Source organism: Paenibacillus sp. ov031 (assembly GCF_900143165.1).
GTDB classification, from domain to species: domain Bacteria; phylum Bacillota; class Bacilli; order Paenibacillales; family Paenibacillaceae; genus Paenibacillus; species Paenibacillus marchantiae.
Genome location: NZ_FRDO01000004.1, coordinates 346,029 through 461,371, shown reverse-complemented (window position 1 = coordinate 461,371; position 115,343 = coordinate 346,029). Strand labels below are relative to the sequence as shown.

The 115,343-nt window shown below is 45.9% G+C and carries 99 protein-coding genes (2 of these 99 cut by a window edge); 77 read left to right on the top strand and 22 right to left on the bottom strand.

Annotated elements, in window-relative coordinates; genetic code table 11:
- Together BUA17_RS19560 and BUA17_RS19555 are read right to left on the bottom strand one after the other, a co-directional pair.
- On the bottom strand, nt 1-432 hold the 5' end (the start) of the coding sequence (locus BUA17_RS19560; protein WP_072734680.1) for an ABC transporter permease. 525 nt of this gene lie to the left of the window's left edge; the window shows 432 of its 957 coding nt (coding positions 1-432); the start codon lies at nt 430-432; its stop codon lies beyond the left edge, outside the window.
- Between the two features lies 1 nt (nt 433).
- Nucleotides 434-1,360 carry an ABC transporter permease gene (locus BUA17_RS19555; RefSeq protein ID WP_072734679.1) on the bottom strand — a complete coding sequence of 309 codons (927 nt, stop codon included), beginning with the start codon at nt 1,358-1,360 and terminating at the stop codon, nt 434-436.
- A 352-nt stretch (nt 1,361-1,712) separates the two neighbouring features.
- On the opposite strand from BUA17_RS19555, the gene BUA17_RS19550 reads away from it, so the two are divergent.
- The 3 genes from BUA17_RS19550 to BUA17_RS19540 all read left to right on the top strand — a co-directional run bounded on the left by BUA17_RS19550 (nt 1,713) and on the right by BUA17_RS19540 (nt 4,941).
- Nucleotides 1,713-2,153, top strand: coding sequence for a GNAT family N-acetyltransferase (locus BUA17_RS19550; RefSeq protein WP_072734678.1), 441 nt, complete (start codon nt 1,713-1,715; stop codon nt 2,151-2,153).
- Between the two features lie 141 nt (nt 2,154-2,294).
- Nucleotides 2,295-3,542 carry an MFS transporter gene (locus tag BUA17_RS19545; RefSeq protein ID WP_072734677.1) on the top strand — a complete coding sequence of 416 codons (1,248 nt, stop codon included), beginning with the start codon at nt 2,295-2,297 and terminating at the stop codon, nt 3,540-3,542.
- Nucleotides 3,543-3,618: 76 nt separating this feature from the next.
- On the top strand, nt 3,619-4,941 hold the full coding sequence (locus BUA17_RS19540) for an LLM class flavin-dependent oxidoreductase (RefSeq protein WP_072734676.1): 1,323 nt from the start codon (nt 3,619-3,621) through the stop codon (nt 4,939-4,941).
- Between the two features lie 32 nt (nt 4,942-4,973).
- Here BUA17_RS19540 and BUA17_RS19535 read toward each other — a convergent pair whose 3' ends face one another.
- Together BUA17_RS19535 and BUA17_RS19530 are read right to left on the bottom strand one after the other, a co-directional pair.
- A complete protein-coding gene (locus BUA17_RS19535; RefSeq protein WP_072734675.1) occupies nt 4,974-5,678 on the bottom strand; it encodes a DUF6199 family natural product biosynthesis protein in 705 nt (234 codons plus the stop codon).
- A 169-nt stretch (nt 5,679-5,847) separates the two neighbouring features.
- Nucleotides 5,848-8,997 (bottom strand): alpha-mannosidase, encoded by a 3,150-nt coding sequence (locus tag BUA17_RS19530; protein ID WP_072734674.1) that lies wholly within the window; start codon nt 8,995-8,997, stop codon nt 5,848-5,850.
- Nucleotides 8,998-9,229: 232 nt separating this feature from the next.
- On the opposite strand from BUA17_RS19530, the gene BUA17_RS19525 reads away from it, so the two are divergent.
- From BUA17_RS19525 to pstB, 16 genes are all read left to right on the top strand, one after another.
- A complete protein-coding gene (locus tag BUA17_RS19525; protein WP_063565307.1) occupies nt 9,230-11,062 on the top strand; it encodes a cache domain-containing sensor histidine kinase in 1,833 nt (610 codons plus the stop codon).
- Nucleotides 11,059-12,618, top strand: a complete 1,560-nt coding sequence (locus BUA17_RS19520; RefSeq protein WP_072734673.1) for a response regulator transcription factor — start codon at nt 11,059-11,061, stop codon at nt 12,616-12,618. The genes BUA17_RS19525 and BUA17_RS19520 overlap by 4 nt, the downstream gene beginning before the upstream one ends.
- 260 nt (nt 12,619-12,878) lie before the next feature.
- Nucleotides 12,879-13,808 carry an ABC transporter permease gene (locus BUA17_RS19515; RefSeq protein ID WP_063565309.1) on the top strand — a complete coding sequence of 310 codons (930 nt, stop codon included), beginning with the start codon at nt 12,879-12,881 and terminating at the stop codon, nt 13,806-13,808.
- Nucleotides 13,809-13,830: 22 nt separating this feature from the next.
- Nucleotides 13,831-14,787 carry a carbohydrate ABC transporter permease gene (locus BUA17_RS19510; RefSeq protein ID WP_063565310.1) on the top strand — a complete coding sequence of 319 codons (957 nt, stop codon included), beginning with the start codon at nt 13,831-13,833 and terminating at the stop codon, nt 14,785-14,787.
- A 58-nt stretch (nt 14,788-14,845) separates the two neighbouring features.
- Nucleotides 14,846-16,345: an ABC transporter substrate-binding protein gene (locus tag BUA17_RS19505; RefSeq protein WP_072734672.1), complete on the top strand. Its 1,500-nt coding sequence runs from the start codon at nt 14,846-14,848 to the stop codon at nt 16,343-16,345.
- A gap of 100 nt (nt 16,346-16,445) precedes the next feature.
- Nucleotides 16,446-19,109 (top strand): endo-beta-N-acetylglucosaminidase, encoded by a 2,664-nt coding sequence (locus tag BUA17_RS19500; RefSeq protein ID WP_072734671.1) that lies wholly within the window; start codon nt 16,446-16,448, stop codon nt 19,107-19,109.
- A 325-nt stretch (nt 19,110-19,434) separates the two neighbouring features.
- The gene (locus BUA17_RS19495) at nt 19,435-20,442 is read left to right on the top strand and encodes a zinc-dependent alcohol dehydrogenase (RefSeq protein WP_072734670.1); all 1,008 of its coding nucleotides are present in this window, start codon (nt 19,435-19,437) and stop codon (nt 20,440-20,442) included.
- Nucleotides 20,443-20,454: 12 nt separating this feature from the next.
- Entirely contained in the window at nt 20,455-21,282 is an 828-nt protein-coding gene (locus BUA17_RS19490; RefSeq protein WP_072734669.1) for a sugar phosphate isomerase/epimerase family protein, read from the top strand.
- Nucleotides 21,283-21,318: 36 nt separating this feature from the next.
- The gene (locus tag BUA17_RS19485; RefSeq protein WP_072734668.1) at nt 21,319-22,203 is read left to right on the top strand and encodes an AraC family transcriptional regulator; all 885 of its coding nucleotides are present in this window, start codon (nt 21,319-21,321) and stop codon (nt 22,201-22,203) included.
- Between the two features lie 70 nt (nt 22,204-22,273).
- The gene (locus BUA17_RS19480; RefSeq protein WP_072734667.1) at nt 22,274-22,705 is read left to right on the top strand and encodes an RrF2 family transcriptional regulator; all 432 of its coding nucleotides are present in this window, start codon (nt 22,274-22,276) and stop codon (nt 22,703-22,705) included.
- 69 nt (nt 22,706-22,774) lie between these two features.
- Nucleotides 22,775-23,641 (top strand): aldo/keto reductase, encoded by an 867-nt coding sequence (locus BUA17_RS19475; RefSeq protein ID WP_072734666.1) that lies wholly within the window; start codon nt 22,775-22,777, stop codon nt 23,639-23,641.
- 280 nt (nt 23,642-23,921) lie between these two features.
- Nucleotides 23,922-25,316 carry a stalk domain-containing protein gene (locus tag BUA17_RS19470; protein ID WP_240321399.1) on the top strand — a complete coding sequence of 465 codons (1,395 nt, stop codon included), beginning with the start codon at nt 23,922-23,924 and terminating at the stop codon, nt 25,314-25,316.
- A gap of 55 nt (nt 25,317-25,371) precedes the next feature.
- Nucleotides 25,372-26,235 carry a phosphate ABC transporter substrate-binding protein gene (locus tag BUA17_RS19465; RefSeq protein ID WP_063565318.1) on the top strand — a complete coding sequence of 288 codons (864 nt, stop codon included), beginning with the start codon at nt 25,372-25,374 and terminating at the stop codon, nt 26,233-26,235.
- A 107-nt stretch (nt 26,236-26,342) separates the two neighbouring features.
- Entirely contained in the window at nt 26,343-27,311 is a 969-nt protein-coding gene (gene pstC / locus BUA17_RS19460; protein WP_063565319.1) for a phosphate ABC transporter permease subunit PstC, read from the top strand.
- The gene (pstA, locus tag BUA17_RS19455) at nt 27,308-28,216 is read left to right on the top strand and encodes a phosphate ABC transporter permease PstA (RefSeq protein WP_063565320.1); all 909 of its coding nucleotides are present in this window, start codon (nt 27,308-27,310) and stop codon (nt 28,214-28,216) included. Before pstC ends, pstA begins: the two co-directional genes overlap by 4 nt.
- A 53-nt stretch (nt 28,217-28,269) precedes the next feature.
- Entirely contained in the window at nt 28,270-29,025 is a 756-nt protein-coding gene (gene pstB / locus BUA17_RS19450; RefSeq protein WP_170867890.1) for a phosphate ABC transporter ATP-binding protein PstB, read from the top strand.
- A 65-nt stretch (nt 29,026-29,090) separates the two neighbouring features.
- Here the strand turns inward: pstB and BUA17_RS19445 are convergent, their stop codons facing one another.
- Nucleotides 29,091-29,969, bottom strand: coding sequence for an SDR family NAD(P)-dependent oxidoreductase (locus tag BUA17_RS19445; RefSeq protein WP_072734665.1), 879 nt, complete (start codon nt 29,967-29,969; stop codon nt 29,091-29,093).
- Between the two features lie 135 nt (nt 29,970-30,104).
- On the opposite strand from BUA17_RS19445, the gene BUA17_RS19440 reads away from it, so the two are divergent.
- On the top strand, nt 30,105-30,563 hold the full coding sequence (locus tag BUA17_RS19440) for a MarR family winged helix-turn-helix transcriptional regulator (RefSeq protein WP_072734664.1): 459 nt from the start codon (nt 30,105-30,107) through the stop codon (nt 30,561-30,563).
- 506 nt (nt 30,564-31,069) lie between these two features.
- A complete protein-coding gene (locus tag BUA17_RS19435; protein WP_139295698.1) occupies nt 31,070-34,603 on the top strand; it encodes an S-layer homology domain-containing protein in 3,534 nt (1,177 codons plus the stop codon).
- A gap of 194 nt (nt 34,604-34,797) precedes the next feature.
- On the opposite strand, the gene BUA17_RS19430 is transcribed toward BUA17_RS19435, so the two are convergent.
- On the bottom strand, nt 34,798-35,664 hold the full coding sequence (locus tag BUA17_RS19430) for a helix-turn-helix domain-containing protein (protein WP_072734662.1): 867 nt from the start codon (nt 35,662-35,664) through the stop codon (nt 34,798-34,800).
- 190 nt (nt 35,665-35,854) lie between these two features.
- Between BUA17_RS19430 and BUA17_RS19425 the strand changes: the two genes are divergently transcribed.
- Both BUA17_RS19425 and BUA17_RS19420 read left to right on the top strand, forming a co-directional pair.
- Nucleotides 35,855-36,871: a quercetin 2,3-dioxygenase gene (locus BUA17_RS19425; RefSeq protein ID WP_072734806.1), complete on the top strand. Its 1,017-nt coding sequence runs from the start codon at nt 35,855-35,857 to the stop codon at nt 36,869-36,871.
- 4 nt (nt 36,872-36,875) lie between these two features.
- Nucleotides 36,876-38,228, top strand: a complete 1,353-nt coding sequence (locus BUA17_RS19420; protein ID WP_348537082.1) for an MFS transporter — start codon at nt 36,876-36,878, stop codon at nt 38,226-38,228.
- A gap of 333 nt (nt 38,229-38,561) precedes the next feature.
- On the opposite strand, the gene BUA17_RS19415 is transcribed toward BUA17_RS19420, so the two are convergent.
- The 4 genes from BUA17_RS19415 to BUA17_RS19400 all read right to left on the bottom strand — a co-directional run bounded on the left by BUA17_RS19415 (nt 38,562) and on the right by BUA17_RS19400 (nt 42,527).
- A complete protein-coding gene (locus tag BUA17_RS19415; RefSeq protein WP_072734661.1) occupies nt 38,562-39,884 on the bottom strand; it encodes an amidohydrolase family protein in 1,323 nt (440 codons plus the stop codon).
- 195 nt (nt 39,885-40,079) lie between these two features.
- Nucleotides 40,080-40,691, bottom strand: a complete 612-nt coding sequence (locus tag BUA17_RS19410; protein ID WP_072734660.1) for a TetR/AcrR family transcriptional regulator — start codon at nt 40,689-40,691, stop codon at nt 40,080-40,082.
- A 194-nt stretch (nt 40,692-40,885) separates the two neighbouring features.
- Complete coding sequence (locus tag BUA17_RS19405) at nt 40,886-41,227, bottom strand: hypothetical protein (RefSeq protein WP_072734659.1); 342 nt, start codon at nt 41,225-41,227, stop codon at nt 40,886-40,888.
- 25 nt (nt 41,228-41,252) lie between these two features.
- Nucleotides 41,253-42,527 carry a hypothetical protein gene (locus tag BUA17_RS19400; protein ID WP_072734658.1) on the bottom strand — a complete coding sequence of 425 codons (1,275 nt, stop codon included), beginning with the start codon at nt 42,525-42,527 and terminating at the stop codon, nt 41,253-41,255.
- A 375-nt stretch (nt 42,528-42,902) separates the two neighbouring features.
- On the opposite strand from BUA17_RS19400, the gene BUA17_RS19395 reads away from it, so the two are divergent.
- From BUA17_RS19395 to BUA17_RS19345, 11 genes are all read left to right on the top strand, one after another.
- Nucleotides 42,903-46,742 carry an AAA domain-containing protein gene (locus tag BUA17_RS19395; RefSeq protein ID WP_072734657.1) on the top strand — a complete coding sequence of 1,280 codons (3,840 nt, stop codon included), beginning with the start codon at nt 42,903-42,905 and terminating at the stop codon, nt 46,740-46,742.
- Nucleotides 46,743-46,774: 32 nt separating this feature from the next.
- Nucleotides 46,775-47,542, top strand: a complete 768-nt coding sequence (locus BUA17_RS19390; RefSeq protein ID WP_072734656.1) for a hypothetical protein — start codon at nt 46,775-46,777, stop codon at nt 47,540-47,542.
- Between the two features lie 48 nt (nt 47,543-47,590).
- Nucleotides 47,591-48,382: a hypothetical protein gene (locus tag BUA17_RS19385; protein ID WP_139295697.1), complete on the top strand. Its 792-nt coding sequence runs from the start codon at nt 47,591-47,593 to the stop codon at nt 48,380-48,382.
- Nucleotides 48,383-48,484: 102 nt separating this feature from the next.
- Nucleotides 48,485-48,754, top strand: a complete 270-nt coding sequence (locus BUA17_RS19380; RefSeq protein WP_072734654.1) for a hypothetical protein — start codon at nt 48,485-48,487, stop codon at nt 48,752-48,754.
- Between the two features lie 198 nt (nt 48,755-48,952).
- Nucleotides 48,953-49,990 (top strand): ROK family protein, encoded by a 1,038-nt coding sequence (locus tag BUA17_RS19375; protein ID WP_063565329.1) that lies wholly within the window; start codon nt 48,953-48,955, stop codon nt 49,988-49,990.
- Nucleotides 49,991-50,086: 96 nt separating this feature from the next.
- A complete protein-coding gene (locus BUA17_RS19370; protein WP_097115841.1) occupies nt 50,087-51,286 on the top strand; it encodes an MFS transporter in 1,200 nt (399 codons plus the stop codon).
- Between the two features lie 186 nt (nt 51,287-51,472).
- On the top strand, nt 51,473-52,435 hold the full coding sequence (locus BUA17_RS19365; protein ID WP_072734652.1) for a phosphatidylinositol-specific phospholipase C/glycerophosphodiester phosphodiesterase family protein: 963 nt from the start codon (nt 51,473-51,475) through the stop codon (nt 52,433-52,435).
- Entirely contained in the window at nt 52,422-53,120 is a 699-nt protein-coding gene (locus BUA17_RS19360; protein ID WP_072734651.1) for a response regulator transcription factor, read from the top strand. The genes BUA17_RS19365 and BUA17_RS19360 overlap by 14 nt, the downstream gene beginning before the upstream one ends.
- A gap of 75 nt (nt 53,121-53,195) precedes the next feature.
- Nucleotides 53,196-53,336 (top strand): histidine kinase dimerization/phospho-acceptor domain-containing protein, encoded by a 141-nt coding sequence (locus tag BUA17_RS31985; RefSeq protein WP_139295696.1) that lies wholly within the window; start codon nt 53,196-53,198, stop codon nt 53,334-53,336.
- Between the two features lie 64 nt (nt 53,337-53,400).
- The gene (locus BUA17_RS19350) at nt 53,401-53,886 is read left to right on the top strand and encodes an ATP-binding protein (RefSeq protein WP_139295703.1); all 486 of its coding nucleotides are present in this window, start codon (nt 53,401-53,403) and stop codon (nt 53,884-53,886) included.
- 356 nt (nt 53,887-54,242) lie between these two features.
- Nucleotides 54,243-54,479: a transcriptional regulator gene (locus BUA17_RS19345; protein ID WP_072734649.1), complete on the top strand. Its 237-nt coding sequence runs from the start codon at nt 54,243-54,245 to the stop codon at nt 54,477-54,479.
- A 187-nt stretch (nt 54,480-54,666) separates the two neighbouring features.
- On the opposite strand, the gene BUA17_RS19340 is transcribed toward BUA17_RS19345, so the two are convergent.
- On the bottom strand, nt 54,667-55,215 hold the full coding sequence (locus BUA17_RS19340; protein ID WP_072734648.1) for a hypothetical protein: 549 nt from the start codon (nt 55,213-55,215) through the stop codon (nt 54,667-54,669).
- Nucleotides 55,216-55,735: 520 nt separating this feature from the next.
- On the opposite strand from BUA17_RS19340, the gene BUA17_RS19330 reads away from it, so the two are divergent.
- From BUA17_RS19330 to BUA17_RS19305, 5 genes are all read left to right on the top strand, one after another.
- A complete protein-coding gene (locus BUA17_RS19330) occupies nt 55,736-56,296 on the top strand; it encodes a DUF4367 domain-containing protein (RefSeq protein ID WP_072734646.1) in 561 nt (186 codons plus the stop codon).
- Between the two features lie 171 nt (nt 56,297-56,467).
- Nucleotides 56,468-56,902 carry a hypothetical protein gene (locus tag BUA17_RS19325; RefSeq protein ID WP_072734645.1) on the top strand — a complete coding sequence of 145 codons (435 nt, stop codon included), beginning with the start codon at nt 56,468-56,470 and terminating at the stop codon, nt 56,900-56,902.
- A gap of 150 nt (nt 56,903-57,052) precedes the next feature.
- The gene (locus tag BUA17_RS19320; protein WP_083584774.1) at nt 57,053-57,571 is read left to right on the top strand and encodes a hypothetical protein; all 519 of its coding nucleotides are present in this window, start codon (nt 57,053-57,055) and stop codon (nt 57,569-57,571) included.
- A gap of 565 nt (nt 57,572-58,136) precedes the next feature.
- The gene (locus tag BUA17_RS19310; protein ID WP_072734643.1) at nt 58,137-58,757 is read left to right on the top strand and encodes a hypothetical protein; all 621 of its coding nucleotides are present in this window, start codon (nt 58,137-58,139) and stop codon (nt 58,755-58,757) included.
- Between the two features lie 132 nt (nt 58,758-58,889).
- Complete coding sequence (locus tag BUA17_RS19305) at nt 58,890-59,345, top strand: DinB family protein (RefSeq protein WP_072734642.1); 456 nt, start codon at nt 58,890-58,892, stop codon at nt 59,343-59,345.
- A gap of 117 nt (nt 59,346-59,462) precedes the next feature.
- Here BUA17_RS19305 and BUA17_RS19300 read toward each other — a convergent pair whose 3' ends face one another.
- A complete protein-coding gene (locus BUA17_RS19300; RefSeq protein ID WP_072734641.1) occupies nt 59,463-60,017 on the bottom strand; it encodes a stalk domain-containing protein in 555 nt (184 codons plus the stop codon).
- Nucleotides 60,018-60,117: 100 nt separating this feature from the next.
- On the opposite strand from BUA17_RS19300, the gene BUA17_RS19295 reads away from it, so the two are divergent.
- The 5 genes from BUA17_RS19295 to BUA17_RS19275 all read left to right on the top strand — a co-directional run bounded on the left by BUA17_RS19295 (nt 60,118) and on the right by BUA17_RS19275 (nt 66,349).
- Nucleotides 60,118-60,561: a GNAT family N-acetyltransferase gene (locus tag BUA17_RS19295; RefSeq protein ID WP_072734640.1), complete on the top strand. Its 444-nt coding sequence runs from the start codon at nt 60,118-60,120 to the stop codon at nt 60,559-60,561.
- A gap of 105 nt (nt 60,562-60,666) precedes the next feature.
- Nucleotides 60,667-61,545, top strand: coding sequence for an EamA family transporter RarD (gene rarD, locus BUA17_RS19290; RefSeq protein WP_072734803.1), 879 nt, complete (start codon nt 60,667-60,669; stop codon nt 61,543-61,545).
- A 72-nt stretch (nt 61,546-61,617) separates the two neighbouring features.
- Nucleotides 61,618-61,884, top strand: coding sequence for an AbrB/MazE/SpoVT family DNA-binding domain-containing protein (locus tag BUA17_RS19285; protein ID WP_036617560.1), 267 nt, complete (start codon nt 61,618-61,620; stop codon nt 61,882-61,884).
- Between the two features lie 432 nt (nt 61,885-62,316).
- Nucleotides 62,317-65,469, top strand: a complete 3,153-nt coding sequence (locus BUA17_RS19280) for a GNAT family N-acetyltransferase (protein ID WP_072734639.1) — start codon at nt 62,317-62,319, stop codon at nt 65,467-65,469.
- A 1-nt stretch (nt 65,470) separates the two neighbouring features.
- Nucleotides 65,471-66,349, top strand: coding sequence for an amidohydrolase family protein (locus BUA17_RS19275; protein ID WP_072734638.1), 879 nt, complete (start codon nt 65,471-65,473; stop codon nt 66,347-66,349).
- Between the two features lie 170 nt (nt 66,350-66,519).
- Here the strand turns inward: BUA17_RS19275 and BUA17_RS19270 are convergent, their stop codons facing one another.
- Both BUA17_RS19270 and BUA17_RS30925 read right to left on the bottom strand, forming a co-directional pair.
- Nucleotides 66,520-67,476 (bottom strand): phosphotransferase family protein, encoded by a 957-nt coding sequence (locus BUA17_RS19270; RefSeq protein WP_072734637.1) that lies wholly within the window; start codon nt 67,474-67,476, stop codon nt 66,520-66,522.
- A 167-nt stretch (nt 67,477-67,643) separates the two neighbouring features.
- On the bottom strand, nt 67,644-68,660 hold the full coding sequence (locus tag BUA17_RS30925) for a hypothetical protein (protein WP_139295695.1): 1,017 nt from the start codon (nt 68,658-68,660) through the stop codon (nt 67,644-67,646).
- 259 nt (nt 68,661-68,919) lie between these two features.
- Here BUA17_RS30925 and BUA17_RS19260 point away from each other — a divergent pair, with 259 nt between their 5' ends.
- Entirely contained in the window at nt 68,920-70,977 is a 2,058-nt protein-coding gene (locus BUA17_RS19260) for a methyl-accepting chemotaxis protein (protein WP_083584773.1), read from the top strand.
- A 173-nt stretch (nt 70,978-71,150) separates the two neighbouring features.
- Here the strand turns inward: BUA17_RS19260 and BUA17_RS19255 are convergent, their stop codons facing one another.
- Nucleotides 71,151-71,525 (bottom strand): iron-sulfur cluster biosynthesis family protein, encoded by a 375-nt coding sequence (locus BUA17_RS19255; protein WP_244552189.1) that lies wholly within the window; start codon nt 71,523-71,525, stop codon nt 71,151-71,153.
- 85 nt (nt 71,526-71,610) lie between these two features.
- Between BUA17_RS19255 and BUA17_RS31900 the strand changes: the two genes are divergently transcribed.
- The 9 genes from BUA17_RS31900 to BUA17_RS19215 all read left to right on the top strand — a co-directional run bounded on the left by BUA17_RS31900 (nt 71,611) and on the right by BUA17_RS19215 (nt 84,264).
- A complete protein-coding gene (locus BUA17_RS31900) occupies nt 71,611-71,736 on the top strand; it encodes a hypothetical protein (protein WP_269054802.1) in 126 nt (41 codons plus the stop codon).
- 37 nt (nt 71,737-71,773) lie between these two features.
- Nucleotides 71,774-72,802 (top strand): LacI family DNA-binding transcriptional regulator, encoded by a 1,029-nt coding sequence (locus BUA17_RS19250; RefSeq protein ID WP_072734635.1) that lies wholly within the window; start codon nt 71,774-71,776, stop codon nt 72,800-72,802.
- A 182-nt stretch (nt 72,803-72,984) separates the two neighbouring features.
- On the top strand, nt 72,985-74,244 hold the full coding sequence (locus BUA17_RS19245; RefSeq protein ID WP_063565347.1) for an ABC transporter substrate-binding protein: 1,260 nt from the start codon (nt 72,985-72,987) through the stop codon (nt 74,242-74,244).
- Nucleotides 74,245-74,322: 78 nt separating this feature from the next.
- A complete protein-coding gene (locus BUA17_RS19240) occupies nt 74,323-75,210 on the top strand; it encodes a carbohydrate ABC transporter permease (RefSeq protein ID WP_063565348.1) in 888 nt (295 codons plus the stop codon).
- Complete coding sequence (locus BUA17_RS19235; protein WP_072734634.1) at nt 75,203-76,048, top strand: carbohydrate ABC transporter permease; 846 nt, start codon at nt 75,203-75,205, stop codon at nt 76,046-76,048. Before BUA17_RS19240 ends, BUA17_RS19235 begins: the two co-directional genes overlap by 8 nt.
- An 82-nt stretch (nt 76,049-76,130) precedes the next feature.
- Nucleotides 76,131-77,663 (top strand): glycoside hydrolase family 30 protein, encoded by a 1,533-nt coding sequence (locus tag BUA17_RS19230; protein WP_244552188.1) that lies wholly within the window; start codon nt 76,131-76,133, stop codon nt 77,661-77,663.
- A gap of 69 nt (nt 77,664-77,732) precedes the next feature.
- Complete coding sequence (locus BUA17_RS19225) at nt 77,733-80,723, top strand: beta-galactosidase (protein WP_072734633.1); 2,991 nt, start codon at nt 77,733-77,735, stop codon at nt 80,721-80,723.
- Between the two features lie 286 nt (nt 80,724-81,009).
- On the top strand, nt 81,010-82,344 hold the full coding sequence (locus BUA17_RS19220; RefSeq protein ID WP_072734632.1) for a glycoside hydrolase family 43 protein: 1,335 nt from the start codon (nt 81,010-81,012) through the stop codon (nt 82,342-82,344).
- Between the two features lie 81 nt (nt 82,345-82,425).
- Complete coding sequence (locus BUA17_RS19215) at nt 82,426-84,264, top strand: RICIN domain-containing protein (protein WP_063565351.1); 1,839 nt, start codon at nt 82,426-82,428, stop codon at nt 84,262-84,264.
- Nucleotides 84,265-84,455: 191 nt separating this feature from the next.
- Here BUA17_RS19215 and solA read toward each other — a convergent pair whose 3' ends face one another.
- Nucleotides 84,456-85,595 (bottom strand): N-methyl-L-tryptophan oxidase, encoded by a 1,140-nt coding sequence (gene solA, locus BUA17_RS19210; RefSeq protein ID WP_072734631.1) that lies wholly within the window; start codon nt 85,593-85,595, stop codon nt 84,456-84,458.
- Between the two features lie 231 nt (nt 85,596-85,826).
- Here solA and argH point away from each other — a divergent pair, with 231 nt between their 5' ends.
- From argH to BUA17_RS19140, 15 genes are all read left to right on the top strand, one after another.
- Nucleotides 85,827-87,335: an argininosuccinate lyase gene (argH, locus tag BUA17_RS19205; RefSeq protein WP_072734630.1), complete on the top strand. Its 1,509-nt coding sequence runs from the start codon at nt 85,827-85,829 to the stop codon at nt 87,333-87,335.
- 18 nt (nt 87,336-87,353) lie between these two features.
- Nucleotides 87,354-88,298, top strand: coding sequence for an amidohydrolase family protein (locus tag BUA17_RS19200; protein WP_072734629.1), 945 nt, complete (start codon nt 87,354-87,356; stop codon nt 88,296-88,298).
- Between the two features lie 60 nt (nt 88,299-88,358).
- Nucleotides 88,359-89,708: an extracellular solute-binding protein gene (locus BUA17_RS19195; protein ID WP_072734628.1), complete on the top strand. Its 1,350-nt coding sequence runs from the start codon at nt 88,359-88,361 to the stop codon at nt 89,706-89,708.
- A 27-nt stretch (nt 89,709-89,735) separates the two neighbouring features.
- The gene (locus tag BUA17_RS19190; RefSeq protein ID WP_072734627.1) at nt 89,736-90,683 is read left to right on the top strand and encodes a carbohydrate ABC transporter permease; all 948 of its coding nucleotides are present in this window, start codon (nt 89,736-89,738) and stop codon (nt 90,681-90,683) included.
- A 24-nt stretch (nt 90,684-90,707) separates the two neighbouring features.
- Nucleotides 90,708-91,568: a carbohydrate ABC transporter permease gene (locus BUA17_RS19185; protein ID WP_072734626.1), complete on the top strand. Its 861-nt coding sequence runs from the start codon at nt 90,708-90,710 to the stop codon at nt 91,566-91,568.
- 249 nt (nt 91,569-91,817) lie between these two features.
- A complete protein-coding gene (locus BUA17_RS19180) occupies nt 91,818-92,645 on the top strand; it encodes an alpha/beta hydrolase (protein WP_244552197.1) in 828 nt (275 codons plus the stop codon).
- Between the two features lie 109 nt (nt 92,646-92,754).
- Nucleotides 92,755-94,398 carry an AraC family transcriptional regulator gene (locus BUA17_RS19175; RefSeq protein ID WP_072734625.1) on the top strand — a complete coding sequence of 548 codons (1,644 nt, stop codon included), beginning with the start codon at nt 92,755-92,757 and terminating at the stop codon, nt 94,396-94,398.
- A 117-nt stretch (nt 94,399-94,515) separates the two neighbouring features.
- On the top strand, nt 94,516-95,517 hold the full coding sequence (locus tag BUA17_RS19170) for an ABC transporter substrate-binding protein (RefSeq protein WP_072734624.1): 1,002 nt from the start codon (nt 94,516-94,518) through the stop codon (nt 95,515-95,517).
- A gap of 24 nt (nt 95,518-95,541) precedes the next feature.
- A complete protein-coding gene (locus tag BUA17_RS19165; protein WP_063565358.1) occupies nt 95,542-96,549 on the top strand; it encodes a FecCD family ABC transporter permease in 1,008 nt (335 codons plus the stop codon).
- Entirely contained in the window at nt 96,542-97,564 is a 1,023-nt protein-coding gene (locus BUA17_RS19160; RefSeq protein WP_063565359.1) for a FecCD family ABC transporter permease, read from the top strand. The genes BUA17_RS19165 and BUA17_RS19160 overlap by 8 nt, the downstream gene beginning before the upstream one ends.
- A gap of 37 nt (nt 97,565-97,601) precedes the next feature.
- Nucleotides 97,602-98,336, top strand: coding sequence for an alpha/beta hydrolase (locus tag BUA17_RS19155; protein ID WP_072734623.1), 735 nt, complete (start codon nt 97,602-97,604; stop codon nt 98,334-98,336).
- A 105-nt stretch (nt 98,337-98,441) separates the two neighbouring features.
- Nucleotides 98,442-99,197 (top strand): exodeoxyribonuclease III, encoded by a 756-nt coding sequence (locus BUA17_RS19150; protein ID WP_072734622.1) that lies wholly within the window; start codon nt 98,442-98,444, stop codon nt 99,195-99,197.
- A 270-nt stretch (nt 99,198-99,467) separates the two neighbouring features.
- Entirely contained in the window at nt 99,468-100,451 is a 984-nt protein-coding gene (locus BUA17_RS19145) for an alpha/beta fold hydrolase (RefSeq protein ID WP_063565362.1), read from the top strand.
- Nucleotides 100,452-100,501: 50 nt separating this feature from the next.
- Nucleotides 100,502-100,648: a hypothetical protein gene (locus tag BUA17_RS31270; protein ID WP_170867886.1), complete on the top strand. Its 147-nt coding sequence runs from the start codon at nt 100,502-100,504 to the stop codon at nt 100,646-100,648.
- Nucleotides 100,649-100,787: 139 nt separating this feature from the next.
- The gene (locus BUA17_RS19140) at nt 100,788-101,771 is read left to right on the top strand and encodes a diaminopimelate dehydrogenase (protein WP_072734621.1); all 984 of its coding nucleotides are present in this window, start codon (nt 100,788-100,790) and stop codon (nt 101,769-101,771) included.
- 184 nt (nt 101,772-101,955) lie between these two features.
- Here the strand turns inward: BUA17_RS19140 and BUA17_RS19135 are convergent, their stop codons facing one another.
- Together BUA17_RS19135 and gdhA are read right to left on the bottom strand one after the other, a co-directional pair.
- Nucleotides 101,956-102,810 (bottom strand): pentapeptide repeat-containing protein, encoded by an 855-nt coding sequence (locus BUA17_RS19135; protein WP_063565365.1) that lies wholly within the window; start codon nt 102,808-102,810, stop codon nt 101,956-101,958.
- A 210-nt stretch (nt 102,811-103,020) separates the two neighbouring features.
- Complete coding sequence (gene gdhA / locus BUA17_RS19130) at nt 103,021-104,397, bottom strand: NADP-specific glutamate dehydrogenase (protein ID WP_072734620.1); 1,377 nt, start codon at nt 104,395-104,397, stop codon at nt 103,021-103,023.
- A 388-nt stretch (nt 104,398-104,785) separates the two neighbouring features.
- Here gdhA and BUA17_RS19125 point away from each other — a divergent pair, with 388 nt between their 5' ends.
- From BUA17_RS19125 to BUA17_RS19110, 4 genes are all read left to right on the top strand, one after another.
- Nucleotides 104,786-105,259, top strand: a complete 474-nt coding sequence (locus tag BUA17_RS19125) for a GreA/GreB family elongation factor (protein WP_072734619.1) — start codon at nt 104,786-104,788, stop codon at nt 105,257-105,259.
- Complete coding sequence (locus BUA17_RS19120; protein ID WP_063565368.1) at nt 105,249-105,755, top strand: cation:proton antiporter regulatory subunit; 507 nt, start codon at nt 105,249-105,251, stop codon at nt 105,753-105,755. The genes BUA17_RS19125 and BUA17_RS19120 overlap by 11 nt, the downstream gene beginning before the upstream one ends.
- 3 nt (nt 105,756-105,758) lie before the next feature.
- Nucleotides 105,759-106,964 (top strand): cation:proton antiporter, encoded by a 1,206-nt coding sequence (locus BUA17_RS19115; RefSeq protein ID WP_063565369.1) that lies wholly within the window; start codon nt 105,759-105,761, stop codon nt 106,962-106,964.
- A gap of 315 nt (nt 106,965-107,279) precedes the next feature.
- Nucleotides 107,280-108,236 carry an alpha/beta hydrolase gene (locus tag BUA17_RS19110; RefSeq protein WP_083584771.1) on the top strand — a complete coding sequence of 319 codons (957 nt, stop codon included), beginning with the start codon at nt 107,280-107,282 and terminating at the stop codon, nt 108,234-108,236.
- Here BUA17_RS19110 and BUA17_RS19105 read toward each other — a convergent pair.
- Nucleotides 108,231-109,109, bottom strand: coding sequence for a PhzF family phenazine biosynthesis protein (locus tag BUA17_RS19105; protein ID WP_072734618.1), 879 nt, complete (start codon nt 109,107-109,109; stop codon nt 108,231-108,233). The genes BUA17_RS19110 and BUA17_RS19105 overlap by 6 nt on opposite strands.
- A gap of 181 nt (nt 109,110-109,290) precedes the next feature.
- On the opposite strand from BUA17_RS19105, the gene BUA17_RS19100 reads away from it, so the two are divergent.
- From BUA17_RS19100 to BUA17_RS19090, 3 genes are all read left to right on the top strand, one after another.
- Complete coding sequence (locus BUA17_RS19100) at nt 109,291-110,217, top strand: NADP-dependent oxidoreductase (RefSeq protein ID WP_072734797.1); 927 nt, start codon at nt 109,291-109,293, stop codon at nt 110,215-110,217.
- A gap of 105 nt (nt 110,218-110,322) precedes the next feature.
- The gene (locus BUA17_RS19095) at nt 110,323-110,952 is read left to right on the top strand and encodes a type 1 glutamine amidotransferase family protein (protein WP_063565372.1); all 630 of its coding nucleotides are present in this window, start codon (nt 110,323-110,325) and stop codon (nt 110,950-110,952) included.
- An 82-nt stretch (nt 110,953-111,034) separates the two neighbouring features.
- On the top strand, nt 111,035-111,772 hold the full coding sequence (locus BUA17_RS19090) for a cyclase family protein (protein ID WP_063565373.1): 738 nt from the start codon (nt 111,035-111,037) through the stop codon (nt 111,770-111,772).
- 130 nt (nt 111,773-111,902) lie between these two features.
- On the opposite strand, the gene BUA17_RS19085 is transcribed toward BUA17_RS19090, so the two are convergent.
- Nucleotides 111,903-112,103, bottom strand: coding sequence for a hypothetical protein (locus BUA17_RS19085; RefSeq protein WP_072734796.1), 201 nt, complete (start codon nt 112,101-112,103; stop codon nt 111,903-111,905).
- A 186-nt stretch (nt 112,104-112,289) separates the two neighbouring features.
- On the opposite strand from BUA17_RS19085, the gene BUA17_RS19080 reads away from it, so the two are divergent.
- The gene (locus tag BUA17_RS19080) at nt 112,290-112,781 is read left to right on the top strand and encodes a hypothetical protein (protein ID WP_072734617.1); all 492 of its coding nucleotides are present in this window, start codon (nt 112,290-112,292) and stop codon (nt 112,779-112,781) included.
- A 77-nt stretch (nt 112,782-112,858) separates the two neighbouring features.
- Here the strand turns inward: BUA17_RS19080 and BUA17_RS19075 are convergent, their stop codons facing one another.
- Together BUA17_RS19075 and BUA17_RS19070 are read right to left on the bottom strand one after the other, a co-directional pair.
- Nucleotides 112,859-114,685, bottom strand: coding sequence for an ABC transporter substrate-binding protein (locus BUA17_RS19075; RefSeq protein WP_072734616.1), 1,827 nt, complete (start codon nt 114,683-114,685; stop codon nt 112,859-112,861).
- A gap of 65 nt (nt 114,686-114,750) precedes the next feature.
- Nucleotides 114,751-115,343 carry the final stretch of an ABC transporter permease gene (locus BUA17_RS19070; RefSeq protein ID WP_072734615.1) on the bottom strand. The gene runs 922 nt beyond the window's last position, so only the last 593 of its 1,515 coding nucleotides appear in the window; the start codon falls outside the window, past its right edge; the stop codon is at nt 114,751-114,753.

Below are 115,343 nucleotides of genomic sequence, written 5' to 3'. Positions count from 1 at the left end.
TCCTGTCCGTCCCTGTCCGGCGCAGTAACCGGCGATTCCGCCAATCAGGACGCCAAGCACGAGGTCTATGGCTGCGGCTGTAAAGCCAATCAGCAGGGATATACGAGCTCCTGACCAGGTACGGGCCCACATATCCCGTCCGAGATCATCCGTGCCAAACCAGTGATCAGCGGAGGGTGGAAAATTGGTCTTGAGCAGGGACTGTGAGCTTTGCGAGTAGGGAACCAGTAACGGACCTACCAGAGCCAGCGCAATAATGACAACGAGCAATAACAAACCAAGCAAGGATAATCGATGACGAAAAATACTGTATGTACGTTGCTTCCATAAGGGAAGACCCGGGCTGGATATGCGGTTCGCACTCAATCGGCTTCGATCTGCCGGTGTGAAGCGAGGGTCCGATGTAATGGGGTCTGTAGTTGTAGCTTTCATGCTAATCTCCTTTGCTGGAAAGCTTGATTCTCGGATCGACGATCCGGTACGAAAGGTCGATCAGGAAGAGGGTTACGACCAGAATGACACTGTAAAAGATCGTCGTTCCCATGATGACCGGGTAATCACGGTTGAAGATGCTGTCCACGAAATATTTGCCGATTCCCGGAATGGCAAATATCTTCTCAATTACGAAGGTGCCGGTGATTACGGAGGCGAAGAGCGGCCCGATAAAAGATAATACCGGAATGAGCGCGTTTCGCATTCCGTGCCGGATGACGACTGACCAGGTAGATAATCCTTTGGCTTCTGCTGTTCTTATGTATTCCTGCTGCAGCACATCCAGCATGCTGGTCCGCATGAAGCGAGCGATGACAGCCAGTGGTGTTACCGACAAAGCCAGCGAGGGCAGTATCGTATGCTGCCAGGTTCCCCAGGATGCAACGGGGAAGAGCCTCCATTGGACAGCCGCATATTTAATGAGCAGCGGTGCAAGAATGAAGCTCGGGACGGATATCCCGATGATGGCAATGAACATGGATATGTAGTCCAGCGGCCTTTTGTGGAACAGGGCGGCAATCGTGCCCAGTGCAATGCCTGCAATCAGTGCAATGATAATGGACTGGATGCCAAGAAGGGCGGAGGGCGGAAACCCTCGTGCGATCAATGTGTTGACATCGGTCGTTTTGGACTGGATGGAGGGTCCCAGATCCAGCACCAGCAAATTTTTCAAATACAGTGCATACTGGACAGCAAGCGGTTCATCCAGATGGTATCTTGCACGCATATTTTGCAGGACAGCTTCAGGTATCGTTTTGGAATCGTTGGAAAAAGGGTCTCCAGGGATCATGTGCATGATTAGAAAGGTCAGCGTCACAATGATCCAGAGCGTCAAAAGCATGGTGAAAAAGCGTTTAACAATATACATGATGCAAATCTCCTGTTCTGTTTCTCTAAGCACTCTTCCCATTTAATCTACTGCTGTTCAATTAATACTCGCGCAGAAATGCACACATTCGATGTAGAATGCGAGAAACTATTAAAAGCTGATAAGAATACTAGGTATATTAAAGTGGTTTGCATATATTGTCAACATAGGTTGTCAGGTTTTTCGCCTTGGAAAACGCTCAGAACATAAAAATAGCTTGCTTTTTCCTGTATAATTGGGGTCGAATGAATTTATTAAATCCCCATAGACCAATGATCCACCGAATCCAATATAGACAATCTGAATAGCTAGAATACAGAATAAAATAATCGAAGAAAAAGGAGTCTTTCCAATGATCCAAATCACCATGCGTCAATCCAAGCAGGCAGATCAGGAGCACCTTGCTGAGTTGCGAGCTTTGGTTCTATATGATGATCTAAACAGGCTGGGAAGGTATGACGATGTGAAGGTTCGTGAACGTTTCCGTAGTACATTTGACCCTGTCCACACGTGGATTATTGAGGTCGAGGGTGCACTGGTGGGGTGTGTAGCGATGAAGCCCAAGTCAGAGGAGATGCTACTTGAGCATTTCTATATTCATCCCGATTATCAGGGTCAACAAATAGGAACTCAAGTGCTGAATATGCTGCTGAAACGGGATGAGGTCCGGGGCAAACGTGTTACTTTAAATGTATTGCAGGGCAGTCCGGCTCGGCGTTTGTATGAGCGCTTTGGGTTTGTTTTGGACAGTGAAGATGAGGTGGATGTGTTCATGTCCGTTCAAGTGCACTAATTGTTACGGTCAAAATAGTAGCATCTAACAGACCCATTCATTTAATTCTTGAATGGGTCTATTGAACTTTTCTATTATACTTTCCAGTGACGGTATCCTAATATGGATAATAACCTACTTTTTATATAGGAATTATATAGTATGGAGAATACCAAGATGCCGCATTGGAAGCGAAATCTGTATATTCTGTGGTTTGGCCTATTTTTCAATCATATGGCTTACACCTTGTCTGTTCCGTTCTTTCCGCTGTTTCTGCAAAATGATCTCGGTATTCAGAGCGGATTGGAAGTCTGGTCCGGCATTTCGATCTCGATCAGCTTTCTGATCAGCGGACTATGTGCTCCTTTCTGGGGCTCGCTGGCTGACAGATATGGAAGCAAACTGATGCTGATTCGTTCGGGCGTTGGCCTCGCCATTGCTCATCTGGCTAACTATTTCGTTTATGACCCTTACACGTTTATCGCTGTGCGGATATTTCAAGGACTCATGGCTGGTTTCAATCCTGCATCTATTACATTGGTCGGCACCAATACACCGGAGAAGCATGTAGGTTATGCGCTTGGTGTCATCTCTACATCCACGGCTGCCGGAGGCATTCTGGGACCGCTTGTGGGTGGAGTACTAAGCCATTGGATCGGGCTGCGAGGATGCTTTATCGCCTCGGGAATCATTACGCTGCTCTCGGCTGTGATGGTGATATGGGTAAAAGAAGCCCGCGGCCCCCGCACTGTGGTTCGCACAAGTATTCTGGGTGATCTGAAAAAAGCTGCCTCCACTCCGGGATTAATGCGGATCTATGGTTTGATTTTACTCGTTTCAACTTCCGTGCTCATTATTGAACCTGTATTGACGCTTTATGTGGTCCAGATTGGTGGAGACGTTAGTAGTGCAACACTTAGTGCAGGAATCGTCTTCTCAGCCATCGGCGTGGCAACGGTAATAATGGGGCCGCGCTGGGGACGGATTGGTGGGGAAATCGGATACGAGAAAACGCTGTTTATCGGCCTGCTGGGCGGCGGCATTGGTAGTTTACTGCAACTGACGGCGTATAACCTCATTTATTTTGGAAGTTTGCGATTTGTCTACGGTCTGTTCTTTGCTGCCGTGTATCCGGCCTTGAATGCGTTAATCATCAAATATGCTGACCGTGATTTCCGGGGAAGGGCTGTCAGTCTGAGTCAGACTGCAAATCAATTCGGTATTGTACTCGGCCCGTTACTCGGAGGTTTTCTGGGCGGATGGACGGGGATTCCTTTTATTTTTCTCCTAACGGGCATTGTCCTTCTGGGAGCAGCCTGGACAGTCCGGTTAAGCGAAAGGAACGAGGCTAATAAACCGGGATTGGGCATGGCAGCAGCAGAAGCAGGCGGAAACAGCATAAAGAAATGATGAAATGATCCTCAGAGAAAAAAAGGTACTTGGACTGAATTAAATGGTCATCACTACAACATAGGGAGGAATTAATATGTCACAACGACGATTGAGATTGGGAGCAAACTTGAATGGAGTGGGAAATAGCATCTCTTTTTGGCGACACCCGGATATTCCGATCAATGCCAGCGTAAATCTGGATTTCTACAAGAAACAGGCGATTAAGGCGGAGGAAGGGAAATTCGATCTTCTCTTTATTGCCGACGGCCTCTTTATTAACGAGAAATCCAACCCGCATTTCCTGAATCGTTTTGAACCGTTAACCCTGCTCTCCGTTCTCGCAGGAGCAACCTCACACATCGGGCTGGTTGCGACGTTGTCCACCTCATATAGTGAACCATTCACAGTGGCAAGACAATTTGCCTCCCTGGACCATATCAGTGGAGGAAGAGCCGGATGGAACGTTGTCACTTCACCACTGGAAGGCTCGGCTCTGAATTTTGGCAAAGGTGAACATCCAAACCACGCACTGCGCTACGAAATTGCAGAAGAACATCTGAATGTGGTTAAAGGCCTGTGGGATTCCTGGGAGGATGACGCGTTTATCGGGGATAAAGAGAACGGTGTTTTCTTCGACCCATCCAAACTGCATACGCTGAACCACAAGGGAGATTACTTCTCCGTTCAGGGGCCACTCAATGTGGCGCGCTCGAAGCAAGGACATCCGGTCGTTTTCCAGGCAGGTTCTTCCGAATCCGGCAAGGATCTGGCGGCCCGATCGGCCGATGCTATATACACGGGGCACGAGACGTTGGAGGAAGCTCAGGAGTTCTATTCGGATGTGAAGGCAAGAGCGGTGGCTTATGGTCGTAAGGCAGAAGATATTCTGATCTTCCCTGGCATCGGTCCCATTGTGGGCAGAACGGAGGAAGAAGCGGAGCGCAAGTACCAGGAGATCGCGGAGTTGGTCGATATTGACCATGCACTGAACTATTTGGGCCGATACTTCGATCATTATGACTTCGCCCAATTCCCATTGGATGAGCCCTTCCCCGAGATTGGTGATTTGGGAAGTAATAGCTTCCGCAGTACAACAGACAAGATCAAGCAGCAGGCACGAGAACAGGGACTGACCCTCCGCCAAGTGGCATTGCTTGCATCGACGCCTCGCACTTCTTTTATCGGTACACCGGATCAGATCGCTGATCAGATTCAGGAGTGGTTCGAAGGTGAAGCTGCGGACGGTTTCAATATTCGCACAGTTGTGCCGAACGGACTCGCGGACTTCGTGGACCTGGTCGTACCTGTCTTACAAGAGCGAGGCCTGTTCCGTACCGAGTATGAGCATGAGACACTGCGCGGTAATCTGGGGCTTGAGATTCCACGCAATCGATATACATTGGAGACGGTAAAATAAATCAATTATCGCACATCGAACTTGCTTCCAGTTCAGAATGCTTTAAAAGCGATCCAGACAGCCCCTATCATAACGACAATCCCGCATACCTTGCTCAAAAAGTAATCAAAGTCGCTAGGCTCGACATCGTTCGCCCAGAACGAACGAAGTGAGAGGTAGAAAAGGAAGTCTTGAAATTTTTGATAACGGAAGCTGCACCATCCGAAAATCACTGCGGCTAATGCGAGAAACAGATAACCTGGAGCACCACGAGTGTAATGATATTCTGGGTAAGCGGCTGTTACAAGCGTTGCAGGAGAGAATTGTTCTTCCCCCTCCTGAAGTACTCTTTGACTGCCAACGTACAAGAAGACCTCGGAAACGCTATTGCCTTTTGCATCAAAACTTATTAATTGTCCGGAATGATCTTGGACTTCATATTTGTTCCCGTTAGGATATATCAACTTATACGTTGTACTGAACGCAGAATCAATTTTCTTGATGAGATATTGCTGATGATTGATGTAAACAGTCCGTTCCTGATGATCAAGGCGTACTTGAATAGGATCTGCCGTTCCGCTGCGATAAGTCATTAGATTACCTTGTTCACTATCGAATGTGTACTTGTTGTTCTCAACATGGAAAATCGGCTCTGTGAAATAAGGTCTGGACAGGATCGCGATGATTACGGACAGGACCAGAACGCATGAAAAGAAAATGAAGGTGGGGGACTTCATTTTTTTGAGTGACTCTCCCATATAAACGCCATCCTTTCCATTTAGTTCTATAATACGTCATTAAGAAGCACAGGTTGCGAACAGTTGCTGCCTGAATAACGGCCGAATAACGACAGCACGAAGAAACCAGCAAGTCGCCCATCATCGGGGACTTGCTGGTTTCTTTCGTTAAGCTGTTGCAGTTATACGATTAAACTCTCAGATCAATCTCAAACGTCTTGATTTCATACGGCTCAAGTGTAAAAGTTACCGGCGTATCATGCAGGAGTTCACCATCCGGTACTTCCATAAGATTGCATTCTCTCCACGCGTGAATCCGTAGATCGCTTGTCAGTTCAAGCGTATTCATGCTGCCTGAATAATCATGAACGCGTACGATGACACGATTGGAATCCTCCGCCTTCTTAACTGCCGAGATCATGGCTGTGCTGCCGGACAAGGTGAGCATGGATCGACTTGGCTGCTCTGATACCCCTTGTGTATATCGAGCTGGAGCATTCAGAAGCCAGGCCTGCTGCACGGTTCCGCCAACGAGCCAATCTCCCTGATGCGGAAGAAGAGCATAGGTGAAGCTGTGCAGTCCCTGATCGGCATGTGGATCAGGGTGCGTAGCGCTCTTGATCAGGGTCAGCCGCATGACGTTGTCTTTAATGTCATAACCGTACTTGGAATCATTCAGCAAACTGACGCCATAACCTCTATCGGACAGATCAGCCCATTGATGGCCAACAGATTCGAAACGCGCCCAGTCCCAACTTGTGTTCCAGTGCGTCGGCCGTTTAACGTTACCGAACTGAATATCGTAGGTGGCTTCCGTAGAGCGGATGCCGACTGGGAAGGCAACTTTCAGCAGTTGCTGCTGTTCATGCCAATCCACCTCAGTGGCGTAATCGATTCGTCGCTGCCCGGTATATACAGTCATGTTCTGCGTAATCGTGGAGCCGAGGTATTCCCAAGCGAAGCGGATCACGGACTGAAGTGGCCCCGTCTCTACGACTTCAATGCTGGTGCATTTCGTAATCTCTCGCATATCTTCCTGATAGAAGATATCAATATCCCAGGCCTCGTGGGCAAGTGGTTTGTCCTCGAACACCTGAAGCACATTGCCTCTAGCGCCTTTGGCAAGCACCTCACGATGTGACTCTTTATCGTAAAGGCGGGTCAACTGCCCATTCTCATTCCACTCGAGCAGATAGAATGGTGTCTCGATTCCATTAGCTGTGTGGATGAATGGAGATTGCTCAGGGATATCGTTTACCGTATTGCTCTGGAAGTGAATTGTGGTATACCCCAGCGAAGGAATATCCTTTACCTCGACGGACCAACGTGCATCCTGGTATTGAGCGTTCAGAATCTCACCGGAATCGCTCAACCAAGTTCCCATTTCCAATTCGCCTGATGCCGCAGGAATGCTCACGATTTCTGTAACGACCCATGGGGAGGAGTTCCAAATGGTGTACGTACACGGAGATTCTCCGCTGCCAGCAATTGCCATCCGAGCCTGCGTGTCCACGTGATTGCCAATCAGCTCAGCTTCTGCATATTCAATTCTGCTATCCTCATACACCTCTGTGATGGAGGAACCGGGAATGATGTCATGGAACTGGTTGCGCAAAATGATTTTCCAACCCGCAGTCAGGGACTTCGCTTGATACAGATTCCAGTCATTGTGCACAATACTTTGCAATGCATTCAGCCACTCCGCTTCGCGGTAAGCCAGCTCAAGCTTGCGGTTCATCCGTTTGTTGTACGCCTGACTGGTATACGTTCCGCGGTGATACTCCAGATACAGTTCACCATCCCATGTATGGATGTACGAATCGGTTTTCTCGACCGTCTCCTGCAGCTTTTCAAAATAATCATCTGCGCGTCCTGTCTTGACCTTGGGCAATCCGGGCAGTTGATCCAGCCGCCGTCTCATCTCCAGCATTTCGCGGTTAACTCCGCCTCCGCCGTCTCCGTATCCGTACGACAGCAGCAGATCCTGGTTCATCTCCTTATCGCGGTAGGCATCCCAGATGCCCTTGACCGTCTTCGGAATGATTTTTCCGTTATAGGTATAGAACCAAGACCCCGGCTCGGACCAAGGCTCGGGTGTAGTAATAAAGTGGGTCAGCACCTCTGAGCCGTCAATTCCGCGCCAGTGGAATGTATCGAATGGCATGCGGTTGTATTGGTTCCAGCTGATTTTGGTCGTCATGAACGTATGAATGCCGGATTTTTTCAGAATTTGCGGCAGAGACCAGCTGTAGCCGAATACATCGGGCAACCATAGATATCGGCAATCCGTCCCGAATTCTTCTTTGAGAAAACGAGTGCCAATCAGCAATTGTCGGACCAGGGATTCGCCCGAGGTCAGGTTACAGTCAGCCTCCAGCCACATGCCGCCGCCCGCTTCCCAGCGTCCTTCAGCGACACGCTCCTTGATGGATTCGTACAGTTCCGGGTAGTCCTCTTTCACATATTCGTACAATTGGGGCTGTGTCTGAAGGAAAACATACTCCGGGAACATCTCCATCAGGCGCATGACCGTAGAGAAGGAACGGGCGCATTTCTCGCGCGTATGCTTCAACCGCCACAGCCAGGCAACGTCAATATGAGTATGGCCGATACAAGTGACGGTCACATCAGAGGCTTTGTCCATCGCACTCAATCGGGCGCTCAGGTCATCCCTTGCCTCATGCACAGAGGTATAGAAGACATCGGACTTAGGCTGCGACCAATCAATCAGGCGGAAGGACTGCTGGAGTGCATGAAGCAGCTTTGTGCGTTCAGGTGCATGGGCATCCAGAATGTTGACCGTTTCCAGAATTGCTGACCCTGTAAATACAAGATCATCAACAGCTTCATCCAGCCAACACAGTTCTGCTTGTCTGAACGTATGCGTCTGGTTGCGGGGCTGACCGCCACCTTCCAGACCGGACCATAAGCGGAAGACCAACTCGTTGGTGCTGCCTGCGGCAGAGGCTGGAAAGAACACTTCCTTGTGGTTGGAATCTACGCCTTGAAACGGCTTTCCATCCCAGTAGAACAGTGATTCAAAGCCGGAATTGTTACCACCCCCGGTATCGCCGAAATCAAACAGTCCGACAATCCGTTTATCTTCCCAGGAGGCAGGGAACTCGACTTTTGTACGCAGCCACAAATAGAGATCTCGACCGGACCAACTTTCTCCTGTATACATAGGCTTCCAATGGCCATCGTCTCCCGGCAGGACCGGGTTGATCTCTTGCCTGCGGTCTTCGCAGGCAAGAAAATGATTTAAAGGCAAACGATCCCGGTAACGGAGCTCGGATAATTCATGAATACGTGCTTGTAGTTTGTTTTCAGTAAGAAACATCGTTAAAAACCCCCAGTTCATTTTATCGGGGAGTGATTCATATATAGAGAGCATCCAAAGCGATTATGTATTACATAACTATTATAGGGGAATGCGCCCATTATAGCGCTTCCATTCGATTTTGACAAATCAAAATATGGATTACTGGTTCTATGTGCAGGTGATTGTCGAATTTAACCAAACGGTGATACACTGAGTTGGAAATTGGTCTGGAGGAGGTGCTCAGGCGCGAATGTCCAGGATACGAACCATCTATAAGAACTACTTGAAGAAAAAAATGTTCAACAAAATCCTACTGTTTTATTCCATGGTGATGGTCCTGTTGTTCATCAGCATCTCGGTGTTGGCCTACCGCTACTATGAACAGCGAGTGGTACAGGAACAAATGGATGCCAGTTTGCAGGAGCTGGATATTGTCAGTATCAACCTGAATCAGCAGTACGAACGCCTGTATAATGCCGTGCAGCAGATTTATACCGACGCCATGATCGGCGATGATCTGAAATATTTTTTGACTCATGAATACGAGGATTTTCTCAATTGGCGTCTGAATCAATATGCTTACAGCTACCGTACAGAGCGAGGGAACTTCGATTATCAATTACGTCTGCTGTTAAAGGATGAGGCCTCGATTGCAAATGTCGTGTTATACAGCACGGATCAGGATTTTTTCTATGTTCTTAATCGGGAGACCCAGCACTTTTACTATCATCCCAAGCTTTCTGCAGGGCATCAGGACTGGTTCCAGCGGCTGAGGAGTGCACCTTGGCAGTACATGGGCAGCGAACCGCTTTTCGAAGGGAAAATGGCTGATGAGCCTACCCCGTACAGCTACGCGAATGTGCTCAAAGACTCCGTGACATTGAAGCAGTACGGTGCAATTATGTTTGAGCTGAATACAGACCGCATCAAAGGGCTGCTTCGAGACAGACCGGGCGGCAAGAACAGTCGGATCATGTTGATGACAGGGGAAGGTCAGGTGATTTTCGATTCAAAGGGCAAGTATGACAACACCGTCTACCCGTACTGGGGGAAGATGAATTTACCGGAGGATTGGGTGGATCTGGAGGAGCGCTCCAAGGTGCAGCTGCTGAATATCGGGAATACGGGAATGGTCGTGGCTTCTATTATTCCGGAGTCGCAAATCAAACAGAGCCTTCAGGCGATTCGTTTCAGCCTCATTGGGATTGTGATTCTGTGCATCATGATTAGCATTGCGGTGACGTTCACCATCATCCGCCGTTATTCCAAAAAAATTCACAGACTCGTGCTTTACATGCGGCGCTGGCAGGAGGGTGATCTGAGTAAACGTATCGAGATGGAGGGGGAAGATGAGCTGCAGCAGATTTCGCAGAGATTTAATCATATGTGTGATCGGCTGGAGTCTTACATAGAAACGGTATATGTGTCGGAGATCAAACAAAAGAACGCGCAGCTTGTCGCTTTGCAAGCCCAGATCAATCCCCATTTTCTGTACAATACGTTGGAAAGTATCCGCATGAAAGCCATCAGTTTGGGAGCTAGGGATGTTGGGCAGATGATTTATATTCTCGCCACGATGTTCCGTCATTTGATCAAAAAGCAGACTCATGTAACCTTGGCGGAGGAAATAGAGCTGTGCGGCATGTATCTGGCTTTGGTCCAATATCGGTATGAGGACAAGCTGCACGTGGAGACGCATATCGAGAATGCAGCTGCGGGAAGCATGGTCGTCAAGTTGCTGGTCCAGCCGATTATTGAGAATTACATTGTGCATGGTTTTCGTACGAATGATGATGATAACCGGATCTCCATCACAGCTGAAGAAGAGAACGGCGTGATTCACATCCGTGTAAAGGATAACGGAAAGGGGATTTCCGCGGAGAGACTGCTTGAACTGCAACATGGGTTGCATAAGGGCGATGAAGCTGCTGAGACATCTGACCGATCTTTGGGTCTTAAGAACGTGCACGACCGCATACGTCTGAATTATGGCAGTGATTATGGTCTGCACCTGAACAGTGCGGAAGGCGAAGGATGTGAGGTGACCATCAGCATTCCAGTTACAAGGGAGGAAACGGGATGAGAAGTGTAATGTTGGTCGATGATGAGCCGCTTATTGTCAAAGGAATGCAAGCGATCATTGATTGGGATCAGAATAACATGCAGATTGCCGGAACGGCATGCAATGGGTTGGAAGCGCTAGCAATGATGGAGGAGGTTCCTGTCGATCTGATTATTACGGATATCATGATGCCGCAAATGACCGGACTTGAACTGATCCGGGAGACTAAAGCGCGCAATTCATATACCAAATTCATTATTTTAAGTGGTTACGAAGAATTCAAATATGTGCGGGAGGGCATCTCACTGGGGGTTGAGAACTACCTGCTCAAGCCAGTCAATATGGATGAACTGGAAGCGACCATCAAGCATATGCAGCGGGATTGGGAGCACGAAGAGATGCGCCAGATTCAAATGGATCAGAGCTGGAGGATTCTGCGCAACAATATTTTGCAGCGGTGGGCGAACGAAACCATTGACGCCAAAGAGTTCCGTGAGCGTGCGCAGATGCTTGAGATTCCCATGAACAAGTCCACATATTGTGCGGCTTCTCTAAGGATTGTAGGAGATGACAAGGGGGATGATCCCCAGATGTATCTGCCGGGAATTGCTGAGCAGTGTGAGCAGATCGGGAACAAAGGCCTCCCGGATGGCTGCGGAATCATCTGTTTTCCTGATCAGGACGGAGACATCATGCTGCTGTTCGTTTCAGCCGGTACGGAAGGTAGTGATGAATGGCAGCTTCAGGCACTCACCAAAATGAAGCAAGCGGTTGCTGAGGACACAGGTGCACGTGTATGGGGGATCATCGGTCAATCCGAGTCGACCTATCTGGGTTTTCCAAAGAGTTGCAAGTCCGTAAAGCTGTGGCTTCAGAATCATTTGTTTATGGATTGTAATACCTTCATCATGCAAGTGGCGAACGAAGAAGCTAGCAATCAGCATCAAGAGAAGCCTGGGCCAGCGATGGAGCAGTTCCACAAGCTGCTGCGGGATGGGGAAGGTACTGAAGTGGATCGATTCATCGACGAATTCTTCATTGTTGAGGGTAAGGAACCCTGCCTCCCGAGAACACCGTTCTTCAATTCTGCGATCCAGCTTATGCTGGCCGCCAAGGAACTAGAGAAAACGCCTGACTACGGAGACATTTTCGGACCCCTGTCCAGAATTCATACGCTCAACAAACTGAAACAATTGGTCAGAAAGGTTGTTCATCGCACGCTGGATACATATCATACCGCCGAGAAAACGTACAGCCCGCATATCATGGCTGTGCTGGAGGTGGTGAAAAATCACTATCAGGATGAGCTTTCACTTAAGACACTCAGTCAGAGGCTGGAGCTTCATCCGAACTACCTCGGCCAATTGTTCCAGCAAGAGGTTGGTACCACCTTTTCTGATTATGTGAACCAGTACCGAATTGAGCGTGCCACTCATTTGCTGTTATATTCGGACAAAAAGACAGCAGAAATAGCGGGCGAGGTGGGCTATTGGGACTCCACATATTTTTACAGACAGTTTAAGAAATATGCTGGCGTTTCTCCTACGGAGCTGCGCTCGATCTACATGAAAAAATAAGCCGGGGGCTCCGGCTGAATGAAGACACTCCCCATGTGGGGGTGTCTTTTTTGTTATGCAATGAAAGCACGATCTTTAATTAATCCATCAATTTATTGGGTTTTTCAACTATCTCCAAATTGGTAGCGCTTGCATAATGGAGGTAGGAGTGAACGAGGAAATCCAAAGCACCAAAAGGGCTTAGATCCAGTGTTGATTATAGGGGATTAATGCTGGATGCAGCTAAGCGATAATGAACGAGATTATAAGGAGGGACAGCCGTGCAGGGCATCTTCAAAAGTCTGATGAAGAACAAGGCGTTTCTTCTGCTGGTACTGCCGGGAGCAGCTTGGTTTATCATTTTTGCCTATTTGCCAATGTTCGGAACGATTATTGCTTTTAAGGACTTCCGGATACATCCGGGCGGATTTCTTGAAAGCGTTCTAAAAAGCGAATGGGTTGGGTTCAAGAACTTTGAGTTTCTGTTCTCCACCAGTGACGCCTATATCATCACACGTAATACGATTCTGTATAACTTGGGGCTGATCTTTCTCGGGTTGGTGCTCGCGGTGACGCTTGCGATCATCATGAACGAACTGTTGAACAAACGGCTGGCGAAGATTTACCAGACCGCGATGTTTATGCCTTATTTCCTGTCTTGGGTTATTATCAGTTATTTCGTCTTCTCGTTTCTGAGTGTGGAAAAGGGTGTGTTCAACCAGATCATTACCTATTTTGGTGGAGATCCGGTTAGTTGGTACAGTGAGACAGGGTATTGGCCGTATTTTCTCATTCTGCTCGGCCTGTGGAAAGGTGCAGGTTATGGCAGTGTAGTATATCTGGCGGCAATTGCAGGTATCGATCGTTCTTATTATGAGGCAGCGATGATCGACGGTGCTACGAAGTGGAAACAGATCCGGTATATAACGCTGCCACTGCTCAGACCGCTAATGATCATCCTCACCATTCTGGCGATCGGCGGGATCTTCCGTTCCGACTTTGGACTGTTCTATCAGGTTCCGCGGGACTCTGGTGCGCTGTATCCGGTCACCAATGTCATCGACACGTTTGTATACCGCGGCTTGACCATTATGGGTGATACGGGAATGAGTACAGCTACAGGATTGTATCAATCGGTTGTCGGTTTGATTCTTGTCCTGCTGGCAAACTATGCTGTGCGTAAAATTGAAAAGGATTATGCCGTATTCTAGGCTGCGGCAAGGGGGTGCTTCCATGAGTAATTTAAGCGAACCGGTAAAGCGGGCATCTGCCCATACGAGGAGGACCGGAAAGAAATCGAGAGATCTGAATGCCATTTCGCCTTTATCTAATGTGATTTTTAATATAGCTATCGGTCTGTTTGCCTTATCTTGCATCTTTCCGTTTCTGTTCATCGTTATCATCTCATTTACCGATGAGAAGACGCTGGCGATCAATGGCTTTAAGTTATTCCCTGAAGTCTGGACGCTGGATGCCTACCGATTCCTTATGGAATCCGGGCAGCAGATGGCCCAATCGTTCGGGGTTACCTTAACGGTGACGGTTGTCGGAACCGCGCTAACACTGTATTTGGTCACCACGTATGCATATGCCATCTCGCGCAAAAATTTTGCACAGCGTCGGTTTTTCAGCTTTTTGGCCTTCTTCACCATGCTATTTTCCGGCGGTCTCGTTCCCAGTTACATTGTGGTTACGCAGGTGCTGCACTTGCGGGATTCGATCTGGGCGCTGATCCTGCCGTCAATCATGAACGCTTTTTACATTATCGTTATGCGTACATTTTTCACGACCACCGTGCCGGATGCGGTTATTGAGTCGGCCAAAATCGACGGAGCTTCTGAATTCGGTATCTATACGCGCATCGTGCTGCCGATTTCGTTGCCGGGCATTGCGACTATTGGATTGTTCAGTACGTTAGGATTCTGGAATGACTGGTTCAATGCGTTGCTTTATATCGACAATGCGAATTTGATTCCACTCCAGACATTGCTGATTCGAATACAGAACAATATGGATTTTGTTGTGCAAAACAGCAGCCGGGTCGTGTCTTATGACATTGCCTCGACACTGCCAACGGAGACCGTCCGCATGGCGATGGTTGTCTTGGCTACACTGCCGGTTGCGCTGGCGTATCCGTTTTTCCAAAAGTATTTTATACAAGGTCTGACCATCGGTTCGGTCAAAGAATAAGTCTGGTTGTGCCTGCCCTCAAAGGGCAGTAACAATAACATTGATAAGGGGGATACACATGAAGACAAGAAAAATCGCTCTGCTCATGGTTACTTTACTGCTTGCTTTTTCTACTGTTCTAGCAGGCTGCGGTGGCAGTAATACCAATGATACAAGCGGGAATGCGGCATCCGGGGGAGAATCCGGCGATAAGGACACGGTGAAGCTCAAGGTATATCTGATTGGTGGTCCACAACGCGATCTGCCAATGGTACAGGAAGAAATGAACAAATACTTAATGGAGAAAATAAATACAACCGTCGACATCACGATGATTGACTGGGGTGATTATTCCAAACGTATGCCAGTCATTACCGCTTCGGGCGAAAATTATGATATCGCTTTCACTTCTTCCTGGGCTTATGATTATCTGCCAAATGCCACCAGAGGAGCATTCCTGCCAATCAATGATCTGTTGGATAAGTATGGTCAGGGCATTAAAGAGCAACTTGATCCACGGTTCCTTACGGGATCGCAGATCGGTGGCCAAAACTATGCCGTGCCAGTGAACAAAGAGTTGGCTTCGCAATGGGTATGGCGCTTCAACAAGCAGTACGTTGATAAATACAACATGGACATCACCAAGATTCGCACATTAGAGGATCTGGAGCCTTACCTGCAGCAAATTAAGGATAATGAACCAGCCGACATTACTCCGCTGGCTGTTCCGAAGGGCTTTAAGCCTTATCTGGCGTTCGACTTCCTGTTGGGTGACGAATTCCCGGTTGGTATCAACATGAATGGTGACACTGGTAAATACGTTAATGTGTTGGAATCCGAAGAGCTGAAAAGCTCGTTGAAAACCATCCGTAAATACTATCAGGCTGGTTATCTGCGCAAGGATGTAGCAACGTTGGAAGGCATCGACAACATCAAAACAGGCAAATGGTTTGTTGACCGTGAACAAACACAGCCGTACGCTGAACTGGGATGGTCCAGAAGTGCGGGCTATGATATCGTGACTACACCGATGCAGGATCCGGTTATTTTCACTGGTTCGGCAACAGGCGCTATGCATGCAATCTCGGCGAACTCCAAGAACCCTGAACGGGCTATGATGTTCCTGAACTTGCTGAATACCGATCCATATCTGCGTAACCTGATCAACTACGGCATTGAAGGAACACATTACAAAAAGATTTCGGATAATGTCATTGAGGATCTGCCAGCGATGAAGGACGGATTCCAGATGCCTGGCTTTGCCCTGGGTAACTTGTTCCTGACCTACATGCACAAGGAAGATCCAGCAGATAAGTGGGAAGCGTTCAAGGAATTCAACAATTCCGCGAAAGTTGCTCCGAGCTTTGGCTTCAACTTTAATCCTGACCCGGTGAAGACGGAAGTGGCTTCCATCTCCGCCATCGTGAAGGAATTCTACCCATCCATCATGACGGGAGCTGTTGACCCGGATGAGCATCTGCCGAAAGCGATCGAGAAGTTGAAAGCGGCAGGTCTGGATAAAGTGATTGCAGAAGCACAAAAGCAATACGATGAATGGAAAGCTGCAAATCCAAAATAAGCCTGAATGATAAAGTAGACATGGAAACGTCTGTCCGGTTTGACGGGCGTTTCTTTTTTTACCCTGAGTGGATTGCCAAAATTGGATTGGAGGGTATGGCATGAAAAAGCTTGGTGCGAGTCTCCTATTTGTAATATTGGTATGCGCTGTTCTTTCCTCAGCGGCCTTGGCGAAGCAACCTTATTCATCCTATTGGCTGCCTGAACAATTGCTTAACTGGAATCCAGCTTCCGACCCGGATGCGGCCTTCAACCGGAGCACCATTCCGCTCCAGAGCCGATTCACAGGAGAGGCAGTTAACCCGAACGCAACGAAAGATCCCAAAGTGATGGCCTTGTCTGCGTTGAATCAGGGAACCAGTGGCGTTCCATCGCAGGGATCGGATACATTCTCTGCAAATACGTTCTCTTACTGGCAGTATGTCGACAAGCTCGTATATTGGGGTGGCTCGGCGGGAGAAGGCATTATTGTGCCACCAAGCGCCGACACGATTGATGCGGCACACCGGAACGGAGTGCCAATCATGGGCACAGTGTTCTTCCCGCCATCCGTATACGGTGGCAAATATGAGTGGGTGAAGCAAATGCTTCAGCAGAACAGCGATGGTTCCTTCCCGGCCGCGGATAAATTAATTGAGGTAGCGGAGTATTATCGTTTTGACGGCTGGTTTATCAATCAGGAGACTGAGGGTGGAACAGCCACTGACGCACAGTTAATGAAGACATTCCTCCGTTATCTTCAGGATCATAAGCCCGCGGGTATGGAGATCATCTGGTATGATTCCATGACGAAGGAAGGCAATATTTCATGGCAAAATGCGCTGACGGACCGGAATGCAATGTTCCTTCAGGATAACGGGAACAAGGTATCAGACAGCATGTTCCTGAATTTCTGGTGGAATGATCTTGGCAGTTCTGCGGCCAAAGCCAAAAGCCTAGGCAGATCACCATTTGAACTGTTCGCAGGCATCGATGTGGAAGCTAAAGGATACGATACCAGTCTGAAATGGAATTTGCTGTTTCCTGAAGGGAAACCGGCTGTGACTTCCCTCGGCATTTATCGGCCGGATTGGTCGTACAACAGCGCGGACAGCATGACCGATTTCTTTGCCCGTGAAAATAAATTCTGGGTAGGGCAGAGCGGCAACCCGGCCAATACAGCGACAAGCCAGGCCTGGAAAGGGATTGCGAACAATGTGGTTGAATCATCGCCGGTGGACCAACTGCCCTTCACGACCAACTTCAACACGGGCAGTGGCGAGAATTTCTATGTTGATGGCACACAAGTGCGGGAGACTGGATGGAATAACCGCAGTTTGCAGGACGTACTTCCGACATGGCGCTGGTTAGCAGAAAGTAAAGGCACGGCGCTGAAACCTTCTCTCGATTGGTCGGATGCCTATTATGGTGGCAGTTCCCTGAAGGTAGCCGGTGCATTAAGTCCAACGAATGCAACCCATCTGAAGCTGTATAAAACAGATCTCAAGATCGAGTCGGGTACTGAGCTGTCGATTACGTACAAGACGCAGAGCAAGCCGGGCATGAAGGTTGGCCTCGCTTTTGTAGACCAGCCGGACCAGTTCGTCTTTCTGGATGTGAAGAACGAGAAGGCAACCGACTGGACGACGGACACGATCAATCTGACGCCTTACCAAGGAAAGCAGATTGCGGCATTGTCTTTGTATTTTGACAGTACGGAAACCGTATCGGATTATAACATCCATATTGGGCAGCTATCTATCCACAAGAACAAGAACAGTAATCCATCGAACCCTCTTGAGGCCGTTCAAGCATTGAATGTCACCCAATCCGATTTCCGCGGCGGTATTTACGGTGATGCAAGGTTGCAATGGAACGCGTTGAACGAGGAAGTTCAACAATATGAGATTTACCGTGTACTGCCCGACGGCAAAGAGACTTGGGTGGGTGCGACCGCCAATAACGTGTTCTATGTGCCTGAGATGAAGAGAATCAACGCGGAACAGGCGACTATACTGAAAGTCGTGGCACTGAATGCAAAATATGAGCGCGGCCAGGCTGCCAGCGTGACCATTCAGTGGCCAGCGTATCCGAAGCCGGAAGCAAAGTTCAAGGCCGATGCAACGCTGATCACACCGGGTCAGCAGGTGCATTTCACTGACCTCTCTTCCGAGGTGACGGAAGGCTGGTCGTGGACTTTTGAGAATGGCAGTCCGGCTGTCAGCACGGAGCAAAATCCAGTGGTAACGTATGACAAGGAAGGCACGTACAATGTGACGCTTACAGCTACCAACAGCTCGGGGCAGGATACGGTAACAAAGCAAGCTTTGATCACCGTAAGTAAGGGTGCTTCCGGGATCAAAAATGTCGCACTTGGCAAAACGGCCTCTGCAGACCATGCCTGCGGACCTGCTGAGGGTGCAGGAAAGGCAATTGACGGCAAGGTGACGGGCAACAGCAAGTGGTGCGCACTGGGTAACCAGCCGCATTGGCTGCAAGTTGATCTTGGCAAAGAACATCAAATCAGTGGTTTTGTCATCAAACATGCGGAGAGTGGTGGGGAGTGGTCTGGTTTTAATACGAGCGACTATTCGATTCAGGTCAGTGCTGATGGCGTGAATTGGTCAGATGTAGTTCATGTACAGGGGAATACCGCAGCCGAAACCTCGGATGCAATTGCACTGGTCAAGGCTCGTTATGTGAAGCTGAATGTGCTGAAACCTACGCAAGGTGGCGATACGGCAGCACGAATCTATGAGTTTGAGGTTCGTGGGTTGCAGCCGTAGTTGGCGGTTGAGAAGTGACAAGTGTAGCTGTGAAATTAGCAAAAAAGGAACCATGCGGCCAATCCGGTTTCAATGACGGCGGGATATCCCTGAAATATCCCGTCTTCTAATGGGGGGGACCGCATTGTATTAGACTACGACTGAATAGGATTGAATTTGAGGCTCACAGATCATTGGATCTTGTGAGTCTTTTTACGTTTATACTGGATTCGCTTACAAAGGTTTTAAAATCGTTGTTTTAGATAAAAAATCGGTTTTGCAATCAAAGACAATGTTAATGAAAAGTCTTATATTGTAGTTAAAAAGATAGAAAGGAGTGAAGGTGATGAAGAATAGAAAGATCATGTTTGCTCGTCCGCTGCAAGTGGAAACGGTAGAAGAGGACTTTATTTTGCCAGCCCTAGGGGAGAAGGAAGTATTGGTTAAATTGATCTATTCCCTGATCAGTCCGGGAACGGAGCTGGCCATGTTATCGGGAAAAGAAGAGTGGGCCAAGCTTCCCGTATGTCCGGGGTATGCAAGTGTAAGTGAAGTGATCGAGGTGGGACAGGGTGTACGCCATGTTCAGCCCGGGGACGCTGTGTTCCATTATGGTCAACATGCTGAATATCAAGTGGTATCCACAGATCATGTTTTCATCAAGGTACCTGAGCACTTAGATTTGAAGTGGGTTCCCTTCACCCGTATGGCAACCGTGGCATTCACCTCCGTTCGTGTATCCAATATTGAACTTGGGGACGTTGTTGGCGTGACGGGGCTTGGATTGGTAGGGAATTTGGCTGCTCAATTGGCACGCCTTCAAGGTGCAACTGTGATTGGCGTGGACCTGTCACCGGAACGAATTCGAACTGCCCAGACATGTGGGGTTGACTATACGCTCCATGGCGGAGAAGATAAAGTAAAAGAAAAGATACATGCCATAACGAGTGGAGCAGGTGTATCCACTCATATTGAGGCGACGGGTGTACCCAGTGTTGGTGTTCAAAGTCTGGAGTGGATCGGGAAGCTAGGAGAGATTATTTTCCTGGGCAGTCCACGAGGCGAATATAACACGGATGTCACCGATATATTGAACTACTGCCACCTGTATGGACGAGGCTGTATTACGTTTAAGGGGGCACATGAATGGCGCTTCCCGGTTGAGCCGAACGAATTCGTTAAGCATTCCCTGGTGAGAAATTCGAACATTGTATTTGAACTGATGTTAAAGAACAAGCTGCATATCGAACCATTGATCAGTCATGTGATGAAGCCGGATCAAGCGCAGGAAGCATATGAGGGACTGAGATTGAATAAAGACCAGTATAACGGTGTACTGTTTGACTGGTCCTAGGAGGAGATTGGGATGATTAGAGGGTTAACAAGAGCAGGCTTAGGGAACATCGAGTCCAATGAACAATATATTACGAATGCTGCAAAATACGGATTTCAGTCTGTAGATTTGAATCCGCTCTCATTAATTGAAGAGGTTGGCAAAGAACAGGCCAAACACCTGTTGGAAAGCAATCAGGTGATCATCGGTTCATCCGATCTGACCGTGGACTGGAGAACCACAGATGAACAGTTTCGTGAAGGACTTCAATCGCTGGTTCAATTGGCAGAAGCCTCCGCTTCGTTGAACTGTTACAGCTGTTGCACCTATATTTTACCTTCCACAGATCAGCCAGCAGCATCATTTATGGCGGCAGCTACCAAACGATTGAGATTGTGTGCAGATATTCTGGACGCATATGGAATAAGGCTAGGCCTGGAGTTTGTGGGTTGCCATCATCTGCGTACTCAATGGAAGAATCCATTTATTTGGAGTGTGGAGGATACGCTTGACTGGATCGAAACAATTCATGCTCCCAATGTAGGTTTATTGGTGGATTCCTATCATTGGCATACGAATGGATTAAAGATTGAAGAGGTGTTGGATCTTAAGAAGGAACAGATTGTCCATGTTCATATCAATGATGCTTATGATCTGCCCATTGAAGAATTGCTGGATCATGAGCGTTTATACCCTGGCGAGGGAGTAATCGATCTGCAGGGGTTCTTGAAGAACCTGAAGACCATTGGATACACTGGCGTTGTATCTCAAGAGGTGCTTGCACCAACACCAACCCTCGATTCAAGTGAATTGTTTGCCAAGTCCAAAGCAGGCTTCGATAAAGTGTTTGCGAAAATATAAACCGGATCAGTGAGAAGGCAGTGGGGAGGAATACATGTGTATGAGGCATGGATGAATAGCATTTCGCCATTCGTAAGAGCGGCAAGAATGACGGAATCATTTTCTTTGGCAGGGGAATGGATAGACCACGATCATGTGTATACATACATCGAACAAGGGGAAGCGGAGTTCTTCTTGAGTGGTGTGAAATACCTGGTCAAAGAAGGCGACATTGTGCTGATGCATCCATTCATGTCTCATATCATTCGGTCCACCTCCACGCAGCCATTGATTCAGTATATTTTTCATTTTGATCTGTACTATGAGGAAGAGCGTAGTTTATTGAAGAATACGAGTGCAGCTCATAGTGAAAGACCCGATCTGGAAGATAGGGAAATGAAGCTGGCTTCCATACGCCCAATCTCTCATTTGCAATTAGCCGATCGAATTGAATGGAAAAAGAGATTTGCGCTCATGCATAAGGAGTTTCAGGAGCAGCGGGGAGGATCTTCGTTAATCACGAAATCCATATGTTTGGAGTTGCTGCATCTGTTTTTCAAAAATCAATCCGAAGATCAGGACCAAGAGGGGAACATGACCAAGGGGTGGGCATTCATTGAAAAGTCGATTCGTTATATTCATGAATGCTACGCCGACCCTCAATTAAATAATGTTGCTATCAGTAGACATGTCGGTGTATCGACGAACCATTTATCGCATTTGTTCAAAAGCAAGCTGGGGATTACCCTTCACAAATATGTGACACATATCCGAATAGAGCAGTCCCAGAAAAGAATTATTGAAGGCACACATAATTTAACCCGGATTGCCGAGGAAGTTGGCTTTTCGAGTATTCATCTGTTCAGTCGGTCTTTCAAGGCTGCTGTAGGTATCACTCCCAGTAAATATGCAGCGATGAAATCGAGGGTGGAGTGGGAATAGGCTGATAGTTGCTAACTAAACATAAAAGATATATAGTATATTTAGAAAAGAAATAGTTAGGATGAATGCAATGGCATACTCTACAGCCTTATCACAGGGAATCTCCATTCTGCTCTACGTTCACGCGTACACCGAGAAGAACTGTCTTAACTATCTATCGACCAAAGTGATATCGGAGCAGCTAAATATTCCGGTTCCTACGACGGTAAAAGTCATTCGCAACCTGAATAACGCCAAACTGACAGTGGCAAAAGAAGGTGCCAAGGGCGGCATATTGCTTGCTCAGCCTTTATCGGAAATCACGATGTTGGATGTATTCCTGGCGGTTGAACCCGGCAAAGATTTGTTTAAAATTCATACCGATGTAACACTCCAGGGACAAGACGTGGATGACGTGAAAGAAAAGGTCATTCATCATCTTGAAGGTGCGGAGATCGCAATGCAGAATTATTTAAAAGACATACGGTTAACCGATCTGTTTCATGAAGAAAAAAAGGGTTAACCTCTTTTTTTGGCTTTAACTAGATATAATATATATTGAGTATATTCTGTTTTGAGAGGAGCAGTTAAAATGGATTTGCATACAAAAGTGGTTGAAGCCAGAAACGGGGTTCCTATTCCCCAACTGGGTTTTGGGGTTTACAAAATAACGAAAGAAGCAGAATTTACAACAGCGACTCGCGAGGCCATTCAGGTCGGGTACCGACATTTTGATACTGCCCGGATCTATGGGAATGAGAAAGCGCTGGGAGCAGAGATCCGGCATAGTCAGATTCCGCGCGAGCAATTCTTCATCACGTCGAAAGTCTGGAATACAGATCATGGCTATGAAGCCACCAAGAAAGCTTTCCAGGAAACGATAAACAAGCTGGGTGTCGATTACCTCGATATGTATTTAATCCATTTTGCCTCGCCCAATTATATCGAAACGTGGAAAGCCATGGAGGAATTATACGAGGAAGGCAAGATTAGAGTCATTGGGGTCGCGAACTTTGAGATTCAGCATCTGGAAGAATTAAGAAAGCACGCAAAAATCTTGCCGATGATCAACCAGATCGAGACGCACCCGGAATTTCCGCAGAACGAACTACGTACCTATATGGACAAACATCAAATTTTACATGAGGCGTGGGGTCCACTGGGACAGGGGAATAAAGTGTTATTACAGCATCCGGTATTGAAGGAAATCGCTGATCATCACCATAAGACGGTGGCTCAAGTGATTTTGCGTTGGCATCTGGAACGGGGCGTCATCCTGATTCCCAAATCATCCAATCCAAAGCGGATCAGAGAAAATAGTGGAATCTTTGATTTTGAGCTGTCCGCTGAGGAAATGGAAAAGATCAGTCGTCTAAACTCGGGTAAGAGGTATTCGATCCATCCGACAGGTTATATTGTGAATCCGATTTTTAATACATTGATGAAACTATTTATCTAGGAAAATAAGACAAAAAACGGGTCGTGGGTCATATTCCATCGACTCTTTTTTTGTATTTATGAAAACATTGACAATTCGTTAACAATTCCAGGATTTTCCGTTTACAAATCTCTCCTATAATTACAATCGTGATAGGTCATTTTTACTATGAACGTGGAAGTTGGGGGGATGAGCCGGACAAGCTCTCATAAAGACGATACATGCAGAATACCAGACAGCAGGGCATGACAAAACAAGGCAAATTAAATGGAATAGAGAAGGGTGACAAGAGCCAATGTCAATGAAAAAGGTGTTAGTGGTGTCCATGGTAGCAACAGTGTTAGGTACTTCTGTGGTTAGTGCAGTATCGGCTGCTCCTGCAGTGAAACCTGTGGCTAATGCAGCTCAGGTGCAAAATTCCACGCTTACAATAAACGGTAACAGCGTCGTCGTTCGTTCCATCGTTAAAAATGGGGAGACACTTGTGTCACTTCGTGATGTGATCAAAGCCATCGGCGCACAAGCCGAAGTACATAGCGGAACGACGGTGATCAAGCTGAATGATCACAGCGTGACGCTCCAAAACAATAGTAAACAAATCGTGGTAGATGACGTCAAAGTGAATCTGAATCAACCCGTTACTATCATCGGTGGTACAAGTTACATCGCTCTTCGTCCACTGGTGTCGGGCGTTGGCGGTACGATTGTCAAGCGAAACGGACTGCTTGAGATCAGTACAGTATCCTTGATCGATGAAGTCGAGAATCCTCGTTTTGCCGGAGCAGATAAGCTGATTGTTTCCAAGAGCGATAACAATGGCAGAAACGATTATCTCGTCAATACAACAAGCGGCAAATATGATCTGTTGTTAACGACAGACGGTGGATCGGATCTCGTTATTTCGCCAAGTGGTGATCAAGCGGCGTATACGAATGCCGAAGGAGCCGTTTATGTTATTGATCTGAAGACCAAGGCTTCCAAACTAATCACCAGCGACAACAGCATCAAGCCTGAGTTGGTATGGTCTGCTGACGGGAATGCAATCTACTTCCTGCAAGGGGATAAAGGGTCCGTGATTGCCAAGGTGAATCTGGCGGATGGGGCGATTACGAAAGTGGTCGAAGACAAGGTGGACTATAAGGAAAACCTGAATGTATCTGCTGACGGCAAGAAATTCATCTATACCGTAACAACACTTGGTACCGTAACTTCGGATACAACCAATGTGGATGAAGACAATGTCTCCATTGATTTCTCATCCAATCAACAGCAAATATTTTCGTATAACACAGCAGATTCAAAACCGGAGGCTGTGAAGCTCACAACATCAACTGACGACAAGGTATTTGTATGGTCTGCTGACGGACAAAAAGCCTACTACGTGAGTGTACCTTCCGAAGACGGTAAAGCATCATTGCTGTCTGTGGATTCATCTCAAAAGTCTACGCCGGTGTATGCCGAGTACGATGTAGAACAAGCTATTCTGTCGGGTGGCATCTTGTATGTACTTGCGGCCCAGGATGACAGCAACAGCGTGATCCTTTCGATCGACCCGGTAACTGGAAAACAAACCAAGCTGTACACCGTATCTTCCGATGTATCATCCATCGCGGTTGCCGGAACACAAATCTCTGTGGTTGAGAACGGCCGAGTCCTGGTACAAGCTGGCGGAAGCTGGAGAGCCGTTACGAAGTAATGTTTTATATCAAATATGACCACAAGCTTTTTAATTCGAGAGGAGTTTAATTAACATGAAAAAATGGATCAAACCCTTCACAGCAATGCTTATGGCTGTATCTCTGATTGGTGGACTGGGTGGCGCAACGACAGCATCAGCTGCCAAGAGCACAGAGAAAGGTAAAATTGTCATTAACGGTTCCTCCGCATTGCTTCCGCTGACACTTCAAGCTGCCAGCGAATTCAAAAAAGATAATCCAAAAGTTAAAATCTCGGCTTCCGCAGCAGGTTCCATCACAGGTCCTCAATCCGTTCGTAAAGGGATCGCGGATATTGGCGCTGTAGACTGGGATGCATCCAAAGATGTACCTGGCTTCAAGAAATTTGATGGCTTGGTAGCCAATCCGGTAGCTGTAACAGTGTTCACGGCTGTCGTTAATACCAATGTGGGTGTAAGCAATCTGACAACAAAACAACTGCAGGACATCTTCTCCGGCAAAGTGACAAACTGGAAGGAAGTCGGCGGATCGGATGCCAACATCGTTGTAGTTAACCGTAAATTTGGTTCCGGTACACGGGTTAACTTCCAACAAAAAGCTTTGGATGGCAAGGATTTCATGAGCAAAGGGGACAACTACAAAGAGGTTGGCTCCAGCGGCGATATGAAAACAACAATTGAAACGACACCAAATGCAATCGGTTATATTGACCTTCCGTATGTAACTAGCAAAATGAAGGCTGTATCCATCAATGGCGTGGCACCAACAGAGAAAAACGTCCTGAACAAAACATACAAAGTATGGGGTATTGGATATTACATGACCAAAGGTCAACCTACGGGAGCAACCAAAGCGTTCATCGAGTATATCCAAAGCAGCAAGTTCCAAAACGGTTCCCTGAAAAAACTGAAATTCATTCCGCTTGCTGCCGTTAAATAACGAAAGCTGCGAACGTCCATCATTCTCGCATTTCATAAGGAAAGGGATAGCCAGCTTCTGCGCACGGTCGCCAAGCTGGCTTCTCTATGTGAAAGGAAGAGCCCTTCATGATCGATTTAAATCCATCCACGAACAGCCCTGCTCCGAGTGAGCTTGGTTCAAGCATCGGCAAGGCTCCCGGATCGGGAACCCGGTTTGACCGTAAGGCGCGTTTAAGATGGTCCAATAAACTGTTTCGAATGGTCTGTATTGGCAGTACATTGTTCGTTTGTCTGGTTCTGTTATGCATTCTGGTCCTTATGCTTCGTACGGGCGTTCTGACCTTTGCGGATGTTTCGCTCAGCGAATTCTTTTTCTCTACCAACTGGGACCCGGAAAATGAGCATTACGGTGCGCTGACCTTTATTCTGGGAACGCTGGCACTGACGGGGCTCACGATGCTGTTTGCCATTCCAATCTCCGTCATCATTGCCGTGTTTCTGGCCGAAATGACGCCAAAATGGCTTCGCCATATTCTGCGACCCGTATTGGATCTGTTGGTGGGGATTCCTTCTGTGGTATACGGTTTCTTGGGACTGACGATTCTCATCCCCTGGCTTAGGGATATCAGTGGACATGATCTGGCGGACGGTTTGCTCGCAGCGTCCATCGTTCTGACGATTATGGTGCTGCCTACCATTAGCCGGATCAGTGATGATGCCATATCTGCTGTACCGAACAAATACCGGGATGCAGCTTATGCACTTGGTACGAACCGATTCCAAACCATAACTCGTGTGGTCTTGCCTGCTGCAAGAGGCGGAATCATGTACGCCGTTATTCTTGGGATGACTCGTGCCATTGGAGAAACGATGGCGGTGGTGATGGTCATCGGCAATACGGCGCAGCTCGCTAACAGTCTGTTTACACCAACAGCGGTGCTGACAAGTAATATCGTCATGCAAATCTCAAGCGTCGAATTCGATTCCACCTGGAATCACGGGCTGTACATGATGGGCTTTATCCTGCTTGCCATTTCCATCTTGATGATTGTAGCCGTAAGAATGCTTCAGAAGAAAGGGGGACGCTACTCATGAGTATGAAGAAACAGGCGAACGCTGTCCCCGCCTATTCGTTCGGCAAACGCAGAGGTGCATCCACGCTGATGGACCGGATTTTTACGGGCATGGTATGGGGTGTAGGGATTGTCGTCATTTTATTCATTGTTGGACTGTTATTTCTTCTTCTGGAAAAAGGGCTGCCTTTGCTGAGCTGGGATTTTCTATATGGTGTTCCAAGCGAGATTGAAGAAGGAGGAGGGATTGGGCCGGCGCTGTTCAACTCGTTCTATGTGCTGATTCTATCCCTCCTGATCTCGATTCCCATCGGCATGGCGGCCGGGATTTATCTAGCGGAATTTGCTCCAAACAACAAACTCATGGAGATCGTGCGGATTTGCGTGGAGGGACTGTCTTCTGTTCCATCCATCATCTTTGGTTTGTTTGGTATTGCCCTGTTTGTAGAGTTCTTCGAAATTGGTCTTACGATTCTGGGCGCCGCCGTCAGCCTTGCCTTTCTGAATCTGCCTGTGCTTACCAGGGTAACCGAGGAATCGGTTCGGGCGGTTCCGGTTGAACTTCGTAATGCGTCCTTTGCACTTGGCTCTACCCATTTGCAGACGATCCGTAATGTATTGCTGCCGGTGGCTATAAACGGGATCATGACAGGCATTTGCCTCACGGCAGGTCGCGCATTCGGAGAGAGTGCCGTCATTATTCTGACCGCAGGGGTATCTACATCCGGGGAAATGTGGGATTTCAATTTGCTATCGCCGGGAGGAACCCTTGCTGTGCATCTGTGGTACATTCAATCCGAAGCAATTGTGCCCGATGCCGAGGAAATTGCGCAAAAGACAACGGCTGTGTTGATCTTTGTGGCTTTGCTCATTAATATTCTGTTCCGTGTGCCGTTGTGGCTGAATTCACGCAAGAATCAAGCCTAATGTGTCAGGCGGATCCAGTAACAAGATCAATTTCAACACCGGGAGGAACTATTGTGCGGTCAATCATTGAGATCAACAAATTGAATTTATATTACGGTCAGTTTCAGGCACTTAAGGATGTCTCCATTGAAATTCCGGAACGGGCCATTACCGCTTTTATCGGACCGTCCGGTTGTGGCAAATCGACGCTGCTGCGAACCCTCAACCGCATGAATGACCGGATACCGGGAACACGTATCGAAGGTAAAGTGGCCGTAGGCGGGACGGACATCTACAGCGGCGAGGTGCATGTGGAAACCATTCGCAAGAAGATCGGTATGGTTTTTCAGCAGCCGAATCCTTTTCCGAAATCCATCTACGATAATGTGGCCTTCGGCCCAAAACAGCACGGTATCCATGGTAAGAAGAAGCTAGATGAAATCGTGGAACAGAGCCTGCGTTCTGCTGTCCTGTGGGATGAAGTAAAGGATAACCTGAAGCGTTCCGCGTTAAGTCTATCCGGAGGACAACAGCAGCGCCTCTGCATCGCACGTGCACTGGCAGTGGAGCCGGACATTCTGCTGATGGATGAGGCTACGGCGTCGCTTGATCCCGTCTCGACCTTCAAGATCGAGGAGTTGGCTCATGAGTTGAAGGAACGTTATACCATCGTGATGGTCACACACAATATGCAGCAAGCAGCTCGGGTCTCCCAACAAACGGTTTTCTTCCTGAATGGGGAGGTTGTGGAATACTCTGCGACCCAAGATATGTTCGCCGAGCCCGTTGATTCGCGTACGCAGGACTATATCAGTGGTCGGTTTGGTTGATTCTGAATCGGTAAGAGGTGGAAGTCTTTCAGATAGTTATCTGGAAGGCTTTTTTCTGTTTTTGATTAGTTCAACAGACCACGTTGCTCCAGTAATTGTGTCGTAACCTTCCACAGCTTGTTTTGCATTCCAGTATCTCCGCCTGGATACACAGGAGTAATGGATGCCCCGCTTCCAACATTGAAATACCCTCCCGTTACTTCTCCAAAATTCGGCTCCACAGCCAACCGGGTCATAATGTCCGTACCCCGCCGTGGGTCGCCGATGTGTAAAAACGTTAGAATGTGCTCAAGCACACTCGCAAACCATAACTCCCGACCAAGACCCGTAACATTAAATCCCGGATTTAAAGCATTAACACGAATTCCAGTTCTATCCCAGTGACGGGCAAGTTCGATAGTAAACATAATATTCAGCAGTTTGGTTTTGCCATAGATGGCGGAGGAGCCGCGTGCAGTAAAGGGATCGGTATCCGTTAAGTCATCGGGCAGCACCAGTGTGCCATGATTCCGCGAGGCTTCAGATGCAACATTGACGACTCGAGCGTTGCCTGCCCGAATCAGGGAAGAATGCAATGTGTGCGTTAGTAGCCAAGGTGCCAAATAGTTCACGGCGATCATCTCGGCAAACCCTTCGGAAGTGACTCTTTGTTCAAAAGCATGAAGACCCGCATTATTCAAAAGTACATCGATACGCGGATAAGCGGCTGCGATTTCAAGCCCTATACGTTTTACATCGCTCAGTAAGGACAAATCTCCAAAGAAAAAGTTGATCTTGGCGGATGGCTCAATTTCCCTGATTTTGTTTCTGGTGGTCTCGGCGCGTTCTTCGCTTCTAGCTGTGAGTACAAGATGTGCACCACGTTTGGCAAGTTCAATGGCGGCAAGCTGCCCCAGTCCACTTGTTGCTCCGGTAATTACAATAATGGGTTGTGTTGTTTTCATAATGAGGTCTCCTTTTGACACGAATAGGGTCGAACTATATAATGGACATAAATCAACTATATAATTTAATTGATATTTGTCAACTATATATTCATAAGCCTACTTTGATGTATCGAGGAGAGGGGAACAACAATAATGAGTGAAAACCCGGTTAAAACCAAAGATAGAGAAACTCTGGAACTGGCACTTGGTGAGCAGATCCATGCGCTAATTAGTGCTTCGCATGCGCTTAATGTCAGATCTGCCGAGCGTTTTGATGCGACTATGCAGCCTGCCGCTTTTCATTTGGTGCGGTGGTTGTATTCTTACGGTCCTACAAGCGCCGCAGCTTTGGCAGAAGCGACGGCTATGGACCGCAGTTCGGTAAGCCGTCTGATTAAACAACTTGAGAAGGCAGGGTATGTAAGCAAGGAGCCGGACCCCGAAGATCGGCGCGGCGTTTTGTTGTCTTTGACGGAGCTTGGTCAACAATCGACGGTGGGTGCGCTCAAGGAGAAGGAGTCAACTTTTTATGAACGCATATCGGGATGGAATGAAGAGGAACTGGAACGTTTCACCACTATGCTTCGGCAGTTTAATGGGTTTAATGTTTAGGGAGAGGTATCATTTCACAACCCGTTAACTTACCCTTCACAAAAGTAAACATGTAAAAGCTAAATCAAAACCCAGTCAAACCCAGAGTACCTACGGATTCAGGGCGCATTGCGTCTGTGCATTCGTGGGTTCTTTTTTTATATTAGGCAGATGCTCCGTCCTCAAATATTTACAAAGTCCTTCATTTATACCTCTTCAGCACCTCTGTTCTGCTAATTCTCTTCCTAATGCTCCACTAGCTGTGGTGGAACTTTCCTGAATGGTGAACAAAATCTGAATTTTTCTTCACCCTCTTGCAACCTCTCTCTAGTCCATTCCAGCACCTCAATATGGAGGATGATAGAGCATAATCTTCGTAGATACAGCAAAAGAAATCGTTAACGAAATATAAAGTGATGCAGGGATATGTCAAATTTTTAATAGGCGCTTTCATTGCGTTGACCCTGCCCTCAAAGTTTCTTATATTTACTCCCGACACAACAACTCAGAACGGTGGTGGGATGATTTTGTTCAACAATAAAGGAAAGAAAATGCTCGCTATGCTTACGCTTATACCACTGGCTACGGGCCTTGTCATGGGAGCTTTCCCTGCTGCGGTAACCTATGCGGATGCGGGAGATAACACTCCAACCAACAGCTCGGCAACAGGTTCATGGCAAACGGGAGATTTGCACGTACATACGTTTGAGTCCGATGATGCGCAGAATTCGTTGGAAAATGTACTCGACGCGGGACTGACGAAGTATGGTCTGGACTGGATCGCGCTTACGGATCATTTGCGGTTATCCAAGCGGGATCAGAACGGAGTAGACATTCCAGGTGGATCGATTCCGATGTCCAAAGGGATGAATGAATACCAGGTACCACAGATCAAAGCACTTCAGGAAGCGGGCAAATATGCAGGCAAAACGATCTTCTCCGGTTTCGAATGGGACATGCCGACACATGAACACGTTGGTGTAGGTATTCTCACAGATGAGCCGAATTCGACCGAAGCGCTGGAAGCTGCAAACGAATTTGAGTATCGTTTTACCAATCGGGATGCGAGTCTATTTGATGCGGCTGACGTAGCGGATTGGAATCAGACGGGAGGACGTGCCTATACGACCCATCAGGATGCACTAGCTGCTATCAATTGGCTGGCAACCAAGTATCCAACGACGAGTTATGCGATGATCAATCACCCTTCACGGGGCAAAAACAAATATACCATCGCGGACTTCCGTGAGTTCAACGATCTGGCTCCACAAGTTGTTTTTGGTATCGAAGGTATGCTGGGCAACCAGATGGAACCGGATCGCGGCGGGTATAACACGAGCTACAACGTAGCCAATCCGACCGCAGATGATGGATACAAATACCGTACATACGGCGGTGTGGACTATATGGTCGCCAAGGTGGGCGGTTTGTGGGATGCATTGTTGGGAGAAGGGCGTCACTTCTGGAACTATGGTAATTCGGATTACCATTTCAAGACAATTGGCACGAATTCCAGCGGTTATTTTCCGGGCGAATATGCCAAGACCTATTCGTGGGTTGATGGTACTGGGATGCAAGCCGTGCTGGAAGGACTGCGTTCGGGGAAATCATTTTCCGTATTCGGTGATCTGATCAACGCACTGGACTTCACGGCTTCCGGCGCGGGTACTCAGGCTGAAATGGGCGGAGACCTGGGTGTGACCCAAGGTGACGAAGTGGAACTGAAAATCCGTTTCAAGAGTCCAACCACGAGCAACAACTATGAAAAACCAATCAACAGCGGCACGTCCGCTGGACAAGTACCGGTGGTAGATCACGTAGATCTCATCGCTGGAGATGTGATGGGCAAGGCTGAGAAGGGCACACCCGCATATTCCAAAGACACGAACGACTCCACCAAAGTACTGGCAACCTTTACGTCCAACGATTGGACAACAGATTCGGAAGGTTACAATGTCATCACGTACAAGATCAAAGCAACGGACCAGGATAAATATTATCGCCTGCGCGGTACAAATCTGGGCATGAACGTTTCTGGTGAGACCGTAAATGGTGAACCGCAACTTGACCCGAAGATCACAACAGCGGATGCAGAGACTCGGTTCAACGAGATCAATGATCAGAACTATCGCGACCTGTGGTTCTACTCTAACCCGATCTTCGTGAATGCCACACCTTACAGTGATGCACAGGCGGTAACGGATACGCTTCAAGCGATTGATCTGGGCGATCTGAACGCGGTCACTTCCGACCTTACCCTTCCTGTTGAAGGAAAACATGGAGCAACGATTAGCTGGTCCAGCTCCAACCCGGAATTGATGGATGCACAGGGGAAACTTATTACACAGCCTGAGAACAATGAGCGACTGGAATTGACGGCAACGGTACAACGTGGCAGCGAAATGGATACTAGAACGTTCACTGTCATTGTGGAGGGAACAAATAATCAGGCATTGGTGTTAAAAGGTAACATGACCACCGCTGACGGCCAGCCGTATCATACGGATACATGGACAAACCAGTCCGTAACGGTTAGTGTAACCAGCGCAGTATACGCCCCTGCTACTTCCGCAATCATTGAGTTGTCTCGTGATGGAGGGCAGACGTACGAACCGTATACAGAGAATACGCCTTTGGAGATAACGGAGTCGGGAGAAAATAAGCTGCTATTCAGAGCGACAGACGATTTGAACGAAACCTATACTTTACCATTGGTGGTCAAAATAGATCGCGAAATTCCTGTCATCACCCTGCAAGGCAACAGCCAAATGTCATTAACCGTGGGAGATATGTATAACGAGCCTGGAGCACAGGCTACCGATAATGTGGGCATCAATGGTTCCGTGCAGATTGACGGCACAGTGAACACACAAGCGGCGGGGATCTATACCCTTCGTTATAACGTGAAAGATATTGCCGGCAATGCTGCACAGGAAGTCACACGTACGGTTATCGTACAAGCCCGTTCGGGTAATGGCGGCGGGGGTTCAGGTAGTGATGGAGGCAACGCTGGAGGGAATTCCGGTGGAAGCACACCAAGCGTGCCAACAACGCCTACAGTTCCAACCACACCAACCAACCCGGATACGGGATCAGATTCTACTACTGAAGTGAAGGTAGAGGTCGAAGCGAATCAGCCAGTACAAACGGGTCTGAAAGACATCGTGCAATTCAACGCTCCGGCTGGAGCCATTGGGGAAAAAGATACGTTGCAGCTGTCCGTTGTATCCCAGGACCAATTGCAAAATGCAGCTTCGCTGAACGTACTGGGCCAAGCAGTACAGATTACTCGCAGTGGAGGACGGACATTGAACGATCAGGCAGCATTGAGTCTGCAATATGATGCTTCCAAGCTGCCACAAGGAACACAGCCAGCGATCTACTATTATAATGAAGCCCGTCAGAGCTGGGTATTCATCGGTGGTAAGACGAATGCAGCAGGAACAATATCGGCTAATGTGAATCATCTGGGTACCTTTGTTGTGTCCAGTTACACAGCTGCTAATCTGTCCGATCTGAACGGACACTGGGCATCCGACTATGCAGATCGTTTGATTGGCATGGACGTTATCCAGGGTTACACAGATGGTACATTCCAACCATCCAAGAAGATTACACGGGCAGAGTTTGTTACGTTAATCAGTAAGGCACTGGCTTTGAAGTCCGTGCAGTCGGATACGACGTTTGCAGATCAAGGCAGTCTGCCAGACTGGGCGAAGAGCGATATTGCCGCAGCCGTGCAAGCCGGAATCGTGAAGGGCTATGGAGACAATACGTTCAAACCTAATCAGACGATCACTCGTGCCGAGATGGCTGTGATGATGGCGAATGCATTGAAGTTAAGTGCAGATGCACAGTCGGGAACGAGCAATGATGCTGTAAAACCAAGCTTCACTGACGAGTTGCAAACTCCGGCTTGGGCACAAGATGCACTCAATACAGCCGTTCAGGCCAAAATTGTGAACGGATATACGGACAATACGGTTCGTGCAGGGAATATGACGACCCGTGCGGAAGCCGCAGCAATGATCTATAAGCTGCTGTTGGCGTTGCATGTTTAACTAGTAAATTAAAAATGTTTAACGAAAAGAGAAGTACCCCGTAAAGAGGTACTTCTCTTTTTTTGTTATATACAATTGTCGCTATCTGCTTATTCAAAATAACCACAAAACCCGTACATCATTTCTGTAACGGATTTTGTGGCCTTCTTATTTGAATAGAAAATATATGCACACTATCACACATCGCATGTGAATCACGACCCTTGAGGCTGCCTGAACTCTTTAGGGGTCATTCCACATTTTTCTTTAAATATCCGATAAAAGTACTTCATATCCTGTATTCCAACCTCTCTGGCAATGGTTTGCACACTCCAATCGGTTTCGGATAACAGTTCACAACTTCGTTGTATACGTTTATTTTGTATCATCTGTGTCAGGGTGAGCCCGGTAACCTGCTTGAATGTTCTTTGGAAATGGCGAGGGCTTATGGCAAATCGTTCACACAAACGAGTAAGAATGGCGGATTCATTATAATGACTGGATATATAGTTCACTGCAAGTTGAATGTGGTCGGTCAGATCTCCTTGTGCAGACTGAAGATCACTTGGCTCGGCATGCCGTATGCGAGTTAGCAAGTCCATCAGATGAAGATACAGTCGGTAACGATAACCGGATTCCTTACATTGAAGTTCAAGGTGTAAAGAGTACATGATCTTCCCGAATTCTTTCTTGTTCTCCGTTACTTTGAAGCCGTTCCCCAGAGTACGAAATGGTTGAGTGAGCTCATCAATATCATCATAGATCATGCGGTCACCGATGGCTTGAGGCCCCGATAATATGTGCTTCTCCACAAGGCAATTCATGAGCGTGACAGACTGATTCAATGTGGTCTGGAACACATGTCTCGTATCTGTAGGAATGAACAACAGGTCTCCACGAGTGATTGGGATACAGCTGTCATCGATCGAGAGTGTTCCTTGACCTGCCGTCACATAAGACAATTCATAAAATGAATGCGCATGCTTCTGACATTGGTTATTTCGTATTTCTACCGGATGCATGGAAATGGGAGTGTCATGGAAAGGGTGCTCCATGTAATAGGTTGAATCGTTAAAATTCATAAACAGGAGGCCCCTCCCTCTTCAATTTTTTATTATTTAATTTTAATGGATTAAGCGAGTGACTTCAATCAATCAGATGTCGCATTTGCCCATAGGCTGGTCGCCCTAGACCATTTTTTATATAGGGTGAAGTCCTTAAAATGAACATGAATAAAGGAATGGAGGAGAGAATCAAGTGACATCAACATTAATGAGTACATTGCCTCAGACAAGAAAGCCTTATTTACTTCGTAAAGGAGAGGGCACGAGTTATACGTTCGGTAAACAGGTAGTTACGGTCATGGCGGATGCTGACAGTACAGGAGGACAGTTCGAAATGTTCACCATCGCCGGGAGTAAGGGAGAGGTGTTTCCCCTCCATTTTCATAACAGTAGCTACGAATCTTTAATGGTTCTGGAGGGAAGAGTTGAGTTGGTAATCGACGGGCAATATCATCTTCTAACTTCTGGAGACTATGCACATATACCGCCAGGGACAAGGCATGCCTATCGGTTTGCAGGTCATCGAAATCGTATGGTTTCCTATTCGCTACCGGGAAATATCACGTCTATCTTTCCTGTCATCGGTTTGGCCTATTCTTTCAAGGATTACCCACCGCAGCCCCTACACGAATGGACGCAAGAGGATTTGATCCGAGCCTCCGAGGTAGCCGATATTGGTTTTGAGGATGGAGAGTTACAGTGGGGTGCTTCCCAGCTTGTTGAGACAGGAGTAGTGCACGGCGGAGTCGTTCCTTATGTATTGGAGAGCGGGGAAGGGGATCGTCTCTTAACGGGAGATCAATTGCATCGCATTCTTGCGTCTCAGAAAAATACAGATGGCACCTACATTTTTGTATCTACAGAAGGACCGAAGGGTGAACCTATTGTAGAGCATTATCATGAGAATCATGTGGAAACTTTTTATTGTGTACAAGGCCAAATGACCATGTGGGCGAACGGTGAAGAAATTCAGCTTCATGAAGGAGACTTCCTCCACGTGCCGGAAGGTACTACCCATGCCTATCGTCTCGATGCACCGTATACCCGCTTTGTTGGAATGCTGGAGTGCGGTTTGTTTGAGCCATTCTTCCGCATATTGGGAGAGCCTTATGAACATTTTATTTTCCCGAATGAACCTGGCCCGCTACGGATGGACCGCGTTATGGCTAATATGGATACTCTGGATCTGAAAGTGGTTGCCCAATCACCGTTGCATCGCAATTAAGTACATGATGGATAAAAAAACAAACCTTACACAACAATCACAATCATATAAATTAATTTGGATTTTAGCCTTTGCGATGGTTATTTCTGTGATGAATTCCACGATGTTTAATGTGGCACTGCCTGATCTTAGAACAGAATTCGGATTGACCTCTTCCCAGGTTAGCTGGGTGGTAACCGCATATATCATTATATACGCCATAGGGTCGGTAACGTATGGCAAGCTGGCTGATATGTTCAAGCTGAAAAATTTGATTACATTTGGATTATGCTGCTTTGCAATGGGGTCACTAATCGGAGTACTGGCGGACAGTTATATGTTACTCATTGTGGCTCGAATTCTACAATCAATAGGTGCGTCCGTTATCCCGGCATCTTCCATGTTGATTCCAATTCGTTATGTGGCTGAAGAGAATCGTGGCAGAGCATTGGGCATTACTTCGGCTGGTATGGCTCTTGGGACAGCGATTGGTCCAATCATTGCCGGATTCGTTCTTAGTATGGCAAGCTGGCGTTTTCTCTTCGCGATTTCCATTTTGGTACTTGTTACATTACCGTTCTTTCGAAAATATCTGGGTAATGACAAGGGTGTAAGAGGACAGGCAGATCTTCCAGGGGGGCTATTGCTGGCAGGCGTCATTACGCTGTTAATGCTTGCGATTACAAGACAAAGCTTGCTCTTGTTGCTGCTAATGTTAGTGACCCTCGTGCTGTTCTGGATAAGGATGAGAAGATCGTCAGCACCGTTTATATCTCTTGATTTGTTTAAAAACAAACGCTACTCTCGCGGACTTCTCATTGGGTCCATGGTGTTGACTTTGAATTTGTGTGTGCCTTATCTGATCCCCCAGATGTTAACCAGTCTTAATCAGTTGTCTGCGTTACAGATCGGGTTGGTGATGTCGCCTGGAGCCTTGTTTGCTGCATTATTTGGACTTTTGGGCGGGCGCATTACGGATAAAAAAGGGAATCGTTATCTGTTTTCGTGGGCTTTTGGACTGCAATTTATTGCGTATACACTACTGTATATTTTTACAGGTGGTTCGTATGGTGTAGTGCTGTTTGTTCTTATCGCTGCGAATACAGGGCTGACATTTGCCCAGATTGCTCTGGCGAATACCGTATCCAGAACCTTGCCGAGGCATGAGGCGGGTGTTGGTATGGGTGTCTATATGATGTGCAGCTTTATCGCTGGTGCGATTGGAACGTCGATTCTTGGAACCACATTGGATGCAAAAGGGGCAAGCACTCAAGTATTCGGTTCCATTTATATCTTTTTTGGGATATGGATTGTGGTCTCCGCAGTATTGTTTCTTTCCTTTACCAAAAAGAGAGAGTCCGAATCTGCATCAACCTAGGTTGTACTTGGTATCGTCGATTTAAAATCGATAGAAGTTTTCTGTCATACGCAAGTTATTGAATAGGCTGTCCCACAAGTCCTCTAAAGGATGGGGCAGCCTGTTTGTTATGTTTACGGAAAGATCTCAGTATCCTGAAGCTACAGTAAAAAGATCGGGATAAATAAGGCAGGGAGCAGGTTCAACACTTTGATCTTCGTAATCTACAAGATGTTTAACCCCGTATAAAGCGTCAGAATACCGCCAATCAGAGTAATTTCGTTCATGATATTCAACGTCATGAAGATGGATAAACAATTAATCAATTTATCAAGCAAGATTTCACTCCTGAATTCACCAAACTGAGTTTAGAACATCGTCGACTTCTTTGATTCTTGTGACAGATGGTGTTTGAATTAGATTTCCCTTAACCATGACCATAGAGATGTCCGATAAGGCCTCAATATGTTCTAGCGGATTTTGCTCCATGACAATCAGATCGGCATGTTTCCCGATATCGACCGTCCCTGTAACATCGTCAACACCGAGGATCTTCGCATTGGTTCGAGTCACCATGTCGATGACCTGCTTGTTGTTCAGGTTGGCCTGTCTCATGTAGTGATCCATCTCTCTCCACATATCATAGTGAGTCACGTAAGGCATGGCGGCATCGGTGCCGATCCCGATGGTGATGTCATTTTCGATCGCTTGTTTTACACCTTTGAGCATGGAATCGTAGACGAGTCTGGAATTCTCTTTTACCGTTGCACTTACCTTTGTTACGCTGGTATCCAGTGAAGCGGATGGATAGGCAGCTTGCAGGGTGGGGATGAGTGCGGTGTAGCCATTCAGGGCATTGGGATTATTTTTGTACAAATGAATGATTTCGTCGTCCATCTCCGAACCGTGCTCAATGGTATCAACGCCACCTTGTAACGCAACTCTTACGCCTTCCGTGCTCTCCACATGCGCTGCCACCCGCAAACCAATCTTATGCGCTTCATGGCAGATCGCCGCAACTTCGTCCACCGTCATCTGTAAACGTCCAGCTTCGCCCACCATCTTCGCATCCGTCACGCCACCCGTCACACAGATTTTGATCAGATCAACGCCGTGTTTCACATTGATCCGTACATTTCTTCGTGCTTCCCACGGGGAGTCGCCAACCAGAGCCAGGAATGGAGCACCGTGTCCGCCCGTTACACTTAGGAAAAACCCGGAGACAAGCAGATTGGGGCCGACAAAGTCACCGTTGTTAATCTCATCCCGCAGCTGGACGTCCGTGTAAAAGAATTCCCCCACACTGCGCATCGTCGTCACACCCGCATGGAGTGCGGTCAGCGCGTTGCGTTTCATTCGTTTTTTCAAAACGTTTCTGCCAAACTTGGTGTTCAATATTCGATCATAGGCAAACTGCAACAAGCCTTCACTGACCGAGAGACTGAAAGGTTTACCGTCTGCAAAGAGATGTACGTGGGCGTTAATCAGTCCAGGCATTACGTATTTCCCTGAGAGGTCGATCGTTGTGTAGTGACTAGGGATATTCAGCTCGTGATCTCGGCCGATATCCTGAATGAGACCTTGCTCATTGACGAGAATGGTCATGTTTTTTTGCAGATTGCGGCTTGAGTCGCCGTGGATCAGATTAACGTTTTTCAATGCGTATGCGGTGTTCATATGGTGTACCTCCTTAGAAAGTGGGTGAGGTGATAGTTAGGGTAACAAAGATACCTATTTCAATAATGAATAAATAATTCATTTTTAGGTTAAAAAAATAGGCTGATATATGATGAAGTTTTTTGCGTGCAAACCAAGTGAAGTTGATCTGATCTGCACGGTTTGTCTACCCGGCATAAATGATGAGATGGAGCGTTATTCGTTGAGACTCTTCATACCGTACAGTCTGTAGACATACAACGCTTCGAAAATTTGCTTCCGGCTGTCCTCACTCATATCCCGCTTCAATAGATCCAGGTTCATGTCGATCACGTTGTGCGCGAGAATGTTCAGCAAGATCAAATTCTCTTCGGTTCCGATCTCATATCGTTTATATTGATTTTTGAGATACGCCTTCTTGGTTTCGATCATCAGCTCAACAAGCTCATTTTTGGCGTTGGTGTAGATGGTACCTTTATTCTTTTTAAAGATGATCACGATCTGCTTCCGGTATTTCCGTAGTACATCTACCTGTTCCTGCAACAGCGCCGACTTTCGCTCGCTATCCGTTTCCTCGAACAAGGTCTGGTTATCAAAGTGAATCGTCTCCACCAGCACATTCTTCAGATAATCCACCAGATCCGGCGGCACGACGGCGTAGAATAGATCTTTCTTGTTCTTAAAATAAGTATAGATATTGCCCACGGAAATATTGATTTCATTCGCAATATCGCTCATCTTGGCATCGACATAGCCTTTCTCAAAAAAGACCTTGAGCGCCGCGTATTCAATTTCTTTCCTGACTTCGTCTTTCTTGGCTTGCACCATCGGGAACGACTCCTTAATAGTGAATGGTTGGTTCGTTATTAGGATAGGCTTTTTTGAGGGGGGTGTCAATGAGAAGGAGTGCAAAGGGAAGAAAGACTGCAAAAGACAAAGAGCACCGTTCTGGTGCTCTTTGTCTTTTGAACTTGACCATGTTTATTAATGAGAGGGAAGTATGAGTTTTATTGCTTTCTAAATTACATGCGCCAAGGAATTTGTGGCGTTTTATAGCGAAAAAAAGTATTCGAATCTTTTCTTACATATATCCATGGTGGGTTTGGCGGTGTACCTTTGGCCTTGTAAAGTGCTTCGCCTATATCACTTGATGCATATTCGTCAAGATCGGAAGGACTAGAATGAACTGTTCCTTGATAAGATAGTCTTTTCCCCTGTACTTCAATATTAGGTGCACCAGAGATAATTCTGTTCGTTGTATTGAGTAATCCAACTCTTCCCGAAGACCAAAGGAATAATTCACTGAGTAGTAATAAGCCAACCAACGTAAAAATGCCTATTAATATTCGTTTTTTTCTCATCATTCTTGATCTCCTTTTGAGTTATCGACTATGGTGTTACAACCCAGGTAACAACGTTAGTGTTCCAAGTTCCGTATTTGACGTAGAAATCGGAAGCGATATCGCTACTCCAATTGTTTTTTACAACAAGGTATTTTGAATTGGATTGAAAGGTTCCTCTCACAAATTCTTTATACCCAACGACAGTGACGGTGTGGTTACCAAAATAATCTTGACTCCAGTAACTCTGAAGCGTAGGCTGACCTCCTTTATATTTAATTCTCATTTTCCAAATGTCGTAATCAGGCAAGAGGCCATTTTGTACTTCAGCGTTAGGTCTTCCATTTTTTCTGAAATAGGATTGCAGTCCATCGTCGATATTATAAAAGTCAGTTAGACCCTCACCCGAACTGGTCTGTGTAGTTCCCATCTCTTTTCTTAAAGACATAACTATGTCTCTTTGGTTATTTGTAGGATTTAAAGAAGGATAACTTTTTGCAAACCACATTACAATGTTTGAGGCTGCTGTAGGTGAGCAACCAGTATACTGTCCTGATGCATAGGTCCATTGTTTCTGATTGGTAACTCCTGAGACATAAAATTTATCGATGCTGTTATATCCCGTTTCCCAAGTACTTGGATCGATATTAGTCACACCATTGCTTGGGTTACTTTGTCCTGGGCTCATAATCGTTATGTTTTTAATCGTCTCCCATTTTTCCCTGTTAGGATTATTACTTTCAACAGGTATTGGATACTCATCTTTTGGTAATTCGGTAGAAATGTGATAAGTGTCATCAATTACAAAGTCTGGTGTTTCACTATTTATCACTTTTAGAGCAAGCTTTGTTCCACCATACCATACCAAATGCTGGTCAATAATTGTGCTTGTGCTTAAATTTGCTTTAGAGGCAAGAGATTGAATTTCTTTTTGGTCCAATTCTTCTACGATGGAACTTCCTTCTGTGGTCCACATTTGAATAGGTTCTTCATCCAGAAAAGCACTTACAATGACATAGCCTTGGGGTTGGCCTGCTTCCCCAATTAACGAAACTTGATATGCCACATGATTGCCAGAAGGGTCATATACATACTCTACATCTGCTGTGAGTGTATCTGTTGTCCACACATCCGCAGAACCCAAAGAGATCTCATCTAATACTAAGGAAGCAGCCGCTTTCTTTGCAGAAATAACATCTACCATTTTGTTGGAGTCAAACTCAGAAGTTAAGTTGTTCTGATCAGCATATGATATGCCAGTAACTGAAAAAAACAGCGTAAACACTAACAAAAATCCAGTAAGTGAACAGAAAAGCTTTTTCAAATGAATCCCTCCAAATTTTTAATGATTACGATAAGAATTTTCTTGATCTTTCCCCTCTCGATAATGTAAACGGAAACCAGTGAGTAAAAGTTGAATAATAATCATTTAATTCATAATTTTGTAATAAATGAAGGGAATAAACTCCTGAAACTAAATTTTTACAATAATTTGCGATCTTTCTTATAGCGAAAAGAAGTAAAATATGCATATGCAAAATGAAGCATTTGTCCTAGTTAATATAAGGCTCAAATAGACATGCAAGATAGTATATTAGGTGTAATCCAGAAAAGATAAGAGTCTTATATCCTATATTTAACAAATCGTATATAATAAGCGTGGTAATGAAGGTATATGGTTATTGATGGAGGCGATTAAGTGTTAGATAGTAAGAATGTACTTCGGTATTTTGTTGAATATGAAAAGAAAACAGTGCTGATGGGAAACTCATTAAGCCAAGTAGAAGGAGAACTATTCAGCAGTGAGATTCTCAATGATTCTGACCGAATGGAGCAAATTGTTCAGGATAAACGGAAGGGAGATATATTTAAAAAAATATCATCTTACCCTGATATTAAAGATCATTTGAATAAAGGAACATATACAGAAGATGAGCTGAACAGTGAGATTGAACTTGCTGTTTCTGGTACGAAGTCCATAGAGGAGTTTCTGTCAGGCGTCCCTTTTAAATATAAGGATAACAGGACAAATACGGAAAATTTTATTTCTAACTTGTTGGATAGCTCTATAACGATTTGTTATCCACTTTTGAAAAAGGCGACATACAAAGAGACTTCAACCAAACCCTTAATCACGTTTATTGGACGTATAGAAGAACAGAAATTAAAGGTAGATCAATTTTATATTAATCGTGAAAGCTTGGGTATTATTGTTGCAAAATTGACAAACAGTTCTACATTTGAGGTAGAGGAAATCGAGAAAGAAAATTTAATGGAGTTAATGGACGCAAATACGTACAATCAACAACAAGACATACATGAAATTATTAAGATTTTAAATGATGAGCTATATGCAAGATATTATAAAAACCTAAGAGACTTTAAAAGTTATGAAGGTTGGCAGATGCTCAATCAAGCCTTTATTACATTTGAGATGTTGGAGGAAATGATCAGACCGATCTTCCAAAAAGAAATAGAACGTATTCTTGAACTTACAACAAACGAATCTCCACTGCCTGAACTTCTTAATACTTATTTAACTGGTGGACAGAGCACCACAGCATACCTTAAAGAAAATACAGGTCGATATTTCCATCGCGGTAGTTACACGAAGACCTATTCAATTAACGAGAAACAGTGGCATATTATTGAGGCTGCTAATAACCACACTTTGTTATCAGTGAACGGACCACCGGGGACTGGGAAAAGTACATTGCTTAAAGAAATATTTGCAAATAATATGGTGATGAAGGCAAAAACGCTGACAGATCTGTGGGAAAAGCCATGGGAGAAGTTCACAGAGAGAAGTAAAGAGCTATACCGGATTCCATTTGAGATAGATGATAGAACATTCTCTATGGTGCTCACAAGTACCAATAATAAAGCTGTAGATAATATTGGACTAGAGTTGCTTAAGGAAGTGCCCTACTTTGAAGAGTTTGTTAAAAAGAAAACGGATGACGAAGAAACAAAAGGCTTCTTTTGTGCAAGGTTAGGCAACACCACAAATAAGACGGCATTCATGAAAGAATTTATTCCCGATTTCGTTGAAGGTTTAGAAGCGGCTGAAGCTCGGACAATGGATGTGACTGCAAAAGAGCAATTTATCTCTGCGTATCAAGAATTGGAACACCTACATAAACATATTGAGAAGTGGGGCGCGGCAAAAGAGGAATTATATCGTTATTTTGCAGATCAGGGCAGAGTATTAAATGACCCAGAGAGTGAACTATCTGTATATATTATGGACATAGAAACTACAAATGGAAAATTAAACGATCTTGTCAATACTATGGATAATTTAAGAAAGACGGTTCATGAACGAAACCATACAATTAGAGACTTGAACGTTCAGATTGAAGCTACAGAATCGGACCTAACTGAACATGTTACATGGATTAAAGAAGGATATCAGACGTTGGAAAAGTTTCGATCATGGAACAAGAATGCTTGGCTAGGATGGTTTTTACCTAAACGTAGAGCGTTTCTCAAAGAGCATGTTTCCGAGGGTTATATTGAGGACCAATTAATTAAGAAGAATGAGAAAGAAGAAGAGGAGTTAAGAACAACATTACGTCTCAAACAATCGGAGCAAGATTACCAGACAGCAGAGATCTTAGTCCTGAAGGGGGAATTACAAGAACTGGAGCAACAACGACTAATATGTAAACAAAAGATCCAGCTTCTTGGTGAGTTCATAGGAAAACTGGATGAATTTTTGTCGTTGGAGCGAGAGTTTGCTATTCAATGGGGATTCCAGGATGTTTCAAAATATAGCATGTTTGATTTTGCATCGGATCGAGTTGTTCTGGAGAAAAGACACGAACTCTTTCAGTACTCGTTGAAAGTAACTGAGCAGTACGTGAAGTTACATGCGGAAGAAATTTTGCACAATCTTAAAATGGTATGTCAGGAGAAGTGGTTTCAACCCTTTTACAATGAAGGGAATAAACGTGACAGGGAATATAGCAAAGGGATTAAGGCGCTATGGAATACGGTGTTTTTGTGTTTTCCAGTTGTTACGTCAACACTACATTCATTTGGTGAAAGAACGTTTCAATTATTACCTGGATTAATAGATACATTGCTTGTGGATGAGGCAGGGCAGATTATGCCGCATTATTTAAGCAGTCCTCTATATCGATCTCAGAGAGCTGTGATTGTAGGCGACATTGAACAGTTAGAACCTGTAAGGGTTTTGAAAACCAACGTAATTGAAGATATCCTATCAATTCCAGAAAAATACCATGAGGAACTATGTGTACAGCGTAATAGTGCACAGAGTTACATTGATCGAAATTCAGATATTTATGAATGGGATTATCGTGGCACGAGAAAAGGGTTAATCCTTACGGAACATCGCAGATGTGAAAAAAGTATTATGCAATTTTCTAATCAACATGTATATGGGGGGATTCTGACTATTGTTAATCAGGATAACCACGAAAAACTGTTCGGAAAAAATCTAGTTGCGGTAGATGTAAGGGGCTTAAAGAACAACAGGACACATATTAATATGTCGGAAGTTAATGTCTGTCAGAGGTTGGTTGAGACTTATGTACAGCAATATGGCTTAGACATCAAGAAGGATATAGGCATTATTACACCTTTTTCGAAACAAAAAGATCAGCTACAGAGAGAAATTCCTGATGTAGATATTGGAACAGTTCATGCGTTTCAGGGACAGGAAAAAAAGATTATTATTTTCAGCTCGGTTATTGATCATTCCAAGCAAGCGGGAATTGCTTCATTTGTCGGTGGGAGAACTAATTTGCTTAATGTGGCATTGTCTCGGGCTAAAGAACAATTTGTGTTGGTAGGTAATCTTGAAGTGATCTCTGATCTCAAACAGAATCATCTCAAGCATGTGTTAGATATTATCAGAGAGAACGGAGCATGTATAAGTCCGCTTGAGGAGAAGTATCATACTGTTGCCGAAGAAATGGATGCGATGGCATTTAGCCTCTATGTTGATTCTTTAAAAGATTCTCAAGGCTTGTTTGATCCGTTTTCCTTATACATTCGTGAACATCTGCCTGAGCGTCTCATTCTCGATCCGAGAGATCATTACTTGTTGCTAATGGAAGCTTTACGTCATGCAACCAAATCGGTTGTTATTTTCTCACCTTGGATTATGTCGTCTGTAGTTAATGATGAGTTCGTAGAGTTGGTTCAGACAGCGTTAAGTAAGCAGGTGGAAGTGAGAATTGGATTTGGATATAAAGGTGGTAAAGCAGTCGGATTGGATTATATCCCGGGAATTGTAGAGAAAGATAATTCGTTTGGTGGGAACGATAAAATTGTTATTTCGATATCTAACCTGAAAGATGTGATGGGAGAATCACTCCAATATATCCCTCCGATCCATTCTAAAATTCTTTTGGTGGATGATCGTTATCTGTTCCTCGGATCACATAATTGGTTAGCCAAATCTGGCAAGAATAAAAAGAATAAGCGTGATGAGGTAAGTTGTCTGGTCACAGAAGATCGAATGATTCAATATTTGAAGGAAAGATATATTCAGGTGAAGTTGAAGTAAGGCGAATAAATTCATATAAGGAAGGTTGAAGCATGGAAGAGGTCGTGAAATATTATAAGGACAATCTGACATCTTATTCATTAGTCTATAAACACATGAAATTAACATATTATTTCAGTTTATTTATATTTGGTGTGTTTCTAATTTTAGCATATTTATTTATAATTACATTTCCTTTGTTATTAATTGGAAATTACTTGGCTAAGGGAATTTGTATTGCATTTGTAACGATATTTCTATTCTCTATATTAACTACTTCTTATATGAGTAAAAAGGCGAAAGTAGTTATACTAAATCACTATGACATTCATGTTAAAAAAGGGGGGTGGAGAACTATAGAATTTGATTCAATGCAAACTAGAATGTTCATAAATTATCTAAAATTAAACAATTTATATTCTAAAGAGAAACTACAGTTAATAGTTTCATTCACAGAAAAAAACATTGAAAGAGGAAAGACGCCTTCCTTCCTAACTCCAGGAATTTTTATTGGCTTGTTTATTCCTTTGTGGTCACAATGTGTAGTATTCATCTTCAAAGGAGTTAAGGAAACTGATTACAATGGATTGTTTTGGCTTACAATCATTCTAGTTGCAATTATTATATATTTTTCACTTATAGTTGGGACATATAAAAGCTTTTTTCATTTAAGTAAAGAATTATTTTTGTTTGAGGATGGTCTAAAAAAGAATTTTCTTCTGAAAATTGAGGATTTATTACTAAGAATATCTGATTCTGAAATTAAAGAGGATGAGCCCTATAATTTGATTTTGCGAAGAAAAGATAAAGCCCAGTCTTAATTATCAATCTATATGATTTTTATAGCTAATAAGAAAAAGGTGATAACCGTGAGGGAGAATTTCAGTCAAAAGGAGTTATTCGATCATATCGGAAAACTTCAGGATCGGGAAAGACAAAAGATAACTTCTATGGGATTGAGCAATTGGGTTCTGTTTGCAACTATAGGTGCATTAGGCTATCTTCTTTTCCCTGGAATTAGTTTAATACGTGAGAATATAACCTATACATTACTTTGCTATGTACTTTTTATGAATTTATTAGTAGCGGTTTTTGACGTTTTTAATTCTCGTTTCAGGCAAGAGAAAATTATAGATTTTAGGGATACATCAACAATTTTAGCTTTGCACGATAGTAAAATAATATTAAGAGACTTTGAGTTTCTTCAAGGTGCAATTTGTTTTATTCTAAATATTATTGTTTTATGCTATTATCCACAGTGCTGGTTAGTGTTAATCATATTTATACACAGATATTTTGGGACAATATTCTCAGCAATATACTTTTCCAATAAACCTCTACCTGAACATTTTAAGCCTAGAAGACAATATTCCAGTTACAGCATTTTTCTATTAATCATTTCTGTTCTACCGTTCCTTTTTGTTTTTGGACAAGATAATTATTTTACTGATGAAAACTTGAAACTTAGTTTGTATGGATTAGTATTAGTTTTAATTACTATGCTGTTCCAGATGCTATTTGTTATTTTCTCGAAGCGGATGAAGATCGGATGGCTAGAGACTCTTGAAAAAGAAATAATATTAAATAATTTACCAGCTAATTCTATACATGCTAGGCTCAAAGATTACTATAAATTCAGTCAGATAGATGACTACTTTTAATCAATATAAGGGATGACGGGAATCTAAATATATTGGTACGTATTCGCGTACCACATCTTTTCTATAGTTATGTTACCCTCTCCTTAATAAAGGAGTGGTGACATGACAAGTACCAACAGCGAAGAACTCTCTTCGCAGTACGCACAACTCGTTCAAGAGGAAGACGATTACGTGAGCCAACTAGTTACATGCAACAAACTCATCCTAGACGCCATGGATATCATCGCAAAACAGGCAGGTGTGCTAGAGATGGATACCGTGAAACAAGCAGCATATCACCTACATGCGATGGAACAGGATCTGAACCGAAAGCTATTTAAAGTCCGACTGGAGAAGAGCATCTTGGCAAATCAAATGAGCCAGTCTACATAAACCACCTTAACTAAAGGACAGTGCAGGATCACACAAGATGATCTTGAACTGTCTTTTTGTCTGTCCATCCAAACGTTTTTCGCCTTCAATTAAGCATTGACTTTCCCCACAAATCCCCCTACACTTCAATTATTAAAATACTTTTAAAAACATTCATTGAATGGTTCGAAATGAACGAAAGGAGGCATACAACTAACCATGTTACCCACTTCACACAACACCCAACAGGTGAAGCGCATTAATGTTGAACTTGTGAAGAATACACTGCGATCAATAGGCGTAGGCACGAAGGCTTCCATTGCAAACCTGACGAAACTCAGCGTAGCCACATGCGGCACGATCCTGAACGAGTTGCTTCAGACAGGTGAGATTATCGATCTGGGCCCAGATGAATCAAGTGGGGGAAGACCTGCAAGTCGGTATCAATTCAATGCGGACTACGCAAGTGTGCTGTGTCTGATTATTCGAACGGAGGGTGGCATTCACTCGATTACACATACACACGCCAATCTGAACGGGGAAATGACGGACGAACAGACGCTCATTTTGGATGAGATTAATGTGACTGTGGTGGAGGATTTGATTGCGAGCCTGATCGAAACGCACCACAATGTGCAGGCCATTGGCATTGGTATACCAGGGGTGGCACACGACGGTGTAATTGGCATTTGTGATGTGTCGGAGCTGGCGGGTCAACCGCTAGGGCCAAGGCTCAAGGAACAGTATGATGATGTGGAAGTGGTCATTGGTAACGACATGAATCTCACGGTGTACGGACTGTATAACCAGCAGCAATTTGAAGAAGAGAAGAACTTCGCGGTAGTTACATTTCCTGAGAACCATTTTCCTGGTGCAGGCTTTATTATTGATGGTCGTCCGCTCACAGGGAACACGCAATTTGGGGGCGAGGTATCTTTTCTACCTTTTGGCGTGTCACGGGAAGAACAGCTACGGATGTTGAAAACAGCGGGAGGGTTGCAGGAACTGGTGGTACAGACACTGGTATCCATTATTGCGATCATTAATCCGGCAACGATTGTGGTAACAGGGGATACGATGGACCCGGCTATGCGGGATGGCCTGACGCAAGGTTGTCTGGATCGAATGATTCCATTGGAGCATATGCCGGAGTTGATTATCCAGAGAGACACACGACGTGAATACCTCACTGGGGTGGTCGCTGTTACGTTGGAGAGCCTGACTTATCGCATCCAACTGATCGAGAAGCAATGGTAGTCAACCACATTTTATGGCACCTTAATGGAGGAACTTAATTTGAATCAGCAAGCAGGTACAGAAGGAAACAAGAAAAAGTTCAACAAGCTTTACGCCATGCAACTGGCAACGATTTTTCTGGGATTTATCGTATTTGGTATATCTGAAAATATTAAGGGACCAGCCATTCCGCGAATTCAATTCGACTTCAATCTGGATGAGAAACAGCTCGGGACGTTATTGTCCCTGAATGCACTGGGGTACCTGATCGCCTGCTCCTTCACCGCCATCCTAGTTCGCAAATGGGGCATTAAGGCAGTTAGCATCATTTCGTTTGCATCAATGATACTCTCGGGTGTGTTCATTTACGTATCTCATACATATCCACTCTTTGCTTCATCTTACTTCTTCATGTACATCGGAAACGGCATGCTGGAGATTGCGCTGGCGATTCTGGGGGCGCGAATCTTTGTGAAAAACACAGGTACGATGATGAACCTGTCCCATTTCTTCTATGGGCTGAGTTCAACGGTAGCGCCTTTGCTGGCAACAGGTGTGATGTCGTTGCACGTGTTTGGTCACGAACTAGACTGGCGCGGTATGTATCTGGTGATGTTGTCACTCTGTATGCTGCCGATTATTGCGGCGCTGCGCAGCAAGTTTCCGGGGGATGATCTTCCTCATGAAGATCGGACTTCACTGAAGACGTTAACACGTGATCCAGCCATCTGGCTGATGGTGCTCATTCTTTCTTTTGGCGTGGTATCAGAACTGGCGGTTGGGGGTTGGCTCGTTAACTTTCTGGAGAAAGCCTACACGTGGGACACGGTCAAAGCATCTGGGCTGCTGTCTGCGTTCTTCCTCAGCTTCTCGTTGGGACGTCTGCTGCTAGGGCCGCTTACGGACCGGATCGGATTCGTTTTGTCGTTGATTCTGTTCTCTGCTTTTTCGGCGGTATGTACGTTTGTCGCCATTGCAGGCGGAGAGGGGCTGGCATTCTTCTTTGCCGTATCGGGAGCGGGTATTGCGATGATCTATCCAACAGTCATGGCATTTATCGCACGCAGATATCCGAACGGCAGTGACACTGCGATTACGTTCACAGTTACCTTGATGGGGATTGGTAGTGTCATCGGTAACTATGTGATTGGCTGGGTCATTGAAGGTGTGAAGAATATGTACGGTCCAACGACTCAGTTGGGGCTGCTGCGCGGTCTTCAGGCGGGGTATGGATTCATCGGTTTATGTGCAGTGATCTGTGCGGCGTCGGGTGTGGTACTGTTTGTGTATTTGAAACGGAAGCAGGAACTGATCTAGTTATCATTCTAATGGATATGAATAGCGCAAGATGATATGGGAATTCTCGTTTTGGCAAACGGGGATTCTTTTTTATATGGATTTCAATGCATACAAACTTCATAAATTCATTCGTTTTTATACCAGTCCTTCTTCATTTGAGTCCTGTAGTATGACTTACATCGGGATAACAAAGGAGCAGAACGAATGAAGAAGACGAGTATGTTAAGCTTATTCATAGTCATTACGGCTGGAATGATCTGGTGCAGCTGGGGCCTTGTTTGGTCAGGTCAGAATCAGCCGGCCTCTACAGCTGGCACCAGCGGCTGGCAGGGAAATAGGCTTATTGCACATGCATTTGGAGGAGTCAACGGCGCTAGCTACACAAATTCTTATGAGGCATTTATAACCAATTACAATAGAGGGTACCGTTTGTTCGAGGTTGATCTTGTGCAGACGACGGACGGGGAGCTTGTAGCCAGACATGATTGGTCTCACAGGCTGCAGCCTGATTTGGCTGCTCATCGCGGACGAAACGTAACAACGCTTCAGTTTGCAAACTCGCTTATCATGGGCAGATTCCACCCGCTTACACTGCCGGACATACTGCAGCTGATGCAGCAATATCCTGATTTTGACTTAATCGTGGATACGAAAGCAGGCAGTAAAGAGCAAATTCAGCAGCAGTTTGCGCATCTAGTCAATGAAGCGCACCGTACGGATCCTGCACTGCTCAACCGGATTATTCCTGAAATTTTCAGCCCGGAAATGTATGACACGGTTATGGGAATCTACCCCTTTCCAAACAAAATGTATTCACTTTACAAAACTGGTGCCTCTGCCGAAAGTATTGTAGAATTCGTAAGGGACAAACATATGACAGCGGTTGCCATGCCTGTATACCGCGTGTATCTCAACCCCAATCTAGTACCAGCACTAAATAAGTTTGGGGTAAAAAGCTATGTTCACACCGTCAACCGCAGACCGGTTATGCAGATTCTGGACAGGTTCGGGGTGCATGGATTTTACACGGATCAGGAAGAATCACCGGAAGAGCTGATGCTTGCAGACGTTCCCCCCGGCCATGTTGATTTTCCGGGATACATGAGTTCCGGATGGGCAAGTATAAGAAATATCGTGATGAAGGTGAGAAATAATGGCTATAAATAACATTCTTGTTGTAGACGATGAACCGGAAATTCGAGAAGCGCTCGTTATTTACTTGAAAAGCGATGATGTGGATGTATTAACGGCCTCTAACGGATTGGAGGCGCTGGAAATCCTAGAACAAGAAACCATTCATCTTATTATCATGGACAACATGATGCCACAGCTCGATGGAATTAAAACGACATTTAAAATTCGTGAAAACAAAAATATACCGATCATTATGCTTTCCGCCAAATCGGAAGATAGCGACAAGATTTTGGGACTCAACGTTGGGGCCGATGACTATATTACGAAGCCGTTCAATCCGCTAGAGCTAATCGCTAGAGTCCGATCTCAGCTGCGTCGGTTTACGAATTTAGGTTCCTTCCAGTCAAACGGGGAAGAGATCATTCAAGTAAGAGGACTCGTGCTGAACAAAAGCTCGAAAACTGTTGAGGTAGATGGAGAGGACGTCAGACTGACCCCGAAGGAAAACAAAATTTTGGAGCTGCTGATGGAGAACAAGGGCAGAGTTTTCTCGATCGAAGAGATTTATGAGCGCGTGTGGAATGAACTGATCTTCGCTTCAGAGAATACGGTTGCCGTACATGTGAGAAATATTCGTGAAAAAATTGAAATCAATCCCAAAGACCCAAAATATTTAAAGGTGGTATGGGGAATTGGATACAAAATTGAGAAAAAGTAAAGCAGATCGGAAGGTTTCAATCGACCTTATTGTCATCATTGTTGCCGCGATCTTAAAAGCGCGCTGGAGAATCAAATGAAGAGTGAACGGTTAAAAACAGAGCTGATTACCAACGTATCACATGATTTGAAGACCCCGCTTACTTCTATTATCAACTATGTCGATTTATTAAAAAAAAGAAGATCTGTCTACGGAGACATCCCGAGCCTATATTGAAACCCTGGACCGGAAGGTGCTACGGCTGAAGCTGTTGATAGAAGACCTGTTCGAAATCTCAAAGATGGCCAGCGGTACAGTAGAGCTGGATATGGAGTACGTCGATGTCGCAACCTTGTTAACACAGGCGATTGCCGAGACCAATACCAGTATGGGACAAGCGTCGCTCGTGATTCGGGAGAGGATCGCGAAATTCCCGATCCATGCACATTTGGACGGCAATAAAATTTGGCGTGTCTTCGAAAATTTAATTGGCAACGCGCAGAAATATTCGCTTCCAGGCACCAGAATCTATATTTATTTGGACGAGTCTGATGATATGGAATTATTTAAAATTCAAAACACAGCTGCTTATGAAATTGATTTTGCTGCGGAAGAATTGTTCGAGCGTTTCAAAAGAGCAGACGTATCCCGCCAGACAGAAGGCTCCGGACTAGGGCTGTCCATTGTGAAAAGCATCGTTGAGCTGCACGGCGGGGAGATCAAAATTGAAATTCATGGCGATCAATTCAACGTTATTCTGCATTTGCCCAAGCAGCGCTTAATATAAACGTCATAAAACTAAGTTAACCCTCAATGCTCCTTTTCAGGATGCATGAGGGTTAACTTATCTTCAGGCTCTCTTCCAGCCCAACTAGAAGCATAGCGAATCAGATATTACCCTTTGCAAAAGAGAATGGGATCACAATTATGGGATATTCACCATTTGGATTTGCTCCTCATTTACATACATTGGGTATGAAAGGTTTTCCTGAAGTGGGTTCAATAGAAAGAATGGGAATTAGAAAAAGATGATATTGACCAGATTGAGAATCTCTTCCCATTTGTAAAAATGGAAGTATATTCACGCTGGCAGTGGATTACGCTTAAGGTTAAATATGTTCTTATAAGGGAGGTCATCGTTTCTTGAAATTTGAATTAGGGCGTTGCTTACTGAATGAACGATTGATGGAATCCGGAAGGTCAGCGGAATGGCTGGCCAAAGAATTGCTTTTTAAACCGGAACGAGTTTACGACTTTATTGAGAACAAAAGAGTGATGCCACTCAAAATTGCCATATCGATCGCTGATTCCATCGGTTGTGATGTTCGGGCCTTGTATGAGTTAATTCCGAATGATGTAACTAAGAAATTATTACGTTAACGGGAAAGGCTAGTTGAATAAAGACAAAAAGGCATCCGATCAATGTTGAACTGCACCTCCCATTGCCAGGTGGTATCTAACAACAATTGGAGTGTAGTTCAATTCTGATCGGCTACTTTCGTTCCCTAATTGGTAGGATAGTTATTTCTTAAAATACAAAAAAAGCCGCAACCGCGGCTCAAATAAATTAGAAATTAAGATGTAGTAATGGTTTAATATGCTCAGTTGCCGCATTAAACTTATCCGCAAATTCCTTCGAATTTTCGTATTCTTTTGGCAAGTTATTCAGGAATAATTTGACCTGTTTGACCACTTTCATGCGTACTTCAGAATCTGCACGATTACCTTTTAATTGATCTCTTACAAGATAACCATATTCCCCCCTAAATATTAAAAAGTCATTGATGAGAACATTTAGTTCAGGAAAAGTTTTAGTATTTTCTTTTAAGAGAGTTAATTGGTCATTCACTAAAATAATGGAAGTATAGACATCAAACATTTGCTCAACTTCATTATTAGTCTCTATCTCACTGGTTTGAGAAAGTGTATCATCCAATTTCTGTACTCTCGCAACAAAACCAGTATAATAATTCGAATTAACCTCAACTTCTTTCTTAGTGTATAAGCTTTCAATTAAAATAAAAGTTGAAGCAATGATCAAGAGAACGACAACAACGATGATGATTTTAGAATATTTTTTCTTCATCATTAATTCAACGCGTGGTATTTTCTGCAATTTAGTATACCTCTATAATATTTTTGTTATGTACACAACATTAGCGATACTCCCACAAAAAAAGGGAACAGATCTATCTGTACAATTTACCATTTATATGGAATCGAATTGCAATAATCTATCATGTTTTGTAAAGGACATAGGTTGTGAAGCTCGATATGGACAACTCTACCTTACTGAATTCTTATATACACTTAGATCCGGATAAATTCAGATTTATAGGTCAGATATCTACAGAACACGGAACTTTTGCATGGGCAGAGAAACAGACGGTTTTTAACGAATCTGAAATAGCCCGCCAATTAAATCAAATTAACGATAAGACTAAACAATTAATGATTCCTATGTTTGGATCAGTATACCTCAGAGTAGATGATGACGCAGGAGAGAGTTAGACCACTTGAATAATGGCGGAAATCTCAGAGTAACCGACTCTGGGATTTTTTGTGTTTAAACTAAAGGGAAGAATAGTTGAATTAAACAATGGCATAATATTACTAAAAAAATGGAGGAAATGCCCTTGTCTAAACGGATTGTTTTATTAGTTTTTATCTTTATGCTTTCTGTTGGAATCAACAATGACCTACTCATCGCATCAGCTAAACCTACGCAAGCTTTTTCAAATGTGGATTTGGACAAGCTGCAAACTGTTACGGATTTCAAACTCTTTACGCCGTCTTACTTGGTTGAAAACTATAAATTAGAAATTAAGGAGCCATACCCGTTTGTTATTAGTCCACCCGTTTCAAAAGTTAGACTTCATTTTTTTGATGAATCAGGACAGACATATTTGTTTGGAATTGAAGAACATAAGGCGGGTGGATATAAAGTAAACCGAGTTGTCACTAACGTCGATGTTCGTAACCGATCAAGTACAACACGAACTATAGTCGAGGATTTTAAGTTTAATGAACATGGAGAGAAAATGAACATAAATGGAATCGAAGGGCGATTTGAACCATGGGCTAACCATATACCAGGAGGATACCTACGATGGGTACAAAATGATACTTTCATTGAAATGGACAGCGGAGAATTAACTAAAGAGGAAATGATCGCGTTAGCAAAATCAATGAGATGATTCAGTAATTCAAACTAACGGAAAACGAAAGCAATTAAGGCTGCCATCTTACATGGGAGCCTTTTTAATATTTGACTTTAAGTAGACTATGAAAGCGGAATGGCTTTTATCCTTGAAATTAAGCAACAAATTCGATATAAATCCGTTGTAGTATGAGAGAGGTGATATGATGTGACAAAAATGAGTAGTTGGATTTTAATGTTGGTATTAGTGGTACCCACGATATTTGCTGGGTGTTCATCAACAGAAAAAAATGAAGAAACTGTGACTCAAAGTGTAGTAGCATCTGATTTTGTTCTCGAAGTAACAACGCCAACTATTATAGTTACTGGTGAAGCAATAAAAGTAAAAGGGACTCTTAAATATACGGGTATTCAACCCGTTGAAGTTTCCCATGGAGAACCAATCATTCGTTTTTACTTTTCGGGTAGTAACGAGGAGCGTAATTATAAGGATATGGCATATTTAACTGACTTTAAGTCAGGTCAACTAGTTGAGGTTGAAGATGAATTTATAGTAACAAAAAAAGGGAAACAAAATCTTCTTGTAAATATTGATGGGGATATCTCATTAACAATGAATCCAATTGAAATTCTTGTTAAATAATCTTAGTTGAATTCAACTAACGGGCAGGTTAACTCAATGCCATTTTGTGAATTACAGATGTAACTTTCATTGATTTGATAGCGTTATTAATAACGAGGAACGTCTTATAGGTTCTAGATTAACTAATAAAAGAATACGAGGGATAAAGTTGTGAAAAAAAAGGGGCTTTTTTTGGCTGTTTTATTATTATCTTTAACAACAGCGACCGTAACTGCCTGTGATTCAACAAGTTCAACTCAAGAGAATAACTCTACTCTAAAGTCTGGTGTATTATCAAGCAAATCAACAAGTACAACCCTTACTAATTCTTTAAGTGAAGAAGAGAATAAACCCTCGCACTATATTGCTTCTGGGGGCGCAACGGTACAGCAACCCTTTTCAATAAATCCGGAATTCGTACATATAAAACTTCTAATGAAGAACAATAGTAGCCATGAAGTCAATGTTAGTTTAACACACTTAGAAACTAGTAAAGTGTATTTCGCTATAACTATTGCTGCCGGGGAATCTTCGGATTGGATAAATATTAATCAAGGTTTCACGCAAGGCATGCGTACTGGAGGCTACTTGCTTCAATGGAGTGGTGGCGGTTATAACGTTAATGGGGAAGTATGGGGAGCAGCTGTTTCAGACCCGGACGATACTGCTCCTCTATCCTTATTGAACTAACGGGCAGGTTAGTTTTAATTGAGGTATCGCTGCACGGAATCAATAGCATAAATTATATGGTAAAATATAGGATGAGTACTATTCAAAAAATGAGGAGGCAACAAATACATAATGGTCAATGACCTATACCTAAAAATTGGTCTCTTAGTTTTAAAGAAAAATCTAGTTCAGTTAGCATTTCAGTTTTTTATTTCTGCGTTAATCGGAGTTATATATACATTTATGATCATTGATGAAACGATAGGTGGATATATTAATAAAGTATTACCGAGTAAGGATGGACCGAATTTTCATCAATATTTGCCCATTGTGATCACTGTGTTAATTTACTCGTGTTTCATTCAAAGAAAAGAAAGAATTTTTATAGAAAAAATCTCATTCAGTTGTCTTCATATTTTGATTGCAATACTAAGCTGTATTTCTTCTCTTATCGTTATCATGATGGTTCAATTCCCATTGATGAACTAACTAAATTATCAACTAACGAGCAGGAACGAGCAGGCTAGTTCACGGTACTAAATATACTAAAGGGCAGAATACCACGAAGCTTAGGAGGAGTAGGAAGATGATTCGGGGTGTAATTATTGAAGGGATGTCTACTGTAGGAAAAACATCATTATTTTCTGCTATAAAGAGATTACATAGTCAAACACAGAATAATGAAAAAACTATAATTGCAGTAAGTGAACACTATTCACAAGTATTGCATTCACACCAAGGTGTTTTAAGATCCATGGATAAGGATGAACATATTTCACTTCTAAGTCGACAGGTTGATTATCTTGAACAACAATACGATTGGATTAGCTCTCTTGGTCATTCCAAACCATCCAAAGGTATATTTTTTCTTTTAGAGAGGTTTCATGTAAATCATAGAGCTGCATTTAAAGCCTCTCCTGAGATTGAGCTGCTTGAGAAACGTCTATCCAGGATGAATGCACATTGTGTACTCTTAACCTTGACCCCGGATGCTGTTGAGTCTAGGTTTATTGAAAGTCGCGGTGAAGCGTGGAAGTCATATGTGATGGGAAAGTCTACTACTACCCAAGTATGTGAAACGTTTTTAGATAATCAAGAAAAACTTCGAATGGCTACGAAACAATCATTGATTCCAACTTTAGAGATTAACACAGATGAAGCAGACTGGGAAGTTTATGCAAAACAAGTCCTTACGGATTTACGTTAAACGATGGCGTTCAACCAAGACACTACGGAATTTGTTCAGATATCAGTTAAATCAAATGAAAAGCTTCATTGATGAAACTATTGGATGGCAGCAGGTTAAATTAATCAATGAGTTGAAGAGGGGGAAATCGAAATGAAGACAATCAAGTGCATGATGGACCACCTGTACTGGGCAGACGGACGTATCTTGGAAGCACTCGAAGAGAGTGGGACGAAGAACAAGGACCTTCTGAAACTCGTTCGGCACGTCGCGGTCGCGGAACGAGTCTGGTTGTCTCGATTGCAGGGCAAGGGCAGTGCGCAATATTCGTTGTGGGAGGAATCGGAAGACCTGACGGCGATCCGGACGATATTCGAAGAAAACGCTGAGCAATATCGCGTCTATATCGAAGGGCTTGAGGAATCTGAGTTGGACGAAATGATCGACTATGCGAATCAGAGTGGGGTTCCATTCCAAACATCCGTAAGGGACATCCTCTTGCAGGTTCTCTTACATGGGCAATATCACCGAGGACAGATCAATCGGGCACTTCGGATCGAATCGGCAGAGCCTGCCCAAGTCGATTACATCACGTTCGCGAGGCTCTAACGGGCAAGATAGCGTGGCATATAGAGGACTGGATATTCATAGATAGGTTTCTTAATAAGAGGAAAAGAAACCTATCCTGGGGATAACCGAAAGAGAATTAGAAAATATAGGTTTTAATTAATCATTAAACTCAACAAACACATGCATATACTTATCTAATCCTGGAAGACCAGTCGTTTCTTTGATATCCAAAAATTTAAGTTTTTCTTCCCAGTCCACTCTTTCTTGGTCGGACTCATCATCAGCTACTTCAAAAATATATGCTAGAACAAATGCATCGATACTGGAGACTCCGTTTTTCAATTGTACCCACTCTTGCGGAAGAACTACTTGGTTCTTACCCACTTCGATGCTCTTACCAGAGAAATTAAGAATCAATTCCTGTCCTTGATTTTTAATCGTAGTCACTTTGTTCTTTCCATCCCATTTAATTGTTGCTCCGGATGCTTTAAAGACATCCTTCACTGGAACATAAGTGGAGTTATACGTCGTTGTAGTCAACTTGTGGTCCTTTGTGATATTTAGTTCTATCTTTTTTAATGAAGGATTATATGTATACGCTGCACGTTCCTTAAAAGGTAGATCCTTTAAAGGTTGGTCCGTAGCAGATGCAACCGACACTACACCCACAACTAAAGTTGACATCAAAAATAGAGAAACTAATCGCTTCATCTTGATTCCTCCTTAAGTATTGTTATTCACGTAACATAAACGCTACAAGACAGGAAAATGTTTCCTTTAAAATCCAGTTGTATGAAAAGGGAGAATAGGCATGGAAATTAAGATACGAGAAATTGCAGCGAATGATTATACTGAAGTTGTTTTTTTATGGAACGATGTGCTTGAGATTCGCAATGTTAATGATGAAAATTTTCGAGATACTACAGAAAAAATGAATGAGGACGGGAATTACAAAACATTTGTTGCATTATTTGAAAATGATGTGGTTGGTTTTGTAACTATAGTTCAGGCATTGTCCATAGGGGCTTCGATTGGTTATTTACATATACAAGCTCTTGCCGTTAAAAAAGAATTCCAGCATCGTGGGGTAGGTACACAACTATTAAGACATACTGAAAATTATGCTAAAGAACTCGGAATATCTAGTATTATTTTATGTAGCGGATTCAAGCGAACTGATGCCCATGCTTTCTATGAGCATAATGGCTATGACAAAGATTCATACTGCTTTGATAAGATTATTAACCTTGACTAATTAATAATAATTAAATCAAATTCATCAATTATTTCCTTTACTTGAGAGGGGATTGAGACGTATAATCCGTTCAGACATCAGAGCAAGAAGAGGGGAAAAATGATTATGAATAACGGGTTAGTCAACGCTATTATTGCGTATATCATGTGGGGGGTTCTCCCGCTTTATTGGAAGTTGTTTAGCGAAGTTCCGGCAGGCGAGATTCTGTCGCATCGGGTTGTTTGGTCTTTCGTTTTTATGGGTATTCTGGTCGCCGCCCAGCGTCGCTGGGGTGACATAAAGCGGATTGCAACTAACCGCTCGCTTCTTCTGTCCCTCACCGCCAGCGGAATGCTGATTGCAGTTAATTGGCTTATCTTCATCTGGGCGGTCAACAACGGCCATGTCGTCGAGACAAGCCTTGGTTATTATTTGAATCCGTTGCTGAACGTCTTGTTAGCGGTTCTCTTCCTTCGTGAGAAGCCAAACCGCGGCCAATGGCTCGCGATTGCCATCGCTGGAGCAGCGGTGCTTATCATCGCGATTGACTATGGACGGTTTCCGTGGGTCGCGATCTCGCTGGCCGCGTCATTTGGCTTGTACGGCCTGGCGAAGAAGAAGATCAAGCAAGACGCTTCTATAGGCTTATTCTCGGAGACGGCTGTAGTCCTGCCTGTCGCGCTCGGCTACTGGATCTATTTGGCCGTTGTGGGGAAAACGACGGCATGGACGCTGCCTGCACCGACGTTCATTGAATTGCTTCTTTCCGGCGTGGTCACGGCGCTACCGCTGCTCTTTTTTGCGCGAGCAGCCGCCCGGATGTCGCTGTCAACGCTCGGCTTCGTTCAATACATCGGGCCGACGATCATGCTGTTACTGAGTATATTCGTATTCAAGGAATCGGTCTCGCCGGTTTTGCTCGTTGGCTTTGCTCTCATCTGGACAGCGCTCGTGGTATACGCTACAGCATCGATTCGCGGCGCGAAACTCGCGAAGGCGAGTTGATGGCATAGTACCCCGGTAGGGATGAAGTGGAAAACCCTGGAGCATCAATCAAACGAAAGGCGTGGGATTGCCATGACTACAGCCACACTTAGCAAATGGGGAAATAGCAGTGCAATTCGCATTCCTAACCAATTGCTTAAGCGTCTTAATCTGGAAGAAGGCTCGGAAATTGAGATTTTGGTGACAGAAGATAATGAATTGTTGTTGCGTCCAAAAACCAAGCCTGTAGAGTCCAATGAGGAACTACGTAACCATCTAAAGACGTTGCTCTCTAAAGTGAAACAGGATACAAGACATGAAGAAATAGACTTTGGCACAGAAGGGAACGAGCTACTTTGATCATTCCCAGCCATACGACCAGACAACTGTACTAACATGAATTTAATGAAGTAACGGGTTTTGCTGTTGTATGTCGCTTAATGAGACAATCCCAATGAAATCAGTTCTACGCAATGTCCGTTCTATATTGGCATAATTGAAGATTATTAGCTGTTCGTATACCTAAATCCACGTCTAACTCAGAGACGTGGATTTTTTCTTTCATACCTAAATAGATTCGTCCATCACTGACGCTTCGAACAAGAGCCGAAAGGCACTTATAAGTTGGAAAGAAAGATTTTTAATCCTCTGAAAAAGCTTCCATTTATAGTATGATAAGACTATCGCTAGCTTCTTCAAACATGGCCTGTATTATCTCTGCGGCTATCGGGCAAAGGCCATATCGAATGATCACGAAGACCATCCTATAGATAAAGATAAGGAGATCCAAATATGACAGTAACTTCGATCATGGAACAAATCCGCATTATCGAATACGATCCCTCCTACGCCGCTGCAATCGCTGATATGTGGAACCGCAGCAATGAAAGTTGGGGAGGTGGCACCAACCAGAGAACGGAGGATACCGTTCGCCGGGAGATGGAGACTTCGTCCAATCTTCATGTATTTCTCGCCGTTCATGAGAAAGAGGTTGTTGGCTTCTGCAGTTTCGCCCACTACCGCTATGACGAGAATGCCCTGTATGTACCGCTGTTGAATGTGCGCCCCGATTATCACGGCTACAAGGTCGGACGTAATCTGATCCTGAACGCCGTTCGCAAGACTGTGGAAGCGGGATGGCCTCGCCTGGATCTGTTCACTTGGGCAGGTAACACCAAGGCTGTACCGATGTATAAGAAATGCGGGTTCTTCTGGGAAAAAAAGGATGAAAATGTGCATCTGATGAACTTCATCCCGACCATTTTGCAGACGGAAGCACTTGCTCCTTATTTTGAGGAGCTGGATTGGTACGCAGACAGCACCCGCGAACTCGTCATCGAGCCGGATGGCCGACGGGAGCGTGGTTTCGATTTCTTTGATTATTCCTGGAAAAAGGGAGATATCTCCTTGCGAGCCGAATTCGAGAAGTCTGGTCGCGGGCTGACGGCTCTCGAAACACCAGATTACGAAATTACCACAGAGATCGACGATCATGATCTCGTATTTGGTTCCGCATACAAGGTTCGCTACCGGATCACGAACCGCTCAGCATCCGAGCTGAAGTTCGAGATCAAGGGTCAGAACAACAAAAATATTCGTTTTGCGCTGGACGTTGCAAGAGCAGTTGCTCCGGGAGAAACGGTAATCGTGGAGGGCGAATTCCAACTTGATCCTGTTCAAGAGGAGCAAAGTCAGAATAAGACCCATCCCGTTGTCACAAGCACATGGCTGATCGGTGGCAAAAAGGCCGAGTTTCGTATGGGCGTTGCCCCGAAATTCCCGGCCAAGATCAACACGGCGTTGCCCGTAAAAGAGCTCTATACAGGCATCCCGGCCGATTTGTACCTGAACGTGGAGAATAATTTTGATTCCGAAGCGGAGTTCACTTTTGACCTGCCGGAGGATGAATTTCTAGAATGGACAGAACCTTCGGTGCGCTTCACAGTTCCTGCAAAAGGCAAAGCATCTGTACCGGTAACCTTCATTTTGCGTTCGTATGGTCTCTATTCGAGAGAAGTTGAGGTAACGGCCATTCCGACGGATAGACAGGCGGTCTCTTTCACAACCAAGCTGTCTGTTCTGATGAAAGGTACACAAGGACGTTACGGTGGGGAAAACGGAGATCAGTGGGTGGCCGTGAACGGTGCATTCTCCCTCCATATGAGCAAGCAAGAAAACAACATGTGGATTGAATACCCTGGCTCCGTCCACACGTTCTGGTGGACCTATCCGAAGCTCGGTAAGCCATTTGCAGAAGAGTTTTCCAAGAAACAAGCCAAGGAAGTGAACATCTATCCGAAGGGAGAAAACCAGGTTCTCGAAGCACTGTATGAATCGGAAGACTTTCCTGGTTTGGAGATCAAGTCCGTCGCCAAGCTGTCTGCTAATGGAATCGCTGAATTTCACCACGAGATTGGGAATACTCGCAGCGCAGAGCTGGAAGAAGATATGTTCTTGATGACGAACTTCGGTTTCTTCGGTAATCGGCTTATTCTCCCGTACCAAGGCCGTTATGTGGATATGGGTGATGCGTACTCTGGCGATCCGAGCCATTGGGACAGCTCGCAAATTACAGAGAACTGGCTGTTCTGTAAGGAAGAGTACGGTGCTTGCGGTATCTATTGGGACCCTTCCCTGAAGCTGCTTCGTCCGGAACACACACTAGGGTTACAGCATGAGCTTGGCCGGATTCCAGCAGGAGCCGTTGTGCAAACGAAGGCGACCGTATTTGCTCTGAACACCTTTGCCAAATGGCAGGATTTCCGATCTTTCGCCCAAAAACGGCGGAGCCCGGTTCTACCGAAGCTGGACAACCATCTTGAGCTGGCATTGGGTGGTGGCAATCCGTTCGCCCAGGATGTACTGACAGCGGAACTGATCGAACGGAAGATGGTCCCGCTCGCTGGAAACCTGGAACTGTACGTGCAGAATGGTGGCACACCAGAGCATTTAGCTGCTGATATGGAATTAAATCGAGAGCAGGATCTGCGCTCCACTAAATTGGAATTCTCCCCTGAGGGAAAGGATGAGACAGGAGAAAGCGAATTTGGCTGGAAGGTTCGGGCCGTATATCGAGGCGAGGATCGGATTCATGAACGGACCGCCCTCTGGTATCCGCAGACAGGAACAGCCGTTGATTGCGTGATTGAAGAAGGTCCAGCAGGTCCTGTGTACACGGTGAGCAACGGAGTTCTTTCGATGGCAGCTGCCCCTGGTTTCGGAAGTGTCGTGCATTCCCTGAAGTACCAGGGTGAAGAATGGCTGGACAGCACGTATCCGGAAGCAGCCCCGCGTTCCTGGTGGAATCCATGGTACGGCGGACTTGGTGTGGGTATCCCTGGTATGAACGGTTTCAGCCGACAGTTGGAACAAAGAAGCGCGGCTTGGACGGAGCGTAAAGATGACTACGGTAACGTCTGGAAAGGAATTCAGATCACGACCCGCATCGAGAAACATGAAGCGAATCGGGGAATCACGGTACAGCAGCATTATCTCATGCTGCCCGGCGTTCCTGTTCTCTGTGAGATGCATTCAGTTACAAACGATAGCGGCTTGACGCTGGATTACTCGCTATCGGAGGAACATTTCTTCAAACCTTCGCCTGTCTTTGCTGATGGTTGGCTGGAACACCCCGAGCAAGGGCGGTACCCTCTCGGAAAGGTAGACGGATATCTTCAGTCCAAGGGTTTCTTGCGAATGGGTGCAGTTTCGCGTAAAGACATGCTGCATGCAGTGAATCGTTACCCTAATCAGAACGCTGCGGGGTTTGTGAACAATGTGGTGCTTGGTCACAGTGTGTATCACAATCTGCCACTGCTGAACGGGGAAACGGTCTGGACAGAGCCGACCTATCTGATCTTGGGGCAAATTCCTCTGAATCCAGAGGATGTACGTGGCCTTCTGCAGCTAGACTTTGCAACTTCAAAAGGTGAAAAGGAGGCTTAACATGCCGATTATTGATATTCATATTCATCTGTCGGACATCGACAGCTTTCATAGAACGGCGATCGATTTATCGAAAGTGGATTACTCTGCCGCTGGCCTCAAGGCGGAGTTTGATAAGAACGACGTGATTCTTGGTATCGGAATGGGGGTTACGGAGCAGACGAAGGGAGCATTTCCGGATTCCAGCTCTCCCAACCCGATGGGACTTGATTTGGAAGAAACGGTTCCGTCATTCCTCATGGAATGCGTCGGCATCAATCCAAACCACCTTGGTGGTGAACACGCTCAGGACGAGCTGGACCGGATTGAAGCACGATTACAAGCTCCTGAGGTAGCCGGAATCAAACTATATGCGGGGTACTATCATCACTACGTGTATGACAAGATCTACACACCGGTCTATGAACTGGCAGCCAAGTATAACGTGCCTGTGGTCATTCATACGGGCGATACGTACTCCATGAATGGATTGCTCAAGTATGCACATCCGCTGACCGTGGACGAATTAGCCTTTCAACAGCGCGGCGTGAATTTTATGATCTGTCATTTGGGTGATCCTTGGGTGATGGATGCCGCTGAAGTTGTGGCGAAGAACCCTAACGTTTACGCAGATCTGTCCGGCCTCGTTGTCGGTGATCGGCCCCATTTTGAACGATTTATGAACGAGCCCTTATTCATGGATCATTTCCGCCGGGCGCTGGTGTATTCGGATCATTACGAGAAAATGCTGTTCGGAACCGACTGGCCGCTTGCGCCGATCGATCTGTATGCAGAATTCGTCCGCCGACTTGTGCCGGAGCAGCATCATGAGAAGGTATTCTATGAGAATGCTTTTGGTTTATTTCCGCGCATTAAACAGCGAATTGCAGATTTGGGTTAAGCACCAGTTCATAATTGTTTGTGAAAAATGTAAGCCATGTAGGTCGTGGAAGCATACGGTGTTCATGCTGAATCTATATCATGTAAGCTCCTGTCACCTCTGGTGGCAGGAGCTTTTTTTTCGGCAAAACAGTGAATTCATCTTATGCTTAACCTGGAATAAGGAGGGGATTAGGAGAACAAAGGTTGAGTTACCATCTTCATATACTTTTTTAAGTCGTCTTTTGCATATGAGTGTTGTTCCCATACCCCAAGGTTCCAACTCATATAGCGGATGCCAAGGTATCGGGATGCCAGGGAGAAATATTTTTCGAATTGATCTTGTGGAATATCGTATCCGTGGGAACTTAGGGCCTCCCGATAGATGTCTACTTGTCTCATATGGCTACAGCGTAGAGGAATATCGAAGAACAAGGAGCCGTACCTTGCTTCCTCCCAATCAATAAAATAGACATCCTCATTGTTATGTACCAGTACGTTTCCGGGATTCAGATCATTATGGATCATCGTATGCATATGTTCATCTCTGATCAGAACTTCAAGATCATCTACGATGGTACTGGCTAGAGCTTCAATTTCCGATATGATTGGTAATCCAAATTCCGCAATGAATGCTGGGTTTTCTATGGCGGCGTTCCACGAAGGTTTCCAACGATTTTCCATCATGCCGATGATATGATTCCGATCCACAGTGGGTATCCAGGGCATTTCTTTTTGTAACCCCATATTCGTTCCATGTATGTAAGCCAGCGCTCGTAATTCTTTATTCTGAAGCAGATCCATATCCAGATGGCTATAATCGGTTTGGTAGTCCACATCCTGAATGCAGATCAAGCAGCGATCTTCAGTATGAGGCTCACTTGTTAGACTAAATGGCACATTCGCGCCTTGTGAAAATAATCTGGTCAATGCAGAGCGTTCTATGAACGTGGCTTTCTTCGTAATGACAGAAATGTCCTTTTGCACTCCATTGACTAGGAATTCAATATGATGTCGAAGCAATTCCACGGCCTGAAGTCCCAATTGGATAGGGTTACTTTCCATGCTTAGGATGTGAGCATCCGAGGATACATACTGATGGATGGTTTGTTCTATTAATGCTTGTACTGTGATAGATTCCTTACTCATCTGATTGCTCCTTCCTGCTTATTAGTTAAGTAGCTTACCAAGCTTCGCTGTAGTTACAAGTGAAACAAGCACCTTATTGGTGAGCCCACTCTACAAGAGCATTCCTGTGTTTCTCAGCAACGTCCCTATTTTGCTATTGTTTTTGTGAAGACCTAATTACGGAATGATTATGGATTCGATAGAAGTATAAAATTATTAATGAATCCCTCTTTTTGAAGAAATACCTCTTCGAATTCTTGCGTTTTCAAATCATAGTAATAGATTCCCCGTTCATGTTTGATGTTTGCATCTACATATTCCCCAAGGAAATAAAAACCTCGTCCATCTTTGGATAAGCGCAATTCGCTGCTGGCCTTGATAGGAAAGGACATTTTCGTTCTTTCGCCTGTTCTGATATTCACCATACTGTATTCAATAGGATATTTATTGATGTGTTTTGCTGTGGCAATCATGATCTGATCTGCACGTGCGGACAGAGTTAAGATTTGTTCCTCATGCAGTTCAATGACCTTACGGGTCTGCATGGAAATAGGATCTATTTCAATGATGGTATGGTTTGGAGGAACCAACGGTGTTTGCGCCTTATTGGACTGCTCCATATGAATGTATTGCTCTTCTTCGGAATATTGGATGGCATAGGTTTTTCTCGTTTCCGGGTTAAACGAAATATCCCATGTAGTTGTATCCGAATCATAGTCATTCAAGATGTTCATCTCTTGTGTTTTCTGATCAAAGAAAATGACTTTGACAGGACGCTCTCCCTTTTTAACAGCAGCCATAACCAAAGTATGATCAACGGTATCTGGAATAATTGAATTAATTGCAAATAAGCCTGTGCTTAATTGTTGAGTCTTTTGTGCCTGAATATCATAGGAAAACAACTCGTCACCCTTATCTTTTCCAACTCCTGAATAATAGATGGTGTCATTTGCTAAGGAAGCTACAGTTAAGGGATATTGTGAGGTATAAGGTAAATCAGATAGTTTAGTTAGAGCCTTCGTTTGGATGTCGTATGTGTATACTCTCATGATCATACCATCATCGGTATCAGTTCCATTAACATATTCCGTGTTTGTAATTGAGAGATATTCATGTGCTTCTTCTTCTGGACCACACCCTGCAATGAAGAGAAGTAAAGTTATTACGACTGCAATAAATTGGTTGGGTAAGATCGTTCTTTTCATTATCTTTACACCCTTTTCACTAAAAGAAACGATAGATGAATTCAAAGTGAATTATACCTTTATTTTACAAATGGAGTAAATGAAAAAAAATTAGACTAGTTACATATAGTTCTATTTTTATATAGATGAATATGAGTTTTAAAAAAACATTTTCAGTGCAAACGTTTTTCCTGCTGAACAATTGATTGATATCTACCGATATAAAGTTAACCCATACAATATTGGACACAATCAAGGATGAAATGGAAGGTGGATTCATTTGGTATTCGCGAAGGCGAGAGAACGCGTAATCAACATGTCGTTCAGAGTCAAATTGCCGCTAATGATCGGTTTACTGGTAACCCTCGTATTGGCGGTAACTGCGGTTTTATCTTACACTGTAGCAGCAGTGATTACCCTCGACAAAAGCAAGGATGAGATTAAAGCAACCTCTGACCGGATTGGTGCGGGCTTGTTCACTTCACTAACGTTGGAAGAACAGTCCACGTTCCTGATTACAACACATGGCACATTTCAGGAATTGCTGGAGATTCGAAATAGCGAAGGACAGAATGATGATGTCTTTTTCTCGGAAAATAGTGAACTCGTGGATAAGTCCAATGGTATATTGGCAGACAGCCTCGCTGGGATGGAAGGCAACAGCAATATCATATTGTTGGACCGGAAAGGCATCGTTGTTGCAGCGAACGATCCTGAAGCCCTCGGGGGAGAACGTGCAGATCGTGCGTATTTTCAACAGGCGGTTCAAGGCCAGAATGTAATTAGTGAAGGGGTTATTTCCAAGTCACTGGGTACGCTGGGTACTGCTTTTGCAATGCCGATCTACGATGAAAACAAACAAGTGGAGGGCGTACTCGTATCTACCGCATCAACCTCGTTCTTCGTTGACCAGCTTCAGAACATCAACATTAATGAAGAGGGAAAAGTCATTATTCTGGACCGCGTAGGTACAGTGATGTTCAATTCGGCGGATGAAAAGATGGCGGGGCAGAAGCTTGAGTCTGGTGAATATCAGTCACTGATTGATCTGCCTTCTAACGAGCAGTTGCAACAAGGCGATGTTAGCACAAAGGACAAAGTAATCTTTTATTCCAAAATTCCAAGATCAGATTGGACCATCATTGTTGAAGATAAACTAAGTGATGTGCAGAAGCCATTAGGGAAAATGGCGAAACAGATGTATATCGTCCTGTTCAGCACAATTGCGGTGTCTATCATCGCAGGAATACTGATCTCCTTACTGGTTACCAAACCCATTACAAGGCTAACAGCATTGTTCAGACAACTTGCAGACGGAGATCTGACGGTGCAGGCTAAGGGCAAATATAGCGGAGAATTCAAACAACTGGTGGACAGCTTTAACACGATGGCGGCGGGCAACCAACAGCTGATTTCCAGCATGAATCATTCCATCAGCGTACTGAAAACAAGTACAACCGAACTGGATCTGTCCACCCAGCAGACTTCGACCTCCATTGCCGAAACAACGACAACGGCGTTTGAAATTTCACGAGCGATGGAATCTCAGGCCAATGATACGGAAGCGATCGTGGATAAGTTCATGAACGTGGGCAATAAAATTGAGAACGTTAATGAGATGTCGCAGTCAGTGAAGCTCAAGGCAGACGAGATTACGGATGCATTCAAAAACAACCATAAGGTCATTGATGTGTTGATTGCGGTGAACGAACAGAACGAGGCCGAAGTGAACAATATTTCCAAGATTACAGTGCAGCTCGCTGAAAGTTCCTCCGGCATTCACCAAATTACAGGTACGATAACCGAGATTGCGAATCAGACGAAGCTGCTTGCACTCAATGCCTCTATTGAAGCCGCTAGGGCAGGCGAGCATGGGCGTGGCTTCGCCGTAGTTGCATCGGAGATCCGCAAACTGGCGGAGCAGACCACAGCCCAGTCGGAGGATATCAGCCGGATTGTGATGCAGACGATTGATCATGTCGAGCAGAATAACCGGAGCGTACAAGCCATTGAGGCGATTGCTGAACAGCATAAGAGCAGTGTAGGCCAGACCAAGGAAACGTTCAATTTTGTCACTCAAAATATGAATGAAATGATGGACCAGGTTCAGGCCATTGCCTCTGAGATTGAATCCATTGAACGCGATAAGGATGACGTCATTGGAGCTGCTCAGAACTTATCTGCTTCGGGTGAAGAAGTGTCTGCATCCGTGGAGGAAGTAACCGCGACGATGGAGGAACAGTCGGGCATGACCGAGCATCTGTCAGAGATGGTACAGACCATCGATGGATTGACCAAACAGCTTGCCGAAGCATCATCCCGGTTCAAAACAAAGTAAATAAGCGCATGATGTCATTTGATAAGATCCGGTATGCTGCGATTGGTCCTAGAGATAACTTTCCAGTCGCACAACTGGTGCAGGCCATACAAAAACAATCAAAGAAAAAACCTCCCAGCCCGTTAAGTTTCAAGGGTTGGGAGGTTTTTTCGTAGGTCCATATTTTCCAACTTTTATCGTACGAACCAACTGAGCGGCTGCGGCGAACTGTCTGCGGTATCCCGAAGATCATGGGCTTTGACATGATTGCCGTATATCATGGAATCACTGCTCAATCGGTAGGAAGGGAAACTGTTCTCTGATTGCAGGCGAAGGCAAGGTTCGAAATAGATCTGTTGCTGTTTGTTGATAAGGAAAGGAAGCGAATCGGATTCAATCCGAATGTCATCACTGTCTGGCTCGTTAACGATCAGAAGCACAGCAGTACCATCACATCCGCATCCATCGGTGTCATAAAACAGCTTGAAATAGCCCGGCCGATCTCCCAGCATCGCGTTAAGTCTTGATTCTGCCAGCGGACTGACCTGAATGATCATAACGTCGTTCACACTCCTCTAATCACCTTATGAATTCGCTTACAATCTAATATATGGAACAATGGTGTGAAATAGAAGGGAAAGCAGGCTGAATCCGATGAAAATTACAACTTTGGTGGATCATCCAATCGAATGGTTCAATTACTTGAATATCATCGGTGGAGATGCTGTGATCGAGCCTCGGAATGAAACCCATTTCATCCCGATTCCTTATCTGGTATGATAAGCAGGAATATTAGAGAAAAAGGATGGTTCCACATATGACACCGATTACCATATATGACATCGCCAAAGAAGCGAACGTATCCGTATCCACGGTCTCCCGTGTGCTGAATGATACGGCACCTGTGCGTGCTAGCACAAGGGAGAAGATCATGTCTATCATTGAAAAACACCAGTTCCAACCCAACGCGCAGGCGCGCAGTCTGATCAAGAAAGAGACGGGAACCATTGCGATCATCCTGCCGGACATTACTAATCCGTTCTTCCCGGAAGTGTTCTGGGGGGCTGAGAACGAGGCACGTGGATTGGGATATACATTCTTCCTGTGCAATACGGCCGGGGATTACAGCCGGGAGTCCGAGTATCTGTCTATTTTGCGCGAGAAGCGGGTAGATGGCATTATTTTTCTCGGTGGACGAATCAACATACAGGTCTGTCCGGATGAGATGGCTCAGGAATTGATTGATATGGGCAAACGTATGCCGATCGTGCTGGTCAATGGCAACATTGCCAAAGGTGGATTCCATCGGGTGTACACGGATGAAGGAGCAGGAGCCGTTTTGGCTGCTGAACATTTGCTCGAACTGGGACATCGGGATATTGCTTTTGTGGGCGGTTTGAAGGAGTTGTCCACCACGATGGTTAAGGTCAAGGCCATTCAGAAAAAACTGCGTGAGCATGGACTCGAAATACCGAAAGATCGTCAACTGCTTGGAAGCTTCTCCATTGAAGATGGCAAACGGGAGATGTCTAAGCTGCTGGACCGTGGAAACCCTCCAACTGCGGTGATCTGTGTGAACGACTACACGGCGATTGGTGCGATTAAGGCGACCATTGAACATGGCTTATCGATTCCGAAGGATATTTCCATTGTCGGTTTTGATGATACGCCGCTCGCAAGTGCCGTTATACCGGAACTGACGACTGTTTCCCAGAATACGTATCAGCTGGGCAAGCTGGCCGTGGATAAGCTGCATGAACTGATTAACCAGGGTAATCCGAAGAAACAGACTGTTCTGCAACCAGAGCTTGTTGTCCGCCAGAGTACTGGACCCGCACCACGATAAATGGGGAATGTTTGAAAAAGAAAGCGTTGACATTCCTTCGGAGGGTGAAATATAATGAGGTCGTGAATGAAACCCCTTTCATAAACTGGAACGGGTTTTAATTTTAAACTTTATGAAACCCATTTCATGAAACGGGTTTCAGTTGTCTGATCTTCCATCCATATTTCAAGGGGGCGCACGGTATGAGAAAAAGTTTAAAGGTCATTTCGTTATTGATGTTGGTCATGGTAATGGGTCTGACAGCCTGTAGCAAGGGTGACAGCGGTGCAGCTGGGGGAAAGGTCGATCTGAGCATGACGATCTGGGGCTCGGAGGACGAGAAGAAGATTTATCAGGAGAGACTCGATATTGTGAAGCAGACCTATCCCGATATTAATGTGAAACTGAACGTCGTTGCCGGGGACTATGATCAAAAGGTTCAGACGATGATCGCCGGAGGAACCGCACCAGACATCATGATGATTGCCGAGAACTATCAGGCGTACGCCTCCAAAAACCAAATTGTTTCGCTGGATGATATGATCCAGGCCAACAATGTGAACATGTCAGAGCGTTATTCTGACGACATCGCCAACCTGATGAAATTCGATGGTAAACAGTTCGGAATGCCTGACCGCGCAGGCGCGATGGTACTCTTTTACAACAAAGACCTGTTCGACAAGGCCGGGGTGGAATACCCGACCAAGGAATGGACGCAGGAAGACCTGCTCGCCGCTGCTCAGAAGCTGACAGTGAAGGAGAATGGCAAAACGGTTCAATGGGGGTACTACCCAGGCAGCTGGTGGCCGCAATGGATGCAATTGATCTACCAAAACGGTGGCTCCCTGTTCGATGAGAGCGGCAAACCTACCTTCAATACCGAACCTGTACGTAAAGCACTGCAATTCATGAATGATCTGACCTTCACCCATGGTGTGGGACCAACGCCAACGGAGATTGCCGACATGGGAAATATCGGTGCTGACCCATTGTTCGCCCAAGGCAAGATTGCTATGGAGACGACGGGATTCTGGAATATCGGTTCACTTGCCAAGGTGGAAGGCATCAATTGGGACATTTCTCCGATATGGGGAGAGACCAACGCTTTCTTCAATGGCTTTACGATTACGAACGCGTCCAAACATAAGGAAGAGGCATTCAAAATCATAGAGGCGCTGACTACACCAGAAGCACAATTACCAATGATCAAAGCGGGCCAGGATGCTCCAGCAACGAAAGCAGGCCTGTCCAGCGATGAGTTCCTGAATGCAGAATATGGCGGCAAGAAAATCAACATGGCTGCTTTCAGCGAGTCCACCATTTACGCCGAGCCGTTCAATCCGCAATGGAATGAAATGATGAAGCTCATTAACGACAAGCTGGGTGTCTACTTCAACAATAAAGCCTCACTGGATGATACCGTGACTGAAATTCAGAGTGGACTGGAAAGAATCTACAAATAGCATCGACAGGGGACAGACGGAATTGGGCATGAATGAATCCGGGTTTCGTCTGCTCGCTTCGTTATGGGAGGGCTTAACGTGAGAAAAAAGGACGGGAAATGGTTTTATATATTCATCTCGCCTTGGCTGATTGGATTCCTTGGACTTACCCTGGGTCCGATCCTGTTTTCCATCTACATGAGCTTCACCAATTGGGATCTGTTCCAGTCTCCTGAATTCATCGGTATAGACAATTACAAAAACCTGTTGACTGATGACCCGATCTTTTGGAAATCCGTAGGCAATACCTTCTTCTACGCATTAATATCGATTCCGCTAGGCATGTCCATCTCGCTCTGGATCGCGTATTACCTCAACAAAAAAATCAAAGGTATTACCTTCTTCCGCATCCTGTTCTATCTGCCATCTGTCGTTCCGGTGGTTGCAAGCTCACTACTCTTCATCCATTTGCTCGCTCCAACGGAAGGGTTGATCAACCAGGCACTTGCCATCTTCGGCATTCAAGGCCCTGCTTGGCTGCTTGATCCAAACTGGGTTAAACCAGCTTTGATCCTCATGTCGCTATGGGGCGTCGGGGGCGGCGTGGTACTGCTGCTGGCGGGTATGAAAGGTATTCCTCAGGAGCTGTACGAGGCCGCTGCCATTGATGGGGCGAAGAGCTCGCAATCGTTCTTCCATATTACATTTCCAATGCTGACTCCCGTCATCTTCTTCAATCTTGTCACCGGGATGATCGGGGCGCTCCAGACGTTCGCACAGGTATTCATCGTAACAGCAGGTGGACCGGACAATGCCAGTCAGATGGTTGTTCCTTACCTGTTCCAGAATGCGTTCCAGTTCTACAAAATGGGATATGCATCGGCCATTGCCTGGGTGCTGTTCATCATCATCATGGCGTTGACCCTGGTTGTGTTCCGTTCGTCGGCGCTATGGGTGCATTACGAGGAGGGAAAAGCAAATGAGTAATCCATCCACTGTAGAGAAAACGATATCTTACATTTTTCTGATTCTGGTTGGGGTGCTGCTTGCTTCCCCTTTCTTGTACATGATCTCCATCGCACTGGCGAGTGACGCTACAACAGTAAAATCAGCCTTTACCTTCATACCGCTCGAATTCCAATGGTCCAATTTCTATACGATCTTCACGAATAACAATCTGGGTACTTATCTGAAAAATTCAGTCATTATTACCGTCATTACCATTATTGGATCGGTGTTGTCAGCATCGGTCGTATCTTATGGCTTTGCTCGGATCAAGGCGAGAGGCAGTCGGTTCCTCTTCATTGTACTGCTTAGTACGATGATGATTCCGGGCGAGGTGACGATGGTGCCGCAGTTCATCATCTTCCGTCATCTGGATTGGATCAATACATTCTATCCACTGATCGTGCCTAGTTTTTTTGCCGGAGCATTCAACGTATTTCTCATTCGGCAGTTCGTCATGAGCATTCCGAAGTCGCTTGATGAAGCTGCCATGATCGATGGTATGGGACATCCGGGAATCTACTGGAAGATCATTATGCCACTCACCTATCCGATACTTGCCGCCATCGCCATTTTCTCGTTTTCCTATAACTGGGGGAACTTCATGGGGCCGCTCATTTACATCAATGATCCGGAGAAAATGCCACTGGCGCTCGGTGTTCAGCTTCTGACTACGGTCGGTGGTGGACAGATGCCGCCATGGAATCTCGTTATGATTGCTTCCCTGTTCCTGACCATTCCGATGGTATTGGTATATCTGTTCGGACAGCGTTATGTCTATGAAGCGAATATCAGTGGTGGCAGCAGCGGGATCAAGTAACGGGAGGTGAACGCAGTGTTGAAGCCAATGGTGAAAACCAAGAACCGTCTACATCGCACATGGATAAAGGGCTGCATGAATCATGAATAACAACAAGGACCCTTTCAACAATGACAACCATAATCATCACAAGCAGCGCTGGTGGCGTAGCCGGAGTTACATCCTGATGGGTGTGGCCCTGATCGCGCTCCTTGCAGGAGGAGGGATTATCATCAATCATTTTGCCAATGAATCATCCAAAACACTTGCATTCCAAGGTGAGCCGATACGTCTGAAGCTGGAGCAATCCTATGATCATTTTGAAGGCTGGGGTACGTCGCTTGCGTGGTGGGCCAACGATCTTGGAGGATGGAAAGATCAAGCAAAGGTCAGTGAAGTCATGGATCTGGTGTTTGATCCAGAGAAAGGGCTAGGTCTGAACATTGTTCGCTACAACATTGGCGGCGAGGAGAATCCCGACATGAAGGCGCTTCGGCCCGGGGGAGATATTCCCGGCTTCCAGCCTGAACCCGGCGTGTGGGATTGGGCGGCAGATCCAGGACAACGTGCCGTATTACAAGGTTCTTTGGAACGTGGGGTCAACATCGCTGAAGCGTTCTCCAATTCACCCCCTTACTGGATGACGATTAGCGGCTCGGTTACGGGTGCTGTAGATGGCAGCAATAATTTGCGTGAGGATCAGTACGACGCGTTTGCCGATTATTTGACCGAGGTCGTGAAGCATTATCGCGATGAGTGGGGTATTACGTTCCGTACACTTGACCCACTTAATGAACCTTCCTCTGATTGGTGGAAGAAAGGCAACATGCAGGAAGGCAGTCATTTTACCAATGAGAAACAAGCCGAGATTATCAAGAAAGTAGCAGCATCGCTCAAAAGTAAAGGGCTGGACGGTACGCTCATCAGTGCTGCGGACGATAATAGCATTGATGAGACGGTGCACAATTTCAGCCTCTATGATCAGGATACGCTGGATGTGATCGACCAGATTAACACGCACTCCTATAATGGTAGCAAAATGGAAGAGCTTCGCACGTTGGCCGAGCGACATGGCAAGAAACTGTGGATGTCCGAGTATGGGACGGGTGGCAGTGAACCCCATAGTCACGAGGACATGACTTCCGTGCAGGAGCTCGCGGAGCGCATCATGTTCGATCTGAAAATCATGCAGCCTTCTGCCTGGGTGTATTGGCAGGCGGTTGAAGATGAAGGTGCCAACAATAACTGGGGCTTTATTCATGCGAACTTTAATGGAGAAGAGCAGTACGAGATGACAAAACAGTATTATGGCATGGCCCAGTTTACGAAATTCATCCGTCCAGGTGCAACGATTATTCCAACAGATGAAGGGCGAACACTGGCTGCCTATGATGCAGGGCAGAAGAGATTGGTACTGGTGATTCGCAATGAGTTATCTGCCGGAACCACAGCATTTGAACTGGGGGCATTTGACTACAGCAGTACTTCTACAGCACAGGTTTATCAGACGTCACCGGATCGGAACATGGAGCAGCTTGAAAACGTTCCGGTATACACCAATGGACTGGAAGTCTCGACTGCGGACAATTCCATCACCACCGTTGTATTAGAAGGCGTAACGTTGCAGGCGAACTGAGGGTTAAGCAATATATCATTTTCTGTCATGGCAGTGATGAACTCAAACACAGAGAAGGAGGGCTTATCTTTGACAGAGAAAACATCTCTTTTGCTTCAGGAGCAGGAAAAGAATAAAAATACCAGAACTGAGCATAGTGGTCGATCTGAACTGACTTACGATCAGCGCAGCTTCATGATGAATGGAGAACGAGTATTTCTGAACAGTGCCACCATTCATTATTTCCGCATGCCAAGGGAGGAATGGCGGGAGGTTTTGATGAAGGCGAAGCTGGCTGGCATGAATTGCATTGATACCTATTTTGCCTGGAACGTGCATGAGCCGGAGGAAGGACAGTGGTCGTTCGAAGGAGACAATGATTGTGGAGCCTTTCTGGACCTGTGTGCAGAGTTGGGCATGTATGTAATCACGAGGCCGGGTCCGTTTATTTGCGCAGAGTGGGATTTCGGCGGCTTTCCGTATTGGCTGGAGACGAAGCAGGGAATCAAGTTCCGACAAAATAATGAAGCCTATCTGCATTATGTAGATCTGTATTTTGACCGGATCATTCCAATCATTTGTGAGCGCCAGCTATCTGCTGGAGGCACTGTTATTCTTGTACAGGTCGAGAACGAATACGGGTATCTGATGGATGATGCAGCAGCAAGTGCCCATATGAACCACCTTCGGGACGGCCTGCTTCAGCGAGGGATTGACGTTCCACTTATCACCTGTGTAGGTGGCGCGGAGGGCACGATTGAAGGGGCCAACTTCTGGTCAGGTGCTGACGGTCATTATGCGAAGCTTCGGCAGAAGCAGCCGGATACACCGAAGATCGTTACGGAATTTTGGACGGGATGGTTCGAGAATTGGGGTGGGCCTTCTGCCATTCAGAAGACGGCGCCACTGTTTGAGAAACGCATGATGGAAATTCTTCGCACCGGCTATACCGGAATCAGTCATTACATGTTCTACGGCGGAACCAACTTTGGCGGATATGGTGGCAGAACCGTGGGCAGCAGCGATATTTTCATGATTACCTCCTACGATTATGATGCGCCGCTGAACGAGTACGGGCGGGTAACGGCCAAGTATGCTGTAGCGAAGAAGTTATCCTATTTTGTCCATGCGTTTGGCGCATTGCTGATGGAGACGGAGGAAGTACCAGCAGAGCAGATCAAGGTACGTCATCCGCAAGGCGTTTCTGTACGAGGCAGGTCTAAAGGCAGCGAGAAGATATGGTTCTTGGAGAGTCACAAGGATGAGCGTGAGACGTTTCACGTCACGCTGGAGGAAGGCCGGACACTTCCCGTTGCCCTGAACCCAGGGCAGATTATCCCGATACTTGACAGGGTAGAGATTGCCAAGAATGTATACCTGACAGGTGGCGTGATGATTACGGGCAATGAAGTGGTGAATGGAGAATTGACCCTGTTCATCGTTGCGGAGGCGGGACAGCGTTCGGTTGTGGAACTGGAGACGAACGTCTTGAATGTACAGGGCAGTAGCATGCAGGTACTGGTTGAACGTGATCCGTTAAATGGAGCCTATCGCTTCGAACTGGTACATTTCCGTGAGCCAGGCATCATTCATCTGGAGGCAAGTGGTATCCCCATTCGGTTCGTGGTTCTGGACAAGGAAACGATGGATCGCACGTGGAGAATTGATGGTGAGGGAGAGACAAATCAGCTGCGTTACGCAATCGGATTCGATGATGTAGATGTCTCCCTATCCGGGCAGGTCACAGGTATGATCTCTGATCCGAATCGGAATATGTTGCTTCTCGGCAGTTGGGCAGATGGTGAACGGACGTTGACTGGACATGAGTTCTTATACGGAGAAGCAAACGATTCACAGAGCGGCATGCAGGATGAACATGTTCAGGAGTCATCCGCAGCAATTCAGCATGATCTTTTCACCACGCTGCCTATGCCACCGAAACTGTCGGATTCCCCCGAGTTGTCTCGTGTGTCATTAACAGCGGAACAGCGTGCTTCGAGTGGTCAACCAGAGCATTTTTCCCAGTACGGACAAGATTTCGGGTATCTATTATACGAGTGCGATTTCGACCGTTCGGTGGATGGAATCACCACCCTTATTCTGCCGGACCTTCAGGATACGGCCAGAATATATGTCAATCGTGTAGAGCAGGCACTGGTTCGTCAAGTTGGTGCAGCGGGTGTCCGGGTGCAGACGACGAAAGGAAAGAATACACTTCAGGTGCTGGTACAGCATATGGGCAGGCTGAATTTTTCTCCATATTTGGGTGAAAGCAAAGGTCTGGCAGGATCTGTATACATCGGTGGTTCCGTTCAGGACATCCGCCGGAATTGGCATGCGGAGCATGGGGTGGTGCATCTCGATGAGGTGAATCATCTTGAGGATGCCCCGCTTCTGAGCAGAAGCTTTACGCTGGATGGCATGGACCGTGCGACTCTCGTTGGAGCGGTGAGCCAAGGATTGCGCATTAATGGCATGGATATGCCAATGGAAGGGTATCAGGACTGGTTTTCGTTTAACACGTTGGATCTTTCCCTTTATTTGCGGCCCGGAGAGATCAATACGCTGGAGATGCCTTATAGCAGGATGCCGCTGAATCGGCTGGAACTGATCTTGTACCGGAGTGAAGATGAGCTGAAGGATTGGCGCATGGCAGGTACGGATGCCTTGCTTCCACGACAATGGGGATTATATGAGCCACCGAACGTCTCAGGTCATCTCGATACTTATCGGCAGGATGCGGATTATAGTGGCAATTGGAATGCCATGTCGGTGGGGAATGGTTCGTACGGTCAACCCGTCTGGTACCGCTGGCGTTTCTCCAAGTCAGCTGTGCCCGAACACTTCCGAGTGAACCTGATGCTTCGTCTTACCGGGATGAGCAAGGGAACACTTCATCTGAACGGGCACCATCTGGGACGTTATTGGCAGATCGGTCCGCAAGAGGATTACAAAATTCCGGTATCCTGGCTGCAGGATGAGAATGAATTGCTGTTATTTGATGAGGAAGGCCGAACGCCAGAACGGGTGCGCTTCTTGTATGATAACTTGTCCCAGTATCCATGGGTTGTGGTCGAATAGATCTTCTTTTCATTGTACGTACAAGGGAATTGGGTCTGTTCTGATCAGTCGTGTCCTGTTCTAGCTCGTCGTATTTATTCTCTTTGCGGAGACTGCTCGGATGTTTGAATCTATAGATTCTGAATCTCCGGGCAGCTCTTGCACGGTGAATGGACGACGAGAATAGCTAGTATCTCTTATTGAAACCGTTTACATATCGAGGGCGTTGTGGGCTACGTGTTCTGTGAAGGGGGTGATGTTTGGCAAAAGGTATGCCTGTCCCACATTTTCGATAAGGAGATGACCCATGTTCACAAGGAAAAGATGGAGTACAAGATTATTCAAAACTTGTAAGTCCGGCATGATCATGCTGCTTGGAGCATTGCTTTTATTCATTACGTTATTCCCGAATACAGCCAGAGCAGCAACAAGTGTTTACACGATTTCGGCTTTTACCAATACGAGCGAATCCAATCTGTATATCTATGAATCCTACAATGCGACTAATTACGGTTTGCTTAAAGGGCCTGCCTATACACCCCCGGCCAATCTGATCCGTGATCCCAGCATCATGAAGCATACGGATGGGCTGTATTATGTCGTTTATACCACGAACTGGTCAGGTAATACGATCGGCATCGCATCAAGCACAGATAAGGTGAATTGGACGTTTGTCCGCAATATTACCCTATCTGCACCCACCACGATTGCACATACCTGGGCACCGGAATGGTTCAAAGACAGCAACGGCAGTCTGAACATCATCGTGTCCATCTCCCCAGGCAATTATGAGAACTTCAAACCTTATGTTATCACAGCGACCAATGCAACGCTGTCTTCCACAACATGGTCTGCTGCCACAGAGCTTGCAGGCATTGCACCCAACTACATCGATACCTTCATCGTTAAAACCGGCTCAACCTATCACGCATTCACCAAGAATGAAACCACCAAGTATATCGAATATGCTACAGCTACTTCCCTCACTGGACCTTACACATTCAAAGGGACAGGGGATTGGGCAGGATGGGGTTCCTGGGTAGAGGGACCTGCGCTTGTCCAACTGGATACCGGCTCCTGGCGAATCTATTTTGACGGTTACTCTACACAAAAATATTATTACAGCGACTCTGCTGACGGGTTTCAGACCTGGAGTGCAAAGCAGGAGCTTGCCGGTCTGACCGGATTGGTTCGGCACATGACCGTGTTGAAAGAAAGCGGGCAGCCTGGCGATATCCGCAAGCTGGAGTCCTATAATGTTCCAGGCAGCTATATTCGCCATTATAACTATGTGGCCCGAATCGATGCCAGTGTCAGTCCCGCAGAGGACGCACAGTTCCGGGTTGTGCCCGGGCTGGCGAATGCAACAGGCATTTCATTTGAGTCTATGAATTATCCAGGCTATTTCCTGCGCAATAATAATGGCAACATCACACTGGTGAAAAATGACGACAGTGCTACGTTTCGAAATGATGCCACGTTCAAACGTGTAAATGGACTTGCTAACGCCGCTTGGACATCGTACGCCTCGTTTAGTAACCCGAACCTGTATCTGAGGCATTACAATAATGTGCTGAAATTGGAAGCTGTCGTTACCGCACTCGATAAGTCAGACGCGACCTTCCGAGAGATTGCACAGTAATCTTCTGGATTCTTCCATTGAAATTGAACTCATTTTATCTCAAGAAACTGAACTCATTTTACTTTAGAAGGAGTGAATCGAATGAAATGGTTGAAACGGTTGGGCACCCTGCTAATGGCAGGAAGTCTTATAACAGGGAGCTTGGGTACAGAGGCATCCGCCGCGGGTTCTTATACAGCCACGGCTGATCCCTCGAAGCAATATCAGACTATCGAAGGTTGGGGAACATCCCTTGCCTGGTGGGGCAAAGTGGTCGGAGAGTACTCCAACCGGGATGAGTATGTGGAAAAGATGTTTAGCCCAACAACCGGACTAGGTCTAAACGTCCTGCGTTACAACATTGGAGGCGGCGATAATCCTTCATCGAATGTGCTGGAATATCGCAAAGCCGTGCCGGGATATCAGCCTTCCCCGGGTGTGTATGACTGGAATGCAGATGCCAATCAGCGCTATATGCTCCAAGCCGCCAAATCATATGGAGTCAACGTCTTTGAAGCCTTTGCGAACTCGGCACCTTACTGGATGACCATTAGTGGAAATGTGTCCGGTGCCGCGAATGGTGGCAACAATCTCAAGCCCGATTACTATGATGATTTTGCTGATTATCTCACAGAGGTCGTGAAGCATTTCAGAGATAACTGGGGCATCACGTTCGACACCGTAACGCCGCTCAATGAACCCATCTCCACTTGGTGGAAGCAGGGCAACGATCAGGAGGGCATGCACTTTGATCGGGCAGATCAGAACACGATTCTGAGCCAGGTGCAATCTTCACTTACAGCAAAGGGATTGTCCACGAAGCTGAGCGCGCCAGAAGAATACAGTCTGGATGACACAACCACTTCCTTCAACAGTTACAGCAGTGCAGTGAAGTCTGCGATCAGTCAGATTAACACACATACCTATGGCGGAAGCAATCGTGCATCATTGCGGAATACAGCGACTTCAGCGGGAAAACATCTCTGGACCTCAGAATATGGAGACGGGGATGCCAGCGGACTAACGATGTCACGCACGATCCTTAAGGATATACGCAACATGGGGGCGAGTGCGTGGGTGTACTGGCAGGCCGTAGATAGTGCAGATGGCTGGGGATTTTTCAAAAACGTACTGAATAACACGCAAACGACCAGCTACACCGTGAATCAGAAATATTATGTCATGGGCAACTACAGCAAGTTTATTCGTCCTGGTTATAAGATCATCGGCATGAGTGATGCCAATACGCTTGCTGCCTATGATGCTACTTCAGGTAAAGTGGTGCTGGTGACTACCAATTCGGATTCGAGTGATACAACGGTGACGTATGATTTGAGTCAGTTTACAAGTGTTGGATCGTCTGCTCAAGTGCACCGGACCTCCTCTACGGAGAAGTTGCAGCAACTGACCAACATCAACATTCAGAATAAAAAGTTTACAGCGACCGCCAAAGCGGGCTCGGTTACGACCTATGTCATATCCGGCGCGACGTATAATGGCAGCACAGGATATGAATCCGGGGCGATCTATAAGCTGATCAATCGGAACAGTGGTCTCGCTTTGGATGTGAATGGGGCTTCTACTGCCGGGGGTGCAACGATCATCCAGTGGAACGACAATGGCGCAGCAAACCAACAATGGAAGTTGGAGTCTGCGGGCAACAGTTATTATAAGATCCGTAACGTAGGCAGTGGTCTGCTGCTGGATGTGAATCAGAGCTCTACTCAAGGAGGAGCAGCCTTGATTCAGTGGCAGGATAACGGGGGCAACAATCAACAATGGTTACCGGTGGATGTCGGAGGATATCTTGTGCTCGTGAATCGCAATAGCGGCTTAACCGTTGATATCAACCAGAGCTCCACAACCGCCGGTGCCTCGACCATTCAATGGGCAGACAATGGAGGAGCCAATCAGCACTGGAGTTTGGTTAAAGTGAATTAGAAGGAGAGTATTCATTGCGCGGACTGCTCTCGCTTTAGAATGATTCAACGTTGCTAAGGTAAGGATACTCCTTTCTTGAAGTAGGGCGCGCTATGCCACACGGCACGGCTCAAGAAAGGAGTTCATCCTGATACACCAAATCGAGTTAGCTTACGTTCAGTACTAGTTCAGCCTTCTCCGGGGCTAGTGCTCTATTGAAAACGTGAAAGGGCAAATCGTCCAATATCCTGATCCGTATGCCCTGTTTGCACCAAGTCAGACAATATTTTGCCCACTGCACTTGCGAATTTGAAGCCATGACCGGAAAATCCACCTGCCAGCCATACATGATTATGGGCAGGGTGACGGTCGATAATAAAATCTTCATCCGGTGTGAACTCGTATTTGCATACCCCACCACGCTTCAGCTTTCCCGCTGCCAGAGGCATCCGAAGTTCAAGCAATCTCCGCAGATCACCCTCATCCGTCTTATCAGAGCCAAATGAAGCCAGTGTACCGCCTGGTGTCCACTCCTGCCCCGTATCGTGACGTCCAATCTTCAGACCCGACCCGCCAATGCTCGGAAATCCATAATATCCGCCTTCTTTTCCAGCCAGCGTGAAACCGGGAAAGTGATCCTCGGCGAACAATGCCTCCGGTGCATCGAACCATCCCACGGTTTTGCGTACAGCTCGAATGGGAAGGTTCACGAACGGTTTCAGCGTCTGAAACCATGCTCCGGCACTGAGAATGACCTGGTTCGCATAATACGTCTCGCCAGCAGATGTGATGACTCCAACAGAATCTGCGCTGCACTCGATATGTTCCACACGTGTGTGCGTTAAGAGAGTGGAACCCGATGCTTCGGCTGCCTGACGGAAGGCGAGCACGCAGCGTTCACTGAATAAATAACCTGCATCAGGCTCATACATTCCCTCGTAATGTTCAGGGACTTCAATGCCTGGCCAGCGTTTCATGATTTCGGCTGCGCGCAAGGTTTCATATCGAATCCCCGCATCGTCAGCATGGGTTAAACGATTATGAAAAGAATGGATGTCCGGGTCAACTATATTCAAGACGCCCGAAGGTACAAGCAATTTGGCCCCGGTAGTATCCTCCAGTTCTTCCCACAGTTCCTGCGCCAGAAGTGCCATCGCTATATAGTCAGGTCCCCCGCTGTACACGTGGCGGATAAGCCGTGGTTCTCCGTGATGGCTGCCCTCCGTATGCGGAGGATCAAAGGCATCAATCAGTAATGTTTTTAATCCACTGCGCGCAAGATAATAACCTGCACTCATGCCCATCGATCCGGCTCCAACGATAATGACATCATAGGAATGTGATATAACCATCCCTCCTTCCGCTTATTTTTCAGAGACCAATCTTATACAGGATAATCTAGTCTTCAAATCTACGGCAGTCAATAGAACAGGTTATAGAGAAAGCCGATACAACAATAGAAAATTTTGATTAAGGATAAAGTTGTATGTATACCAAAATAGTGGTAGAGTTTTGAACTAAACATTCCGACCTGATTAGTCGGCATTTCAGATCTCTGTATATTCAGATGAAGAACAAGGAAGGTGAAGTCAACGTCAACGAATCCAACACAAGTGTCTGGTTTTCCCAGTCAAACCTATGCCGAAATTGTACTTGAACCCGCCTATAACCAGGCCACACAGCATCTGCTGAACCCCATGATGGCCGTAAACAAAGCACATCTAATTATGCTCCGTGAACAACACATCATTCCGGAGCAAGAAGCGTGCCACATCGCTTCGGCTGTACAGAGTCTGGATGTGGATGGGCTCCGAACGAGCGAGTATTCCTCCCACGTTGAAGATTTGTTCTACCAAGTCGAAGTTGAACTAGAGAAGCTTGGCGGACCCTCTGTCGGGAATCTGCACTTAGCCAGAAGCAGAAACGATATGGGAATCGCCATTTATCGTATGGTGCTAAGGGATAAGCTGAACTCAGCGATTTCCTCAGGGCTGTCATTACACCGAAGCCTAAGAGAATTTGCATTACGTCATATCGATACCCTCATGATTGCTCACACGCACACCCAACAAGCCCAGCCGACCACACTTGCCCATTACATCTGTGCCGTTAGCGATTCCCTTGAACGGGATCTCGAGCGGTTGAAATCCGCCTATACAGGCTGCAATCGCAGCAGTCTTGGTGCGGCTGCTCTCACCACTTCTGGATTTCCGGTCTGTCGAGACCGAACCGCAGAATTGCTCGGCTTTGATGGCATTATTGAGAATGCCTATGATGCCGTCAGCGGTGCAGATTATGCAGGTGAAGCCGCCTCTGTAGCCCAACTGGCAGCTATAAATCTGGGGCGTTTCGTTCAGGATCTGCTGTTATGGTGCACACAGGAATATGGTGCATTAATTGTAGCTGCCCCTTACGTTCAGATTAGTTCCATCATGCCGCAAAAACGGAATCCGGTATCCATTGAACACGCCCGTTCACTCCTTTCAAGTGCCAAAGGGGATGCAGCAACTGCTCTTAACATGATGCATAACACGCCCTTTGGTGACATTGTAGATACCGAAGATGATATGCAGCCCTATGTATGGAGAAGTCTGAATACACTTGAATCCGTATATCGCTTGCTGTCCGAAGTGATGGATACCCTTAAGGTCAATGTGTCATTGCTGCGTGAACGGGCAGAGCGTAGTTTTGCCATGGTTACCGAACTTGCAGATACGCTGGTCCGCACAGAAGGATTATCGTTTCGACAAGCTCATTCCATCGTGAGCCGGATTGTAACACAGCTGACGGAATCTGGTATTTCTATTTCGGGATTGAACTGGGAGGTTGTGAACACAGCGGTACAGGAAATTGCCGCCAAGCCGCTTGCCCTAACCTATGAGCAATTAGAGGAAGCAATATCTCCCGAGCATTTTGTACACATTCGGCATGTGCGTGGTGGACCCAATCCGGAAGAAGTGGCAAGAGCATTGGAGGCCCAAGCGCTCCGTCTCGGCAAACAGGAACAATGGAGTCTCGATACCACTAATAAACTCCGTTCTGTAGATGCAAAACTGGATTTAATTCTAAACGGCTGGCTTAACAGAATCTAAATGGAAGGAGTAAAATCAATGTTCTCCAATCCCGACTTTCGAGTTTTTGACATCCATGCCCATCTGCCTTATAAACTTTTGCTTTCCTCATATAAAAACCATGAGTTGGTGACGCGATATGGCAAGGAACGAAGTGAGCGAATGCGACTAACCTGGGATTTCCCAGCGGTGGAGGAGCAGGGAGAGGAAGCAGCACGGCCGTTAATTGAACGGTGGGTAGAGGAATTGGACAAATACAATGTTGCTGGACTTAACTTTCTGACGGCTCTGGATAATGACAATCTGGCTGAACAAATATCCTTATACCCGGATCGGTTTACCGGATTCGCCTATCATCCCATTGAAAATGAAGATGCATCCATTGAGCTGCGTAGGGCAGTTGATGAGCTCGGATTGCGAGGATATAAGTTGTTTGGTCCCCTCACCCAGATTCCCTTTGACTCTCCTTCGCTCGACCCGGTGTGGGCATTTCTTGCAGAGCGCCGCCTGCCTGTCCTGATTCATTTTGGCATGCTTGGTCATGCCGGAGGCATCGTTCATCATCCCAACATCAATCCGCTTGCCATCTTTAATACGGCCCGTGCCTATCCGGATATTCCGTTCATCATCCCTCATTTTGGCGCAGGGTATTTCCAGGAGCTTCTGCATCTAAGTTGGAGCTGCCCTAATGTATACATCGACACATCCGGTTCTAATCAGTGGGTACGCTGGATGCCCTATGAGCTGAACCTGGAGACGTTATTCCGCAAAACATACGAGCTGCTGGGTCCAGAGCGAATTATCTTTGGAACGGATGCAAGCGGATTTCCGCGTGGTTATCCTTATCGTTATTTGCAGGATCAGGTGCGTGTATGCCGTGAACTTCGCTTCCCTGAAGCGGACATTGAACTCATCTTCGGAAATAACGCAAGACGTCTGTTGAAGCTGCCTGTTGGCAAAGCCGTCGGTTCCACCAACGCGTAAGCCAAGGAAATAGAGAACGTTATAACACTTTTGTTGCAAAAGAGGGGAGAGTGGCTTCACTTGACGAAATCCGGTTATTTTTCATTCAGGCCAAGCAAGACCCTGCAATTATTGATTGCAGGTTTACTCTTATTGAGCATTACAGCTTGCTCAACCAAGCCATCCGAAGAGTCTGGTTCGGCAGGTGTAACAGCTTCGGGTGATCAGACGGAGCCCATCACGATTGAGTACTGGCAGTACGAATTTCCAGCCAAGGTTGAACTGATCAATACCTTAATCCAGGAATTCGAGACGGAACATCCCAACATCAAAGTCAAACAAACCAATTTTCCATACGACCAGTACAATCAAAAGGTAGCTACACTGGTTCCCGCTGGAAAAGGACCGGATGTCATCAATCTGTATTACGGCTGGTTGCCCAAATATGTGCAATCCGGTTATTTACAGCCGTTGCCGGAAAGCAGCTTTCCGGGCATCGCCGAGGCATTTTTCCCTTTTGTAGATACAGCCAAATTAAACGGAAGCTATTATGCTCTGCCTACAGGCGTGAGAACGCTGGGGTTGTTTTATAACAAGGACTTGTTCACCAAGGCTGGACTTGATCCGGACAAACCGCCTACGACTTGGGAAGAGCTTGTCTCGGATGCCAAGGCATTAACGGAAACGGACAAAAATGGGCAGTTGGTGACAGAGGGTTTCGCATGGGAACCAGGTTCCCAGCTTCATCACTGGTTCCGAGACGGATTGTTATATCAAGCGGGAGGCAAAGATACGAGCGAGGATCGTCGGAAAATCCTGTGGAATGATACCCCTGCAGGGCTTGAAGCATTCAAGTATCTGGTTGATTTTGCAACCGTGCATAAGGTAGGAATTAACGGCTTTTACACTGATGATGCCAATGCATTCAAAACGGGCCATGCCGCAATTAACGTCGATGGTTCATATCGATTGGGATCTATCAAAAAAGACGCTCCCGATTTGAATTTTGCTGTCGCACCGCTGCCGGGTTATAAAGGGAAATCCACACAGGCTTCATTCTGGGCTAATGCGATTCCAGCCAATGTTACCGGAGAGAAGTTGGAAGCAGCTACGGCCTTTTTACAGTTTTTGATCAGCAAGGGCGTTCAGGAACAATGGGTGGAGAAGGTCGGTGAACTTCCCGCACAGAAAGAAGTTGCTCTTCAGGATAAGTATGTGAATGACCCGCTGCTTGGCCCTTTTATCTCCCAACTGAACGATGCCAACGCCCACTTCTTCATTGATGAGACGCAGGAGCGTACGTTGTTTGTGAACGCTGTGGATGAGGTGCTGCTTAATCATGTGCCGGAAGAACAGGCCTTCAATGATCTGGTGGCCAAAACTCAGAAGCTCTATGACGACTACTGGGCGAAACAGGATAAGAAAAAATAAGTTCTCATTCAAGGAGGCTGCGCAGCTATGAGGACTACCGGGGTGATCCCTTCGCGGCCGAAACGGCGTCGTTTATGGTTCGGATCGGGAATAGGAAGACTCAATTACAGACATAAACAGCGGTTATTCATTTATGGCGGTTTGTTGATTCCGCTGATCTATTTTGTAGTCATCCGCATCTTACCGATTCTGTATTCCTTTAACGTAAGCTTTCGCGAATGGGGCATGCTGTCACCGGATAAACCCTTTGTGGGCTTTGATAATTATGCGACGTTGCTAAGTGACTCTCTATTCCTCAAGTCCCTGGTGAATACAGGAATCTACGTCGTTGTTGGTGTACCTGCACAGTTGATTGCCGGATTAATCGTGGCTCTTCTTCTCCAACAAGTGGTGAAGCTGCGCGGATTGTTCAGGACAGCCTACTTTATCCCGTATGTAACCAGTGTAGTGGCGGTAAGCTGGATATTCCGGTGGCTGCTGATGAAGAACGGGATTGTAAATGCTCTATTTATAGAGTTGGGCCTTGGGCCGCAATCTTTCCTGTATTCGCCCACACAGGCCATCTTTTGGATTATTGCGGTGATGGTATGGCAAAATATCGGATTTCAGATGCTCATTTTCCTGGCGGGTCTGCAAAACATCCCCAAATTGTATTATGAGGCGGCTGCCATAGACGGAGCCACGGGTTGGCAGCGCTTTGTGCATATTACGATCCCTCTGTTGAACCCGGTCATGCTTCTATCTGTCGTCATGGCAAGCATCGGGTTTCTGCAATCCTTCACTCAGGTGCTGAATATGACTGGAGGCGGGCCGTTGGACTCCACCATATCTGTCGTGCTTCATATATACAATTTGGCTTTCAAGAGTTTTGATATGGGCCTGGCCTCGGCAGCCACCGTCATTCTGTTTGTCATCATATTCATGCTGACTCTGGTTCAGCTTAAAGTGCTTGGCAGTCGTTTTCAACAGGAGTAAAAGGAAGGAGGGTGCTTTACAAGCATGAGCAGATCTGCCGCATGGGCCGATACCCGAACAACACTCCGCTGGAAACGTTCCGGGTCAATGATCAGTTATGGTTTACTTACGCTCGGACTTGGGTTGATGGTGTTTCCGTTTCTATGGATGATATCGACGTCGTTCAAGACGCTGGATGAAATCTACTCTCTAAGCCTCATCCCTTCCAGAGTCACATGGGATAATTATGCGGCTATTTTTCAGGGAACTCCATTTCCCCGCTGGATGTTGAACAGTTTATATGTAGCCGTCATTGCCACCGTGAGCGTCTGCGTATTTGATTCCATTACGGGATACATTCTGGCCAAATTTACGTTCTGGGGGAAACAGGTTATCTTTGTACTCATTCTGAGTACATTAATGGTGCCGACTGAAATGCTGATTATTCCATGGTATCTTGTATCCAGCAGTTTTAACGGCATGGATACGTACTGGGGAATTCTGTTTCCAGGTTTAATATCCGGGTTTGGCATTTTTCTAATGAAGCAATTCATGGAATCTCTTCCTTCGGAATTACTGGACGCGGCACGAATTGATGGCATGGGAGAATGGGGCATTTTCCTTCGGATCGCTGTTCCGCTGGTAAGGCCAGCGTTCGCTACCCTCTGCATTCTGACATTCCTGGGCAGTTGGAATTCGTTCATCTGGCCGCTCATTATTACACAGAGTGAGGAGATGTTTACGATTCCGGTCGGGATGGCTTTCTTCTCCAGCGAGGCTAAGGACAGCAGCAACTGGGTGCAGATTATGACTGGAGCAACACTTTCGGTTCTGCCATTGATCATTCTCTTTCTGTGTTTTCAGAAGCAGATCATTCGTGGTATTGCTACAACAGGTCTAAAATAGCATTAAAGCGACGGACATGTTTTATAGAAAAACAGAACCCTACAATACAAAGCAAAACAAAACAGAGCCGGTTACCCCGTCAAGGGGGCCGGCTTTGTTCTTTCATGGAAATGGAAAAGCCATGCGTGCAATGAAGCGGTGCATTTTCCATATGGAAATGGGTGATTCGTCCATGGAAGGCCGGACCTACCTTGGATATAATCGGAGACTAAAGCCGTAGCAACCAGGAGGAATACTTCATTGAAACAAGTGATGAGACATGACGGAACAGAACCGGAGGTAACTTTGCCGGGAACCACCTTTTACCGCATGCGTGCAGAACAGACCAAAAGAGAGTACGAGATCAGAGTTTGGGTGCCGGAGAGCGCCCCGCCAGCTTCCGGATATCCCGTGATCTATTTACTGGATGCCAATGCGGTGTTTGGTACGATGGTTGAGGCCATGCGTGTACAATCTTTACGCCCGGAGAAGACCGGGGTTGCGCCAGCAATTATTGTTGGCGTGGGGTATACAGTCCGGGAAGCCTTTCCACAGGACAGGCACTATGATTTTATGATGTCGGTTCCCGAAGATGAATTACCCCGGAGACCGGACGGAGCAACTTGGCCGGAGCATGGCGGCGCTGAAGCATTCACCCAATTTATCGAGGAACAATTGAAGCCGGACATTGAACGACGCTATGCCATTGACCGGAGCAGACAGTCCGTTGTGGGACACTCGCTGGGCGGATTATTTGTTTTGCAGTTGTTACTAGATCGTCCGGGAACATACCGAAATTACATTGCAGGTAGTCCGTCTCTTCATTGGAACTCGGCCTGGATCGCCCGGCAGCAAGAGACGTTTGCTTCCCGTATGCTGGATAATCGTATGGAAATTCACGTTTTACTTGCAGCAGGAGAACTGGAGGGGAGTCATCCCAGCGGGGTGATTGAACGTTCCCGAGCATTTACCGAATGGTTGAACCATGCCGATGCAAATGGAGTCCGTGCTGATTTTATCTGTTTTGAAGATGAAGGTCACATCTCTGTATTGCCTGTGTTGATCAGCAGAGTACTGCGATTTGCATCCAGAGATTGATCGGGTTGAGCACCATCATGAAAGAACTAGTAGATGCGGGGGTCTCTGAAAATTTGATATACTGATGATAGTTATTGAGAATGGTTATCAAATGGAGGCCTATAAATAGATGATTTCCCCTAACTTATACCCTAATCAAGAAGTGGATTCCACGTATCCACTCGACAGATTGACTATAAAATTGCGTGACATGGAGAAAATGAAATCCACTTCAGACTGGAACATTCCCCAGCAGCATACCTCGTCTTATGTGCTTGTCATGGTCACAGGTGGTGAAGCCTTACTGACACTGGATCGGGGGTCTATCCATATCCATGCACAAGGCGTATATTCCTGTGTACCCGAATCCACTTTTGGACTGACCTCTTTCGGAGATGAAGGAGCCGAAGTAACGATCATGCGGTTTGACCTTTATCAAGAGCTGCATGATGATCCTGACACTTTGCATGTGGTTAAAGATACCCCGATGTTCAGATCTGGCAAGGAGCTGGCGGTGTCACCAACCGTTCAGCTCTCATTTATGTGCGAAGAAATACACAACCTGTGGCATAGTGGCAGGGCCATGGGACATTTTCAGGCACATGTGCAATTTCTCCAATTACTCGCAAGCCTTACAGAAGCATCACCTCCGCTCAAGGAAGATTCCCAGATGATGATCCAGCGTACCAAAGATTATATCGATGAGCATTCCAATGAGAATCTAACCGTGGAATATCTGGCAGGCATGGCCGGGCTGAGTCCGAAATATTATGTGGACCTGTTCAAGCGAAGATATGGAATGAGTACAACTGATTATATTTCTTCACTCCGCATTAACCGGGCAAAACAACTGATGGCCGGTACTGAAATGCGTCTGCGGGATATTGCTCATCAGGTTGGATATCACGACGAATTTTACTTCAGTCGCAAATTTAAAAAAGCCATGGGAATATCCCCTTCGGTATATATGAACAGCCGCCGCCGTAAAATTGCCGCCTATCACATTGCGATTACAGGACATTTGCTGGCCCTGAACATGATTCCCTATGCGGCACCGCTGCACCCGAAATGGACATCGTATTATTATCGAATGTATGGCAAGGACATCCCTGTACATCTGAGTGCCTATCGGATTGACATGGAATGGCAATCCAAAATTCAGGCTCTGCAGGAGCATCAGCCCGACCTGATTATCAGTTACGACCATTTGCGACCTGAGGAGAAAGCACAGCTTGAAGGTATTGCACCGGTTCATTACCTCACGGTCTCAGATCACAACTGGCGATCACAGCTCCAGATTCTGGCTGAACATCTGGGGACACAGCAGGATGCCAAGAGTTGGCTGGAAACTTATGATCATAAGGTTGACCAGGTCAAAACGATGATGCATCAAAAGCTTGGCAACGAGAAGGTAGTCGTTGTCCGTTTGTTAAAACATCAGTTCACACGTTATTGTTCACCATCCATGTTGGAAGTGTTATATGGAGATTTGGCAGTCAAACCAGCTCATGTCAGTGAGGAAGGGGAGATATATAACGAGCCGATTACGCTGGAACAACTGGATGAAATGCAGACGGATTGGATATTTCTGATGGTATGTCAGGAGAGTGAGACGTTATCCTTCTGGGAGGATGTGCAGAAAACCTCCTTGTGGCAAAATATAAAATCTGTTCAGAATAACCGGTTGTTCATCATCCCGGCTGATCCCTGGCTTGAGAACTCGCCCCTCGCCAACGAACGCATCCTGGACGATCTGATGGATCGCTATCGGTGAAAAATCCATAGAGATTCAGGACAGAGTCCATGGTTCTGTCGGTCAATCTTGTTTATCATTCAATAATGATTATTATTCTCAATTAGAATAATCGAAATTGAAGGGGGATCACCAGAGATGAAAAAGAAATTGGGGTTATGTTTGGTAATGATATGTATGCTCGCTGTATTGGGAGCGTGCGCCAATAAAGAGGACGCGTCAGGGACTGCGGAGAATTCGGCCTCGACTGGAACAACGGCGACGACCAATGAAACGGATACAGCTGAGGCAGCTGAAGGTACAAGAACTATTAAATACTTAGATCAGGAGTACACGGTTCCGACAGAGGTTAACCGTATTGTAATTACCGGTTCCATGGAAGCCATGGAGGATGCACTGGTTCTTGATGTACATCCGGTAGGGGCTATTACTTTTGGCGGCGAATTCCCGGAGATGTATGCTTCTATCACGGATCAAGCTGAGTCCATTGGGCAGAAGATTGAGCCTAACTTTGAGACCATTCTGTCCCTGAAACCGGATATTATCCTGGGTTCTACGAAGTTTAAACCTGAAGTGGCCGAGCAGTTAAGCAAAATTGCGCCATTTATTCAGGTGTCTCATATTGCTACGGATTGGGAGTCGAACCTTAATCTACTGGCTGAGCTGACAGGCAAACAGGAACAGGCCAAACAGGAAATTGAACAGTATAAGGCTGCTTTGACTACTGCCCAGGCTGAACTTGGGGACAAACTGGAAAACAAAAAGGTGTTGGCAGTACGTATTCGTAACGGACAAATGTATGTGTATCCTGAGTCTGTCTTTGTGAATCCGATTCTGTATGGAGACCTTGGATTCCAGGTTCCGGCCGAGATTCAGGCAGCCAAAGCACAGGAAGCACTTTCGGTAGAGAAGTTTGCAGAGATGAACCCGGATTATGTGTTTGTACAATTTGAGACATCCGAGAACTCCGACACCCCGAATGCCCTGACAGATCTACAGAACAACCCGATTATCCAGAAGACAACTGCGCTGAAGGAAAATCATGCTTTTGTTAATGTCATTGATCCATTGGCTGAAGGTGGTCCGGCCTGGAGTCGTATTGAATTCCTGAAAGCAGCAGTTGAGCAGTTATCCAAATAATTAGAGCAAGGCGTGTATACTCCTATGCAAAAAAGAAGATTGAATCCGGTGGTGCTGTTCGCAGCAGCACCTCTGTTCATTGCAGTTACCATTCTTGCGTCCGTCATGTACGGAGCCAAGAGCATTGACGTTTCAACCATAATGGCAGCCATTTTCCATTTTGATACAGACAGCATCGATCACCAGATCATCGTGTCATCCCGGCTCCCGCGTGTTATTGGTGCTCTATTAATCGGGGCTTTTCTGGCGGTGTCAGGTGCGCTCATGCAGGGGATGACAAGAAACTATCTTGCATCCCCTTCCATTATGGGAGTATCCGATGGATCGGTAGTGGTCATCACCTTATGTATGGTATTTATGCCGAATACGTCATCTCTTGGTCTGATATTTTACTCTTTGGCGGGATCGGCACTTGGAGCAGGACTGGTATTTTTCATAGCCTGGTTACTGCCGGGGGGTATGTCGCCTGTTCGACTTGCCATTCTGGGCACGATTATTGGTACATTCCTCGGTGGTGTATCTCAGGCCGTGGCTACCTATTATCAGGTGTCTCAAACGATCAGTTTCTGGTATAACGCCAGATTGCATCAGATGGACCCGGGCATGATCAAGCTGATTATTCCATTTGCTGTGGTGGGACTGGCGTTAGCCATCATCCTCTCCAAGTCTATTACCATTCTGTCGATGGGCGATGATGTGGCAACAAGCCTGGGGCAGCGTACCGGATGGGTTAAGGCTTTATCGATACTGAGTGTAGTTATCCTGACTGGAATATCTGTGGCTTTGGCGGGCAAAATCGCTTTTGTCGGTTTGTTGGTTCCGCATATTACCCGATTTCTCTTCGGGGTGGATTACCGCTGGATTATTCCGTGCTCCGCTCTGCTGGGCGGATTCTTTTTGGCCTGGTGTGACATCTTGAGTCGTTTCATTAACTCTCCGTTTGAAACACCAATTGGAGTCGTCACCGCATTATTTGGCGTTCCCTTCTTCCTTTATCTGATCAAAACTAAAGGAGGGGGAAAACATGCCTGAACCGCAGCGGGGAAGATTATGGGCCGTCATTTTCATAAGTTCAATAATCATTGCAGCAGCCGTTTATATCAGTTTGACTAACGGTGCGTTTGACATATCGGTGATGGATGTGGTCAAAACGTTATTACGGCTGGACCCTGTCCATGAGCATGATCTCGTTATTTTTGATTTCAGGCTGCCGCGAATTGTCATTGCATTACTGCTTGGCCTGGGACTCGGGATTGCCGGAGCTGTAATTCAGGGTATTGCGCGCAATCCGCTTGCTGACCCCGGCATGCTTGGTATTAACGCAGGTGCTGGAACAGCAATGGTGCTCTTTATGCTTCTGTTTCATGGGTCCATAACAGGTACAGGATGGTTGTCCATTATGGCGATGCCACTGTTTGGCCTGGTGGGTGGATTAACGGCAGTTATTCTCATCTTGTGGTTTGCACAGGAGCGTGGTCAGTTGGATTCCCAAAGGCTTATTCTGGTCGGGATTGCCATCGGTTCAGGTTTTAGTGCAATTACGCTTTATCTTTCCCTAAAGATGAACCCGTCCGATTTTGAGATGGCTACCGTCTGGCTGACAGGCAGCATTTATAATGCCAATTGGCGATACATATCGGCGATGATTCCATGGCTGGTTCTGCTGATTCCTTTGCTTTGGGCTAAATCCCGTGTGCTGGATGTCATGCAGCTGCAGGAGGCCAGCAGCATGGGACTCGGCGTGGATGTTCATCGGGAGAGAAAAATATTGTTGCTGGGCAGTGTTGGGCTCGTCAGTGCCTGTGTTGCCGTATCCGGGAGTATCGGATTTGTTGGGTTAATCGCTCCTCATATTGCACGGCGGCTGGTGGGGCTTCACCATAAACGGGTCATTCCGATATCCGGGTTGGTCGGCATGGCGATGGTTGTTGTAGGGGATTTGATTGGCAAAACGGTGTTTGCCCCGGCAGAACTGCCTGTGGGCATCGTCATCTCCATTATTGGCGTTCCTTATTTCATCTTTTTACTGCTCAAAAACCGGATGTAACAAGCCAGATTTGAAACAAGAGGGAAGGGTTCCATACATGAGTAAATGGGTACAGGAGTCGGTTAATGGCTGGACGCTCCATCTGCTGCTTCCGCCATCTTACACAGAGGGAGATCGTCATTACCCGGTCGTTTATATTCAGGATGGAGGTGCGGTAGCCAAAGCCTGTAGCAATCTGCTGGATCATTCTTTTCGCTCCGGAAAACTGCCTGAATTGATTTTGGTTGGTATTGAACCTCACAATCGCAACGATGACTACACGCCATGGCCTGTACCAGCGCTACATGCATCCTTTTCGGCCTTTGGCGGTCAGGGAATCATATATCTGAAGGCGATCACTGAGCAGCTGAAACCGTATGTGGACTCGTCTTACCGTACTCTTACAGATTCAGAGAATACAGGTATACTTGGCTGTTCGCTCGGTGGGCTGATCTCTCTGTTTGCGGCGATGGAATTTCCTCATATCTTTGGAAAGGTTGGGGCGTTATCAGCCTCAATGTGGTATGAAGGTTTCCTCGATTATATGAGTGACTATTCCTGGGCTGAACGCTGCGGGTTGAAGTTGTATATGTACGTTGGGAGTCTGGAAGGTGTGTACAAGGCTAATGCCCAAGCACAAATGCTGGAAAATACACGTTCTGCATGTCGCATGATTTTGGCCCAGGGCTATCCTGCCGAGCGGCTGAATTATGTGGAGGAAGAGGGCGGGACGCATGATCTTTTATTTTTTGCCAAGCATCTGCCTGAAGCATTAACCTGGTTGTTTCAGTGAGCATAGGGCTTAGTAAGCGCTCATTCTGTTTGGATATCGTCACACCTCAGCTTGTCCTTCCGAATTCGCCCATGCTATATTGGGGAGATGTGAGGAGATGAGGATATGAAGCTGGTGTCCTGGAATGTGAATGGATTGCGGGCATGTGTTACCAAAGGATTCATGGATTATTATAACGAGAGTCAAGCCGATATTTTCTGTGTGCAGGAGACCAAGCTGCAGGCAGGACAGATCGAAATGGATCTGGGTGAAGACGTATATCAATACTGGAATTATGCTATCAAAAAAGGATACTCCGGCACAGCCGTATTTACCCGGATCAAGCCGCTATCTGTCTGGTACGGGATAGAGGAAGACAGTGAACCGGAAGGCCGAATGATTACGCTGGAGTTTGATCATTTTTATCTAATCAACGTATATACCCCCAATGCGAAGCGGGATCTGACCAGACTTCCTTACCGTTTGGAATGGGAGGATCGGTTCAGAGGGTACGTGCTGCAATTGGAGCAGACCAAGCCGGTTATCGTATGTGGTGACCTGAATGTAGCCCATCAGGAGATCGACCTGAAGAATCCGAAGCCGAATCTGGGCAACTCGGGATTCACGCTGGAAGAGCGAGGCAAGATGACCGACCTGCTGGCTGCCGGATATGTGGATAGCTTCCGTCATCTGTACCCGGATCGCACGGATGTGTACAGCTGGTGGTCGTACATGCCCAAGGTAAGAGAACGTAATGTTGGATGGCGGATCGATTATTTCCTTGTCTCCAATCAGGTGGCTCCGAAGGTGTCGGATGCACATATTGATTGCCATGTCATGGGCAGTGATCATTGCCCGGTGGGTCTCACGTTGCAATTGTAGATTGCAGAGGGTGTATGTACCTTTTACAAAATGATTATCATCATAACCGCAGGTTTCCGTTATCGGGAATTTGCGGTTATTTTACGTTGTCTATATGAGTATCTTCTCTTTGGTGCAGGTCTCAATGGTATTTTTCATCCTGCGGGTAGGGGGTGGAACTAGACTTAGGTTGGGGAAAGAACTGGACCCGGGATCGTTCCGTTTCCACCCGTACTTGGGTAAGATTGAAGAATACATATAGAAGATGATTCGGGTAAGGGGTAGAGAACGATGAAGAAGGGGTTACGGAGAGGTTTGAAGGGGCTGGGTGGCCTGATGCTGGCAACAGGACTTCTGCTGCTGGTAGGTACCGCGTACGAGGCGTATCAGTCGACACAGGACATGAAATCTTATACTGCACCAGGCAAGATGTATGAGGTGAGCGGACGTAACATGCATCTCTATACAACGGGAAGAGGAAATGCGACAGTTGTTCTCGCTTCAGGCTGGGGTACGCCCAATCCGTATGTTGATTTCAGCCCGCTATATAACAAGTTGAAATCCCAGGTGAAAATTGCGGTGTATGATCGGTTCGGTTACGGGTATAGCGATTATACGGATCGGCCACGTGATATCGATACCATTACAGAGGAAATCCATCAATTGCTGCGAGTATCCGGCCAACGTCCGCCATATATCATGGTAGGTCATTCTCTAGGATCGCTGGAGACCTTGCGATTCGCACAAATGTATCCCGATGAGGTAGCTGGCATGGTCATGATTGATGGAGGAAGTCCCGAATATTACAGCACTGTGGCTATGGAGCAATCGGATTGGTATTTCGATTCAGCCCGTCTTCTGGTGAAAACAGGAATTGTGCGGACATTGCTGCATTCGGATCGGTTAACCGAATCTTTGGTCGTTAACCCGGATCTCGTTACGGAGTCAATGAGAAAGGCAGCCACCATATCCACACTCAAGCATGCTTACAATGACAACGTGATTGGAGAGATGCGCAATTCCAAGAAGAACGCTGCCCATATCCTGGAGCATAAAAAGGAATTCTCCTTCCCGCTAACCATTCTGACGGCCGGTTCAGAGAAACCGAGCGAAGGCAGCCGGGCATGGCAGGCAGATCAAGCCGATTTTGCTTCATGGTCCAGTCAAGGAACACAGGTCACTGTGGCACACGCCAAACACGATATTCATAACAGTCAGCCGGATATTGTCGCCAATGAAATTTTGGAGTTGGTGAGGCGGTCCGGTGAACTATGAAGAACATAATCCAGCCAAAATATAGCAAACAAGATGAGGAGGTAGGATGGATGAAAAAGATCAGTACCGCTTCAAGATTCCTTTCCTTACTCCTGGCAAGTTGTCTGTTGTCTCTAACGGTATTGTCCGTTTCCGTCTTGTTTGCTACTTCTTCCGTGGATGTCATACCTTTTATCCATTCGGTTGGACGTGATTAGAATAAAAGGAATATATCAGGCCTTGCTGCTCTGCATGCAAGGTATTTTTATTTTCAAACTGGAAACCTGACAATTTACATGTTATGTTATATCATTATACTAGATAAAGTAGGCAACTATAGATGAAGACAGGAGAGGATTGAACATGGTCAAAGTTGGTATCGTAGGTTACGGAAATCTGGGCAAAGGTGTAGAGAAAGCTATTACTCAAAACCCGGATATGGAGCTTGTTGCTGTATTTACACGTCGTAACCCGGAGCAGATGGTTGCAGAAGGTACGGAGGTTCGTTTCGAGCACATCTCTGCTGCTGAGCAATACATAGGCAAAATTGATGTGATGATTCTGTGTGGAGGTTCGGCAACTGATCTTCCGGAGCAGACACCTGCAATTGCAAAATTGTTCAATACGGTGGATAGCTTCGATACACATGCCAAAATCCCTGAATTCTATAAAGAAGTTAACGCCGCGGCAGAGCAAGGTGGCCACGTGAGCGTCATTTCCACAGGTTGGGACCCAGGCTTGTTCTCAATGAACCGACTGCTTGCTCAATCGATCCTGCCAGAAGGTAAAGAGTACACGTTCTGGGGTAAAGGAGTAAGCCAAGGTCACTCCGATGCCATCCGTCGTGTTTCTGGCGTTAAGGCTGGTGTGCAATACACTGTACCTGTTGAAGAAGTAATCAACAGCATTCGTGCTGGGGAGACCCCAGAATTGACCACACGTGAGAAGCATCTGCGTCAATGCTATGTAGTTGCAGAAGCTGGTGCAAATCAGGACGAGATTCGTGAAACGATTGTATCTATGCCTAACTATTTCTCGGATTACGATACAACGGTAACGTTTATTACTGAAGAGCAATTGAAGGCTGAGCATGAAGGCATGCCGCACGGTGGATTTGTCATTCGCAGTGGAGTTACAGGTGCAGGCCAGAAACAAATTATTGAGTTTGGTCTGAAGCTCGACAGCAATCCTGAATTTACCGCAAGTGTGCTGGTGGCTTATGCAAGAGCCGCACAACGTTTGAGTCTGGAAGGACACAAAGGGGCTAAGACAGTATTTGATATCCCACTCGGTCACCTGTCTCCTAAATCGGCTGAGGACCTTCGCCGCGACTTGCTGTAGTCCGTTAATTCATTACCGCAGTTGTAAGACCTGATTAATTCATATCTAAAATGTAATACAACACAAACAGCTCGTCCTTCTAAACAGAGGGACGAGCTGTTTGTGTTGTACATACGAATCAGTGCATATTCATGGTTTATTCATATTCATTCATAATTCATACTTCATCTTGGGGTAGTCTTCCCTACAGCCAGTGTGAGGGAATGTTTAAATGATCCGGCAACTTGGTATCTGCACTGCCTTTTGCCGAGTTGAGTTGGGATTGCGTCAGAAAGATGCTGCCTCTCAGATCCGCTCCACCCAGATTTGCATCCCGCAAGTCAGCCCCAATTAGATCGGTTTTTCTCATATCTGCGTTTCGTAGGTCAGCCGCTATCATTAATGCACCTCTGAAGCTTGCTCCCCGAAGGTCAGCTCCTTTTAGATTGGCACCCAGAAAGTCTCTTCCAATACGCTTTTTGGTCTTCGATTTGGAAGGATCCTTACCCGAAGCTGGGACCTTTGCCCGCACCATCTCGCTGGCCTGTACAAGCAGTTCGTTCACCACCGCCCGATGTGCGGGAATATCGAGACGTAATATGGCAGATGGCTCCAGATCGGTCAGTCGTTCCGTTTCCCCATATACGTCCTTCAACGCGGCATGGATGGATGATGTTTCCGGCAGCATTAGCATTTCATTGATGTAGCTCATCATCTCATGAAGCTGCTTCATGACAGGCAAGCAATCGAACATTTCAGCAGCTGATTCCGGATGATTACGCCAATCCTTGCCCGCATATGTAATTTGTGATAGTTTCTGACCAGCTCCGAAACAGTCGTAGACTGTGCAGCCCTTGAACCCTTTCTGTCGCAGCTGTGTATGGATGCCACAGCGGTTATCGGTACGAAGATTGGAACAGGGGGTACCGCTGGATTTATCAAAAGCAAAGTCTGAGGACTTGCCATACGGCAAGGCGACACAGCATAGTCCAAAACATTGCTCACAGTCTGCGCTTAAATGCAGAGTAGCCTGATTGCTACTGAATGCTTGGTTAGTCATTTGTACACTTCCTTTTATTAAAAAAAATGCTATTTTAAGGTCAGTACAACTTTACCATTACACTGGATTTCGATCAATTCGAATATGGATCATATGGCGATCCTGATACCGGATTAAACTCCATAAATGACAGGTAGGAATGTAAAATAACCGCCTCCCGTGATGGAAGGCGGTTTATTTAGTTAGTTAGCAACTGTAACGCAATTAGAATTAGACGATACCTTGCGCAAGCATGGCGTCTGCAACCTTCAGGAAGCCAGCGATGTTCGCTCCCGCAAGCAGGTTACCTGCACAGCCGTACTCATCCGCTGCCTGAACACAGCTAGTGTAGATGTCAGACATAATGTCATGCAGCTTGGCGTCCACTTCTTCAAATGACCAGGACAACCGCATGCTGTTCTGCGACATTTCAAGTGCGGACACGGCAACTCCGCCAGCATTAGCCGCTTTGGCTGGTCCAAACAGAACGCCTTCTTTATGGAAAACGTCAATCGCAGCCAGAGTGGAAGGCATGTTTGCTCCTTCACCGATCGCTTTAACTCCGCCTTGCACGAGCAATGCAGCAGCCTGTTCGTCGATTTCATTTTGCGTTGCACAAGGCAGCGCGATATCACAAGGGATAGACCAGATGCCTTCACAGCCTTCGGTATACACGGCATGTGGATGCTCTTTGACATATTCGCTGATCCGCAGACGATCAACCTCTTTTAATCTTTTTACGGTATCCAGATTGATTCCTTGAGCGTCATAGATATAACCACCAGAGTCACTACACGCGACAACATTAGCTCCAAGCTCTTGAGCCTTCTGAATGGCATAGATGGATACATTACCCGAACCGGAGACAACCACGGTGCTGTCCTTGAAGCTCAGTCCTTTAGATGCCAACATTTCCTTCACAAAGTACACGCATCCGAATCCGGTAGCTTCCTTACGTGCAAGACTTCCTCCGTATAGGAGCCCTTTACCTGTAAGAACGCCAGCTTCGTGTCCACCGCTGATGCGTTTGTACTGTCCGAACATATAACCGATTTCCCGTGCACCTACACCGATGTCCCCGGCAGGTACGTCCGCATCGGAACCGATATATTTGTACAGCTCAGTCATGAAGCTTTGAGTGAAACGCATGACTTCCAGATCTGATTTTCCTTTTGGATCGAAGTCGGAACCACCTTTACCACCGCCGATTGGCAGGCCAGTCAGGGCATTCTTGAAAATTTGTTCGAATCCAAGGAATTTAACGATTCCCGAGTAAACGGAAGGATGGAAACGAAGTCCACCTTTATAAGGACCAATTGCGCTGTTGAACTGAACACGGAATCCCCGGTTTACTTGTACCTTGCCTTGATCATCTACCCAAGGCACGCGGAACGTAATGACACGTTCTGGCTCAACAAGCTGTTCAAGCAAGCCATTCTCCCGATATTTCGGGTGAGCTGCAATGACAGGAATAAGCGAGTCCAGGATCTCTTTGACAGCCTGATGGAATTCACTTTCCTGTGGATTTCTGGCGATAACCGATTCGTAAACGGAATGAACATACTCTGCGGCAGTTACTTGAGTTGAATCCTTAGTTATAGTCGACACTTTTTCAATGCACTCCTTTATTGTGTTAAAGTCTTGGGATGGCTATTTGTATAAATTGCATAAAAGTTTGTAGTTAAATATACAGGAAACAAAATAAAAATACGAGATGAAAACCCATAAAATGTTTTTTATGACGTTATTAAAATCTTCTATGGATCTGTCATATGATGTAAAGGTTAAGTTTGGAAGCTGAATTGACGCCCCTTTTATCGTTATACAAGGCAAAGTTAACGGAATAGCTGGATTAAAAAATTAGTTTTGGTAAGATGGTAGTAAGACCGCGGTATCCGTGGTTTTTTTATCTATATGAAGGAGGAGAACAACATGATGAAGAAAAACATGCGAATCAACATGGAGAACAGGGCTTGTATAGGAGGTGAGATTTATTATGAACCATAGGACCTCCTTTCAAAATTGCAGAGAAATGCTGGTGAACCAGCTCATTATATTCGGTGAAGAGAAAAGAACATTTCTCGACGCCTATTTTGACGTGCGTGATCCGGAACGCTCGCAGATGGAACGGCTGCTTGCGAACTATACAACGTGTGTGGAGAAGCTGCTCCTTGGTTCGGATGAAGCTCTGGACTCGGTGGTACTTATCGGTAGTTTGATCCGTTTTGATTACGTTGACTTTCATACATCTGATTCATTCACCATTGTTATGCCGGATGACGCGGACCCGGATGCGGGGCATATTTCCTTCCTCTCCCCTGTGGGGCGGCAATTATTGCTTGGGCTCGAGGGAGAAGTGAGGTCGATTAATATACCGGCTGGCTCCATGCGAGTACGCATTACGGATATTACGTTAAACAATGAGTCCTTGAATCGGATGTCCACTGGGGGTGCAGATCATGCACTTTAAAGAGACGGATTTGCCGGGAATTGGACGCAAATATTGGTTGCACACACGCAGCGGTGAGCATCTGGTCATCGTTATCCATAATGATGAGCGACGTGACCTGTTTCACATGGAATCAGGCGATTCGCCTGAAGAATTGGGAGATATGGTGTCACTGGTCACACTGGATGATGATGAGGCACGTGCGGTTGCGGCTATTGTCGGTGGCATGACGTACAAACCAACCTTTCAGGATGAGCGTGAAGTTATGCTGGAGGGACTGTTAATTGAGTGGCTCCGTATTGAGCCGCATTCAGAGAGCATAGGAAGATCGATCGGAGAACTGAATATTCGCCAGGCAACAGGAGCCGTTATTCTTGCTGTGGTGGAGAAGAACAGGATGAAACAGTTTAATCCAGGTCCTGACTATACCTTTACCGCGGGGGCAACGGTTGTTGTCGCTGGTGAACGGGATCAGATCAAACTGTTAAAACAGTTGTTATCCAATGGACGGCTCTAGCCTATGGATATGCTCATATTCGAAGTGGGAATTGCCGTTGCGCTGATTACACTTACGGGGCTAATATCTGCAAAATTACGATTTTCGGTCATTCCTTTCTATATTCTGATTGGTATGGCTGTTGGACCGCATGCACCACAGATCGGCATTGTGGATTTGCGTTTTATCGAAAGCTCGGAATTTATTGAATTTATGGGCAGGCTGGGTATTCTGTTTCTGCTCTTTTATCTGGGATTGGAATTTTCGGTCTCCCGCCTGATGAAGTCGGGCAAAGCCATTCTGACCGGAGGTATGTTCTACGTTGGACTAAATTTTGCTTCCGGTCTGCTGCTGGGATGGTTCATGGAGCTGCCACTCAAAGAAACGTTGGTTGTCTGTGGTATTATGACGAGTTCTTCCACAGCTATTGTGGCTAAAGTACTCGTGGATCTGAAGCGCACGGCGAACCCTGAGACGGAGATTATTATGGGCATGATCATGTTTGATGATCTGTTTATCGCCATCCATATCTCGATTCTGACGGGGCTTGTACTTAGTGGGGCTACCTCATTCCTCAGCGTCTTGCTCGTATCCCTGTCTGCGCTGCTCTTTATTGTGCTATTTCTGATCATAGGCAGGAAATGCATCAAGTATATTGATAAGGCACTCAACATCAAGTCATCGGAGTTGTTTCTACTTACCGTTATGACGCTGCTCTTTCTGGTGGCGGGTTTCTCGGAAACGCTGCATGTAGCCGAGGCGATTGGAGCTCTGATGATGGGGCTGGTTCTGGGGGAGTCCAGACATGCCAGCCGAATTGAGCATCAGATTATGCCGTTCAAAGATTTCTTTGGGGCGATCTTCTTTTTCAGCTTTGGCCTGACCATTGAACCTTCGACCCTTGGCGGAGCCGTTGGAATGACCGTGATTGCTGTTATTCTGACCATTGCCAGCAACTATGGTGCGGGCATGATCGCTGGCAGACTCTCCGGGATGTCTCCACGCGCTTCTCTTAATGTGGGATTCACGCTGGTGTCCCGTGGAGAGTTCTCTATCATTATGGCGAATATCGGCAAGGCAGGAGGCCTGATGGCATCCATTCAGTCTTTTGCCGTGTTATATGTGTTGATTCTGGCAGTGCTTGGCCCGATCCTGACGAAAGAATCACCTTGGATCTACAGTCAATACGCTCGCTTGAGGAAAAGAATGAGGGGGAAAGAGACGGGATGAATTGTGCATCTGTTTGCCACGTCTTTACAGCGTAGGTTAATACACAAATGCAAACACGCTTTGAATCTAATCCACTGCTAAACCGTACACGCCACACTACTTGGAGTATATTCTCTCCTTGGTGTGGCGTTTATTGTATCGGGGAATGTACCATCCCTTTATTGACAGATGTATGAAGGCTGTTATACAAAGAAGTATACTTATGGAAGTAGGCTTAATGTAAGGTCGTGCAATGCACGGCCTTTTTTGGCTATATAGGATCAGTCTCATTCAATCTGAATGAGACTGATCTATGACAAGAGGAGAATGAACAGCATGGATAATCTGCCTTCATATCATTCATCACATCATTATTGGAAACAGTATCAAGCCTTTTTCCCGGAAGAATTCAGGCTAGGGGACCATGCGAATCCTGAAGAGGAGTGGTGGGAATCGAACGGGGTTCATCTGCACATCGATCGTCTGCCCGCGCCCGATTCGCCGATCAAAATTCTGTTCATTCACGGAGCTGGAGGCAATGGCAGGTTGCTCGCGCCTTATGCTCGAATGTTGCAGCTCCGAGGCTATGAGGTAGTATCGCCAGATCTTCCACCGTATGGACTGAGCTATCCGTTGCCTGGGACACGTCTCAATTATGAACTATGGATCAAGCTGCTTGTTTCACTCGCTGATTGCGAATTTAGGAAAGACGGCAAGCCGATCGTGGCATTGGGAAGCAGCATCGGAGGTATGCTGGCTTATCACATGAGTGCACGCAGTGAGCACGTACAAGGCTTGATTGTAACGACATTTGTGGACACGAGTGATGCGGATATGCGTGACCAGCTTGCACCAAACCGTTTGGTGAGCCGATGGGGCAAACGTATGATGGATCGGTTTCCGGCTTTACTGGATCATATACGTATCTCTGTGAAGCAAGTATCGCGTATACAGCTGATTACCAATAATTCGGAGTTAACCCGACTTATTATGAATGATCCACAGGCGGCATCGACACGTGTCCCATTAGAACTGTTAAGAACATTCCTGAATAAGAAGCCGGAGGTAAATCCGGAACAGTTTGGCCAATGTCCCGTACTGCTGGTTCACCCCGAACTGGACCCGATGACACCACTACGGTTCAGCCAATCTTTTTTTGATCGATTAAAGGTGGAAAAGGAATGCGTAGTGTTGGAAGGAGCGGGCCACTTCCCTATAGAACAGCCAGGGCTGAATCAATTGGAAGAAGCCGTGTTACGATTTTTACATAAGATTGAAGCTCAACATTTATGAAAGTTGAATTCGAATGTTCTCTATATGAACCGCGACCCCGCCCACTTGAATCTTTGTAATTTCATTGGACATGCCCAGTGTTAATCTGGCTTGGATCTCCGAGGGACGGTTCATAGTATACCCTTGTCTAATCGTATAGATTGTATCGTGGGGATCTGAAAGTTGGTTGTATTTATGTAAATAACAGAGTAAAGCACCGTTAGAAGTACCAGTTGCGCTCTCTTCCGGGATATCGTAAAGGGGTGCAAAGTTCCGGCATTCTGCCAGAGTACTCTCTTTATCTGGTTCGACTGCAAACACGTGATAACCTACGACATGGTTAGCTTTGCTAATTTCAGCGATAAGCTGAAAATCAGGAATGATTTTTGACAGAACATCAACATGGTTAACCGTAATCAAGATATCGCGCAATCCGGTAGATACGATCTGTACAGGTAATTCAGCGTGTAAATCATGTGTGGAAATACCCAGAGAATCTGCAATGCCTTGTCGGTCAACGATATCTCCAAACTCCGGAAGCGCCTGAGACAGATAGACTTCACCATTGTTCTGGACAACTACTTCAAGTATTCCGGCTAACGTCTCCAGCGTGTATACACCTACATCAACGATATGCTGTGCTTTCATTAAATAAAATAAGGCAATCGTTGCATGTCCGCATAGATCAACTTCATCACTAGGGGTGAAGTAACGAACTTTGAAATCAGCCTGATCCGATGGCATAACAAACGCGGTCTCTGAGAATCCAACTTGTCTGGCAATCTCCTGCATCTGGGAGTCGGACAAGTGTCCTGCTTGTAAAACAACTCCTGCGGGGTTTCCGCCTAGAGGCTTATCCGAAAATGCATGTAACGTACTTACTTCAATTTCCACATCTCTACCTCGCTTGTTCAGTTATTTAAGTTCAACAGTTCTTCATTATATCACGGTTCCTAATCGGGATTGTGAACCCAAACCTGCTGCGAATTCATGAATATAGGTCAAGTGAACGTTCGGGAAGGGTAATGAAGAAGGAGAGCATAACGATAATGCTATGGAAAGGCTGGGATCTCTAATGAAAGCAATTGTGATTGAAAAGTTCGGTGGAGCGGAACAATTGAAGGAAAAGGAAATGCCGAAGCCGGCATGTGGAGTGAACCAGGTGCTAATCCGCATTCATGCTACTTCTGTAAACCCGGTGGATTTTAAAGTCAGACAAGGCCATATGAAAGAGGCAGCAGATTCTTTCCCACTAATATTGGGCGGGGATGTGGCCGGGACAGTGACTGAAGCGGGTTCCAATGTCACTAGGTTCAGAGCGGGCGATCGCGTATTTGCCCGTCCTCGTCATTTCGGGACCTATGCAGAATATGTGGCTGTGGATGCGGACATCATTGCCCGTATCCCGGAAAATCTAAGCTTCGAGGAAGCAGCTGCCATACCGCTAGCAGCCATGACGGCCTGGCAGGCACTTGTTGACCATGGACGGCTTGCCAAAGGGCAGAAGGTTCTCATTCACGCCGGAGCAGGTGGTGTAGGAACTTTTGCTATTCAGATTGCCAAATATCTTGGCGCTGAAGTGGCTTCCACGGCGAGTGAATCGAATGAGGAATTGCTTCGTTCGCTGGGAGTGGACCATTTTATCAATTATAAAAAAGAAGACTTCTCAGAGATTCTCTCCGGGTACGATGTCGTGCTGGACACGATGGGTGGCGATATTCAGCGTGATAGCTTCAAGGTATTGAAGGCCGGTGGACATCTGGTATCGCTTGTGGAACAAACGGATGAAACGCTGGCTAAGGAAGCTGGTGTAACGGCCAACGTGTTCATGATGGAACCCAAAGGGGATCAACTCGATCAGTTGGCTGAGCTCGCTGCTGAGGGCAAGCTGAGACCCATCATTAATGAGACATACCCCTTGAGTGAACAAGGACTGCGTGAAGCGCACGAAAAAAGCGAAACCCATCATACACGCGGGAAACTGGTCATTCGAGTAGAGTAGTTGAGGATTACCGCTGATTATTATCAAATTTAAAAACTTTACTGACGGAAGATGTCAGTGAAGTTTTTTTATAATAGGGGTATCCACTAGAAGGGAAAGTGCACTATGCATACAAAAAAAGCATATCTTTATGTATTTGATACGATGTCAGACTGGGAGGTAGGTTATTTAATTGCTGAATTAAACTCGGGAAGGTATTTTAAGAAAGGGCTGGCGGCGATAGAGGTGGTTGCTGTTGGCGTTGATAAAAGTCCGGTGACTACCATGGGGGGATTGGAAATATTACCTCGCATTTCAGTTGATGAGTGTATGTTGGAAAGTACGGATGTATTGATTCTTCCAGGCGGAAATACTTGGATGGAATCCATTCACGAGCCTATATTGAAAAAAGCTTCGACATTTTTGGAAAAAGGTCATGTTGTTGCGGCAATATGTGGTGCAACCGTTGGACTTGCGAGGGTGGGATTGCTAGACTCCAGAAGGCATACAAGCAACGATCTGGAATATTTGAAAATGATTTGTCCTCATTACATTGGAGAAAAATGCTATGAAATGGTACCGGCCGTAACGGATGGCAATTTAGTTACTGCATCGGGCATAGCTCCTTTGGAATTTGCGATGCATGTATTGAAGGTGCTCGATGTATTTACACCGGAGACTTTAGATTCGTGGTTCAATCTATATCAGACTCATGAACCAAAATACTTCTTCGAGTTAATGAATTCTATCAAATAGCTGACATTTCAATATTTTCGCATGGAGTGGAATAAGATATAATAGTAACAATTTATTCCATTCTATGTATGAGGTGATTCGGATGTCCAATGAGCTCATTCAAGCGATTCAATTATTAAAAGAAAAGAAGTGGGTGGATCTGACCCATACGTTTGGACCGGAATCTCCACATTTCTCAGCTTTTGATGCGGCAAAATTCGATACGTTGTTTAATCACGACCAAGGTTTCTTTGCCCAAAGTTTCAGGTTTCCCGGTCAATATGGTACGCATCTCGATGCACCGATCCATTTTGTGCGTGATACCCGTTATCTCGATGAATTGGGGTTGAAGGAACTTGTGCTACCGCTGGTGGTCATTGATCAATCTGTGGCTGTAGAGAGCAATCCGGATTTCACGCTGGATGTCGAGCATATTCTTGAGTTTGAAAAAGAGCATGGCGTTATTGAAGCTGGCAGCTTTGTAGCACTGCGTACCGATTGGAGCAAACGCTGGCCCAGTCATGAAGCATTCGACAACAAAGATGCTGAGGGACACAGTCATGCACCCGGATGGTCAGTCAGTGCGCTAATGTTTTTATTCGAGGAAAGAAAAATACAGGCGATCGGCCATGAGACCTTCGACACTGATTCAGCTGTAGACTATCAAAAGAACGGGGCACTTCTGGCAGAATATTATGTACTTGCCCAGGATACATATCAGGTAGAGCTGTTAACGAATCTGGATCAGGTACCAGCCAAAGGTGCCGTGATCTTCAATATCGTACCCAAGGCCGAAAAGGCGTCCGGCTTTCCAGTGCGCTCGTTTGCCATTTTACCGTAAAACAAAGTTGAACATAGGTATAATGCAAAGGACTCACACACAGTTCTTTCCGAATGATTCACCAACGGCATTTGTGCAAACTGCTCATATAAATAATAAAGGAGGCGTAGTACGCCTCCTTTTTATGTGGTTACTTTTGATCCGAAGAGGAATCCTGATTGAATCGTTGTGAAATTTTTTTCTCTGTCTTCTTACGCCGAACCCAGCGCTTGAATATACTTTCTTCTTTTCTTCCCTGCAGTGTTTCCTTCATGCCTTGGATCATAAATTCGGATCTTCGTCTGTCATCCCGACTAATCTCGCGTAGTTCCTTAATAAATTTGTCGTCCATATCTGCCTCTCGCTCATTAAGTATATCTCTATTATACCGAACGTACGTTCTTTTATCAAGTTTTACCATAATCGAATTTTTGGGGACGATTTTAGTGAGAAAGAGCACAGGATTCAGCCCTTTCCATATGTGAAAATGGAATAGAACGTTCAGTATATCTGTATAACAATGTCTGGAGGGTGAGGGATGAGGACTAGTGATGATGGAATAAAGCGTGAATGTGTACCTGAAAGATCGTGGGCGCTCATTATGATGCAGGGGTTACTGGGCATTGGTGCGATGGTTGGAGGGGGAGCACTCATTATCGATCCTTCGGGAAATCTCGTCCATATGCCGGATTCATTATTGGAGCATTCCCCTTTTGGCAGTTTTCTGATCCCGGGAATTATACTATTGTTGGTTCTTGGTGTTATGCCGATGATCATTGCCATTTTACTCCTTCGTCGCACTCACTGGGAAATAGGTGAGAAACTGAATCTCTACTCGAATCAATACTGGGGATGGACGTTCTCGTTATATACAGGATTTGCTCTGATCATCTGGATTATGGTGCAGGTATACTGGATCCAGCATATATCTGTTATCCATCTGGTCTATTTTGCCTGGGGAGTGGGAATCCAGATCGTCACTCTGCTTCCTGAAGTACAGCGAAGGTATCATGCAGACTGCTCATCATAATATATTCTTTCTATAAAGTAATAAGACTGTCATCCGGATCTTGGAGTGATCCGGGTGACAGCCGTTTATCTTAATTGTTACTTGGAAGCCTGGTAGGCGTTCAAGAATTCTTTCACTTTTGCAGGATCGGACTTCAATTCATTCCCGGTCTGCACAAGTGGACTTACTGTAGAGTACGCCTTAAGTTTGTTGTTTTTGTAGAACTGCAAAATGTCATCCTGATTGATGGAGTAGAGCACGGATTTTCTCAGATCACTGCTCTTGGCAACTTCCCGATTGGCTGTGTTGAACAGCAGATAGGAAACCGCATTGCTCGGAATGCTCTGCAATTGCAACTTGCTGTCATTTTTGATGATGTCATACTTTGTTTCGGATACTCCGTAGTACAGGTGGATTTCACTGCTGCGAAGAGCAGACAACGCACTGTCGGCATCAGAGATGAATCGAACATTCACCTGAGAGATTTTGGGTGCATACTCAGAGCCTTTGCGGTATCCGGGATTCTGATAGAATACACCTTCGTAATCATTTTTATATGCCAAGATATATGGGCCGCTGGCATACAGGGTGTTGTTGTACGCAGCACCTTCAGTCACGGTATTCTGATCGCCGTAAGGAATGTCTTTATTCACGTCAAACGAAGCTACATCATACGTATTGATGCTTTCGACCTGTTTTTTGGACACAATGCCAGCAGATTGGTGAGCCAGATAGTTCAATACTTGCGGGAAAGGTTCCGTTGTTGTGAGTTTCACAACCTGATACTTTCCGGCAGCGTTATCGGCTTTGTTTTTGTCCGTAACCAGTTCCGTAATTTTGGTGCCAAGCCCCTGTTCCAATGCGTCTTTAACCGTACCACTGCCACTAGATTGCTGAACGGATTCCAAGGCGCCCAGATCGGTTACTAACTCGGCTTCCTTGATATGTTCGTGAAGGCTGTATGTCCGGTGATCTGGTACGGAATCTTTGTTTTTGGCGCGATCGAGAGAGAAGATGACGTCATCTGCACCGACACGTTCTCCCGTATCTACGGCTTTTTTATTATCAATCTTGGCAAAGTTGATATCGTCTCTGAGAATGAAGTAATACTCCGAGTTCCCCTCAGCAATGCTGAAATTGTGGGAGAGGGAACTCTCTGGTGTAAGTTGATCGTCATCTGTCAGGTTCACGAGACGTACATACATGTTGGTGTTCAGTTGGTTGATAGAACCGTCATTTCCTTTAATCGGGTCAAGGGAAGTCAGTACGGAAGCGGTTTGTGTCAGAATTAATGGTTCTTTTGTATTTTTGGAGCTGTCTTTAAATTCAATCGGTTCCCATGCCATGGCGCGGGATTTGGACAAGCGAACGGTGTCTACATTGAGAATGTCTTTGTTCACAGCCTGACTTTTCAGGGAAATGTACAGCGGAGCGATATAGGCTTGATCGGTTACCAAGCGGTCCTCCAATTGTTTATACGTATCCTTGTATTCGTCCGGAGTCTGGGTAGCAGACTGGTCAATAAGTTTATCGATTTCTTCATCAGCCAGAATGCTGTAATCTCCGCCTGTTTTGAAGAGTGAACGAACTGCGTAATCCGGATTCCCGGTTACCGTTGTCCAACTGGACAGCGCAATGTCATAATTGCCAGCATCCTGCTGGGATTTGTAGCTGCCGTAATCCGGCTGCAGGTTCAGCTTAACATTGAAGCCATTCTTGGTAAGCTGGTCGCGGATAATGTTCACGTCATTTTCGGAGGAGCTCTGAGCCAGTAATTCGATGTCCACCGGTTTTTGGTTTTGCGTGTTTTCTGTTGTATCTGACGGTGCGGATTCTGATTGGGATTCCGTCTTGGTCTTCACACTGCAACCGGAGACCACAAGGACAAAAGTTAATAGTAGTGCTATCAGCATACGTTTTTTCATGAAAATACCTCCAGATAAGTTCATAATCAATGGAATTCAATTTGAGTTGAATATTGTAGAAGTGGTTAAGCCTTTTCCAGCTTCGGATCAAGCGCGTCGCGCAGTCCGTCACCAAGAAAGTTGAACGAGAGCACGAGCAGAATGATCGCAAGACCTGGATAGATGGCCAGATACGAATGGGTTTCCAGATACGTGCTGCCCAGCTTGAGAATGTTGCCCCACTCGGGAATATGCGGCTCCACGCCGAGTCCCAGATAACTCAGACTGCTGGTGGCAATGAGCGCTCCGCCGATCGTAAGTGTAGACTTGATAATCATGGGTGCGAGCGAGTTCGGAATAATATGTTTGAAAATAATCGAGCGATTGTTGTAACCCAGTGCACGTGCAGCTTCAACAAATTCAAACGTAGATACATAGAGCACACTAGCCCTCATGGTTCGTGCATAAGTTGGGATTGAGCCCAAGCTGAGTGCGAGAATAAGATTGACCGTATTGGCCCCGAACGCCGCAATGATGGCGATAGCGAGCAGAATACCCGGAATGGCATAGAGAATATCCAGCAGTCGCATGATGATATTGTCCGTGTGTCTTCCATAGAATCCCGAGAAGGCTCCGAGAATACCGCCTATCAGTACCGGAATCAGGGTTGACATGAATC

Coding starts and splice junctions, on each gene's coding strand:
- BUA17_RS19160 (WP_063565359.1), top strand. CDS start 96,542: ATGCCTGAACCGCAGCGGGGAAGATTATGGGCCGTCATTTTCATAAGT.
- BUA17_RS19170 (WP_072734624.1), top strand. CDS start 94,516: ATGAAAAAGAAATTGGGGTTATGTTTGGTAATGATATGTATGCTCGCT.
- BUA17_RS19425 (WP_072734806.1), top strand. CDS start 35,855: ATGAGTACATTGCCTCAGACAAGAAAGCCTTATTTACTTCGTAAAGGA.
- BUA17_RS19370 (WP_097115841.1), top strand. CDS start 50,087: ATGCAACTGGCAACGATTTTTCTGGGATTTATCGTATTTGGTATATCT.
- BUA17_RS19200 (WP_072734629.1), top strand. CDS start 87,354: ATGTTCTCCAATCCCGACTTTCGAGTTTTTGACATCCATGCCCATCTG.
- BUA17_RS19360 (WP_072734651.1), top strand. CDS start 52,422: ATGGCTATAAATAACATTCTTGTTGTAGACGATGAACCGGAAATTCGA.
- BUA17_RS19500 (WP_072734671.1), top strand. CDS start 16,446: ATGAAAAAGCTTGGTGCGAGTCTCCTATTTGTAATATTGGTATGCGCT.
- BUA17_RS19480 (WP_072734667.1), top strand. CDS start 22,274: ATGGCATACTCTACAGCCTTATCACAGGGAATCTCCATTCTGCTCTAC.
- BUA17_RS19545 (WP_072734677.1), top strand. CDS start 2,295: ATGGAGAATACCAAGATGCCGCATTGGAAGCGAAATCTGTATATTCTG.
- BUA17_RS19430 (WP_072734662.1), bottom strand. CDS start 35,664: ATGAATTTTAACGATTCAACCTATTACATGGAGCACCCTTTCCATGAC.
- BUA17_RS19415 (WP_072734661.1), bottom strand. CDS start 39,884: ATGAACACCGCATACGCATTGAAAAACGTTAATCTGATCCACGGCGAC.
- BUA17_RS19285 (WP_036617560.1), top strand. CDS start 61,618: ATGACTACAGCCACACTTAGCAAATGGGGAAATAGCAGTGCAATTCGC.
- BUA17_RS19270 (WP_072734637.1), bottom strand. CDS start 67,476: ATGAGTAAGGAATCTATCACAGTACAAGCATTAATAGAACAAACCATC.
- BUA17_RS19095 (WP_063565372.1), top strand. CDS start 110,323: ATGCATACAAAAAAAGCATATCTTTATGTATTTGATACGATGTCAGAC.
- BUA17_RS19110 (WP_083584771.1), top strand. CDS start 107,280: ATGGATAATCTGCCTTCATATCATTCATCACATCATTATTGGAAACAG.
- BUA17_RS19125 (WP_072734619.1), top strand. CDS start 104,786: ATGAACCATAGGACCTCCTTTCAAAATTGCAGAGAAATGCTGGTGAAC.
- BUA17_RS19535 (WP_072734675.1), bottom strand. CDS start 5,678: ATGGGAGAGTCACTCAAAAAAATGAAGTCCCCCACCTTCATTTTCTTT.
- BUA17_RS19300 (WP_072734641.1), bottom strand. CDS start 60,017: ATGAAGCGATTAGTTTCTCTATTTTTGATGTCAACTTTAGTTGTGGGT.
- BUA17_RS19150 (WP_072734622.1), top strand. CDS start 98,442: ATGAAGCTGGTGTCCTGGAATGTGAATGGATTGCGGGCATGTGTTACC.
- BUA17_RS19525 (WP_063565307.1), top strand. CDS start 9,230: ATGTCCAGGATACGAACCATCTATAAGAACTACTTGAAGAAAAAAATG.
- BUA17_RS19185 (WP_072734626.1), top strand. CDS start 90,708: ATGAGCAGATCTGCCGCATGGGCCGATACCCGAACAACACTCCGCTGG.
- BUA17_RS19375 (WP_063565329.1), top strand. CDS start 48,953: ATGTTACCCACTTCACACAACACCCAACAGGTGAAGCGCATTAATGTT.
- BUA17_RS19275 (WP_072734638.1), top strand. CDS start 65,471: ATGCCGATTATTGATATTCATATTCATCTGTCGGACATCGACAGCTTT.
- BUA17_RS19445 (WP_072734665.1), bottom strand. CDS start 29,969: ATGAAAACAACACAACCCATTATTGTAATTACCGGAGCAACAAGTGGA.
- BUA17_RS19165 (WP_063565358.1), top strand. CDS start 95,542: ATGCAAAAAAGAAGATTGAATCCGGTGGTGCTGTTCGCAGCAGCACCT.
- BUA17_RS19085 (WP_072734796.1), bottom strand. CDS start 112,103: ATGGACGACAAATTTATTAAGGAACTACGCGAGATTAGTCGGGATGAC.
- BUA17_RS19405 (WP_072734659.1), bottom strand. CDS start 41,227: ATGATGAGAAAAAAACGAATATTAATAGGCATTTTTACGTTGGTTGGC.
- BUA17_RS19440 (WP_072734664.1), top strand. CDS start 30,105: ATGAGTGAAAACCCGGTTAAAACCAAAGATAGAGAAACTCTGGAACTG.
- BUA17_RS19555 (WP_072734679.1), bottom strand. CDS start 1,360: ATGTATATTGTTAAACGCTTTTTCACCATGCTTTTGACGCTCTGGATC.
- BUA17_RS31900 (WP_269054802.1), top strand. CDS start 71,611: ATGAAAATTACAACTTTGGTGGATCATCCAATCGAATGGTTCAATTAC.
- BUA17_RS19310 (WP_072734643.1), top strand. CDS start 58,137: ATGATTCGGGGTGTAATTATTGAAGGGATGTCTACTGTAGGAAAAACA.
- BUA17_RS19230 (WP_244552188.1), top strand. CDS start 76,131: ATGAATAACAACAAGGACCCTTTCAACAATGACAACCATAATCATCAC.
- BUA17_RS19280 (WP_072734639.1), top strand. CDS start 62,317: ATGACAGTAACTTCGATCATGGAACAAATCCGCATTATCGAATACGAT.
- BUA17_RS19550 (WP_072734678.1), top strand. CDS start 1,713: ATGATCCAAATCACCATGCGTCAATCCAAGCAGGCAGATCAGGAGCAC.
- BUA17_RS19505 (WP_072734672.1), top strand. CDS start 14,846: ATGAAGACAAGAAAAATCGCTCTGCTCATGGTTACTTTACTGCTTGCT.
- BUA17_RS19120 (WP_063565368.1), top strand. CDS start 105,249: ATGCACTTTAAAGAGACGGATTTGCCGGGAATTGGACGCAAATATTGG.
- BUA17_RS19380 (WP_072734654.1), top strand. CDS start 48,485: ATGACAAGTACCAACAGCGAAGAACTCTCTTCGCAGTACGCACAACTC.
- BUA17_RS19090 (WP_063565373.1), top strand. CDS start 111,035: ATGTCCAATGAGCTCATTCAAGCGATTCAATTATTAAAAGAAAAGAAG.
- BUA17_RS19530 (WP_072734674.1), bottom strand. CDS start 8,997: ATGTTTCTTACTGAAAACAAACTACAAGCACGTATTCATGAATTATCC.
- pstC (WP_063565319.1), top strand. CDS start 26,343: ATGATCGATTTAAATCCATCCACGAACAGCCCTGCTCCGAGTGAGCTT.
- BUA17_RS19390 (WP_072734656.1), top strand. CDS start 46,775: ATGGAAGAGGTCGTGAAATATTATAAGGACAATCTGACATCTTATTCA.
- BUA17_RS19510 (WP_063565310.1), top strand. CDS start 13,831: ATGAGTAATTTAAGCGAACCGGTAAAGCGGGCATCTGCCCATACGAGG.
- BUA17_RS19410 (WP_072734660.1), bottom strand. CDS start 40,691: ATGGTGCAAGCCAAGAAAGACGAAGTCAGGAAAGAAATTGAATACGCG.
- BUA17_RS31985 (WP_139295696.1), top strand. CDS start 53,196: ATGAAGAGTGAACGGTTAAAAACAGAGCTGATTACCAACGTATCACAT.
- BUA17_RS19495 (WP_072734670.1), top strand. CDS start 19,435: ATGAAGAATAGAAAGATCATGTTTGCTCGTCCGCTGCAAGTGGAAACG.
- BUA17_RS19420 (WP_348537082.1), top strand. CDS start 36,876: ATGATGGATAAAAAAACAAACCTTACACAACAATCACAATCATATAAA.
- BUA17_RS19190 (WP_072734627.1), top strand. CDS start 89,736: ATGAGGACTACCGGGGTGATCCCTTCGCGGCCGAAACGGCGTCGTTTA.
- BUA17_RS19155 (WP_072734623.1), top strand. CDS start 97,602: ATGAGTAAATGGGTACAGGAGTCGGTTAATGGCTGGACGCTCCATCTG.
- solA (WP_072734631.1), bottom strand. CDS start 85,595: ATGGTTATATCACATTCCTATGATGTCATTATCGTTGGAGCCGGATCG.
- BUA17_RS19490 (WP_072734669.1), top strand. CDS start 20,455: ATGATTAGAGGGTTAACAAGAGCAGGCTTAGGGAACATCGAGTCCAAT.
- BUA17_RS19220 (WP_072734632.1), top strand. CDS start 81,010: ATGTTCACAAGGAAAAGATGGAGTACAAGATTATTCAAAACTTGTAAG.
- BUA17_RS19145 (WP_063565362.1), top strand. CDS start 99,468: ATGAAGAAGGGGTTACGGAGAGGTTTGAAGGGGCTGGGTGGCCTGATG.
- BUA17_RS19100 (WP_072734797.1), top strand. CDS start 109,291: ATGAAAGCAATTGTGATTGAAAAGTTCGGTGGAGCGGAACAATTGAAG.
- BUA17_RS19235 (WP_072734634.1), top strand. CDS start 75,203: ATGAGTAATCCATCCACTGTAGAGAAAACGATATCTTACATTTTTCTG.
- BUA17_RS30925 (WP_139295695.1), bottom strand. CDS start 68,660: ATGAAAAGAACGATCTTACCCAACCAATTTATTGCAGTCGTAATAACT.
- BUA17_RS19520 (WP_072734673.1), top strand. CDS start 11,059: ATGAGAAGTGTAATGTTGGTCGATGATGAGCCGCTTATTGTCAAAGGA.
- BUA17_RS19115 (WP_063565369.1), top strand. CDS start 105,759: ATGGATATGCTCATATTCGAAGTGGGAATTGCCGTTGCGCTGATTACA.
- BUA17_RS19295 (WP_072734640.1), top strand. CDS start 60,118: ATGGAAATTAAGATACGAGAAATTGCAGCGAATGATTATACTGAAGTT.
- BUA17_RS19365 (WP_072734652.1), top strand. CDS start 51,473: ATGAAGAAGACGAGTATGTTAAGCTTATTCATAGTCATTACGGCTGGA.
- BUA17_RS19350 (WP_139295703.1), top strand. CDS start 53,401: ATGGCCAGCGGTACAGTAGAGCTGGATATGGAGTACGTCGATGTCGCA.
- BUA17_RS19245 (WP_063565347.1), top strand. CDS start 72,985: ATGAGAAAAAGTTTAAAGGTCATTTCGTTATTGATGTTGGTCATGGTA.
- BUA17_RS19470 (WP_240321399.1), top strand. CDS start 23,922: ATGAAAAAGGTGTTAGTGGTGTCCATGGTAGCAACAGTGTTAGGTACT.
- BUA17_RS31270 (WP_170867886.1), top strand. CDS start 100,502: ATGAAAAAGATCAGTACCGCTTCAAGATTCCTTTCCTTACTCCTGGCA.
- BUA17_RS19465 (WP_063565318.1), top strand. CDS start 25,372: ATGAAAAAATGGATCAAACCCTTCACAGCAATGCTTATGGCTGTATCT.
- rarD (WP_072734803.1), top strand. CDS start 60,667: ATGAATAACGGGTTAGTCAACGCTATTATTGCGTATATCATGTGGGGG.
- BUA17_RS19475 (WP_072734666.1), top strand. CDS start 22,775: ATGGATTTGCATACAAAAGTGGTTGAAGCCAGAAACGGGGTTCCTATT.
- BUA17_RS19540 (WP_072734676.1), top strand. CDS start 3,619: ATGTCACAACGACGATTGAGATTGGGAGCAAACTTGAATGGAGTGGGA.
- BUA17_RS19135 (WP_063565365.1), bottom strand. CDS start 102,810: ATGACTAACCAAGCATTCAGTAGCAATCAGGCTACTCTGCATTTAAGC.
- BUA17_RS19250 (WP_072734635.1), top strand. CDS start 71,774: ATGACACCGATTACCATATATGACATCGCCAAAGAAGCGAACGTATCC.
- pstA (WP_063565320.1), top strand. CDS start 27,308: ATGAGTATGAAGAAACAGGCGAACGCTGTCCCCGCCTATTCGTTCGGC.
- BUA17_RS19075 (WP_072734616.1), bottom strand. CDS start 114,685: ATGAAAAAACGTATGCTGATAGCACTACTATTAACTTTTGTCCTTGTG.
- BUA17_RS19215 (WP_063565351.1), top strand. CDS start 82,426: ATGAAATGGTTGAAACGGTTGGGCACCCTGCTAATGGCAGGAAGTCTT.
- BUA17_RS19080 (WP_072734617.1), top strand. CDS start 112,290: ATGAGGACTAGTGATGATGGAATAAAGCGTGAATGTGTACCTGAAAGA.
- BUA17_RS19305 (WP_072734642.1), top strand. CDS start 58,890: ATGAAGACAATCAAGTGCATGATGGACCACCTGTACTGGGCAGACGGA.
- BUA17_RS19175 (WP_072734625.1), top strand. CDS start 92,755: ATGATTTCCCCTAACTTATACCCTAATCAAGAAGTGGATTCCACGTAT.